Below are 115,343 nucleotides of genomic sequence, written 5' to 3' on the forward strand. Positions count from 1 at the left end.
GGATTAAATCATCGCCAAGCATTTCCGACGCTACGACACGCATCAAATTCAAAGCCAGATACAGGAATCGACAAACGGTAACTTAACGGCATTGAGGTCGAGCCAGGCCGCGACGACTTGTGGCGTCCGGCGTACCGGCTTAGCGTGATCGTGCGTGCCGGTTGAGCAAGAGCCGATGTTTCCGTTGGCAGACCTCACGAAATGCATGGTGCCGCATGGAAGACATGAACATTCCGGGCCTCGCGCCCGGGACGCCGATACGGGCCGCGTGCTCGCACGGGGATCCCGCGGTCATCGCACTGACCGGTGAACTTGATTCGTGCACCGCGGTCGTGGTGGAGAGAGCGGTCCTGGCGATGCTCCTCCGGCATCGAAAGCCACGGGTGATCGTGGTGGATCTCGCCGGGGTGATCTTCCTCAGCGTGGCCGGAATCCGGGCACTGCACGCCGCCGTCGATCAAGCCGTCACCGAGCATGTCACGCTCCGGATTGCCGTCGGTCCACACGCTCACGTACGCCGCGCGCTTACCCTGACGGGGATGGCGGCTGTTCTCGACGTCTATCCAGACAGAAACACCGCGCTCAGCGCGATGTGCCCGCGTGTCTTTCCGCCCTTCTCGAAGTCCCTGTGACCTCAAGACCGGCAGATCTCAATCGATGAGGCTACGGCGCAAGCCCTGAACCACCGCATGAGCGCGGTCGACGGCCGCCAACTTCCGGAACAACCGTTGAGCATGCGATTTGATCGTGTCCTCCGACAGGTCCAGGTCACCGCCGATTTCACCGTTCGTCTTCCCCCGGCTCATCCCCCGCAGGACCTCCAACTCGCGCTTGGACAGACCGGAGCTCGATTCCTCCCCGGCTCGCGGTCCGGGCACCAGCGGAGAACTCGATGAACCTCCCGGGACCGGACAACCCACCGAGCCGGGTTCACAGATCAAGAATCCCTGCGCTCCCATTTTGATCGCGCTCGCGCCGAGTTCCGCCGATTCCGGCGGTCCGAATACCACGACTTTCGCATCGGTTCGCGACGTCAGCAATGCCTTGATGGCTTCCAGGAGCAGGTCCGACTGAACGTGCGCGCTCAGAAAGACCATGTCCACCGGCAACGCTTGAAAATGGGCGATCAACTCCGCGCTGTTCTCCGCCGGGCCGACGTGCCGCACTCCCGGCGCACCGGCCAGCACACGGACCATGCGCTCCCGCGGCTCACGCCGACTTTCCAGAACCAGAACATTCACCGCCACGTCCTCCAATGGAGTCAAGAAACAGTCCACCGGCGTGCGGCACTTCGACGAGTTTCCGGCGTTGGATCACAGACTACACATTCGCCGTGCACAGGGAAGCTCAGAAAAGACGTTCGATCTTTGCTGCAAAGTTTTCTCTGCATCGTCGATGATTCGACTCTCGACGCATATTCGGGGCAGATGATCCTGACGGGTGAATAAACTATAGGTAGAAGCGTTGCCGAGGACCTCGTTCGGTTATTTTTTGCACTGGAGCCCCTCTCCGCCTCAACCACCCCACCGGCTCAGACCAAGACTCCTCGACGGAACCCGAAGGCGACGGCTTGGGCACGGTCACGTGCGCCCAGCTTCTTGAACATCCGCCGCGCGTGCGTCTTCACCGTGTCTTCGGCGAGGTGCAGTTCGCGGCCGATGGCGCCGTTGCTCTTTCCTTGACTCATCCCGGTCAGTACTTGAAGTTCACGGCTCGTCAGCTGGACACCGAGCGACGACGGCTGCCGCGGCACGGGTACGGAGATACCGCTGAGAGTGTCGGCCAGCGCGGAGACGACCTCCGGCCAGGAGGTGTCCCAGCGTACGTATCCCCGAGCGCCGCCGGTGATCGCGCGCGCTATCACAAGGGGATCGTTGGCGGCGCCGAAGACCAGGATGTTGGCGCCGCGGTACGCGTGGACGAGTCGTCGAATCGCCTCCACGCCGCTGGGGCTGAGTCGGTCCAGCCCGACGAGCACCAGGTCGGCCGGCCGGTGGGAATACCTGGCCAGAAGTTCCTCAGGCCCAGCTACACAGTCGATTTGCTCGATACCGGGAACCGTGGCCATGGCCTGACTGACCGCGTTCCGCACTCTGCCTCGGCTGTCACAGATCAAGATCGTCGTCACGGCGTCGTCCTCACTCATAGGCATCGACAGCCACCGGAAACACCGGAGGGCAGCCGACTATCGAAATCCCGAGCAGCGGCCAGGGGCCCGGGTACCGCGGTACCCGAGCCCCTGGTCCGCGCCAGACCTGCCGCTACTTACGGAGGATTTCCCCCACCGAGCTCGTCACCTGCCGCACCACGGCCAACCCGAGTACTCCGTTCTCCGCCAACGGAAGCGAGGAGATCGGGTTGTCGGCGCGCTCGGCATAGCCCCGCTTGGCGGGCACCTCCGGCATCGAGGCGGAGCCGGGAGCCTCGTATGTGGTCGCGACCTGCGGCGCGCTGGTGTGGAAAGCGGTCACCCGGGTGCCCGAGTCGGCGTCGAGCGGATCTGTGACGACGGTCGTGCTGACCGGAGTGGCCGGTACCGCGATTCCACCCTGGACGGGAAGTGCCGGCTTCGGCGCCGGAAGCGAAGCCTGTGCCTGCTCGACGCGCGAAAGGATCGGCAGTGTAGGCAGCTCAGCGACACCCAGCTCGGAACCCAGCGGCTTGTACAGATCCACTTCCTGCAGGTCACCGAGGACGTCACCGGCCTGCAACGGCGCGGCGTGCAGCAATCCCGTCGGCACGGGGTAGAGCGGACCGACCGGTGTCGTGGTGGGCGGCACCGCGGCCGGGGTGTCGGTCATCGCGGCGGTGACGGCCGGCTGCAGGGAGTCTTCGTCCGCCGTGTCCAGCTGCTGCAGCGGCTGCGCCTGCCGCATGGCCTCGGTCAGCCCGCTGATCGCGGGCTCGACGAACTGGTCCAGCGGGGACGAGGCGGGCAGATCGGGGTCGATGTTTTCGGCGGCCGAGGCGATACCCGTGCCCAGCATCAGCAGGCCACCGGTGGCCAGAGTGGTCTGCAGAATGTATTTGACCCAGTTTTGCATGACAAATCTCCTTCGCGGATAAATGGGAAACAATTTGTGACATGCCTTTGACAGATGTCGCAGGCGAATCGCCACACGGAAAGGGAATTACGAAACCAAACGCCGCGAGACAACGGCGGCTGGTGGCTGGAAAGGCGACCACGCCTCAAAAGAGGCGGGCGAAAGCCGGACGCGCAGGCGGTCGCGGCAGAGTCAGCCGGGCGTGACGCCCGGCCGGATCACCGTGGCCAGTGCGGCCTGGTGTCCGACGTCGCCGCAGTGCGGCGAAATCCGGTTGTTCCGGGAAGTACGGACGGGCACGACAGCGCCACCCCCGTGGTCACCACCGCACGTCGCGGCGACACTTGTCGACGTTCCGCACAGGGACAGCGGCGACCACGGAGGCACCGATTCTCCTGTAGCGCGAACGGATACGTGCGAGCGCGACGCTTCGGACGGATACTCACCACGAGCCTTGTGCCCGCACGGCGACGAAAGTGCGCGGGTACCGTCCGCCACATCCTGAGGCGCCAGGGCGGTGGAAGCGGTGGCCGGTTTCGATTCAGGCGCACCAGTGAGGGACGCCGTCATTCCGGCGAGGGTTCGATCGACGTCGGCGGGCTGCCGCGGAGCAGGAAGGTCGAGGGCTGTGACAGCGCGGCGCGTGACCGTGTTCGTCAGGGATTTCGCTGTTTTGTCAAGGTTTTCCACCGAAACGACCGCACGACCGAGGAGAGCGGCCACGCTCTCCGATTGCCGGGCCAGGGACGACACCGCAGACTCCCGCAAGGGCTGGATCGTCACCATGTCGGCAGGATCTCCCACCCGCACACGTGCCGCCGACAACGGAGGACCGACCTCGACGGCGGTCGCCGGAACGCCCCATTCGGGCTTCCCATCGACGACCGGGACGTCAGCCCTGGCGGTGCCATCGCCCGCGATCCATGCCACGACTGTGGCCACGAAAACACCGCCGACGAGAACGAGCGCACGAGCCAGAAGACGGCCGACGCGCATGGCGTCGATCATCCGGCTTCCCGCGTCCGTCATAGCGCCCAAATCCCTTTGCTCGGCAAATCCCCGCGTGGCCGACATAGCCGTGTCGATACCCGCGAGCGAATCATAATTATCTCCTGTGGTGGCCTTCCCGCACCCCTGGCGAAAAAGCCCGCCTCCGGCACCGCAAATACCCTTCCGCGATCGCCGATTCGAACCCCGACCTGCGGCAATTCAATGAGTATCGTCACGGCGACACGGTCAATACTCGTAACACTGCTCCACTCGAACCAGTGACCACACGGTGGGCAGAACTGTGCCCACACGTAACACGATCGAGCAATTTCGACCGTGATCGCGGACCAACCGGTGCTTATCGACGTCGAGCGGCTCCACGACGGCGACGTCCGCGCCGAGGTCAAGGCGACCGTTCCCGGTGGCGTTGGCCGCCTTCGCGGTCACCGCCCGCGTTCCGACGCCGGCGCGGCACGAGTGCGGGACGGCAGCAGGCCGCGGTCGGAGAAGACGTCGACGACCGGGCGGGTGCGGGCGAGGACGACGGGAAGGAACGCCGACGCGGCCATCACCGGCGAAGTCCGCGTGCATTGAGCTTTTTCGTCCTGGTGTTCAGAGGTGTGGTGTCGTGAGTGGGTTCGAAGGACACGACCTTGATCAAGGTCTCGAACGAACCACCTCGCGTCGGTGAAGGATCTGGGACGTAGTCACCCTCGCGCAGCTCAGTAGTGGGTAGGCGACACCGGTGTAGACCGCGAACCAAGGCTCATTGAGCTTTTTCGATCTTGGTTAGCGGTGCAGACAGTCGCAAGTGGTCGACTACCTGCGAGGTCAGGCTGGTCAGGCCACTCAGGACCCGTGACACACGCTCGAGCGTGGAGGATTCGGGACATTCAACGTCCCGAATCCTCCACGCTCGCCCAGAACACGCCGCCGGTCAGAGCCACCGCCCCACGTCACCGGGCCCGAAAGTTGGTCGTGAGGGGTAAGGCAGGTGGCGCGTTCGGGCGGGATCCAAGCACGCGAGTTAGCAGGAAGACGCCTTGTGGGCAGTAGCGATCGCGGGTCCGCGACGTGCGCAGGTCGGAGGCTGTGTTGATCTTGAGCCGCCAAGGGGGCTCGAACCCCTGACCTTCTGTTTACAAGTCGCCTCCGCCGCCATGTCGATGAGTGCCGCATAGTGCCGGATTCTGGCCATTCGTGCAGGTCAACGCGGGTCTTAGCGCAAACGGGGTGTCGCGGAGTGTCGGACCGTGTCCGGCTCTACTTCGGCACTGGAGCCCAACTGGAGACGGCGTGGCCCAAGAAATCGGAGGGACGAGGGCACGTCCCCCTGTGCCAGAGGGGGCGCACGGGACGGGTGTCGCAGGCGGGGCTCTAGTCCTTCCGGAAGGTCAGTTTGATCAGAGTGGCGCCGACTGTGCCGACGACGGCGATGTCAGCGGCGACGACCACCGTCCGGTCCGGGATGAGCACGGCGACCAGCCCGAACACGATGACCGCCACGACCGTCATCAGCACCAGCATGTTCCGGAACCTGGCTTTGTCGTCGGTATCGCCGGGGAACCGGCGCGGCGACTCAGTCCCGTCGTCGCTTCTGGACGGTGGCGCTGTGACGCTCTCAGTCCTGGAGGAGATGTTGACGTTGCTATGGACGTGAACATGGAGGTCGCCGGTCTTGCCGACCAAGTGGTGGAGTGCCTGTATCAGCCCGTTCATGTCGAGTTTGCCGGATTGGGTCCGAACGGGCAGTGGAAACATTGCCGTCGCTGTCGAACCCTGAACCGCGTTGCTGATCCTTGAGGAGAACAACGACTTGGTCCGCTATCAGCAAAAACTGACAGCGCTCCACAAGACCGCGCTGAGCGAAACGGACTCGATCGATCTGCTTAACGCCGCAAGTGACGAACTGCCCTGCCTCAGTATTCCAGCAGAGTCACGAACGGCTCGACGAGCGGGTGTGGGTCGCTGGGCAGCAATAGGGTCACCTGTTTGCGCGCCCTCGTCAACACGACGTACAGCAGCCTGCTCGCACTCTCGAACGGCTCGGACTCCTTCCCGTGGTAGTCGTCCGCGCGGAAGACGGTAACGACGGCATCGGACTCGCGCCCCTTCGTCTGATGGAGGTTCATTACCTGCAAGGCCGCCTGATCACCGGCTTCGACGTCGACAAAGGACTCCATCCTGGTTTTCGCGACTTGCGCGCCGACAGTGTCCAGAGCATGGTCGGACACGTTCAGCAACCGAGAGACTTCGGCCGCAGCGCGCTGCCACTGCCGAAGTCCTCGATTGAGTCCCAATGCTGGCCAGCCGCCTGCCGCGACGTGGGCGGCGTCGTCGAGGTCGACCGCCTCGGACAACGCCGCGCGGAGGTCGTCCAGCCGCGTGGCGAGAACACCCTCGGCCTGCCCGAGACCGATGGTGTACGCCAACGCAGGTGCTTTCGCGCTCCGAATAGTGGAGGTGTACAAGACCGCCATACGGACGAGTACCGCCTCCCAGGCGACCTTCCCGACAGCGAACTGAAGCATCGTCAAAAAGGTGCTCAGCGCCTCGCCGTAGCTCTCGGACAAGCCGACGGCGACATGGTCTACACCTCGCTCCGTGAGCGCGGCGGACATAGTGGCCGTTGGTTCGTTGCCGTGCAGGAAGATCCCGAAGCTTTGAGCTCCGTGCCTGCGGCTCTCATCCAACGCGGCGCACACATCGTCCACCGCAGGGTGATCATCGACCGCGGTTACGATACGAATTCTTCCCTTGGCCAATGCGTCGGCCAGAGATGGATGAGCGAAGTCCCGCCGCCGCACGGCTTCAGCGACGGTGGGCAACAGCTGAGTCGGATCGCGGTAGGAGCCGAGTGGCAAGTGGATCCGGTCGACGGCCGGTCGTGCGAGAGCAGCGGCAAGCCGTTCTGGGCCGACACCTTTTCGACCGGGGATTTTGTCATAGATCATTTGGTTGGGGTCACCGAGAAGGAGCAGCCTGTTCCCAGCCTCGGTAAGCCGTTCGAGCAACGACCATTGTTCACCGTCGGTATCTTGGAACTCGTCGCAGACGACGAGCGACCATCGCCTCTGGGTGAGCGGGCCGATCTGCGGAAGCCGGAGGACCTCAAGCGCGCCCGGAAGCAAGTCTTGGTAAGACAGGACATCAGGGTCGTCGTTGAACAATTTGTTCTCTGCCTCGCCGCGCAGCGCTGGACGCTCCCCGTGGCCGGCGTAGCGGCCGAAGTCGCACAACAGCTGCCAAGCCAACCCATGAAAGGTGAGGACGTCCACACGATCGGCTACATCGCGAAGAATTCCTTTGCTACGGCTGAGAATCTGCGTCACCGCCGTCCTGCTGAAAGTCAAGAACAGCACTCGGTCACGACCGGCCCCGACCGAAGCGGCCGCGTCTCGCCGGAGCAGATGCGCGCGAGCTGCCGCCGCGGCCGTGACCGTCTTGCCGGTACCTGCCCCACCGAGCACCAGCAGGGTCGGCGCTTCGCTCTCACAGACGTCGCGTTGCTTGCCGATCGGCTCGAACCGCTTCCTTCCGGTCATGGAGTCAGTGTCACCGGCCCCGCGACCGTTCCTCTCGCGAGTTCCACCGCGACATCCAAGAATCGCGCGGCGACCTTCGGCGCCTTGGCAGTTAGCAGATACACATACTGGGGGTGCAGGCCCGAGCTGTGCAACGCCTTCGCCACACGCTTCTCCAGATCCGCGTCGTCGAGCTCGTCCAAACCGGTCAAGCCAAGTCGCCACTCCTGGTCAAGGACGGTGAAGACCTCGATCAGCTCCCTGCGTGGGACGCCGTACACGAGAGCCCGTTCGATAGCGAAGCGTTCTGGTAGCCGAACGACATCGTCCGCGACCCGCACCGCCTCGGCGAACGAGGTGTCCGCGCCCTCACCGGGCTTGTCGAAGTCCAGGCCTGCGATCACCCGGAAACCGAGTTGGCGCGCCAGCCTGCAGATCTTGACGACCTCGGTGTGCCCCTCGCTTTCCACGAACCGCACCCCGTAGGCGGCCGGGACCACCGCTCCGGTGCGACGCTGACTGATGGCCGTCAAGGCAGCGACGTCATGCCGCCCCTCGAACACGACGACCGCGCGGCTGCTCATGGCGGGCAGAAGCTGAAGATGTAGTTGCCGCAGTACGTTGAGCTCGCGTTTGCCCGTCGGCGGGGTCAGCTGGTGTGCCGCGCGCTTGCCCGTCCGCAGGGAGAGCCTGACCGTCTCGTTGGGGCGAAACGCCCGTGCCGCGTCCGGCCGCCGTGTCGACATCCACATCTGATCGCACGAGTCGCGCAGCTCACGGGCGAGATGTTCGGCCGCACCCGCGTCAAGGTGATCCCCGAAGTCATCACACGCGACAACCGCGCCGCCACGGTCGGCGTTCAGGAGGGCCTCGGCCACTCCGAGTACAGCGGCTGTCGTGGATCCGTGTCGACGCAGAGGCAGCGGCTCCGGTGTTCCGAGTCGTAAGGCCGGCTGGAGCGCGCGGAGAAGCCCGGCCACCGTGCCACCTTCCGCACGAAAGCGAACGATGTCCGCGACTTCGGTCTCGGGGTCGATGTCCAGAGTTTCCCGGACCGGCCCGAAGACATCTTCCAGAACGCTGCTCACCACCTCGGTTGCGCTGAGGCCATCGGTCGCGGTGTCGACAGCGGCGGAAAGCGTCTGCAGAGCGGTCGCCAGGTCATCGCCACCCGAGTTCAACAGCTCGCGGAATGTGCTGCCGGAGCGCAGCGTCAGCGGCTGCCCCGGCGCGACGAAGACGAATGGCAGCATGACGCGGTCCGCGCGCCGGGCCCGGTCGTAGGTCTCCTCGTCGGGATCCGAGTTCTTCGGATAGTCCACCCAGTGCACGCCGGTCCCCTCATCGTGGTCCCAGCGCAATCGGTAGCAGAGCCGCAGCACGAGCTCGTGCCGGTCTTCGTCCAACTCCTCGGCCGTGGATGCCTCGACGAGCTCGTCGTCTTCGGCATCCCACAGTTCCAGTCGGCGGTAGAAGTGCTGTTCGAGCACCTCGCCGAGTTCGGCGAGCACGATCTCGATCTCGGAGGCGCCGATCCCCGTCTCGGGACCTGGGCCATGATCTCCCGACGACGGCATCGGGAGATGGACGTCGAACTCAGCAGGCGGAGTTCGAGTCGAGTCGGGATCCAGGACGCGGCGGAGTGCCTCGACGAGGTCGCTTCTGCCAGCCCTGGGTTCACCGACCAGCAGGACGTGTCGTCCTGGCCGCAAGTCCAGGTCCTGCCAGCCTCGGAACGACGAGATACGCAGCTGCCGAACGCGCATACCGCAGGGTAGTCGGCGTACTGACCAGCCAGGATAGGTCAGTACACGTTCGGGTGAATGGTGTGCCAAGCGGAGACGGCGACGCTCAGCGATAACCGGCGAAGACCGATGTCCTCGTGTTTCCAGTCGACGCCGCGGCCCGGTCACCCGGCCAAGTCGCCTCCGAGTTCATTCCCCCTCGATGGTCGGGACCGCGTTCGGGCCAGGGTGGGCGATGGTGGCGACAGTGGGGTTGTCGTAGTCGAAGTCGATCTCCGCGTAGCTGGCTCGGTAGCCCGACGGGAGTTCGTTGTCGGCGATGATGACTTGCAGACGCCCAGGCACGGTACCCGCGAGAGTCGTGAGCCTGCGATACATCGCGGGGCTGAGTTTGGTGTCTTCGTTCAAGGCGAGGCGAGGGCTGTCGACAAGCAGGAACATGGGGTAGTCGGCACCGGGGGTGCGCATGGCGACCGCGATGAGTGAGCACCAGTACGCGATCTGGGTGGCTGTTGTGAGGCCACCACCCAGTTGAGTGTCCTTCGAGAAGACGTCCCCGTTGATAACGGGCAGATACTTCGTGGGATGGATAGAGGCGGTGCTGACACCGGGGATGCCGATGGCTCTGACGGTGGCCGCGAACTCTTCGCTGAGTCCGTCGATAACCTCGGTGCGACGCACTTCGAGCGACTGTTGAGCGATGTCGATACGGCTTTGCAATCGTGCGCGCGCGCTGTCCAGGTTCTCGGCGTGGAGCGCCAAGTCGGAGACCGTGTCCCATTGCTGGAGGACCGCCTCCCAGCGGCTCTGGTCACTCCTGGCGGCGGCCGCGATCTGAGCAGCATCGCTGAAAGCCTGCAGTCGCGGGCTCACTCGCTGTGCGGTGCGCTGCTCGATCTGAGCATTCAGCACGGCGATCAAGCGATCCTTGTCGGCAGCGGTTTGCTCGACCAGGCTCTTCTGCTCGGCCAAGGCTTCGAGCTGCCCGGCCATCTCATCCAACTGCTCGTGGAGCTGGCGTGCCTCGTACGGCTCATCGCCATCCGCTGCTGTGAACCGCGTGACCGGATCAGGTTGGAGACAAACGCGGCACAGGTCGGCGGAGACGTCACGCTCTCGCAGCGACTGCATACAGCGCGGGCACACGCTGAACTCTATGTCGGCCAGCAACAGGTTGGCCTCGCGCATACGGTGTAACCGGTCGAGGTCCGATCGCACTCGCCGTCGTTCTGTCGCGTAGCGGTCTTGGCGACGGCTGATATCGGCGGCGGCCGCGGCGAGTTCCGCTGCACCGCGCTCGGTGTCGGTGAGGAGGTCCCGCAGGGCGCGTGTTTCACTGTCGGCCACCGGATCGAGTACATCCCGCAGCTGGGCGAGCCGCTGTTCCGCGTTCGCCTGCGCCGCCTGTGCGGCCTCGAGGGCTCTCTCGGCGTCCAAGCGCTGTTGGGTGCCGCTGTCGCGCAGGAAGTCCACCACGGTTCGGTGGCGTTCCTGTGCTTTCTGGATCTGTTCCTTGAGGCTGTTGACCTCGGCCTGCAGGTCGAGGATCTCGTCGTCGATGAGCCCGAAGAACAGCTCGAAAACCGTGCGTCGCTTGACCGTGCGGTAGTTCTCCTGGCTGTGGGCGATGTCGTGATTCATCTGCCGCTGGGAGATGTACAGGTAGGTGAGAAGGTCGCCGAAGGTGATCCGGCTGCCCTGCTTCATGCTGCGCTCGCTCGAAGCCCGCAGGTCGTCTCGGAACCCGAGCGCGCGCATGAGCAGCGAGTTCAGCGCGTGCTCGCCGTCGATATTCGTGCTGTGGTCGGGCAACCGCTCCTGAATGATCAGATCGGTGACTCTCACCGTGGCACGCTTGCGCCTGTCCAGGCTGCGGACGAGCCGTAGGCGCTCGTTGCCGATCCTCACGTCGAGCGTTACCGCCTCGATGGACTCGACGGCTACCGGCGCCAAAGTGCCGTTGAGCCCGAACCCGAACTTGACAAGCTCGAGCAAGGTGGTCTTCCCGACCCCTGTTGGCCCGGCGAGCACGGTCAAATCCGAAGGGAAGCGGTACTCGACTGGTCCCTCGGTGGTGTCGAGCCGAACCAGTTCGATCCGGAAGCGTGTCGTCACCGGATCTCCTGCCGGTGCGGGCGGTCCATCAAGTCAGCCAATCGCTCGTAGATCCGTACTTTCAATTCGTTGCCACTCATGCCGGCCGTGGCTTCCGCGATCGCCATGCTGCGTTCCGCGACATTCGACCATTGCTCGGTGCGCGCGAACTGATCGGCTGTCTTCTTACCCACTGGCGTGGGTGCCAGTGCGACACTTCCTTTTCGACCTGCGGTGTAACGCAGCAGGCCCCGCCCGACGAGAGCCCCGATGACGGCGTAGTAGCGGTCGTCCCAGGGGCCGTATTTGTACCGGATCATCGGTGCCTCGACCTCCGTCGGGAACGCGGTGCTGGTGGTGGAAAGATGCAGCCGGGCGTCGTCGGGTTCGAGTGAGTCCACGACCACCGGTCCCAAAGCCGGATAACGCAGAAGGAAGTCCAGTTTGGCGAGCTTGGTCAGCCCATCGAGCTTGCGGCTGACACGCGCGACCGCGGTGACAAGGAGCAGCACGCGCGCCTGGTGGTAAGCGAGGTCCTCGCGGGACAACGCCAGCTCCGACTTGTCCAAGCCGATCATGGCTGCGTCACCTCGCCGTTTCCGCCGAGCATGGCGGCCACGTCGAATCTCGGTCCGAACCAGATCTCGCATCGATTCGACAGGTCGCACAGGCCACCCAAGGCGATATCACTGTCGACACCGGGCGGAAGCTGGGCACTGTGTTGCAAGGCCAATGTCTCCCGTTCCAGCGCCCGCCAGAGCCGGGTGCCGGAGACCTCCAAATCGCCCATGGTGAGGTCGCCGACCCGGCGCAACACATTCTCCAACCGGCGACGCGCGACCCTGGCCTCCGGATCGCCGCTCTCAAGAGCCCTCCAGAACTCCTCGTAGTCCACACGCAAGGCGGTCGCCCGGCCTACCGCATTGGGGCTGCACCCTCCGGCGGTCATCTTGGCCTCCAGCCGAGACGCCACCGCGAGACGTGGTATCGGCCGGAAGGCCTCCGGCACCACCAGGGTGGCCTCGATCACCGCTTTGATGCCCTTGATCGTGACTAGACGGCGGGCGATGCGACGCTGAACATCCGGGTCAGAGCCTCCTGTTCGGTCGCGCTGCATGACCGTGGGAAGATCTCCTTTCTCGGTCTCACCGTGCGACTGCATTCGCGTGCGGAACACCGCGAGCACGGCCTCCCACACCGCACGTGCGTGCGCCGCATCGCGCCCCATGCGCTCCAAGACAGGCTTGGCGTACCTCGAAGGCGCCGCGTCGCGGACCACGTGGCGGTTGACGGCGTCGACCTGGATCGTCAGCGCGGACAAGAACTCCAGCACCTCGGCTTCCTGCTCAAGCACCGAGACACCGGCGAGGGAGTCCGTGCCGGCCCACCTCGCCTTGGTCCTCTTGTCATGGTTCGCGATTGCCTTACGCAGCTGATCGAGAGAGTCCTTCTCCTCGTCGACCACGACCGGCTCAGCGCCGACGGCTCGGAGCCCTTGGAGCCTCCTGCTCGCTGCTTGCAGCTGCCGAGCCGGCCCAGCGCCCACTCCACCGGTGGTCACCACCCGGCACAGCGGCTCGCGGCCGAGAGAGAACCACCGATTAAACAGGTGGGCGATGCCCGCCTTGTCGGCGAGACTGGCCACCGTCGTGTAAGCCCCCACCCCCGCGCTGCGGTGCTTGCCCGAGACCAACTCCATCGAGCCCCCGCTGAACAACACCCAGTCCTCATGCCATTCACACAAGATCGCGTCATCACAACCGGGTGACAGAACCCCATCGTCGTCCAGGGCGTCATGGAGCATGGACAGGCCATCCGCGGCAGCCATCGCTGCCTGCCATTCATAGTGGTCGTCGGTCTCCGCGCCCGCATCGTCCAGCTGCTCGACACTGGCTACGTGATCCAGGAGCTGCGGTTGCGAAGGAGTGCGTTCCTGAAGGTCGACAACTAGGTCTGGCAAACCCGTCTCAGTGAGATCCGATCCCTGCCGACCGGGGGGCTCAGGCACGCTGTCACCCGGCTGCACGGCGACACTCTATACGGCCGGGAGCGATCCCGGCGTCGATCGAACATCACGAAATCCATACCGATCGTCGGCGTGGTCCTCAGCACGACAGTAAAGACGGAGACGAAACGGAGCCCAATCGGAGGCGACCGTGTCCGCCAGCTCGGCACCACTCCGACCGCTAGGGGCGGGTGGCCCGCCCTTGCCCGAACGGTGAAGCTCGGCTCCGACCGCATGGCTCTCAGGCAGTGATAACGCGGCGATCGGCTCGCGAGTAATAGTCGAGTCATGGTGGAGAGCGACGGGGAACCCGATCACGGGCACGTGGCCCGGCGTCGGCGAGCCGGTCGACCAGGACGGTCACAAAGGCGGTGGTGATCCCAAGCCAGCGCGCGAGCTGGGTGAGCCCGACCGGTTTCCAGCACGCGCCGCGGCGCCGCTGAAGTCGTCGACAGCACCTTACCCAGCGATAGGCCGCACAGCGCCCGACCCGAGTCTCTCGATCCGAGCGCAGTCCCTCACATCGCTCCCAGCGTCGGCCGGACGAGCGCCATGAGCGCTGGTCGGGAGGTCCGAGGCCTGCTCGATGGCAGTCGGCCCCGCTTCGTCGAAGTCGAGGCGAGCATCGTCGCGACGAGCGTCGGATCCACTGGCATTGGTGCGTTCCTCGTGGTGGCTGCGGGAAAGTCCCCTCTGCCGCCGTATCAGCGAGTGCCGCATAGTGCCGGGTTCTGATCATCTGCCCAGGTCAACGCGGACCTCCTGCCCGCCGAGTGTTAGGTCGTGTCGGGCCGTGTCGGGCTCTACGTCGGCAACGGAGCCCAATCGGAGACGGCACTGGCTTGCCGGTCCGGGGGACGTCGTTACCTCTGCGCCCGTCCCGGTGCTGGGAAACGCTGCCGCTGCCGCGTGCAGGCCGGACGATCACCAGTCCATGTTCGTAGCCTGATCCAACCGGTAGCTCATGGCCTCCAGGTAGGAGTCGAAGACGTGCGCGTTCGCTGCGACTTCGGCACGGCTCTTGGCATCGAAGGCGTAGTCCATGCCGTGCTCTATCCACGTGATGGCGTTGCGGTAGGTGCCAGCGGCGATCCAGGAGTCGAAGTCGTCGAGGACCGCGCAGATCCCGTGGTAGTCCTCGACCATGGCGGGCACGAGGCCGAAGTGCGGGGTCTTGCTGATCTTGCTCAGCGTCGCAGGGATGACACCGATCCCTGGCAGGTGGAAGTGCACGGTCGCGCCGCGCTTGTCGAACCCACCGTGGCCGTAGGTGTTGCGGTAAGTCTCGGCGAGGTCCCGCAACGCCTCGTACTTCTTTTGAGCGACCAGGTCGGCGTTCATGTCGAAGAGGCGCTTGAACTTCTCGCTCCAGCTCAGGCCGATGAAGCCGGTGACGGTCTCTTTTTCGGGGTCGAAGCCGGCGAACGCCAGGCACCCGACGAGGGTGTGCTCAAGCAGGCTGAAGTACGCCATGATCATGGCGAACGTGTTCCACCAGCCCTCCGCGTCAGCATTAGCCTGGCGGCGCCAGGCCGCGAGAGCGTCGGCAATGATGTTGGGGGCGTCATCCGCGTCCGTCTGCATCTCCACACGCCCCTCGCCCCGGAAGGCAATCTCCGCGCCGTCGCGGAAGTAGCGGTAGGCCTCACGCAACCGGTGGTACTGGTTGCCAATCACGACGTCTCCCGCGCTGACCTGCTCCTTGCTGATCGGCTCCAACACCTCCTTCTCGACTACCTTCTGGCCCTTGATCGTGGCCTGCAGGATGCGCTGGAACAGTCTCTTCGCCTCCGCCTCCTCGGCGACGCTGTTGCGGTCGACGTAGACGCGGAGCCCGAACTTCTCCGACGCGATGGAGCAGGTCGTCCCCTCGACTTGGAAGACAAACTCCCAATCCAGCTTCTCCGAACGGCCCAGGCCGTGACACCCGAGGACGATGTAGATCAGCTTGGCCACAGGGCTCAAGGGCAAAGATTCGCGGCTAACGGAAAAGCGCCACGAGGGCGCAGCACTCGACCGGGCAAACCCAGGCGCGCTGGACTCGGCGGGACCGAACCCGCGCATTACGCGGTTCAGCCTCGCCCGCACCTCATCCAGCATCTTGCTGGCACCGTCACCTTCAGACATCAGCCGCTCCTTCGTACCGACTCTCTACTCGATCACTCCGGCAAGGCTCGGCGTTACCCGCATCACCCATCCAGTTGACGACGCGACGCTTCCGGCGGTCTCGGTTGTAGGCGCAGTGAGTAGCACAGACGGCATCGACATCTGTGCTTGGCGCAGCGCCAGTGTGTTCCATGGCCCCGCTTGATCATCGGGACTTGGTGGCCGGTCTTCTCGCACAGGTCGAGTGGAGGAGCCGGACGTTCTGCGTCGACGGCGGTCCCGGAGACGTACCCGGCCTCAGGTGGCGAGTAGACCGCCAGAGCGCCTCGCTAAATGCCACGACGAGTGGTGTTCCTGATTAACCACCCCATGAAAGGTTCAGCCCCCCGCCTGCATGCGAGGGGCTGAGAGTGTGAGACAGAAGGTCCATCCGCAAACAGAACCGCTGGTCACCGGCTGCATAGCGGGGCTATGCAGCCAGCGCGAAGCGTACGAGAGTCGTACGTCATGCGGTGGGACGCATCAGCACTTCGGCGTGTCTTCCGCCAAGTGTCGGCACTGTCAGGCAGCATCGTTGTTATCGGGCTGCATCCCGATAACCCAGTGTCCATCCGCAGACGAACTGGAGTGATCAATTTGGCGTGTTCTGGTGTGCTCGTGCGCCCGCGTGAGTGGCAAAGATCAGCGATCTTCGTTGTGATAGTACTGTTCGCAGCACTGTTGACGTGGCTTGGCGCGACAGCCGGAGGGATTGTTGCAATCATCGGCGCCGCAACGGCTTCGGCTGTTCGCATCGCGGCACCCGGCAGTCGCGTTTCTAGCCGTTTAAAGGAACGGATACCTGACAATCAGGCGGCCGCGAGCACGGGTCGCTAGAGCGTCTCCGTGGCTGCCACGGAATAGAGGCCGCCGTCGAGCGAGTGATCAGCGATCTTGATCAGTTTGTCCTCGCCGACGGTGGCCTCAGTGATGTCCTTGACCAGTCTGACACCTCGGCCTGCGCAGTTCACCTCGCACTCCTGCCGCACGCTGCGATAACCGCGTACGGATTGTCCGACGGCCTTATCCGCGCAAGGCGGCACGACAAGACCCGCTATCTCAGTATGCACGAACACTTCGGGCGCCCTGCTCGACCTCTCAAGGAAGGGCCTCACCGGCCTTTCGTGTGATCGGCAATCGGAACCCGGCGTGCGAAGATGTTGTGATCCTTTGCGTCGTCTCCTGATTAGAACGGCAGAATGTCGAAACGACAAGCGGACCACGGCCGGCATACGCGCGGACGATCGCTCCTCGGCCCGGAGGAAGCCTCCCTGTTGGGTAGCTGGATCGCCGCGGCGATGGACGGGTTCAGTGCGGTGAGTGTGCGGGCCGTGGTTCATGCCGCCTGTTCGTCACCGTCCGCGATACACCGGCTTCCGAGCCTGACGACCTTGTTGACCGGCGTCCGGTCGAACCCGCCGATCGGCGTGCGTACCGCGCAGGCTGCGGATCTGGCCAGCTGGCTCTTGGTGCCGACGGCGGTTCAGCCTGACTACCAACATGTCGAGGATTGGATCCCGTTCGACGCACGGAAACTGCTTCGCGTGGAGTGGTCGGGGCAGGTGTGGCCGATTCATCCGGGGTTGTTCGAACGGCCATGGGAAGTGTTCGCCCGTCTTCGCCGATTCGTGCCCGCCGCCGATCCCGTACTTCTGGACCTGCTCGGGTTCGGAATCGGCGACCTGGCAGAGCTGGCGCTACGGATCATGGGACTCGAGTGGACACTGCTGTCGCCCCACTGGTCACTGCCTCCGGTCTCCCATCCGACGGCGCCCGCCCAGATCACCGACGGCGAGGTCGCCGCCGCTGCCCGGCTTCACGAACTGTGGCGTGAGCCGACCGCCGCGATCCCGGAGATACTGCTGTCCTACCGCGACACCGTCCGCTCGGACGAACACACCGAGCGGCTTGCCCGCTGTTTGCGCTAGGCCGCCCCGGAACCGACAGGCACACCGCAGGACCGCAGCGCGAAAGAGCCGATTTGGCTCACCGCGCTCACGATGACGACCAAGGACGGCCGTGTGCCGCTTCCTGGTGGCTTGGTTCCGGGAGCGCTGGGGAATTTGGCCGGGCGGCTGGTTGCGATGGCCGCCCGGGAGGACCGGAAGCGGCCGCACCGAGTTACCTCCGACGACCCCCGAGGCGGTCTTAACGGCGCCGATAGGGTGCGTTTGGGGACGGAAATACTGGTCGTCCACACCTTGCGGGGGCTTCCGGCACATGCACTATGTGGTGTCGACGTACTCGGCGGTCGGTCCGGGCATCCGCTGATTCTCCTAGTATCCGGGGCTCGTCACCTGATCGTCATCGACATCGTGGCCACCCTCGACGAGTCCCGAGTCCGCGCGGATATCAGAGCCGCGAAACGTCGTGTGGCTGCAGTAAGGCCGGGAAGTCACGTGCGGCTGGCCCCGTACTTCCTGCCCGATCAGCCACCGGACCTCACACACGAGGAGCTGCCGTTCGACCACGAAGTCCTCCATAGCCGACCTGGCAAGATCGGCGCCGACGTGTCCATCACCCGGGTGGTCCTGGTGGGCGGTCTGTACAAATCACAAGGAGAGTTCCGTCCGGGCACGATCGTCCTGGGAATCGACGAATGGCGTGATTTCGTCAGCCAGGCTGAGAATACCGATCAGTTCTGGTCCTTCCTGGACGAGTTGTCCTCACTTCCCGGCATCGAGAGGCTGACCACCTGGGACGTCCGTGACGTCTGGGCCGCTTTCCGGGAGCACGGACTGCTACACCGTGCTGGTAACGGCAAAGTGCAGCTAGCGGTGATCCCCCGGGTTTCCCGCACGGAGTGGGAGCAAGCGGTCGAAGCGGACCGTTTCCTCGATCTCACATATCCTTTGGAGCTACCACCTCTCCGTGAGTGGCCTTCCTGGACGCTCCGCCCCGATCGGCAGGCGACCGCGGGGATGCTGAACCCCTACCAGTACCTGTCCTTCTCAGCCGACGGCGCGTACATCGTCGCGTTGCGCAACGCCCCACCCGGGCGGGACCGGCAGCTGGCGGTAGCCCTCGCCGACGCGCTCTACCTCGGCTTGGAGAAACTGCTCACGGATCCGGCCGGAACTGTCCGTCGGCGGCTTCTGCCGAACCGGCCCATCATGATCAGCCTGACGCCGACCACCGCACTCGATGACGATCAACCGATCAGATTCGCCGGCATCATCGCCGACCAGCCCCTCGTGGTCTACAACCTGGCGGCCATCACGAATACCGACGTAGCGGCCCTTTACCGGCACTGCGGTCAAGCGATCGCCGACGCCGGGGCCATTCTGGCCGCGCTGGGCGAGATGCCAGACCCGCCTGACGACGAGATCCTCGACATCGATCAGACGATCAGCGGCTCCGTCACCGCGGTGGAGACACGGGATTCCATCATCCAGCGATGGAACTCATACCCGAGCGACCTGCGGCTGGTCCACGAGCGCACGCCGTTCACCGACACTGGCGGAGCCGGAGTCGGACCGCTGACCGACGCTGGCCGAGCGAGGGCTTTCCGTGCGCTCGCCCAGGTACTCCACCGGCGCGGCGTGTGTACCGACGTGCTGACCGGCGATGCAGCGGTACGTCTGATCCGTGATGAACTGGTGCCCAGGCTGCTGAGCCTACTCGACCACGAGGTCGGCCGGCTCGACCTGGACCATGCCCTCCCCTCGGCGGCCGCGTTCGTGGAGCACACGTGGGTCGCGCATCGCCGGCGGGATTCCCGGCGAGCCATGATCGGGTCCGCCGACGACGGTGGAATTGTCGATTCAGCGTTGGAGGACACCGCAAGCTGGCGGGCCAGCAACCTGGTCGTCGAGCACATGATGACGAAATCGCCCAACGGCACCTCTCGGCTCGACGAGCGCGACTGGAGACGTCTGGTCGACATCGCCGCCCTCGCCCTCGAACTATCCGGACTGGCCGACGCGGAAGCAGTCGGCTTCCAGGACGCGAGCGCGCAGGTCCTCGCCGACGGCGTGGTCTCGGTATGGTCCGGCGAGCCTCGCGCGGACATGGCAGCCCTCCAGCGAGAACGACTGAGAGTCCACCTGGCCCAACAAGCCGACGTCCTCGCGTCCGAGCCCCTCCCGGATGAGGCGAGCACAAGCCATGCGGAGCAGCCGTTCACTCCGTTGCGGAGCCTACTGCACGCAACGCTTGAGAACAGCGGCAAAGAGGAAAACACCCGCCGCCACACCGAACTGATGCTCGACGTCGAGAACGCCATGCGAACCACTCTGGGTTTCGACTCCGACGCCCTCCTCGCGGTCTTGCAAACCACAGCCTCCTGGCCGGTGAACGGGGCTCCGATCATCGAGGTCTCGCTCACCGACCTCGCTCGCTCCGCAAGCGATTGGTCCGGCGTGACCATTACCGAGATCACTGCGGCGATTCGAGCTCTCACGCTCGATTCACAGCGATTGAAGACGTCCGGCCTGGACTTCTGGAACGTCGAACGACGACAAGACCGTCTCGCCACCCGGCCACTCATCGGCCTCTCAGCCGTCGGCCGCCCAGAGCGCCTTCTCCTGCTCCCACGCCAGGCAGCCGCCTCGCAACAGATCTTCGCGAACTACCGGATCGCAGCCCGCTTACCCTGGCCCCATCGATCACTACCACCCGAACTGAAGGCCAGCCTGACCGAGCTGGCCAGGTTCCGTCAACGGCAGTTCGAACACGAAGTCACCGAGGCCGCCCGACGCCAGGGTCTACGGCACCTCCGGCCAGGCCTGCTGAAGGCCAAGGCGGCGAAACACGGACTCGACATCCCCGGAGAGATCGACCTCCTCGCCGCCGACATTCGCACGAAACAACTCTGGGTCATCGAAGCAAAGAACACCCAAGCGCCCTTCTCCATCGACTACACCTTCTACGACCTCAGAGACTTCCACGGAGCCCGTGACAACACCCGGACCCACGCCAAACAACAAAAAACTCCGGAGAAGGCATATGTCGGGAAACTCCTCGCCAAAACGGCCGCGGTCCGCTCACAACTCGCGGCCGCGCTGAATGCGACTGGCGTCAACGACAGTCCGGAGGGCTGGACCGTCCTCGCCGTGGTGGTCACTCCCGACCCCAACGTCGCGGCATTCGTCGACGAACCCCGCGTCCCATTCGCCCGCGTCGCCGGGCTTGAACGCCTGCTCTCCGGCGAAACCCCGCCTATACCAGGCTTCATTCCCTCATGACATCGTCTTCTGGATACGACCGTTGCCTTCGGGGCTGGTCCGCAGCCCTGTCCGTTCCCTTGGCTTCGTAGCGTCGGTACCGGTCCCTCGCCGAGAGCGACTCAGTCCTTCGACATCTTGAAGGCGAGGCAATCACTGCACAGGAACAGGTCAGGGTCAAGCGTCGCGCGGCCGCAGCTGTTGCAGCTGCCCAAAGCCTCGGTGGTGGCGAAGCCGCACTGGAAACATACGGTCGTCGGCACGTCCGGTCTCGTCTTTGAGGTGACGTCGACGAGCGCCTCCTCACCACAGCTCGGTTCGGGGCAGCGGCTGATCGACCAGCCGCCTTTGCCCTGCGCGGCTTCGTAGCGAGACTCGTCGAGAATGTTCTCGACGTAGAGCGCGGCGACGTCCCAGCCGGGTTCCTTCCACCATGCTGTGCGACAGAACCGGCAGACGCTGTCGTCGCTACCGACCTCGAAAGTCCAGGTCAGCCGACCGCAAGTCGGGCAATTGATGATCATGCCAGTCCAGCTGTCCAGCTCGCCGGCTATAAGTTCCAGCCGGATCCGGGCGACCGCGCCGATCTCTCCCAGGGCGCGCACGATCATGTCCCGAGCTCGCATGAGTGGGGCTTCGTCCTCGTCTGGAGCGCCTGGCTCCAGGTGGTCGACTATGAACCTGGCCAGTGCTTCCATGGCCTTGGCTGCACGAGTGCTGACCACTTCTCGGTTGCTGGTTGAGCCGAAGTGCTGCAGCTTGTTTCGTTCCCTTGCCAGGTTGCTGAATGCTCTGCGTGCTCGGGGCAGGTCGATGTCCGCAACGTCCTTCAGGCGGTTCAAAGCCTCGGTGAGGGTGACACTCTTGAAGTCACCACTCCGCCACTTCCCCACGTCAGCCTTCTCCGGGTCTTCGAAGACGTACTGGATGCCTTCGCGTTGAAGCCGGACCTTCAGCAGGATCTCCGCTGCCGCCTGGAGGTGTAGCACCGCATACTTCAGCGCCCGAGGGTCGTCCGCGTCCAGCAGCTCTTGGATGGCACGGTCGAGGAAGTCGACGCCGTTGAGGATCGGATGAAACTCCAGTTCACCGGAAGGCTGCTCAGGGGCGGTCATGCTCACTTGTACATTATGCCGAAGGAGCGTGATGCAACGAGCTGGAGAACCTCCGTCGCGGGGTTCGTTACGCAAACAGACGTCAAGGCAGTGCACGCACTAGGTCCACGAATTGTTCGCAAGGCAATCGTCTCCGGCGCGTCTACGACCGCACTGCCGTCGCACCTCTGGGTGCGCTCGCTCCAGACCGTCGAGGTCCTGCCCCCGGCGATCCTGCCGGGCGGCGAGCACTGACTCCGATGGTCCCTCTCACGCCAGCTTCAAGTTCACATCAGCTCCGACACAGAGCTCGGGCACACTCGTCGCCCCTGGGAATGTCGGGGCCGCGTGGGAGACTAACGGCAGTGCATTCGAGGGTTTGAGAAAGGTGCTGCTCGCGTTGGTCGAACTACATCCCTCAACATACTTGCAGGCGGCGGCCTGGGTGCCCGATGATGACCCGGAACGTCCGTGGGAAGACGCCGCCGACCTTGCCGCGGACTGGATCCAGGGACGAAGCGAGGTCGAGAGGACAGCGCCGCTTCTGGTGACCAACACCTTCCAGAACGGTGTCGGCATCGGATGCCTGGGGGAGATTGCTCGCCGTGGCGGTCATGCCACGCCGCAGGGCAAGCAACGGTTCGGCCACAGTCCTGTGCTGGCTTACGTGCCGGATGCACGAACGTTGAAGTTCGCTCTCGATCTCGCCCGCGGCTACTCGCTCGCGGTCGTGGAGACGGTCACCTTCCCCCTGGCCGAGTGGGCCGCGGGTGCTGGGGCCATCAACCTGCTCGACGGGAGCACGAGCGCTGGCAGCCTTCGGTCCGATGTCAAAGCCGACCTCGACAGCGCGGTGTTCTTTGGGGGCAACAACGGCTGGTCTGGCCCGCACGAGAAGCGGCACGCCCGCACTCACCTCGGGCACCATGTCCAGTCCGGACTTCTCACACCCCAGCAAGCGGCGTCCTACGTCATGTCACGAGGCGTCTCCAACAGGGGAGCCGAGAGACTGCGACTGCTCCTTGAGAAGGAGGCGTAGCGGGCGTGCAGGACCTTTACGATCGCGCGTTTGCGAGACTTGACCGAGTGGCCGTCAAACGGCAGGAGTTCACCCAGTGCTGGGCGACGTACATCTCGGTGCATCCGTGGGACATTGATGTCCGGAACGTCGACTCCCGGACACTGGAGATCCTGGCAGTCATGCGCGAGCCAGCACCGGTCGAGCTGGCGCTGATCTTTTCCGAGTGGTTGGCAGCAGTGCGGGCGTCACTCGACAATGCCATCTATGCCCTTGCATCCGCGACGACCGGGCAGAATCCCCCTCCGCAGGCCGGGCGCATCCAATACCCGATCTGCTCGACTCCTGACGACTTCAAGGGCCAGGCAAAACGCCTCTCGATGCTACCGACGCACATCATTGAGGCACTTGAGAAGGCACAGCCCTACCAATCCCCTTGGGGCCCCAAGAGCAACCTGACCTGGTGGGTCAACGAGCTGGCCCGCAAGGACCGTCACCGAGCGCTTCACATCGGGCTCGGCCGCGTCGAGGAGCACCACATCCGAATTGCCGTACCGAACGGCGTAAACATTGAGTTTGATGAAACCGTAAAGCCGTACAGTCACATCGAACAAAGGCTGGTGCTCGCGCGTTTCACCGCCAGCCGACCGCTACGTCCAGGAGAGGTCACAGCGGACTTGACAGGCGTCTCCATCGCCCCGGAAGTCCAGGACTGGGCCGACTTCCACCTGAACGGCAACCGGCAGACACTCCATGACCGGATGACCTACACCGAAATCTTCACACGCAACCATCTGGAGAACATGGCACTGATGGGTGGCTGCACGCCACCAGGCGGGTTCAAGACATTCAACCCCGCTGAATCCAATAGCAAGGGGTAACCCGGATATTTCCGGGAGGCGCACGGAATCGGTTCTCGCTATATCCGAGCCCCGCCCAGTCCCATGAACCACCGGGTGTGAGAATGCTGCCACCTCATGTTGGATGGTACTCACCCCTGCCAGCCGCCGCGCGCGGAGCCTCTTCAGCTCAGACGCATGCTGGGCGCGTACGAATGAGCGCGCCCGTTCGATCCACGGCAATCTCAGCGAGAGACCACTCGTCGACCGTTATTCAGTCAACGCAAGTACTGATATCAACTTAATTGAGCGCTAGGCCTGCGGCTGTTCCAGCAGGCGAACGCGCAGGTCGCCTGGCCCGTCGCTGGCTTGCACCGCCACCGCATGCGGTAGTCGGCCCAGGAACTCTTTGAAACTCCTGCAGCCATAGTTACGTTCATCGAACGACGGATCGAGCTGCAGCATCTTGTGCTTGAGCCACGCCCCTGGTGCGTCTTCGCCGTCACGTTGGCCCAAAGCGTGCACCAGGAGCCGCTCACCGTCCTGGATATCGAAGCTCGCCTTCACCACAGGCTGCGCACTCGGCTCGACTGCGGCCACTAGCGTGCCCCAGTACTTGTACTCGGAACACACCGACACCAACCGCGGGCTGGCCGAGGCTTCGGTTCCGACCCCGACGACGTGCTTGCCGAACTCGCGCAGCCGCTGGACGAGCGGCGAGTAGTCCCCGTCGCCGGCGACCAGCAAGTAGGTCCCGATGTCCGGGTGAGTGATGAGTGTTTCCATGGCGTCGACTGCGAGGCGGATGTCTGCGGCGTTCTTCTGCTGGATACCGAAGCGGTGCAGCTGGATGAGGTCGACGCCGTTCATGGCCAAGTCATGCTGGTACTTGCCGAACTGCTGTTTCGCCCAGTCTGCGAAGGCTCGACGGATCGAAGCATTCCCGTAGTCACGGCACACCATCTCCAGCGCCGCGTAGGGAACTGGATTGGCCTGGTCGGGAAGGGTGTTGGCGGCCCCGATGGCCAGATTCTCGAAGTCGATGAACACCGCTACTTGCTCGGGTCCGCCGGGGCGTCCGTTCGTCGTCATCTGAATTCCTCCGCTCCCTCACAGTAAGGCTTGCACGTACCTCTCAGCTCTACAATCCGCTCGCCCCCTCCCCGCCCAAATCTCCCATGTCAGCGGACACGCGAAGAGGTCACGATGACCGTTGACAGTCGGCATAGAGCGAGAGCGCAAGGACCAAGCCAACGCGAACATGCGGGGCGCTGATTCGCTCACCAGCGTGGGGCCGTAGAGTACGGCGCTAGTACACAGACAGTCCGGAGGGGAGCCCGGGGTTGGGTCTGGAAGTCGCATTGGGATTTCTCGTGGCGTGGGCCGCGAGCAAGGGCCGACGGCTAGGTAGGCATCTTGACGGTGTCGCGGACGAAGTGACCGACACGGCGGGTGCCCGCGTCAGGGAACTGATCCTCCGCCGCCTGGGCGGGGATTCGGCAGTTCGGCAGCTCGTGTCGGAAGCCGAGCACGGCGAGGTCGGTGAGCGCACGCGGCGGCGTGCTGAACTGGCCCTTGAAGACGCCGTTGCCCGCGACACACTGTTCGCCGAGGAACTTCAAGCAGCGATAAGCGCAGTGAACCCTCAGGTCGGTTCAACTCACGGGCACAACTACACCGTGACGATCAACGGATCGGCCTATGCTTCGGGAGGGATCGCCTTCGGCGCGGTCGGCAGGGACGTCGTTATGCCGACGATGCCCGTCCCTGGCACGCCGGATCGGGATCAGAGCACTCCTCATCCGGCGCTCTAGCCGCTCACCTTGGTCAAGCAGGTGTTACACAGGGCGGTCTCGCGATCGGAGTCGCCGGCAACGTCGTCTTAGCGCAGCATCATCAGGCGATGTCGACCGTGGCCGTCACACCGGTCGATAGCGGCCGCAACAGGAGTTCACACCGTTTCGTCGGCAGAAAAGCGCAGGTCGCGAAGCTGGTGCGACATGTGACGGAATCCGACGGGAAGAGCCGGATCGCGTGTCAGGTGACCGGCATCGGGGGGACCGGGAAGAGTGCTCTGGTTCGCCATGTCGCCGAATGTGTTGTGCGGCAGGGGAACTTTTCCGGTGGCATTGTCATCGTCGACTTCCGAAGGTGCTTGGGGCCGGCCTCTCTGGAGCAAATCTCCGGCGCACTCGTCGCCGCACTCGGCGGGACGGAATCCACTATCGCGCCGACGGTCGCCTATCACAGGCTGTTGGCGGAGAAGGCGTCAGCGGGCGAGCCGATCCTCATCATCCTGGACGGGGTATCGGACGCGGACCAGATCCGTGGTCTGCTCCCGGAGCAGCAGCCTCATCGTGTTCTCGTCACAGCAAGAGAAACGCTTCCGCTGATGTCGGCACGGGAGCTCGATCTCACCGTGATGACCGTTCCGGACGCACTCGAGCTTCTCGCAGTGGTCTTCGGTGTGCTCCGCCCTCTCGATCGACGTCTTCGTGACGATCCATCGGCCGCACTAGACCTGATCCAGCTTTGCGATCGGCTGCCGTTGGCCCTTGAGATCGCTGCCGCGATCCTTGCCGCGGAGCCGGCGTTGACCGTCGCCGCCCTGGTCATCGAGCTGATCGACCCATCGGAGCGAGTCAGAAGCCTGCGGTATGGGTCGCAGGCGCTGGAAACCATCTTGTCCGCTTCTTGGCAGCGGCTCGGTACGCGCGATCCACAGGCCGCGGAGCTTCTTCCCCTGCTCACGCTTGCCCCCGGTCCGGACTTCAGCAACGCGATGGCAGCCGCGCTGGCAGGCGAACCGGAAACACGGATCAAGGCGCCACTCAGGGCTCTGCGCCAGGCCAAACTTCTCCACCTGACACCCAACGGCCGCTGGCGAATGGACCCCTTGGTCAAGGTATACGCCAGCCGCCTGTTCGACCGACTTGACCAAGACACTCATACTTTTATCGTCCGCGTCCTGAATTACTTCACGGAAACCGCAGAGATGGCTCTGAAGTGCTTGCGGAAATCAGCCGATTTCGCACCCAACGCCGTATTTGCGAATCACGGGGAGGCATTGAAATGGTTTAGCGATGAACGCTATGGAATCTTCGTCACCATCCAGGAGGCGGCGACACATCACGATCTGATGCGACGACTCGCAGAACATTTCTCGGCTTATCTCCAGCATACCGGCGAAGCGTCCACCCTGGTCAAGATTCGCGGAACCATGACAAGAAGTCTCCAAGCGACGGGTTGCACCCCCGTCGAACTAGGTACAGCCTTTGCCGAACTCAGCACCGCGCACGCCGCCAAGGGAAATCTTGATGCTGCGATGGAGAACGGTGAAATGGCCATGACCATACTTCGTCGCGCCGGCGACCCCGTCCAAGAAGCACTGGGATGGGGAAAATTCGGAGGGGTTCTCTGGCGTCGAGGGCGCCTCGAAGGAGCTCTCGACGCCTATCAGCGCGGCGTTCGCTTACTCCAAGACGTGGCGGACACGGGCAGGGAAGCGGCCGCTCTGAACCAGCTGGGTGATCTGCAGCGCGAGCTGTGGCGCCATGACCGCAGGTACCTGTTCCTCGCTGACGCATCCCATCGTCGGGCCGCGGAGCTCTACGGGAGCCGCGGCGACCACTGCGGCCGAGCAGTCTCACAATGCTACCTTGCCCAGACTCTGTTATCCGCAGACCGCCTTGACGAGGCCTTCCGGGAGTTTCGCCAGGCCGCCACGTTCCTCGACATGCGAGGATACGAAAAGGAATACGCGGAAGTGAATCGGCGTTTTGCGACAGACTTGGTCGTACACGGTCGATTCACCGAGGCCGTCGAGGGGTTTCACACCGCAGCCGAACTGTTCGGAAAAATGGGCGCGTTTCGATCAGAAGTGGATTCCCTCCATCGCGCTCACCATCTCGATTATCTCGCCAGCGACGAGAACCAGCCACAACTGGCTGTCGCCGCACAGCTGTTCCGCGCGATGCGGGACTACCCTCGGCTGGCCGAAGTTCTACAACGCCGAAGCGTCCAGCTGGCCAGAGTCGGGAAATTCAGCGAAGCGCGCAGTAGCGCAAAGGAGGCAATGGGCCTGTACAGAGGAATCGGCAATCAGAAGGGGGCCGATGCCGTCTCGCAACGACTTGACCGTTGGGGCCTGAACAGGCTGGACTCAACCGTAGGCGTTCAGCATCCGTGCACAGCGTCCACGACCAGTCGTCCACGCCAAGGCAGGCAAGGGCGTCACCACCTCACGCAGGACTAGATATCCAGTCAGCTGACCAATGGCGGAGTTCGGCAACAGCAACTAACCCGATCCCGCCTTCCGTCCTCACGACTCACCGCAGCCGAAATGGTGCAGTTTCAACGGAATCCATCGTCGTACACCAGGGTGACCACGGTTTCGTGGCCACCCATGGACGTCGTGTGTTACATGCGCCGCCTGCCAGACGACATAGCGGGACGAGACCGGTCAGAAGGGACCGCGCCGCATGCAGAGCGAACGGCACGTCCAGCTACGCTGGGAGCCCAGGACCGTCGTCATCGGCGAGCCGGCGGAGGCTGTGGTCTGTCCCGGAATCGCGGTCACCCGCCGCCAGAGTGGAGGCGTAGTTGACGAGCTCTGGCTCCCTGTCGGCGAAGCCGATCCCACCATCGCCGACGACGAGGCCCTGATCGCTGTACTGCGCGCCGCATGGCGCTGGAGCGCAGCATCCTCCTGAACGAGCGCTCGACACCGGCGCATTGGAAAGGCCAACGTGGACCCCGACAAGCTCGTCGACTGACACATAGTCGGCCGTCTGGCCAGCACCCGCTTGAGCAGCTTCGTTTGGTGTTCACGCCTTCGGGGCGTCCGTTGCGATGCTCGAGGGTGATCGCTGCTGTGACGGCGTCGATGTCCTGTTCGATGCCCCGGGTGAAGGAATGTTCGTGGGTAGATCCGCCTCGCGTGCGGCGGGGGGTCCATGCCGCTAACAGAGCCGGGTTCGTGCGGGCGCTGCTACTGGTCGGTCGAGCCAGGCTGGGACGGATGGTCGGCCCGGGACGGGTCCGCGGCCCAGGACGCGGGACTGCGCCACCGGGCCCGGGAGGAGATGTTGGCCGACACCTTGCGATGGGAACGCCAGCAGGGGCTGGACCGGGAAAGACACGCAGGCCTCAGCGCGCAGCGCGAACGCGAGCTGCTCGACGCCCTCGACTGACGGCCACTGAACCGGTCGAGATCGACGTGGGAACGATCCACTTGCCAGCCGGCCTGGTCGGTCGAGGTGGACTGGCACATCGCAGAGCTGGCTGCCCACCTGGCAGCCCAAGGAATCCGCGCCGAACTGGTCGCCCCTTTGTCTGCTGTCCAAAGCAGCCCACGTTAGTCCATCCTGCCGAGCCGTCGCCTGTTGCCCCATGCCGACAATTCGAACCTGTTGCGTCTTACGATCAGCCCGCAGCCTCGAGGTCACGTACGGAAAAGGACACAACCCGGGGCAGCACACTCCCGTTCATATAGGAGTGTGCGGCCTTCGGGGCGGGCCGTCATCGCTTCCGCCGCAACCGCGTTCGCGATGTCGGGTCGACAGGTACTTCTCAGCGACCGGAGTGGTCGATCACGTTCCCGTTCGAACAATTGTTGACGTGGTTGCCGACCCAATCCCCCAATACCGGCACGACCGCAACCTCTTGCAGGCATACGGCCGCCGCGGTGAAGTTCCAGTTGTTGGCGGCATTGACCCCGCCATCAAGGATGGTGCCAACGGCTTCGATCGGGCCCGCTACGGGACCGTCGGCCATCGCGGGTGCCGCAGCACACAAGGAGACACCGAGAGCAATGAACAGAGGCGTGACGAACTGGCGATCTTACGCATGGATTCCCTTCGAAACTGGCCGATCGTCCTCAAAATATCGGCGGAGCACGCATGAGATGAAGCGCCCTATGCCTTTACCCCTGATCGTGTATCGATGAACTGTCCTGCTGCGCCACGCGATCGTGTTCCGGCTGAAGCCTCGGTAATCTACCGGCCACTCTCCCCAACCCCTGCGCGCCGTCCGCCACGTTGCTGACTCGGCGGGGCGTCGTCGTCATCGACGCGCAGCCGGCAGGTACAACGCTCTCCGGATGGATTGACAGTCGGTCATGTACACCGGGGGATGCTGTCCGAGATGAAGCTGAAGACGTTGGCGGCAGTTCCCGGTGTCCTCAGACGGCGCGCTGCCGAAACGGCTGGGCTAGGGTGAACAGGTGACAGAAGCCGACAGCGCGTCGAACGCAGACGCCCCCAGTCACGACCCTCTGGTCGCGGCGGAATTCGTGGGCCTGCGCTCGGAGATTCTCAAGCTCATCGAGCTCCAATCACAGCTTGTTTCACTTGCAGTAGTGACCATGGGCGCGGTGCTCGGCGTGGCTGTCCAGACGCGAAGCTCCGGCTTGGCTTTCGTCTACCCGGTGCTGGCGCTCATCCTTGGCATCACTTGGCTCAATCACGCACATGCGATCAGCCGGTGCGCCCTGTATCTTTCACAGGAATTCGAACCACGTCACGGTAATGGGGCATTGGGTTGGGAAGGATTCGTCCGGAAGAATCCGCTCCGTTTCGGCATGCTCGGGTATTGGGGTGTCCGGTCCGTGTTCATGGGTAGCTCACTCGTGGCTTTGATCATCGGCTGGGCCCTTAGCCGAGGACACGCACTTCTGATCGTCGCTGGCGTGATCTCCTCCCTGATCAGCTTTGGCACTGTCGCGTTGTTCTTGGTGTGGCGCGAATCCTCCCCGCGGAAACTACTGGCCGAAGATCTTGCCAAGAAGGGGACCGCCTGCGAATGATCGGCTACTACGCACACCATCTCGGCGCTGGGCATGTCCAGCGGGCCGCCGCGATCGCCGCCGAGGCGAAGACCCCAGTCATCGGCTTTTCCAGCAAACCGGCGCCAGCCGGATGGACCGGCCGATGGATCCACCTTCCTGACGATGCGGACGGCGTCGACCCCGCAGCTTCCGATGTCACCGCGGGCGGGACGCTGCACTGGGTTCCTCGCGGCCACGTAGGCCTGCGGACCCGGATGGAACTTGTCGGCAAGGAACTCGCTAAAGGCGAGATCAGAGTGATGGTCGTCGATGTATCGGTCGAGGTGTCAATCTTCGCCCGCTTGTACGGGATTCCCGTGGTCGTCGTGGCTCAGCCTGGTGATCGCGACGACCGACCACATCGGCTTGCCTACGATCTCGCGGACCTCCTGTTGGCACCTTGGCCTGATCTCGCGGCTTCGACGTGGCCGCAAGGGTGGCTGGACAAGACTGTCCACTTGGGCGCCCTGTCACGATTCGATGGCCGGATCGCGTCTGCGCACGAACCCGGTCGGCGAGTCCTCGCCCTGTGGGGCTCAGGCGGCTTGGACATCAGCGCCGAGGACATCAGCGCCGCTGCGACGGCCACCGCCGACTGGCATTGGGACGTTCTCGGGCCGCCCGTCCTTGGTGCCGCAGATCGACCCAACTTGACTTGGAACGGCTGGGTGGACGACGTCTGGTCCAGGCTGAGCACCACAGACGTGGTCATCACCCACGCTGGCCAGAACGCGCTCGCCGAAGTAGCCGCCGCCAGGCGGCCTGCCGTGGTCGTCCCGCAAAATCGGCCGCACGACGAGCAACATGCCACCGCTGCGATGCTCCGACAGGCCGGCATCGCCACCATCACGACAAACTGGCCCGAGCCTGAACAATGGCCACGGCTGCTAGAAAAAGCGAGAACATTCGACGGCACCGAGTGGAGCAGGTGGTCGCCAGGTGACGGTGCTGCGCGCGCGGCGTCGGTACTCGACGACGTGGCGCGCGCGAATCGTTGACCGCTGAGAGACGCACGTCCGAAACCACTCAACCGTGCGAACGGTGAGACGTTGGTCGACGACCCCAACGTCGCGCTCTTCTCGCCGGGCAACGATTCCGCGTGTTCAATCCCGACGCGAGGTCAGCAATCTTACCGCCATCACCGCGATGTACCGCGACGCGTCGAACTATCCCGCACCGGTCCGCGACCAGCTCCGCGACGACATCAAGAACCATGTCCGTCACGTCATCAACGAAGCATGGCCGGAACAACTGCGCGGCGAGAACCCCATCGACGGACACGCACTGACCGACTCCATCCAGAACCGGCTCGCCGCATCGAGTCTGTGACCGAAGGCGACAAAATCCTCCATGCCGAGACCCTGCGCCAGCTCAACATATTCGTCGAGATACACCAGCAACGGCTGAACTCGGTCACTCCAGCCTGCCCGCTCCACTCTGGTGGGTGCGCCAGACGGGCTCCGGGGTGATGCGACTGACGGCGACGCGGCGGTCCGCGGCGGCCTTGACCGGGTCGTCGAATTGCGGGCAGAAGGGTATGGCCGCCTGTGCAGCGGTAGCGGATACCGTGAAGACGGCAGCGAGGGACAAGACGACGGCTGCGGCCCGGCTGCGCAGAAGGGTTCTCGTCATGACAAGGACGCTAGGGCGCCCGCGGCAGCAGCCCGAGAACCATCACCCGGACGAGGCCGGTACCCACACGTCAGGGGATGACGCGGTGTGCCGTCCGGCCCAGGTCGGTGTGCGTCAGGCGCGGTGTCATGCAGATCGGCGAGGATCCGGAAGCCGAAACTGAGGTAGCCAGGTGCGCGTTGGCCAGTGCCGGCGGACGCCCCGTCAACGGCTCATTCCTCCAGCGGACGACGTGCTCGCGGGATCGCCCTCGGGGCGTTGATTGATCCAGGACAGCCCGCCGAGATCGAGGCGGTACTGGGCGCGGGTGACCGCGACGTAGGCGAGGCGGGCTTCGCCGGGTTCGATCTTGCCGGGTACCGGGTCGCCGCCGAGGCTGGTGTCCTCGGGGTCGTCGGGTTCGGTGAAGTCGTCGGCGATGCGGACCGTCGGCCATTCGCGGCCTTTCGCGGCGTGAGCGGTGGACACAATGACCTCGGCCTGGGCTTCGGAACTGAGCCGGGAGAGAGTCTGCAGCACGACGTCGACACCGTGCTCGTCGATCACGTCGACGAACGGCAACAGGTCACGCCCGTCGCGGTCCCATTCGACGTACTCCTGCACCTCGCCCCAGGTGGAGAACAGCAGCAGCTCGCGGTGGGTCGTGCGACGGCCGGCCTGTAAGTCCCGTGCGGCCTCGGCCAGTTTCCGCAGCTCGGCGGCGCGACCGGCGAGCGCGACCCGGCGTCCGGCGGCCAGCAGGGTGAGGATCTCGGCGATCGCGCCACCGTTCGTGCGGCAGAGGATCGCCTTCGGGGTGTCGACCGGAGCGAGTTCGCTTCTGACCGTCGGGGAACCGGTCAGACGGATCGGGGCATGGGCGATCGTGAGCCACCGGTTGGCCTCGGCGGCGACGGCGGGACCGAACCGGAACGAGTGCGACAGCGCCAGCTGCCGGGCCCGGAACCCGGTCATCACATCCCGTGCGCCACGCCAACCGTAGATCGCCTGGGCCGAGTCGCCGACCATGACCAGCTGCGCGTGCGAACCCTGGGCGAGGAACACCTGTTCGACTACGGGGTTGGTGTCCTGCGCCTCGTCCAGCAGGAGGAACTCGCCGTAGATCCTTGGCCGCGTCAGCGCCCACATCTTCAAGTAGTGGTCGTGTTTGAACGGCACCTTGCCCCGGTCCGGGGTCTGCAGGTCGGCCCACATCCGCTCGGCCAACGGCAACACGATCTCCACGAGCTGGTCATGCTCGTGTTCGTTGCTGATGCCCTTGGGCCAGGGCACATGCAGGCGGCTGAGGACATCAGCGGCCGAGTAGCAGTACTGCATCACCGTGTCTCGGGCCAACGAGCACAGGGTCGAAGGCCGCAGTTGCCGGGCGCCAATCGTGACTTCCATCGTGATGCCCAGCAGGTGCGCCAGCTTCGCCGTGGCCATCCGGGGGCGTTCCATCCGCTCCTGAAAGCGGTGTCCGACGGCCTTGAACGCCAGCGCGTGCGTGGTCGAGCACCGTACATTGCCCCGAAATCTCCGCTGCGCCTCCCGCGCGATCGACTTGTTGAACGCCAGATACCGGCCCTGCCAGCGAGACGCGGCACCCAGCATCGTCAACGTCGTGGTCTTTCCCGTTCCCGCGCCCGCCTGCAACACCAGATCCTCGCCACGGCGAAACGCGACCACCGCGGCCTCCTGCTCCGCGGTCGGACGGCGTGACGACATCGAGTTCCCTCCCTGAGGCACGTGGGCGACTCCACGATCACATACCGGGACGGCGTTTCTCGACGGCCAAAGCGGTCTACTGGTCCGGGACAGTCCCAAGCTGAATTGGCGCCTGCCCGGACTACGAAGCCGGGCAGGCCCCCGAGGTCGACAAAGTCCTCGTTGGCTGAATATACCGACCGCCGTCTGAATTCTGCCGACCGACCGAATTGACTTGGCCAGCTGGTTCACGTGGCGTAGGTGCTGTGGGGGCGAAGCGGGCTTGGAAGAAGCTGAAGTGGGGTGGCTCGTGGGTGAAGGAACGCCGTGGGTCGCGGTGCTGGCGGACGCGGATGAGACCGTCGGCGACGTGGTCGATGCGGCTTCGGGGCGTCGACGCACCAGGGGAACGACGAGCCAGACGAACTCCAGCAGCGGTAGCTGTCGAAGCCAGTGGCCAGGTGGCGTCGGGCTGAGACGATTCCGCGCTCGACACCGCGGATCACGCCGTCGAGGTAGATGGCGGCAGCAAGGGTCTGGCTGGGCAATGCGGTGCGAGGCAGATGGGCGAGGACGGCGGTGCGTCGACACAGACGCAGTGCCCCTAGGGGGGCCACGTTCACGGCACCGATATGCCCTCCACCTGCCAGGAAGGCGTGCCGAGCGTTGTTGCGCGGCCCGGTGCGTACCGACCTGTCCGTGCGTTCGGTGCCGCGGAAACGATCGGTGCTGAACCGTCAACGAACCGAGGTGACGATCAGGTTCAGCGGCGGCCAGGCCGCGGGAGAACTTTCGCGAACGACCCACGTCGCCGGATCAGACCGTCGTAGGACTCGGCGGTCGCGCCGTCGAGGCTGATCGTCAGCCAGTATGGACGATGAGTCGCGAGCAGGTCGAGGATGGCGGGATTGGCCAGCCAGCCATGAACCATTGGAGGAGACCGACAGAACATGCCCAGCTCGAACGCACGGGTGCAGACATCCGGAAACAGATTGTCGATCAGGGGTTCGCCGCCCCTGAGCTGCAGCCACAGCACCCCGGCCTCAGCCATGATGTCCTGCAGCCTGGCCCGGTCCGGCCAGGCCAACCCCTCGAACTTCTTCAACCCCAGATAGCAATGCTCGCAGCCGAGATCAGCTCGTAGGACGCCCGCCCGTAACCAGAACGCGACCGGTAGCGGATCGGAATCGTCCCAGCCACAGAACGGCCGGAGATGTCGAGATCCGACCGGCGGCGGTGAACGACCTCCGCTCGCCCGCCACAACACCAGTCAGCGGCTTATCCAAGTCATCGATGAAGTCCCGCGCGAACTTCGCGGCGCGAGGGAGCAGTCCGGCCTGATGTGTGATCGGCGCCCGGACTCCGGCATGCGAAGATGAGGCGATTCCTGTGCTGTCTCCTGAATAGAACGGCAGAATGTCGAAACGACCTGCGGACCGAAGCCGGAATGCAGACGGACGATCAAACCTTGTCCCCTCAGAATCTGCCTTCCTGGCCAATTGGATCGGCGCGGCGATGGACGGGTTCAGCGCGGCAAGTGTGCGAGCGGTGATCCATGCCGCCTGTTCTTCGCCGTCCGCGGTACACCGGCTTCCCAGCCTGACGACCTTGCTCACCGGCGCTCGGTCGAACCCACCGATCGGCGTGCGCACCGCACGGGCCGTTGATCTGGCCAGCTGGTTAATGGTGCCGATGGCGGTTCACCCTGACTACCGGCACGTCGAGGACTGGGTCCCGTTCGACCCGCGGAAGCTGCTGCGCGTGGAATGGTCGGGGCAGGTATGGCCGGTGCACCCCGGGTTGTTCGAACGGCCGTGGGAGGTGTTCGCCCGGCTTCGCCGACTTGTGCCCGCTGTCGATCCCGTACTTCTGGACATGCTGGGGTTCGGGATCGGTGATCTGACCGAGCTGGCGCTACGGATCATCGGGCTCGAGCGGACACTGCTGTCACCCCATTGGTCCCTGGCGCCAGTTTCCCATCCAACGGCGCCCGCACGGATCACCGACGGCGAGGTCGACGCCGCGACCCGGCTTCATGGACTGTGGCGAGGTTCGGTTTCTCCGGTACAGGAGGTGCTGTTGCCCTATCGCGACACCACCCGCTCGGACGAGGGTGTCGAACAGCTCAGCCAATGCTTGCGCTGGGCCACCGCGGAACGAACCCGGTCGCCGCAGGACCGCACTGGGAAGGAACCTGTGTGGCTCACCGCGCTCGCGGTGAAGACCGAGGATGGATGCTTGCCGCTCCCTGGTGGTCTCGTGCTGGGTGCGCTCGGGAATCTGGCCGGGCGGCTGGTCGCGATGGCGGCCGGCGAGGACCGGAAGCGGTCACGACTGCGTACCCGGGATGACGCCCGCGTCGTCCCTTTCTGCACCGACAGGGTATGGACGGCGACCGAGCTTCTGGTCATCCACACGCTGCGTGGCCTCCCCGCACATGTGATCAGTGGAGTCGATGTGGTCGGAGGTCGATCCGGGCGTCCGTTGATACTGCTCGTGCCCGGGTCTCGCCACCTGATCGTCGTGGACATCGTCGCCACCCTTGACGAATCACGAATCCCGGCGGACATCAGAACGGCGAAACGCCACCTGGCTGGAGTTCAGCCAGGGAGCAGTATTCGGCTGGCCGCGGCTTTCCTGCCCGACGAGCCGCTAGATCTGTCTCACGAGGAACTGCCGTTCGAGCACGAGATCCTCCAAGGTCGGCCCGGCAGGATCGGCGCCGACGTCTCGATCACCCGGGTGGTCCTGGTCGGCGGCCTGTATCGATCCCAGAAGGAGTTCCGCCCAGGCACGATCGTCCTGGGAGTCGACGAATGGCGCGAATTCGCGGGCGAAGCGGAGAGCATCGATCAGTTCTGGTCCTTCCTGGACGAGCTGTCCACGCTTCCCGGGGTGAAGAGGCTGACCGCCTGGGAAGTCCGTGACCTCTGGGCCGTTTTCCGGGAACACGGACTACTGCATCGTGCCGGTAACGACAAGGCCCAGGTCGCCGTGCTCCCCCGGGTCTCCCGTGCGGAATGGGAGCAGGCGGTCGAGGCCGACCGTTTCCTCGATCTCACACATCCTTTGGAGCTGCCACCGCTACGCGAGTGGCCTTCCTGGGCGCTCCGCCCGGACGGAGGGGCGACCGCAGTGATGCTGCACCCGTACCAGTACCTGTCCTTCTCCGCCGGCGGCGCGTTCGTCGTCGCATTGCGCCACGCCGAACCCGGGCCGGACCGACAGCTGGCGATCGCCCTCGCAGACGCACTCTATATCGGCTTGGAGAAACTCCTCGTCGAGCCGGCAACGAAAGCTCCTCGGCGGCTGCTGCCGAACCAGCCGATCCTGATCGGACTGATGCCGACCACAACGCCCGATGACGAGCAGCCGATCAGATTCACCGGGATCATCGCCGGCCAGCCCTTCCTGGTCTACAGCCCAGAGTCCATCACGACGACCGGTGTATCGGCCCTTCACCGGCTGTGCGGGCAAGCGATCGCCGACGCCGCGGCCGTTCTGGTCGCCCTGGACGAGATGCCGGACCCGCCCGACGACGGGATACTCGACATCGATCAGACGATCAGCAGTTCAGCCACCGCACTGGAGTTACGAAAATCGGTCGTCCAGCGGTGGAACTCCACTCCGAGCAGCCTGCGGCTGGCTCACGAACGCACACCGTTCACCGACCTAGGCGGAGCCGGATTCGGGCTGTTGACCGATGGCGGCCGGGCGAGAGCCTTCCGCGCTCTGGCCCAGGTACTCCACCGACGTGGCGTGCAGACCGACATGACGACCGGTGACGATGCAGTGCGCCTGATCCGTCGTGAGCTGGTTCCCGCGCTGCTGAGCCTGCTCGATCACGAGGTCGACCAGCTCGACCTGGACCACGCCCTCCATGCGGCGGCAACCTTCGTGGAACACACCTGGGCCGCGCACCACCGCCGAGATTCCCGGCGTGCCTTGACCGGATCCGCCGACGATGATCACATCGTCGATTCAGCCCTGGAGGGCACCGCGGTCTGGCGGTCGGGCAACCTGCTCGTCGAGCACATGCTGACAAGAACGCCCCGCGGAACGACACGGCTCGATGAGCGCGACTGGAAACGGCTAATCGACCTCGCAGCCCTCGCCCTCGAACTGGCCGCGCTTGCCGACGCCGAAGCAGTCGGCTTCCAGGACGTGACTGCGCAGGTACTCGAATACGGGGTGGTCTCAGTGTGGTCCAGCGAGCCACGCGCGGACTTGCCAGCCCTGCAACGAGAACGGCTGAGAGTCCACCTCACCCAACGAGCCAACTCCTTCGAGTCCGAGCCCCCGCCGCCCGAAGCGAGCGCAGACCGCACCGAGCAGCCGTTCACTACGATGCGGGATCTGCTGTGCACGGCCCCCGAGAACGCCGGCAGCGCAGAGAACACTCGCGACCACACCGAACTGATGCTCGACGTCGAGAATGTCATGCGAACCACCCTGGGTTTCGACTTCGACGCTCTACTCGCCGTCTTACAGACCACCGCCTCCTGGCCTCTGGCCAAAGCGCCGATCGCCGAAGTCACACTCAACGATCTTGTGCGCTCGGCGAGCGACTGGTCCGGTGTGGCCGTCGCCGAGATCACAGCGGCTGCCCGGGCACTCACTCTTGATTCTCAGCGACTACTGACGTCCGGACTGGATTTCTGGAACATCGAACGACGGCACGAGCGCCTCGCCACCCGGCCACTCATCGGGCTCTCAGCCATCGGCCGACCTGATGGTCTTCTCCTGCTCCCACGCCAGGCAGCCGCCTCGCAACACATCTACGCGAACTACCGGATCGGAGCTCGCCTGCCATGGCCGCTTCGATCACTACCGCCGGAACTGAAGACCAGCCTGGCAGAGTTGGCCAAGTTCCGTCAGCGGCAGTTCGAGAAAGAAGTCACCGCAGCCGCCCGACGCCAGGGCTTACGACATCTGCGCCCAGGCCTACTGAAGAACAAGGCGGCGAAACACGGACTCGACATACCCGGAGAGATCGACCTCCTCGCCGCCGACCCCAGGACGAAACAACTCTGGGTGATCGAAGCAAAGAACACCCAACCACCGTTCTCCATCGACTACATCTTCTACGACCTCAGAGACTTCCACGGCACCCGTAACAACTCCCGATCCCACGCCAAACAACGAAAATCTCCGGAAAAAGCTTATGTCGGGAAGCTTCTCGCCAAAGCTGGCGCGGTCCGCGCACAACTCACCGCCGCACTGACCGCGACCGGCGTCGAGGCACGCCCGGAGAACTGGACCGTCGTCCCAGTGGTGGTCACTCCCGACCCCAACGTCGCTGCATTCGTCACCGAGCCCAGGGTTCCCTTCACCTGCGTTGCCGGGCTCGAACGCCTACTCTCCGGCGAAACCCCACCCGTTCCAGGATTCATCCCATCGTGACATCGCTCCGCAACACACCAAGTGTGCACGCGGAAGGCCGACCAGGACGGCCGCCGGCGTTGCCGCGACACGCATGTTCAACTCGAATGTAAGAGCTCAAGCGGGTCGACGTCTTACCGATGCTCGCCCCGCCGATGCTGTGCCCTACCACCTGCCACTGCTCCCGGTCGAGTCCAACAGCCCACCGCGCAAGCCCTTCCCTCGGCGCACCACTCAGGCAGCAATTTGCGCCGGAGTAGGCGTGGAACCTTTACCGCTGCAAACTCTTGCGCACCCACCAGTGCAACGCACCGTCGATGAGATCGGCGACGTACTCGGGTCCGCTGAAGGGGTCCTTCTCCCAGTGAGACGCTCCATCGCCGTCCTGGATACGCACGCCCATATCGTAGGAGCCGGACAGAAAGACTCCGGCTGCGCCGTGTGGACGCTCGTGAACCCAGCCCGGCAGCGATGCCGCTGGAAGTGTCCGCTCGACCCAACGGCGCGCCTCATCCTCTGTGGCTCCGTCATATTCGGCGACGCAATCGACAATGTCGTCGCCGATGCCCACCATGATCGCCGCGCCGAATAAGTGCTGCCCCTCGAACGTCATCGTGCTGCTCATCGTGCCCCTCCCGGCATGAACATCGATCATGCACCCGATCCGCGAATACCGCCAGTCATCCACACCGGGAATGCGCTATGCTGCACACAGAGGGCTTTGTCGAATCCTCTGGCCGACCCAGGTGCATACCTGGGTCGGCCTATTACTTTCCACTCGAAACAAAGTGAGCTTTCCAGGAAAGGCTGCGGCGAATTACATATCCGTCACGCGGCGGGCAGGGCCTTCCGGTTGCTCCGGCGGGGGATGATCGAGGCGGCCGCTTCGGCGCTCTTACGGGCAAGCTCGGGAAGGACGTGGGTGTAGGTGTCCGCGGTGATGGCGATGCTGGAGTGGCCGAGGAGTTCCTGGACCTCCTTGAGGTCGGCTCCGGCGGCGATCATCAGGGTGGCGGCGCCGTGACGGAGGTCGTGCAGGCGCACGGGCGGTAGCCCGGCCTCGTCGGCGATCGCGTGGAAGGCGTCGCTGAGGTGGGACGGTTGCAGGGGCCTGCCGTCGGGTTCAGTGCAGACCAGCCCGTTCTCGATCCAGGAAGCACCTGCGGCGGCCCGTAGGGCGTCCTGACTCCGCTTCTGGGCGGCGACGACCTCGGTAGTGGCATTGTCGAGGGCGATGACACGGCCGCTGGCTTCGCTTTTGGGTTCGCCCATCTCGGCCTGCCAGCCGATCTGGACCAGGGCGGCGGTGATCGTGATGCTCTGGCGGGCCAGGTCGACGTCCCACCAGGACAGTCCGCAGGCTTCGCCGCGCCGTAGCCCCCGGTAGGCGATGAGGTGCAGCAGTACGTAGTAGGGGTGCTCGACGGCCTGGTCGAGGAACCGACCGGTCTGGTCCGGTGTCCACACCATGACCCGGGAGGGTTTCTGCCCGGTTCGTCGCCACCGTTCGACGCGTTCGGGTGTCCACAGCAACGCTTTCGGCCGCCGCCCGGACGGCAATTCGACGTAGGAGGCCGGGTTGAACGTGATCGAGAGACGCGGGTCGCGGATGGCGGCGTTGAGCGCGGTGCGCAGGGTGGCGCGGTAACGCTGCATGGTGGCCTCGCTCAACGTCCGCATGCCGTGCACGCTCTTGCGGATGTCGGGATCGTCGCTGGCTTTCGCGACGAGGATGGCGTCGTTGCGTTCGGCCATCGCGTCGAACATGCGCGAGATGTGCACGACGGTGAGTTCGTCGAGCCGGTAGTGACCCAGGTGCGGGATGAGCCAGAGCCGGATGTGACTGCTGTAAGAGAGCTGGGTGGTTCCACGGAGTTTCTTCTTCCGCCCGGCGAACCACGTGGTCAGCCACTCACCGACGGTGGGGACCTGGCTGGCATCGACGACCCCGGCGTCAAGCTGCGCACCAATGGTTCCCGATGACGGGAGTGGCTCCCCGGTTTTGAGGTGCTTGTCGATGACGTCGCCGATCGCGACGATGGCGGCGGCACCATAGGGTTCAGCGACATCAACCAAGGCCGCCATCTTGTCCAGTTCAGCCTGGGCGCCAGTCTGTGACTCGTGCCCGCCACGCCTGCGGGTACGGCGGGTTCCGTCGGCACGGGCCGGAAGTTCGGCTTGGTAGTACCAAGTGCCGTGCTCAGAACTCCAGGCACCGTTGCGGCGTTTAAGTTTGGGGCATGCGGCACCCAGCTGCTTTCCGGTCTTCGGGTGTTTGCAGGTGCAGCGTTTGTAGGTGCCGCCGGAGAAGTTCTGCGCCATCGGATTCGTTCCTGCCACTATCAGGTGGGATGTGTTCCGGACAGCGCCCATCGACGCTCCATTCGGGACAGAGAGGAAGCGTCAGCCACGAGGCTCTTCGCCCAGCCCGAGGAATTCCGCCAGCCGGGCGACCACGACCCGGTAGTTGCGGCCGACCCGTTTGACCGGCACCGGGAATGTGCCCTCGCGGGCGAGCCGGTAGGCCGTGGTGCGGCCGACACCGAGCACGCGGGCAGCCGTCATCAGATCGGTCGTGACACCAAGACTCCATAACTGCTGGTGCAGTGCCAGTATCGGCCGCGCCGGCGCGGCGTTGATCGTCGGCGGGTGCGATGTCGTCATGGCGTACTCCCATCATCGTGTGATGTGGTGCGGGTGATCGTCGGCAATGGACGCTGCGGGAAGCCGGAACGCAGAACGCCGTTCTCGTCACGAAAGCGGCGGGAAAGGGGAACAGCCGTCGACGTTGGCGCGGGGCCGTAGCGGAGCATCTTGTCGGGCGGGCCAGGTCGGCTGGTGGTCATGGTGAGTGCTCCCGACTGGGTTAGACGGAGAGGTCGTGTGGCTGGGCGAGCAGGCGGTGCCGTAGCGCGCGCCGGGTGTCGGTGGTGGGGTTTTGCGCTGCCCAGAAGAGGGCGGTGGTGATCAGGGCGCGGTGGGCCGGCTGGTCGGAGAGCACCCACTGCTCGGCGGGACGGAGACGGTTGTTGTCGTCGCGGGTGCGCAGTGCCTGGTAGCCGGTGTATTTGAGGTTGGTCAGGATTCTGATGACGGCCTTGACCTGCCAGGTACCGCTGGCTCCCGGTGGCGGGTAGCGGTCGGGATTGTTGTTCAGCCGCTGGGTGATCTGGTCGACGTCGAGTCCGGTGACCGCGCGCCAGTAGAAGATGTGCTGCACGACCGGGGCGCGCAGCGGGTCGGGGGTGAGCCGGCTGCGAAGCCTGCCGCTGCCGGAACGGGTTCCTGCGACGTCCATGGCGCGGTAGCCATACGGTGGGCGGTGCACGTTCCAGCCTTGGCGGACCAGCACGACGACGGTTGCCTCGCTCGCCCGGCGAAGCACGGGATGCTCGGCAGCAACAACGTCTACTTCGGACTGGGTTTCCGTCATTGGTTGCTCGTGCGGCGCGGGTAGGGTGTGCGGGCCGTTCTGGCCGTGCCGGGTGCGCAGCCAGCGTCGAAGGTGATGGAGAAACCTGCTGGGGCGACTGATGGGCATAGCGGACCTGCTTTCGGTACGGATGTGGTGTTGGAAGGGAGCGAGCCCCCCCCCCCCCCGCCTCGAGAGAGCTGGAAGCCCGAGGTACCTCGCGGGACCCGATCAGCGGGTCGTAGTGCGTGCCGGCACCGAACGGGCCAGACGCCGGGGCCGCTTCGTACTCGTGCCCTGTTCGTTGGTGGTGCGGCTCTCACGCGAGTGGTTCGGCGGCGCGGCCCGATGGCACCCGGCCGTGGTGTGCGCAAGTGAGGCGAGCTCGTCGAGCAGAAGGCGTAGCGCGTGCGCGGCTTGCTGGGGCATGACGCCGTTACCGAGCGCGCGCAGTTGCGCGGTGCGGGGCAGGTCGAGGTATTCGGTGGTGACCCAGCCCGGGGGCAGGCCCATGAGCCACTCGACAAATCGCGGCGCAAGCACGGGTCGGCCGTGCCGTCCGGGCTGTGTCGGGTAGGGCGCGGGGCGGCCGGTGATGAGTTCCCATCGGTGCACGGCGGCGGCGTACTCGCCCCAGTCCACCGGCCTGGGTTCACCGCGTGCGGCGCGGCGGGCGTTGATGGTCGTCATTGTCGTTCACCTCCTTGCGAGCGCAGGGTTTCGACGTGGGGGTGGTGACGGCGATGACGACCGAGGGCAGCATCAGATCGCCCTTCGATCCGCGCTGCCGGGGGCAGCCTTTGGTGCCGTCAGTCGCCCGCGGGGTCGGCAGAAGTCGTGGAGTGTCCATGAGGGACAGGCCTCCTTGTCATAACGCGGTGGAGAGTTCGGTCGCAAACCCGTCGCGCGCGGTTGGGGGTCAGCGGCAGAAACCCCACGCACCGGCGGAAAGGCAGCTATGGATCCCTCCGCTTTGGGCTGCCGCGCACGACGTTCCGTCCGTCGGCGGCGCCGGTGTGCCCAGCACCCGCGCGCGGCCGGGAAACGACGGTCCGCCGTCGTGGGTGCGGTTCTTCGCGTCCGAGTCCGTCAGCGTCACGCAGCCGGGCGGGATCGCACGCCCCTGCCTCTGCACGCTCTGGACCGCCCCCGTGGGTGTCGGCAGTAGGCGCGCCGACCGGACGACCGAGTCGACCGCGTCGTTGAGATTGACCTGATGCCCGCCCGCGCGCCGCCGTGCCGGATCGACCGGACCGCGGGGTTCGCCGTCGCGGGCCTGCGGGGTCGGCATCATCCGCATCCCGTCCCGGGGTGGGGACGGCACACAGGAACACGCGTTCGCGGCGGTGGGCGGCTCCGATGTCGGCGGCTCGTACGCAACGCCAGACCGCGTCATACCCCGCTTCGGCCAGCCCCGCGAGTACACGGTCGAGGCCGCCGTTCTTCCAGCGGAGGGCGGCGACGTTCTCCACGACGACGAGGCGGGGTCGTAGTAGGCGAATGGCGTCCAGGATGTTGCTCCACAGTCCACTGCGAGCGCCTTTCTCGATGCCCGCGCGCCGACCGGCGGCGGAAATGTCCTGACAGGGGAAGCCCGCCGTGAGCACCTCGACCGGTGCGACGGAGGTGAAGTCGACAGCGCGCAGATCGCCCAGGTTCGGCACGCCGGGCAGGCGCGCGGCGAGGATCGCGGCCGCGTGCGGGTCGACCTCCGAGTACCAGGCAATGCGGCCGCCGAGCACGGCCGCGACGCCGAGGTCGAGACCGGCCACGCCGGTGCACAGCGACCCGATCACCGGGCCGTCGGTCGCGACGAACCGCAGCGGATCCACAGCTTGGGCAGGGCGTTCAGCCATGGTGTGCCTCCCCCGCCACGGGTCGCCGATCCGAGTCGTCGCTCGGCGGTGGGCAGCGGTGTCGGTTGGCGGCGCGCCGGGCTGTGGCGGGATGCCGGAACTGCGCGTCCCAGCCGCAGTCCCGGCAGTGCACCCGCGTGCTCACGACGCCCACCGCCCACGACTCGCGTCCCCGCTGCTCGCAGCGGCGTGACCGTCGCCCGACGAGGCCGCGGCCGACGCGCCGCTGGGCACGAGGGGCTTGGCCAAGACGATGACGTCCTCGTGCGCGATCAGATGCAGCGGCAAGCCTTGCTCGCGCTGTTTGCGGATGAAGTCGCGCTGGAAGAAGCTCCCGCGGGCGACCAGCTCGCGGTCGGCGACGCGGGCCAGCAGTGCGACGCAGCGTTCGACCGGCACCAGCCCGGCGGCGTGGCCGCAGGCGATGATCTGCGAGGGCAGGTCGATCAGTTCCGAGTGCTCGCGCCAGGGCCGGACGGTGATCGCGATGTGCCCGCCGGGGCGCAGCACGGCGGCGCAGCCGGTGAGGACGCGGGTGAAACCGGCCAGCAGCCGGTGATGGCCGACGTTGGCGAGGTTCCCGCGATCCAATGTGGAGCCGTAGAGGTGGTGGTACTTGTGCACCTTCCCGTCCTGCGAACCCGTGCCGCTGGTGACGACCTGCCCGTGCGTGGACGGCCCATAGGGCGGGGAGGTGACGATCAGCGCGACCTGTCCCCGGTATTTCTCGGGCAGCAGGAACGGCAGTTGCCGCGCGTCGCCGTGCACGATCTCGGCGTCGTGGTCGTGACCGCGTTCCCGGGCGAGCTCGAGGTTCGCCCGCGCCACGGTGACCCAGTGCGGTTCGTACTCGACGCCGACCGCTCGGCGCCCGGCGTCGATCGCCTCCACGAGCGTGGTGCCGGATCCGGCCATCGGGTCGAAGATGAGGTCCCCGGGGCGGGTGTAGGCGCGGATGGCATGAGCCGCGACGGCCGGGAGCATCTTCGCCGGGTGCGCGGTCGACTCGGGCACGTAACGGCCTTTGCGCTGGGAGGCAGGGGAGGTCTGCGCGGTCGCCCACACCGACAACGGCAACTCGCCGACGTCAGTCACGCCGGTCGCGATGGTCGGCCCGGCTGGGTCGTGTCCGGTCGTGGTGCCGGTATGTGCAGGGCTGGTGTCGAGGGCGTCGATGAGCGTGCGGGAGATCGGCACGGTCGGGTCGTCGCCGCCGTGGGTGGTCGATGTCGCGGGGTGCTGGTGAGACATGAGGACGCTGCCTTTCGCAGGTGCAGGGGTGGCCGGGGAAGGCCCGGTCGGGCGCGGCGGGGGCGGGGTCACTGGCCACCTCCGGCGCCGGGCGCGGCGGTCGCCGGACCGGTCCCGGAGGGCGGTGCGCCGGGGTCGGCTGGTTGCGCGAACGCGAGGACATCGCCGTGAGCGCGAAGGTGCGGCGCGGGCAGTCCGCGCACCGTCGCGCGGAGCCGGGCGGCCACCGCCGCGCTCGGCGCGGCCCGCAGGCGTCCCTTCTCCACGGGAGCGTGCAGCGTGACGATGTGCTGCAGGTAGAGCAGATCGGCGTGCTGGGCCGCGGCCACGATCACGCCGGTCGGATCGACCAGCCGACCCCGCGTCCAGTCACTGTGTGTGTACACCGCGAAGATGCCGCCCTGGCGCAGACGGTTCGACGCCAGTAGCGCGAGCCGGTCCAGCGACAGCGACTCGGCGGCGTGGGCGGGCAGGGACACGATCACGAGATCCGCCCGCGCGCCGCGCTCGGGCACCGGTCCTTCCGCGCTGCCGGAGGCACCGGTGCGCGCCGGGGCCGACGGTGTTCCGGCCAGCGCCGCGGACGGGTCGTTCGCGTCGGTGACGAGGTCTGCCCAGAACGGTCGCGACGACGCGACGGAGCCACCGTCGCCGCTGTGGAAGGTGACGGCGTCGGCGGTGCGGTCGAGCGCGCGCACCGCTTCTCGCGCGGCCGCCACCAAGGTCTCGCCGGTCGTCGCCGAACCGTCCACACCGGAGCGCGGGACTGCGGTCGGTGCGGGGCCGAGGTCGACCAGGACGACGTGCGCACCGGGGTCGGTGAACGCCGCCGTGATGGACTCCACGATCGGTACCGGCCACGCCGCGTGGGCGTCGACCGGGTCCGGCCCGCACGTCCACACCGTCGCCGGAGTCGGTGCCGCCGACGAGGACGCCGGACGCCGGCGCGACGGGGCCGACGTGCCCTCGGGACGCGAGGTGCTGCCGGTCCCGCCCGCGCCTGCCGTGGTGCTGTGAACGCGGGCGCCGGGGTAGGGAGCGCGGTCGCCTCCGCGCCCGGTGCGCGGCGGGCGGTCCGAGTGTGTCCGGCGACCGGCGCTGTTGTCCGGCGACTGTGCGCGCTGGGTCATGAGAAGCCTCCTGAAGCGAGTGCCGCCGGTCCGAGGCCGGCGACGGGATTCCGTCACCGGCTAACTCCGGAAAAAAGGCCGTTTGGAGACACCCGATCCCGAAAAACTCAGAAAGATTTCCGACCCCAGAACGACCAACGCATCCACGCCCGGCCAGAGCAACAAAGAGCGCCGCGCTGCGGCCTCAATGCCCGGTTCCCGTTGTCACCCGGGCATCCGATTCGACAGTGGAATATTTCTCGCAGCTTCTTTTCGCGCACGCCGCAGGGCCTGGGCTCTCACGAGCAGCTCTTGAGGCGCCACGCTCGCTTACCGACAGCTTCGAGGCGTGTCACCGCAGCTCAAGGCAACAATATGGGGCGCCTCAAGCATTGCGCTCATGCCTCGCGCGCATGCTCGCCAGACCGCGCGCAATGTGCCCGTCGCTACCCTTGAGGCGCCCTTTGAGGCGCTTTTGAAGCGGTTGCGAGGCGCTTTTTAGGCGCTTTTGAGGCGCTGCTCCTGGCTTTCTGGTGGCCGCACTGATCCAGTCTTTATCAGGAGCTGCCGCCATGGATTTTCCGCTCTCGAAAACCGGCCCCGAGCCAGACTTTTTCGCTCTTCGCCGAAACGATGAATACGCCCACGACGGCGGGGTGTTCGACGCCGCCATCGCGACCTTCGGCTGGCTGGTGACCGGCCCGCATCCCGTGTGCGTGGACGGTGCGGCGATCCACGGGCTGCCGCCGCGCCCGGTACCGCTGGACGAGCTCGGCACGCTGCTGCTGCGCCAGGACTGCGCCCAGGCGACCCGGGACGCGGCGTGGGCCCATCTGGTCGCCCGGGCGCGCGCGGAGGGCGGCACCTGGACGATGGCGTGCGTCGGGCTGGCGATGCCGGTACTGCTGCCGGTCGCCGCACAGCTGACCAACCGGTTCCGCGGAGACAAGCACGACATCCATTCCGCCGTCCTGACCGGATTCCTCGCCGGGCTCGGCGAGGTCGCACTGGACCGGCCGGCGATCCTCGTGCGGCTGCGGTGGGCGGCCTACCGCGCCGGTTACGCCGCGCTGCGCGAGGCGCTCGACGCTCCGCCCCCAGTGGACGAGGAAGAAGGCGACGCGCCCCCCACAGTCGAGGACGTCGGCTTCCGTTCCGCACCGCCGCCCAGCGCGAGCGGACACCAGGACCTCGTGCTCGTGGCCGCTGTCCGAGCGGGCGTGATCACCACCGACGAGGCCGCGCTGATCTCGGCCACCCACTTCGGAGAACTGGCACTGGCGGAGGCGGCACAGGCGCGCGGGGAGCTGTACAAGACGACCCAGAAAGCCCGTCATCGCGCCGAGCAGCGCCTGGCCCGCTTCCTCACCGAACCGGCCGACGGCACCTCCGGCGCCGCACCGGCCCCCGGCCGTCGCGACCGTCCCAGCACGCCCCGCCACCCTGCCCTGCGCCTATCCCGAACCCACCGTCTGCGGCTACGCAGCGTGACACGTCTGAGTCCGGAACTGGCGAGGAAATTCATGCACCCGGCGCCCTCACCCGACCCGGAATCCGGAGTCACCGCACGCGAGACCCGAACGACGGCGCACGCGCGTCACCACCAGTCGCCCGGCTCCGGCCGCCGCTCGGCGCTCACGCAGGAGGCCCCCTCATGCGACTGACACCATCGCACCGCCACCGTCCGCACCCGACTCCCGCGCGCCGGGGACACCATCGCCGTGTCGTGCTGATCGGGTGCCTGGTCGCCGCCGTGATGCTGCTGACGTCCTCGGCCGCGCGGGCGGACACGATCCACTACGTCGCGCTCGCGGCGACCGTCGATCAGGTCCTCAACAACATCCGCAACTGGATCATGGGGATCCTGGCCGGGGTCGCGGTCGTGTTCATCACCATCGGCGGCCTGCGCTACCTGATGGCCTCGGGTGACCCCGGCGAAATCGAGAAAGCCAAGGGCGCGTTCAAAGCCGCCGGCATCGGCTTCGGGCTCGCCGCGCTCGCCCCGCTCGTGGTCGAGATCCTCAAGGGCATCGTGGGCGGGGTGTGAGCGATGACCACCCCACGCCACACCCCTTCCTTCCGTCCACGCGACCCTGCCCGGCGCCGCCCGACGAGGCCGACGGTGCGCGCCGCCCGAACGTCCGAGTCCGCTCCTCTCCATCACCGCACGGACGCCGAGCCAGGACGCGGCGACAGGCTCATGGTCAGACCGCCGACAGGCCCGGCTCCGCGCCGTCGCCGACGCGACCGCTGGCTGCCCCAGCGGCGGTGGGCTCGCCTCCTCGCGGTGCTGGGGCCGCTGCTGGTGACTGTCACCGGAATCGCGCTGAACGCATCGGCAGCACCCGTCGCTACGCCCGTACCCGTGGCTGCGGCAGCGCCTACGGCGCCCGCGCAACCACCGGCACTACCACTACCTCCCAACCCCAGCTGCACACCGGGTTCGGCCGAACCCGCCTGCCTGCTACCGACACCCTCGTCCCCGCGACCCGCGCCTCCGACAGGCCCGCCGAGCACACCGCTGGTGCCCGGCCCGTCAGCGCCGCCGGTGTCGTGTTTCCCCGGGTCGGTGCTGCCCGAGTGCAGATCGGCTGGAAGCCGCTCGGCGAGAGCATCCTGCTTCCCTCTTTGGACAACGTGAGCGAAGGCGTCCGGTGGCTTGAACGGCCGCAACCGCACATGACCCTTCCGCCGTGGACCACGGTAGCCGACGCTGCCCGCTCGACATCCCTTCCGCGCGGGGCGTGGTGATCATGCCGATCGGCTCCTCCACACACCGGCACCCGCGGCACGCCATCGTGATCGCCTCCGGCGGACTGGACTCCACCGTGCTGGCGTACTGGCTGGCCGCGCGAGGTGCGAAGCTGACGCTGTTGTCCTTCGACTACGGTCAGCGGCACCGGGTCGAACTGGAGTACGCGGCTCAGATCGCGCGGTTGCTCGACTGTCCACATGAGGTCGTCGACCTGGCGATGCTTGGCCGGCTGCTGGCCGGTTCTGCCCTGACCGACGCCGACGTACCGGTGCCAGACGGGCACTACACCGACGAGTCGATGCGGGCGACGATCGTCCCGAACCGCAACGCGATCATGCTCGACATCGCGGTCTCGCTAGCCCTTGTTCGCAAGGCCGACGCGGTGGCGTTCGGCGCTCACGCGGGTGACCACGCCGTCTACCCGGACTGCCGACCGGAGTTCGTCGAGCGCTTCACACGGTCGACTCGCGTCGCCAACGAAGGACTTCTGGACGACGATTTCGAGATCCTTGCCCCGTTTATCGCCCAACGCAAGGCCGACATCGTCCGTATCGGCACGGCGTTCAGCGTGCCGTTCGAGAAAACGTGGTCGTGTTACCGGGGCAGGACGACGCACTGCGGAACGTGTGGGACCTGCACCGAACGCAAGGAAGCGTTCCAGCAGAACGACCTCCCTGACCCCACTAGGTACGGCAGCGTGTGAGGAGGTGACAGCGATGGCGGACACGGAGTTCGGATCACCGGCAGGGCCTGGGCGGGGCCGTCGTTCCCAGCGCCACAGCTCGCGAGTGTCGGGTAGCGAGCTAGTTCAGCGTGGCGAGGGGATCGTTCCTGCCGCCCAAGCACCCAAGACGGTAGCGCACCGGAAGGCACCCGCACCAGCGTCCTCGGCCGCCGGTCCGCAGTCGCACTCACTGATGCCGCTGCTGTCCGAGCCGCGTCTACGCCGCGCGTTGCGTCAGTGCGGTCGGCGAGCCTCCGCCCCTGGTACCGATGGCATGACCTGGGGGCGGCTTCGCAGCGAGGCCCACGTGATGCTGCCGCAATTGGCCCTCGATCTCGCCGAGGGCAGGTGGCGGCCCAGACCGGTCCGGGAGGTGCAGCTGCCCACCTATACCGGCAAACAGATGCGCACTTTCATCCCCACCGTGCGGGATCGCCTGGTGCACCGCGCGCTGCGTAACGCGCTTGAGCCGGTGCTGGAAGCGACGGCTTTCCGCGACTGGGTCTCGGGATTCCGCCCGCGCCGAAATCGCATCACCTCGTTGCGGCAGGCCGCCGTCCATCATCAGGCTGGCTTCCGGTGGATCGCCGATCTCGACGTCGCGTCGGTGTCCGAGGGCGCGACGATCGACGAGGTCATCGACTGGCATGCCGAGCACATTCACGACGGCACTTTCCTGAGTCTTCTGCGTACGGCACTCGCCGCGATGCCGAGTCCGCTCGCGGCGGGCTCAGGTCTGGCGCCCCTGCTGATCAACCTTCGATTGTCTCAAGTGGACAACCACCTCACACAGCTTCGAGTCGTCCGTTTCGCCGACAACTATGCCGCCTTCTCCCCCAGCCGTGAGGAAGCACACGCGGCCTTCTACACCGTCAGCGACGCGCTCTTGAGCTTTCGACTCCGCCCCAACGAGCGCAAGAGCCGCATACGGAACGACGCCAACGTCGAAGACCTGTTCCTGATCGGCGGTTGAGGCATGCACCTGGAATGGATCAAGATCGACGGCGGAACCTGCGCGTACGGGGACACCGGGCGTCCGGTCAGAATCCCGACCTTGTTGTGGACGCGCACCCCGCTCACCCACGGACACCTATCGAGCGAACAGCCCGGTATCGGGTGGCGGTACCCCGTCACCGAGATCAGTCACGCCGAGGCGACCCAGATCGCCGGTCGTTTCGGCGGCCGGTTGCCGCGCTCAGCGGAATGGGAATGGATGGCCGCCGGACCCGGACGACGCCGCTGGCCATGGGGCACCACGCCCTGGCAGCCGGCGTTCGCGAACCTGCGTGACTCCCTGCACGACACGGTCACCCCGGTCGACACGCATCCCGCCGGAGCCACCCCGGAAGGCATGCTCGATGTCGCGGGCAATGTGTGGGAGTGGACCGCCAGCACCACGATGAACGACGGATTCCTCATCCGCGGTGGTTCCTACGCCTCGCCATCGTTGTACGCGCAATGCACGTTTCTCAACGCCGCCCCCGCTGAATTGCGCTCGCGTGGCGTCGGCATGCGGGTGGTGCGCGAGCTATGACTCTCCAGCCACCCACTCGCGTCCTCGCACCCAGCCAAGGGCTGATCATCCTCAACTGTTCACAGAGGAAGCTCGTCACCGCCGCGCCGGTCGAGGCTCTCGACCTCTACCAGGGCGGATGCGTCCCGAGCGCGCAAGAACATTTCGCCGCCGATCCCGCGCGCCGAGCTCGGATCCGGATCCTGTCCGGCGCCTACGGCTTGCTGCGCCCTGAGACGCCGATCAGCACCTACGACCACCGGCTTAAGACGCGGGCAGAGGCCGCGCGCCTGCACGAGCGGACGGTCGCCGCGCAACTTGACGCCGAACTCGCCGATACACCGTCGCTGCGGCACGTGCTGATCCTGGTCGAGCCCCTGTACCTGCACGCTCTCCAACGCGTGTTCGACCATCCCGCCCGATTCGGGCAGATCACGATCATCCCGGATCCGAGGGCATGGCACGACGCACTGCCCCACCTCCGAGACTGGGGGTGGGCGTGACCACGCTGCACGAGGAATTACTGCACCGCAACAACTTGCACACCAGCAGTACCCGAAGCTGGGAAGCGGTATCAGGAGTCGGCTGGCACGCGCCTACGCCCTCATGTCTTCCACTAGCCGCCGTGCGCACCCTCTCGGTCGTCATCCCGGCCCACAATGTCGGCTACTGCCTTTCGGCCGTGCTCGACGCTTTGGAAGGCCAGCACCACCGGTACAAGTTCGAGGTCATCGTCGTCGACGACGCCAGCACCGACGTCACCGCCGCCGTCGCCGTCCAGCACCCGATCGTCACCACCGTCCTGCGGATCCCTGAACGTGCGGGCGCGGCCACCGCGCGCAACCTTGGTACCGCGCTCGCCCGCGGGCAAACCGTCCTCTATCTCGACGGTGACATGGTTCTGCCCCCGCACGTGATCACCGACATCGCCGCCCGCGCGACCGAGACCACGGTGCTCGTCGGGTTCCGCCACAACCTTCCCTACGACCTGCACCAGGGCGGGCGCGGAGTGCTGGCCGGCCACCCGGACCTCGCGGCCGACCACCGAGTCGTCTGGCGGCCACCGGTCGGCCAACCGCTGCTCTACACCGGCATCACCCTGGACAAGCGCCTCGACGGCCGTCCGCTGGACCACACTCGAGACTTCCTTGACCTCGGCTACGGCCGGCGTTATGTCGACTGGGACCTACCCCGCATGGTCGTCACCGCCCTGGTCGCCGTTCCTCGCAGCGCCGTCCTCGACGTCGGGGGATTCGATCCCGAGTTCGGACGAATCGGCTGGGGCATGGAAGACACCTATCTCGGCGCGTGCCTGATCGCGGCCGGACTGCTGGTCATCCCGCTCCGGCAGGCCGTCGGGTTCCACCTCGATCCCCCGGACGCCGAGCAGCAATGGCGACACAAACTCGCCAGCTGGCCCGACACCCTCGCCCGCTACTGGGACCTCATGCGGCGTCCCGCTCCCGCCGGCCGATCCCAAGGATTCCTGGCCGAAATGACCGAGTTGCTGCACTCCTGCGAGGTACTGCGATGACACCGTCAACCCCAACGATGACAACCACGATGCGTACCTTCGCGGCGCGAAAACACGGCGATGAGAGCGTGATCCATGATCCGCTCACCGGGCTGACCCACCGCGCCGGAATCGCGCTCGGCTCCGGGCGCGTCCAGTTGTCCAGCGCGGACGTCGCATCCTGGCCTGAAATCCACCCGGCGGCCGTGCAAACGAACGTGCCGATCAGCGTGTGCTGGTCACCCCTTGTGCGCTGCAACCTCGCCTGTCCGTACTGCCTGGACGACAAGGCCGTCCTCGAACTGGGCCGGGCCGAGCGCTACCGCATCGCGAACCTGCTCGCCGAGTCCCAGGTCCTGGGCGTGGACATCTCCGGCGGCGAACCACTGCTGCTGCGCGACTTACCCGAATTGAGCGACGTGCTCGTCGCGGGCGGCTGCGCGGTCAGCGTGACGACCAACGGAACGCACCTGGCCCGCCGCGCCGAAGCCCTCGCCACCCGTGTGGACGCCGTACGGATAAGCCTGGACGGCCCGGACGCCGAACGTCACGACCGGTGGCGCGGCGCAGGCAGTTTCGACGCCGCCATCGCTGGAATCCGCGCGGCGATCGCCCAGGGCATCCCCACACAGATTCAGGCCGTGCTTCTACGCTCCACAGACCAAGCCAGCATCCGAGCGATGGTCGACTTGGCCGCCACCCTGGGAGTGAGCGGGGTGACCTTCCTGCAGATGCTTCCCATCGGGGAAGGCGCCGCCCTGGCCGATGCCGAGCAGCTGTCCGATAACGAGGCCCTCGCTCTGCTCGCCGAGCTGAGCACCACCGCAGCCGTACCCGTACGTCTGCGTACTCGCGACGCAGCCGGAGGCTTCACAGTGATCCGCGCTGACGGCCAACTCTGGCGTAACCAGCCCGGCGCCCACGCCATCAGCTCGCTCCACCCCCTGCGCACGGCCAGCGATCTCGCGCTGACCGCACGCGACGGCTCAGCGTGATCGCTCCGCGGAGGACATCGAAATCGCCCAAGGTCACAGGCACGCGCCGCATTTCGGAGGACAGGCCATGAACACACCGACGAGCGAGCAGCTCGACCAGTTCGCGCGCGCCCTGGGCGAGACCCTGCGGTCCGCGCGGAGAGAACGTGGCTGGACCCGCAAGCAGATGCGCGCCGCGATGTGCACCAGCGACGATGACCTTTCCTTGCAAACGCTCGCCAGCTATGAACTCGGCACGCGCCGGATATCCGTCGAGCGGTTGATCGAAGTGTGCGCCGTGTTGAAAAGACAACCAGACGAACTACTTCGCCGCGCGACCACACTCGCGTTCAGCGGCCACTACGGCACTCACATCACGGTCGATCTCCTCGGCCTCGCGCAGACCACCGATCCCAGGCTGCGGCCTCTCCGACGCTGGGCGCAGGTCCGTGCCCAGCAGTCCTCTGCAGAACGCGTCCTGGTCGAAGAGCTCGACGTTACCGCGTTGTCCGCGATGGCCGACATCGCCGGAACCACCGTGTATGACCTCGTGCAAGCCCTGCGTGAACTCCGTATCCCCCACAACCCAAGCACCCAACTCGCTGACGCGATATCCCCTGCTCTGTAAGGAATAGACCCGCAAATGGCCACAGCACAGCGCGACTTCGACCACCACCGGATCTGGCGCGTGACACCGGAGGCTCTCCATGACGCCGCCACGCTCCTCGCGGACGCGATCCTGCGTGATCACTCGTCGATCGAGCGGGTCATCGGCATCGCCAACGGCGGTATCGCGCCCGCCCACCTCATCGCCTCCACACTTCGGCTGAACGCCCGCATCGTCCACGCCCGCCACAACACCAGCGACGACGCGTACCAGCAAGCCACCGGTGAGGTGACCCTCGATCTCACGCCGCTGACTCGCACTCTCAACGGGCAACAGCTCCAGGGCCGCGTGCTGATAGTGGACGACATCTGTGGCAGCGGTGCGACCCTCCGCCGCGTCCACGCCGACCTCGCCCCCTTACTCGGTTCGGATGCCCAGATCCTGACCGCGGTCTTGTGCCTCAACACCGGCGCGTCCACTCGGCCGAACTACTCGATCTGGACCGTCTCCGACTGGGTCGTCTTCCCCTGGGAAAAACCACCCGCCAACCACGACACCACACCGCTCCCGCCGCCGAGGAAGGTCTCCCGCCATGCCTAGCGCGCCACCGTTGACCGTCGCGTTTGTCCTGGCCTCCTACACCGCGAACGCGCCGGCCGGAATCGAACGCGCCACCGCCGCCCTCGCACACGGCCTGCGCCAGCTCGGCCACCGCAGCCTCATCCTGACCGCCGCCCCGATCGACACCCGGGACGACACCGTGATGCGAGTGGGCTCAGTGGGCGTCACCTTCCCCTGCGACGACGACGAATTGCGCAACGCGATCAGCACCCACGGGCAGGACGCACTGCTCGCCGCCGAACTGTGCGAGGTGTACCGCGAGCACCGGGTCGACGTCGCCGTCTACACCGACGGCTTATGGGGTCTCGGCAGAGTCGCACCGATCAGCCGGGCCCGCACGGTCCTGGCCATGCACGTCGTCGGGCATGACCAGGACCTCGAGCCCGCCCTGGCCCGTGCAGACCTGGTCATCGCACCGTCTCAAACGGTGCTAGACCAGGCACACGGTCGCGGCTACGACACCGGCGGTTGGCAAGTCGTACCCAATGCCCTGCTGCATGCCCCGGCACCACCACCCGACTCGCGACGCGAGGCTCTGCGACGGCATGGCCCGATCCGGATCCTGGCCCGGCTCGGGCCGGAGAAGAACGTCCGGGCCTTGCTGGACGCCGGACGGCTGGTCGGCCGCACGGTCGAGGTGATCGTCGGCGAGGCCGGGTTCGAGGCCACCGTCGGCGGCCAGGCTGCCGAACTGGACCAGTGCCGCTACTCGGCGGCCCACCTCACGCTCGGTACCGTCCACGGCGGTGGTCTCGACTGGGACCGGGTGCCGCCCTGGCTCGCGCAAGCCGCAGTGGTGATCGTCCCCTCGCTACGGGAGACCTTCGGGCTGGTAGCGCTGGAGGCCATGGGTGTCGGGACCCCGGTCGTCGCCTTCGACGTGGGTAACCTGCCCGCCCTGGTCGGCACCGGAAACGACGCGGGCGGAGTGATCGTCCCTCGTTCGTGGGGCGAGCACGGCCTCTGGCGCGCCGCCGAACAGCTACTCGCAGATCCAGTACGCTACGCGAACCTATCCAGGGCTGCGTACTACCGCTCGCGGGACTATCTGCCCACCACAGTCGCCGAGACATTCGTAAAGGCGGTGCGGTGATGCCTGCTGGCGTCCCTTTGCTCCTAGTAGACGGTCACAACTTGCTCTGGCGCGCGGCGTTCGGATTCCCCGCCGCGATCCTCTCCCGCGACAAAACCCGCGATCTCACGGCCGAATTCGGGTTCTTCGCCCTGCTCCGCGTCGCGATCCGGGAGGAGATGCCGGAACCACCGGAGGTCCTCGTCGTGTTCGACGGCGAGCACGGCGCCGCCGACCGCAAGGACAGCGACTCCGACTACAAGGCCAACCGCGTCATCGACGAGGCCGCCCTCAAACCCCTGCGCGCGATCCCGCACGTCCAGCAAGCCCTGACCGGCTACGGCATCCACTGGATCGAGATCGACACCGCCGAAGCCGACGACGTCATCGCCACCCTCGTCGCCACCACCCGCGAACGCGAACCCCGCCGCCGGGTCTGGATCATGTCCGGCGACCGCGACTTCTACCAACTCGTCGACGAGCACGTCCGCACCCTCAACACCGTGATGAAACGCGGCCGACGGCACATCGGCCCCGCCGAGGTCACCGAACGCTACAACGTCACCCCCGCACAGTGGCCCGACTTCTGCGCCCTCAAAGGCGACCCTGCCGACAACATCCCTGGAGTGAAAGGGATCGGACAAGGCACAGCGGCCACGCTCCTGGCAGACGGACTCCACCTCGACCAACTCCCAGACTCCGGACGACTGACCGGCGCGAGGAACACCAAGGTCGCCGAAACCTGGGAACAAGTACTCGCCTGGCGCGAGCTCATCCGAATGCGCACCGACCTCACACTCCCACTCCACCCGACCGGCGTTCCCGCGCGAGAATTGCCCAGGCCCGCCGACGTCATCGAGAAACTCGGACTCTGGTGAGTGGCGTGCCGTTCACCGCTCCAGCGTCCGTGCTGACCGTGATGGCCCACCCCGACGACGCTGAACTCTGGGCCGGCGGAACCCTCGCACGCTGCTCCGCCTCCGGGGCCGCCGTCACCATCGCCGTCCCGCGCCACGCCGAACCAGGACGGGACACCGAAGCCGCGGCAGGCGCGGCGATCTTGGGGGCCACGCTGTACCAATACGACCAGCCCACCGTGGTGTCGCTTCGCGAACTACTGCTCGCCGTCGGGCCGGAGGTCGTCATTACCCATCCGCTGCACGATGTCCACCCCGACCACCGCGCAGTCGCCGAAACCCTCGTCGCGGCCCTGCCAGATGTCGTCATCTCCACAGGGCATCCACACCGGGTCTACATGGCTGACTCCTACAACAGCCTCACGCTCGATGGGCCCACTCCTGCGCACACCATCATCGACATCACCGATACCTACGGACAAAAACAACGCGCCCTCGCGGCGCACGCCTCCCAGCCAATCGGCGACCACTTCGGACCGATGGCCGAGGCACTCGCACGCCTCTGGGGAAGCCGGATCGGTGTGCGCCATGCGGAGAATTTCATGCCGCTGCCCGTACTCGGACATCTCCCAGCCGCGCTCACCCTATGATCAGAGCGCACCTCATCGTGACACACGCGCAGTTGCCCTACTGACAATCGACGCTCGCGCTGGCCCGATCAGGTCTTCCTGACGTCCCGAACTCCCAGCTACGGCAAAGTTCCAGCGCGATGGAGCGCCATTGCGCCCGTAGTTGTGGAAGTCCTGGCTTGCGGAGGCCGCACCACTGCTGTGGACGACGAGGTCCGCCGCCCGCGAAGCATGGGCCTGGACAGCGCCGCATAGTGGCGCAAGGTCGCTTCAGGAACTTGCGCGGTCGTACCACCACCGGATGCCTTAATCGCGGTCGCGACATCCGTCTTCTCGACCTGTCGGCATTCGGCGTACCTCCAGGTCGCCATCACCGTGATCACGTAGCGCGCAAGCTCCTTAGCGTAGCAGTCTCAACCGCCACCTCCGAAGTCCTCGAGCGACTGTCCGATTCAGAGACCCGTGTATTCCCGCAAGGGCCCGCATCGTGTCCGCCGCCGCATGAAAGACTATGAAATATCCGTTGATCAGCGGGGCGCACCCTGCGGAATCCATCAACATCTCGACTACAGCTACCCGCCCCCCTTCATTTCCTTGACAACGACTTCCGCACCTCGGTAGACAGGCATTGTTAGTCCTGAACCAAGGGGAAGCTGGGGCAAGACCTACATACACTAGCGATACTTTGCCGCACCGGGAAATCTGGGGCTGCGGACGCTTGTTCCGGACAATACCAGTCACAGCACGTCACATTGTTCACGCGCCGACGAGTCGTCGATCCGGCATTCGACACTGCCAGCGTGCGACTCCTTGCTATCGGCCAGTGTTCAAACTTGCTCCCAGTAAGTCTTTGTCTTTATTTCGGTCAGCTTGTGAAACAGAGGGGTTTGTTTTGCCTAGACTTATTCGACATGTCGCCTTACTAAGCGCTAGTGTCGTGGCGTCTCTTAGCTTCACGGTGGCGCTAAGCACGTCAGCTTCCGCCGACACACTGCCTGTCGAGGCGAATCGGTCCACAATGCCGGTGCAGCAACAGGAACAGCTGTGCGCGCAGCGCGCGGCCAAACTCGGGACACGCGACAATTACGAGTGCACCGTCGTGACGAGCAGCGGCGAGCTACCGACAAGCGCCGTCCCCGTGGGCGAGGATCCAGCGTCCGCACCACTGACCGCGCGTCGTTCCGGCGGCGATGCGTCACCGCAAGCGATCTCCCCTGCGTGCTTGCTCGGTGTCTCGAACCCGACACGGGCGATCTCCTGCTCCGACCGGAACTGGACCGTGACCCACTACCGAGAAGTCAACGGCGTGAAGACTCCCATCGGAACCGTGGACCTGAACATCAAGTCGTCGGCCGACTTCGAGGAAGGGCAGGGTTCCACACCAGCGTGGGACCTGGACGTCGAAGTAACGGTCACCAAGACATGGGGGACTCTCCAAGGAGGGACTGCCGGGAACTCGTGGACCGGGTGCTTCGGCCATCAGGACAAGTGCACGACATCGCGCCTGTCGGGCTCCAATGACGAGAACGAGCCGGTGGCGTTGCCTCCGAAGGCGAAGGTGACCAAGTGGTACACCCAGTATTCAGCGTCCATGACCAATAACCAGGTGCTTCCCATAACCGGAAACCTCGGCTCAGCTCTCGAATTGACCACGCCGGCGAACCCGGTGACGATCGCCGACCACTACGGCAACACTCTCTGGGGCCGGTGTGACAACGCCGAAACGAACCGCTATGGCGCCGGCTGCGTCGATGACAAAGGCCTCGCGTTCGTCATGTACAGCGCCACCGACAACGAAAAGGTCGGACCTGTCGCCGACCACGTCTACGACGCGATCCGCACCCTCCCCAGCCACTGGGGACGCCCTTATGCAGGAAAGCCCCTGACCAGGCTGACCGACTTGACCAAGATCGAAGCCAACCGTCGCGTCGCCTGCGGGGGCAGCCCAGCCCCATCCTGCGACGAGTACCCTCTGGCCTCGTCCTACCAAGGCGGCAACGGCGCCGCTCCCGGCGATCGTTCCACTCGCACTGTTCCCGCCGAGGCGAACAGCTCACAGGGGGGTCTGACCGCCGCCTACTTCGACTACTATCGCGTTCTTGACACAGATGAGTTCTACGTCCAGGCTATCAAGAAAGACGGATCACGAGCCTGGTAGGAACTTGAGGAGCTAGCCAGAAATGGCTGACGCGAACGAGAGTGTGGTACTGGAATTCCCCGTCCAGGACGGCCAGTACCACATTCGCGCTTCCCCCGGAATCGACAACGACTGGCCTGACTCCCAATTCGGATTATTCGTCGGCGAAGATAACTGGATCGCCGTTCTCTGCGGCACCCAGTACGGCAAGGTCCGACTGACCATCCAAGCTCTCGAGCAACCGCCCGCAGAAATCGACCAGAGCTGGGATATGGCAGCAGAAAAGACGCTTGACTGCCCCGCCGGCCACCTCACCGTGCAAGACCTCTACAGCAGCAGCGGACCGCAGCACTTCGAGGTTGCCCCCGGCTGGATCAGACTACGCATCTCGGCCCGGAATAGGGCTGCTGCCTTAGCGCGCCCAGAATTCGACCCGTCCCCTGTCGAGCATCATCTCATCCAAGTATGGCCTACTGCGTCCCAGCTGGAACCTATGCTCGTCTACGGCCCGGATGAGTTCGCGCGACACTACGAATAAATGCCACCAACCAGCCAAAAGCTGGCACCGCACGTGCACAGTGGGGCAGCTTTCACCGCTGGCTACGACAAAGGCACGCGGTGACACGAGCAGCGGTGCGGTGGGCGAGGTGACCGCCCTGCTGAGCCACGACGACATGGCGATTCGATGGGCACTCGCCGAACGGCCGGATCTGCCTTTAGATGCCCAGCAGCGGCTGGCGGCCGATCACATCCTCGGTGTCCGTGCGGGCCTGGCCGTCAACCCCGTGGTGGCGGAGCCGATCCTGCGCAACCTGGCGAACGACGAGTCCGCGGACGTACGGCGAGACCGTGGCGTACAACCCGTCGGTCCCGCTGGACGTGCTCACGCACCTAGTCGAGTCGACCAGGATCGGATCGGTCCGGTTGCCCCGCGTCATGGCGGCGACCGATGAGGAGCTACGCAACCTCACCGTGCACCCTGACCCGCGGTCGTGGGATCTAACGAAGGTGGACGCACGGGCATTCGCCAGGGCCGCGCTCGACCTCGTTGACCACATTCGGTGTGCGTCATGTGGGTGGCTACCGAAAAAGACACCTGTAAATGCGGCGCGGTTCAGCTGGGAATGCGAAATGAGTTTGAGTCAGGCGCCAGCTAGATACCGTGAACTGACAACCATCACCAGAATTGGCAGCGCCCTGACACAACGCTCGTCCGCCGATGTCATCGGGTGCGATCCGGCCTCGACCTGCATAGGTCACTATGGCTGATGCGGAGACTCATCGAGAATGGCCTCATCAGAGCCGGCGAGCTCGGCGAAGTGCCCGGTCACCGACAGGGACTCCGGCATCAGCTAAAAGGCTGCCACCCTGGAAGGACGCTTCAACTCAACGGCCTTCTTTCTGGTCCAGGTGCACCCACGTCCTCCTACTCCGCGGCATTCGAACGTCACCCGAACTGTGACGCTGAGATCAGGATCAGGCACAGCTATCGGGATAGTCAACGTAGCGTCACGGACCATCAAATTCGGTCCCGAAGTGCCCACCTGGACGCCGCCAACGACAACGGCCGCAGCATCGTCCAGGTCGTCGTCAGCGCCTGAGATGCCCATCCAATGCACGTCGACTTGCCCCCTCCTCAGGGCCTGCAGTTCGACTAATGTGCAACTGTTGCCGGGCATCTCGACAGTGATCACCATCGGCGAGGCGCCAGGCGCGATACAGTCCAGTCACTTCCTCACTACGCCTCGGAATTCGTGCCAGCGCCCAGGGCTGGGTGGAGCAGGGTCACCAGTTGTCTTTGAGGATTGTGCCCGCCGTGGTGCGGGCCGCACGCAGCCGAAGCCTTAGCCCGCGGCGCTGGCCGATCTTCTTGATCAGCTTCGTGTAGACCCTCTCCACCTGCCAAGTCAGGTCGCCAGAGAAACCGTTGCGGACCCTCAGATAGCCGAGGAGGTCTGCGGCAAGTCGGGCCGCCTGCTCCAGGTCGCCACCGCGGCGTTCCCACTCGATCCGTGCCAAGCGAAGTTCAACGATCGGCTCGAGGTCGTAGTCGTTGACGAGGCCATCCGTCTCGGCTATGACCAGGTCGACGTACTCGTTCGCCTTGGTGATATCTCCGGACTCGCCGAGGACGTGGGCGTAGTCGATGACCACGGCCCGGGTCCACCGGTTGTCGAGATCCAGCTCGTCATATCCGGACAGGACGTTTTCACACACCTCAAGGCAGTCGTCTATCGCGCCGGCTCGCCTCAGCCACCCGGCTTGCTTAATCTTCAGCAGGACGACTTGGTGGTCGCTCTCGCCCACGAGCAGAGAAGCGTCGGCGATCAGCTCTTCGAGGAGCGCCGACGCCCGTTCCGGGCGGCCGGCACCACCCATCCCGTCCGCCGCATGTGCCTGTTCCACGATCGAGTCCAGCCGCCGGACCACATCTCCCGCAGGATCAAGAACCCACGACAGCCTCTCTGTCCGGGCCAGCGGGACGGGAGTGCCGTGCTCTACGTGGTCTTCGACGCTGGGCGCTCGTTCTTCCGGCCCGCAGGTGCCAGTGGCGGAGTTCCGCCCAATCAGGACCGGCCGGATGCCGCCGGTCGCCTTGCGGCAGGGCGCTGGCAGTCCGCGACGGGTGAGTCGGGTCTGCAGCTGCTTGCAGACGTACTCCGCGTCGAGGAGGTCGGGGCCGCCGGGTGCGCCGTGCCGTAACAGCTCGATCAGCTCGCCGGTGAAGGCGGTGTACCGGGCACCGACGGGTGCGTCAGCGCGAGTGTGGGCTGGTGTCGCGGCGAGCACAAAGGTCCGTTCCGGCTCGGGCAGCTGCTGAATGAGACCTTCCTGAGGCTCCCCTCCGAGCGCCGCGCGGCCCGCGTAGCAGCAGTCCAGAATCAGGATCCGCTGCCGCGCGGGCGAAGCGTCAATCTCCGCGAGCAACGCCGCACATGGAATGGCCGTCCAGGCCAGGAGATCCGGTGACGTCCCAGGCAGACTCAAGTACAGCTCGCCAGCGTGATCGAGGTGGCCGTGGCCCGCGTAGTACACGACGAGGAGATCGGTCGCGGTGGCACAGGCCTGCCGCACCGCGTCGCCGACCTCGGGCATCTCCTTGTCGATCACCGACGTGATCCTGCTCGAGGCAAGGAAACCGTGCCCTTCGAGCGAGAGCTCGAAGGCGAGGTCATGGATGTTCGTACGGATCGAGGGCACGTTGAGCAGCTCGTGATCGGCGAAGCGGCTGCTCCCGACCAGCACCGCCGAGGAGGAGGCGGAATGTGGGACGTTCATGCCTTGTCTTCGGGGTACACGACCGTCGACACCACGTCGGCGAGCTGGTCTCCGGTCAGGTTTTCTGTTTCGACCTCGACCGTCCGGCCGTCGGGACCGGTGACCTTGATGCGCACCTTGGGGCGACGGGCGACGAGCCAGTCCGCCATCAGCTTGACGAACAACGTAGCGGTTCCACCGGCCCCGAAAACCACGACCAGCACGTCAGAGACACCACCGAGCTTTCCCGACTCCCGGGGCGGCGCCGGTGTGCGTACCGAGCCGCGGAAGCCGGGAGCAGTCCGAAACCAGTCGTGGAGGAACCGCCGTTCGGCATCGAACTGAACGCCGTCGAGAATCGTGATCTCCGCTGCTTGCCCCATCGTCGAACTCCCACCGCAGTGCGTCTTCAGTCAACTCCGGAGGGTAGCGCGTCCCGGCTTAATTGGGCTCTGCTTAGGGCAGTGAAACGGCTCGCCGGCACGGCTTTGTACAGCGCCGAACTTCGATGGGAGTAAGCATCTTCGGCGTCGAGGATCAGCCCCATCGACACCCGTCGCCGGGACTCGCCCTGGCTTGAACCGGTGTCTCCTCGGGCTTCGTCCCTCATCTTGTGTGATGACCTTCACGGCTCTTCATCGGGCAGTCGGGCCGACCCCGGACCGCTGAGCGACGATCTCCTCACCGAGCCGTGGCCTCGGGTGTCACCGAGTCGAGTGACCTCGACTGGAAGTCCGAACTGCCGCCCGCGAAGGGACTGGCGCAGACCGACGTCCCCAAAGACGTTGCGGCGATGGTCAACAGCGGTGGCGGTGTGATCGTGTTCGGCGTGCGCGAGTCGCAGAAGGCCGCGGTCAGCCGGGTTGACGTAGGTGTGTTTGACGAAACCTACGAGCGTTCGCTGCGTAGCGTGGCGATCACCGCGATCTCTACGCCGGTCTTCGGTCTGAACGTGCACAGTCTCGGCTCTGAGGGCGAACGGGCTGTGATCGCCCGGGTCTGCGCCGATGGGTCGCAGTGAACATGTCGATGGAAGGTCGTTCTACCTGGAAGGAGTCGTGGATCAGCATCCACCACGACGGCTCGATTACTCTCGCGGCCGCCGCCGGCGGGCACCCGTCACGTGGCGGCGAATCACTCGAAGGCCGGCAGATCAGATCGGCCGCTCTCGAGGGCGCGATCGCAGACCTGATGGCTCATACGCACGACCGCGGAAGCGACAAGTACAACGAGTATGACATTCGGGTCGGGATCGAATGGGGAGGCGACACGCCACTCACGATCCTGACCACGGACAACATGGGCTTTGACTACGACGGTGTGTCGATTCCTCTTCACCGGTACACGCCCGTCGAGACGACTGTGAACGCGCCGGCGTCCTCGGTGGATTTCTACTGGCACGTGCACGAGCTCGCCGAGGACTGTCTGAATCGGGGTGGCATCTCGAACGTAAAGATGGTTCACCCGCCTGCGCGCGACGACCAGACATCCAGCCAGACGTAGCTCCAGCGGTCCGACAACGCGTCGCCACGACCGGAACTATCCACAGGCAGTCGACATCAAGCGCGGACAGCTTTCTCGGCCGATTCGCCCTGTCGGGTCTGTCCCCACGAACGCACGCTAGGCGGCATGAGAGTGCGTCGACTCGACCGATGTTGAGCCCAATTCCTCAGGGGAGGATGTGGGTGTCACAAAGGCAGCTTCGATGACAGCGAGCGGGAAGACGAACTATCTGCCGCCGACAGCGAGATCGCGCACTGTGCGACCAGTTCGCCGGCACCACAGAACCCTGAGCCACGCCTGCGCCGTCGGTTCAAATGCGGTGCACGCCAATGTCAGGAAGACTTCCCCAATAGACGCGCCGGATCGCACGCACATGTGGCCGGTCCCACGCTTCGAGGCGCTGGAGTCGAGCCCGGTCAACCCCTGTCTCAGGAACACGGCGGACTGTACGGCAGCTCAGCCGACACGAACTTGTCCCACATCTCGCGAGTGAGTGTGCTCCCCGTGATGGCGCAGATGCTGTGCACGGCTTGGGGCACGGTCATGTCCCACAGCCGCACGGTGTGGTCATGGCTGCCAGTGGCGAGAGTGGCGCCATCGGGGCTGAACTCCACCGCGTTGACGTCGGCCTGGTGACCGGTGAGCGGCTGACCCGACTGCGTCCGGTCGGCTGTCCGCCAGAGCCGCACGGTGTTGTCGCTGCTGCCACTGGCCACCGTGTGACCATCCGGGCTGAACGCAACCCCCAAGACGGGGTTGGTATGGCCGACAAGGGGTTCGCCGAGCGGTGTGGCGTGAGCAGGATCGCTGACGTCCCACAGCCGCACCTGCTCGTCGTCGCTGCCGCTGGCCAATGTCCGCCCATCCGGACTGAACGCAACCCGGCGTATGTCGTCCCGGTGCCCTTTGAGGGGTCCGGACAGCAACGTGGGCTTAGCCGGATCGGAAATGTTCCACAACCACACCGAGACGTCGCTGTATTCGGTGCCCGTCGCCAGAGTTCTTCCGTTCGGGCTGAACGCCACCGCCAAGGCGTTGGCGTCCGGTCCGATCACGATCCGGGACAGCAGCACGGGTTTGGCCGGGTCGGCGACGTCCCACAACCGCACGGAGTTCTCGTCCTTCACATCGCCACCGGTGACCAGGATGCGGCCGTCCGGGCTGAACGCCATCGACCGGACGCCGTCGGCATGCCCGGTGATCGGCGCGCCGATGGGCGCCGGGCGGGCCGGATCGGTGACGTCCCACAGCCGCACGGTCCGGTCGCCACCGCCGGTGGCCAGCACGCGGCCATCCGGACGGAACGCCAAGGCGTTGATGTCGTCCTGGTGGCCGGTGAGCGGCCGGCCCAGCTGCTGCCGATCGGCCAGCGTCCACAACCGGACGGTCCGGTCGCCGCCGCCGGTGGCCAGGATGCGCCCGTCAGGGCTGAACGCCAACGCCTTGACTTCCCCCGTATGTCCAGTTAGGACAGTGTCGGGTATGTTCCACAGCCTTACCGCCCGGTCGCCACTGGCAGTGGCCAGGATGCGGCCGTCCGGGCTGAACGCCATCGACCGGACGCCGTCGGCATGCCCGGTGATCGGCGCGCCGATGGGCGCGGGGCGGGCGGGGTCGGTGACGCCCCACAGCCGCACGGTGTAGTCATCGCCGCCGGTGGCCAGCGTCCGCCCGTCGGGCCCGAACGCCAACGACCGGATTGCGCTGGCATGCCCTGTGATCGGCCGGCCCAGCGCCACCGGGCGAGCCGGGTCGGCAACGTTCCACAGCCGAACTGTCCGGTCGTTGCTCGCGCTGGCCAGCGTCCGTCCGTCGGGACTGAACGCCACCGAATGGACAGCCCCGGTGTGTTCGGTCAACGGTGGCCCGAAGGGTTTGGCTCGGTCCGGCGCGGCGACGTCCCACAGTCGCATTGTCCGGTCATCGCCGCCGGTAACCAGAGTCCGGCCATCAGGACTGAACGCCACGGAGTGGGTGTCGGTGTTGTCGGCCACCGGTGGGCCGAGGGCCGTGGGCCGGGCGAGGTCGGTGACGTTCCACAGCCGTACGGTCCGATCGTCGCCCGCGCTGGCCAGCGTCCGCCCGTCAGGACTGAACGCCAACGACCGGATCGTCCTGGTGTGCCCCGTGATCGGCGGGCCGAGCGCCTCAGGGCGGGCTGGGTTGGTGACGTTCCACAGCCGCACCGTGTTGTCGGCGCCGCCAGTGGCCAGAGTGCGGCCGTCCGGGCTGAACGCCAGCGCACGGGTTGCTTCGCCGTGACTGATGGTTTCGTTCAGTAGCACCGGGCGGGCCAGATCGGCGACGTTCCATAACCGCACGAGTCTGTCACCGCTGCCGCTGCCGGTGGCCAGCGTTCGCCCATCGGGACTGAACGCCACCACGCTGACGTCCTTGGCGCCCGAGGGCAACGTGGCGGACAGCGGCGCGTTCGCGTCGACGATCAAGTGGGTGCCCGTGTCCGGATCCGCCGGACGCATGCGGTGGGCGACGAGATCGAGCTGGGCCGCCAGCGACACGTCGATGGTCCGTATCCGGTTCGCCTCGGCGGTGACCTTGTTGAAGATCGCGGCGTCGCGTTGTTCCTGGGCGATGTCGCGTTGCTGGAAGGCGTAGACGGCGGCACTGGACGCGACAAGGCCGAGAACGGCCAGCATGGTGACCGCGGTTCGACGGACTCTGGCCCGCCGGCTTTCGTGCCGGATCGACGCGCTGAGGAAGGCCGCTCCGAGCGGTGTGAGGGCGGCGCGGTGCTCACTCCTGGACTGCCACCCCCTCGCGATGGCCAGCCGATCGCCGCGATACAGCGATCCGACCGGTTTCCCTTCTCTCTCCCACTGTTCGGCGGCCTCGATCAACTGCTGCCGGATGACCTGATCGTTGCGGCCCGTCTCGATCCAGGCGCCGAGCCGCGGCCACGCCCGCAGCAACACTTCGTGGGAAAGCTCGACGGCGTTGCCGTCCAGCGTGACCAGACGTTTCTCGATCAGCCAGCCGAGAACTGTCTCAGCGGTCCGCGGTGCTTCGAAACCTTTGACAAGGTCTGCCGGATCCGCGCGCCGCCTGGCAGGCGGCGCGTCGTGCCTGACCACGACCAGGTGCATGAGGATGTGCTGGAAGATCATGCGCTGCTCGGCCGTGGAACAACGCGCGTAGGCCTCGTCCGCGGTCGCCACGATCGCGCCTTGGATCCGCCCGGTCCGGTCGTAATCCGCCAAGGTCAGCTTGTCGTCCGTGCGCCGCTGCCAGGTGACGGCCAACGCGTGGGCCAGCAGTGGGAGCCCGCCCGCATCCGGCCCGATCTCATGCAGGAGGACCTCGACCAGACTCGGCTCGACGTCGACGCCGATCTGCTGAGCCGGCCGCTCGATGGCCGCTCGCAGCCCGGCCGGAGTCATCGCCTGGAGGTTGAACTGGCTTGCCGGCAGGAAAGCTGCGAGCTGATCGTCAGCGAGGCAGCGGTCGTAGAAGTCGCCCCGCAACCCGAGAACCGCACGCATCGCGATCAGTGCGGCGATGAAACGCCGCCGCTCGGCCTCGTCGGCGCACAGGGTGAACACCTCTTCGAACTGATCCACCACGATGACAGTCCCGTCAGGCAGCTTGCTTGCCAGCAGGGCAGGATCAGATCCGACCGCTGAGAGCACGCCGTCCACGCTGTCGTCGATGAGCTGTGCGACCTGCTGTGCCAGTGTCTCGCAGAGCTCCTTCGCCGGGGTGAGCAACAGCCATGGGCGTCCACTGTCGGCTACCGCGGTTATCACGCCTGCTCGAAGCAGCGACGACTTGCCGGAACCGGACGGTGCGACGACGAAGACCGGCCCGCTGCGGTGATCGATCTTGTCCATCAACACCGACAGGGTTGCCTCGCGGCCGAAGAACCACCGCGCTTGGTCGGGTTGGAACGCACGCAGACCCGGATAGGGGCAGACGTCCTCCGGCCACTCCGCCTGGCTGACGTCGGGCGGGTACGGGTCGTCCGGCAGGCAGATCCACCCCACCGTCTCCGTTTCCTTGACCCGGATGCGTTTGGGCCGATAGCGGGTCTCATCGGCAGCGCTGTGCCAGACCACTTCACGGAACAACCAATCGGAGGTGATCATCGCGAGCACGCCGGCCGACCCGGCGAGGGCGTCCTTCAACGGCGACGCGTCGAGCAACCGGAACGTGTGGTTGATCGCGACGCCGGTCGCGCCGTGCGCGTCGAGCAGAACTTCCCCAGCGTGCACCGCCATCCTCAGCCGGATCTGCTCGCCGGTCCCGTGCGCCCGGTTGTGCCTGCTCAACGCTTTCACCAGGCGACCGGGCACCTGCTCGACGAACAGCTGCTTCGGAACATCCGCCGGTGCCAGAAGAAGCACGCCGTCACCCCGGTCTTCGCGATGGCAGGCGCTCCAGTGCGAGCCGAGCGCATGAGCCAAGGCCGCATAGAGGGCGTTGCGTACATTCCTCTGTTCCGGGTTCTTCCGGCCGCTGAATTGCTCCACGTCCACAACCAGAACAGTGCGATGCAGCGCATCAGACGACACGAAACCTCCGCAGATCACGTCACTCGGCCAAAGATGCCGCCATAGTCCCCGCAGCCGCACAGAGCCTGATGAGCTTTCACTCGTTCGCGTGAACCGATTGACGTTCAGTGGGGCGGAAAGAGACGGGCTATCTCCTGGATCGTGTCGGTCATGTGGGGCGATGTCAGCCATCCGGGTCGGTGGCCGTGCGGGTGGACTTTGCCGGGCAGGAGCCGCAGGTCGGCGATGGCGGAGACGCGGTAGGTGCGTGGCCAACCTGGCCTTGCCACAGTGCCTCCGCGGTGGAGAGCAGGTGCGGCACCGCGTAGCCGAGCACCTCGAATCCGACCGACAACGCCTCAGCGCGAACCCCGCCCCGGCAGGGGTGCACTCATCGGCATGAGCGGACGTCGGCGAGTCAACGCGAGCGGTGCTTATGGTGGGAACGATCGATCCAATGCGCGATGTCCGCGCAGGGGTCGGCATCGAGGCGCGTCGACGACGGATCCGACAGTGATGGTCACTTATTGATCGATCTTCTCGGCCGATACCGGGTACCGGCTGCCGCGACACCGATTGCGACTGGCCAGTTGTCACGGAGAAACGCGGTCACACCGGACGAACAAACACAATCACACACCACTTCGTTGGCACACGTGCCGTTGCCACTCGTAGTCGCGAATGGTTCACGGCAATGACTACCCATCGGTACACGATGAGCAGCGAGCAACGTTGTGCACTACGTAAAGGGCGTCCTATCTCTCTACGAGATACTCGGCCATGTATCCACATCGGACTTTACCGCGCAACGAAGGGCGGAGACGAGGTACGGCCAGTCGAAGGTGGCCAGACCGTCCTCGGCGCGGGTGGTGATCGTGTCCGGGTCGAGCAGCGTCACACCGGCCTTCGTAAGTCGGGCGACGCTGTCCGCGTACGCGGGATGGCGACGGAGGACGGGTTTGACACACGGAGCGGCGACGATGGGGACTTCAGCGCCGAGCATCTCGTTGAGCACACCCAACGCGAACGTATCGCTGATACCCGCTGCCCACTTGTTCGTCGAGTTGAAGGTCAATGGCGCGACCAGAAGGGCCTCGGCTCGCGGTAGTGACTTTTCCCGCTGGTGGGGTGGCCGCGGTTGTACCCGCGTGACGCATCCCGTGGCTGCTGCCAGATCGTCGAGGTCGATCCACGAGGCTGCTGTCGGTGTCGCGATCACACACACAGCCCAGCCGTCGGCGGACAGCTGGGGAATGAGTTCCTCGAGCCGCAGCACCGGCGGTGCGGCCGAGGTCACCAAGTAGAGACACCGGCGAGCGGGGGTCATACCGCGGCCCCTGCTCGCAATGCGAGACCACGGAGAGCTGGCAACTGTTGGCGGCGCTCACGGGCCAGCAAATCCGCGATCAGCGATCGTGCGTTTGGGTTGGTACGGACCAGTTCGGGAGCTACACGCTCGGTCTCTAGCAGGTGGATCACTGCCTGTGGGTCCTCTGCGAGCTGCGTGTGCGCCCACGCGCTGTCCAGGTGGAACTGAGCCTGGCGGCCGTTCAAACCGGCCGGTAGTGCGGTGATGTCCAGTTGCTCTGCTGTCGCGAGTGCGCGACGGGGGTCGTGCAGAGTGACCGCCACTGACGTGCGGTGGATCAGCACGTTCGACGGACCGAACGCGGTCCACCCGATGTTGCCGTCAACGCCGAGCCGCTGCGCGAGTTCATCAGCGTGGTCGAGTCGTTCGCTCGCTTCGGCGTCGTCGGCGCGGCGCGCGGCGATGACTGAGCTAATGAGGGTCAACGCGCCCCGCCAGGTCACACTCTGCGGGTCCTGACCTCGCAGGGCGGTGGCGGCGGAGACCGCTGTCTCTTCAGCGTCCTTGATCTGCTCGGAATCGTTCGTTCTGCTCGTGCGCAAGAGAGCGCAAGCTCGTTGATACGCCGCCGCGGCGAGGCCGAAGGTGTCCTCAGCCTTCTCTGCCGCTACGCGCGCCAGCTCAGCTGCGGCTAGACCCGTCTCACCGTCGCCCCTTTTCGTAGCCAGCTTGGCGGTCAGGATCGCCACGCTGCACTGGAGGCCGAGTGCTTCCCGCCGTCTCCGCGCCGGCCCGTTGGCTACTAGAGCGTCGGCAGCCTCACTGACCGACGGCAATCGCTGGGCGACATCGGCATAACGAGCGGCCTGATATTTCCGACGGAGATCGGCAACTTGTGCCGACACCCTCGTGTGGTCCATCCGATGACGCAGCGGCTCCTCGGTGCCGGCGCCTGGCACTTGGTCGACGGGAATCCCGCCGGTGATCAAGGCCGCGTCCGCTATGACCTCGCGCCGTGTCGCCGAGGGTCGCCTGGTGACAAGCTCTGCCTCTGCCGGGTTGAGGAGGATATCCAGTTCGTTGAGAGATACCTGAAGCAGCTTCGCTATGCGCGGACGCCTCCAGGGCTGCGGCGTCAGCGTTCCGCGCTCCCAGCGCCCGACCGTCGAGAGCTCCACCTTGAGCTGCCGGGCGAAGCTTTCCTGGGTGAAGCCAAGGGCCTCGCGCCGAGCCGCAAAGGCCGTTCGCTGGATACCCATGATCGTCACCTTGCCTCGTCGGTCGCCTGTAACGATAACCGGCTGCGGGTCAAGGCCGGTCACCTGCTCGACAAGCTACATCCATTCGGACCACCACCTTCGAGCAGCATCTGCGCAGGTCAGGGAGGCGGCACCGCATCGCCGCCGCGTATCTGCACCAGTTCCACCGCTCTGGATGTCGTTAGTGGGAGCGCAGCGGCCGACTGTTCCCTCTGCTACAGCTGACCGATTTCACTCACTGGGCCACTTTCACACCCGACCCGGTGAACGCCGTGCTATCGACTGGCCCAATGGCGTCCTGCCCATTCCCTGGTCGGGGCGGGCGACGCCTCATGCACGCCTCATGAACGACTTACTCACGCTCTGGATCACGCTGATCACGCCGCGTTGACTAAGTCGTGGTGTGCGGCGGAAGGCACCTCCCGCCCCTCGACCTTCCGCCGCAGACCACACCCACTTCTCGTCTGACGAGACGCGCGGCCCGCGTTCACGGTGAAAGGATCTTGGCACTCGCGATGTACGACACGGAGATAGCCGGACAGACCACCGCCCACCCGGCGAACCCCGCAATGGCCGATTCCGCGCCGGCAAGTCACCAGGTCTGCATCGAGCACACCTTCGAAACCGCGCACCGGCTACCGCATTTGCAAGGTAAGTGCACCAGCCTGCATGGGCATTCCTGGCGGGTCGCGGTGTCCGTGTTCGCTCCCGCCTTGAGTGCCGACGGCACCGTCGTGGAGTTCGGTGTCCTCAAAACCGGAGTCCGGCAGTGGATCGACACCCATCTTGATCACGGAACCATGCTCGGCGTCCGGGACCCGCTCGCCGTGCACCTTTACACCGCGGGGTCCAAAGTTTTCCGCTTCGGCGCAAATAGCTGTGAGACGGTCGACGACGCGGAACTGCTGGCTACCGACCTGCCCTGGCCGACCGTTGAAGCGGTCGCGGTGTTGCTGCGCCGAGTGAGCCAGTCCGTGCTCCTCGCGTTGCCGTGCGCTCCCGAAGCCCGGGTCGGCCGGGTGTTCGTTCGTGAAACGCACCTCAACACCGCGATCTACGGCCCGGTGGACGCGCCGTGAAACTTCCCGCTGTGTCCGATGTAGACGGCGATCTCGTGGTCAACGAAACATTCGGCCCGACCTTTCAAGGGGAGGGGCCAAGCACGGGTCGTTACGCGCGCTTCATCCGTCTGTTCGGCTGTCACCTGTCATGTGCCTGGTGCGATACCCCGCAAACCCATGACGCCACCCGCTACGACCTCGCTGCCGAGCAACGGACTCTCCCGATCGAGGACATCTTAGCCTGGCTTGCCGCCGATCCGGCCGATCTGCTGGTGATCACGGGTGGCGAACCGCTGCTGCAGTCGCGCGCCGTGGAACGGCTGCTGTGCGCGGTCCGGGAGCACGCGCTCGCCACCGATATCGAGGTCGAGACCTCGGGCACTATCGCGCCTACGGGCGTGCTCACCTCGGCGGTGACACGGTTCAACGTCTCGCCGAAGCTCGCCCATTCCGGGCTGCGTCGCCGTCAACGCATCCGTGCCGCGGTGCTGCGCGACCTCGCCGGCACCGGGAAGGCTGTGTGGAAGTTCGTCGTCCAGCAGGTCGACGACTTGGACGAGGTCCAGGAGCTGGTCGACACCTACGGCCTTCATCCGGTCTGGATCATGCCGGAGGGCACGGACAGTTCCACTGTCCTGGCGCGGATGCGGGTGCTGGCCGATCCGGTGCTGGCGCGCCGGTGGCACCTATCGGCCCGGCTTCACACTCTGTTGTGGGAGAACAGTCGTGGCCGCTGACATCACCACGTCCGGGCTCAGTGATCCGGACTTCGCGTACGACACCGCGCGTCACCCCCTGCCTTCACCCAAAATGAGGGGGCTCCGGTGAGCCAACCCAGCAGCCTGCCTGTCAGCCCACAGCGACCTGACCGTACTTCCACACTCGCCGCGGCCCACGCCGCGATGAATCTCGCGGTGGAGCATGTCCTTCGCCATCCTCCACGCCAGATCCGCTACAAGGGCGACCGTGACCCTGTGTCCGAGGTCGATGACACCGTCGAACAGCTGGTACGTCAGCACTTGACCAGCGGGGACGTTACCGAGGTCGGGTTTCTCGGCGAGGAGACCGGCGCGATCGGAAACCGTGACACCTACTGGGTCCTCGATCCCATCGACGGCACGATCAACCACCAGCACGGCAACCCGCTCTGCGCGATCGCCCTCGGCCTCGTCCACCACGAGCAACCCGTGCTCGGGGTCACCGCTCTGCCGTTCCTCGGACACCGATACTCGGCGACCGAAGGCCATGGAGCGTTCCGTGGCGACGAACCGATCACGGCCTCGAGCACCGACCGGCTCGACAAGGCCCTGATCGGGTTCAGTGACTATGGCAGCGGCAATGACACGGGCTTGCGTGACGTCCTGTGCGCTTCCCTGGACCACGCCATTACCGCACGCGCGCAGGGACTTCGCCGGTTTGGTTCCTCCGCGCTCGACTTGGTGTGGGTGGCCGACGGAACCCTCGACGCCTGTGTCCTGCTCGGCAACCGCACCTGGGACACCGCAGTCGGAGCCGTGATCGCCCGTGAGGCCGGAGCCCTCGTTCTCGACTCCGACACCAGCCCACATTCCGTGCGTTCCCGTTGCGCCATCGCCACCAGCCCAGGACTACGCGATGACCTCATGCCCCTACTGCAACTTCTATGGGGAACCCGGTTCTGGCCCAGCCGCGACCAGACCAGCCGCAGCAACGTCGCCGACGCGTCGGCGGACGGCAGCGGCCCCACCTCCAGGGGCGACACACCAACTTCCAGCCCTGCCATCACGTAGAGACGCCCACCGCGGAACACAACACAAGGCGGTGGTCCTCCCGGCCCATTGTCGAGAACGCCGAGGTAATCCTTTGTTACAAGCCACGTCACTACCCTCCGCGCTACTCGCAGAGTTGCGCATCTTCCGGCGGCACAGTCCGAGCATGCTGGACGACGACCTGCCAGGCCTCCGGCTTCGCCGATTGGCCGGAGGTCGCAAGAATCGGACCTTCGCCTGGGACGGCCCTGCCGGTGAGATCTGCCTCAAGCTGTACTCCGCCGGGAACCGTGATCGCGCCATCCGTGAGTATCGGGCTCTTCTCCATCTCGCTGACTCAGGGATCACGGCGGCACCGCAGCCGCTGTGGCATGACCCCAACCCGGAACTCCCGGCGGTCGCCACGACCATGCTGCCCGGTCAGGCGGTTCCCGAACTCGACGAATCGGTCAGCGCACTGCGCGCAGTGGTCGGTGTTCTCGCCGAACTGCGCAGAGTCCCGGTTGGGCCGTTCGCAGACACCCCACGAGTCGGTGCGGCGAAGGACATCGTGCATCGGCTCATGGGCACGTGGTCCGGCCAACTCGACGATCATGCCGACGATCCGCACACCTACGACATGCGCCTGCTCCTGGACGCGTGGAGTGAGTGCGGTGCCGCCGCGACACTCCTCGACCCGGCACCAAGGATCTTCTCCCGAGGCGACTCCAACTTGTCGAATTGGCTCTGGGACGGAACCAGAGCCCGAGTAGTCGGCTGGGAGTTCGCTGGCTACAGCGAAGCCGCCTACGACGCCGCGGACATCATCGAGCATCCCAGCGCCCGTGCCATCGACGACGCCCGGTGGATCTCCGTGCTGCCTCACCTCCGCGTCCATGACGAGGACAGCCGCCGGCGGTTTCTCGCCGCCCAGCGCACCGTCGCACTCCACTGGCTCAGCGTGCTGTGGCACCGCCGCGTCGCCCGACCCGACGAGTTCGAAGCCCAACGCACACGGGTGCGGGACCTTCTGCACCACGACTTCCTGTGAGGAAGAACGTTGCCTCAAGACCCTCGTCTCGTACTGGAAGCCCACGTGGGCAGCGCCGCGAATGCCGGGTGGATCGCCGAGCACTTTGGCCCTAGCACCTCGCAGACCGCCTCGGGAAGGGGCCTCGAACACCACGTACCCGACAACCGGACGAGCTGATGATCCATAGCAGCCGGACTAGCGATGAATCCGATTCTGCCCGTCGGCCTCGGGGCTGTCCTGCTGCTGGCCGGCGCGGTGCTCGCCGTGCGAGCCCGCGCTCACCGGCGACGTCGGCGTTGGCGAGCCCGCCCGGACTCGGTTGCGAGTATCACCGCCCGCGTGACGACCGAGCGCCAGCAACCCGGCCCGGCCTGGCCCGCGCACGACCGCGACGGCCAACCCGCTACAGCGGATCGCGACCAGCCGACGCTGCAGCTGCCCCGCGTTCTTGCACCGCATGCGCGACAGAGGCCAAGCCCTCGGTCTCGACCGGACCGGCGCCGAGCTGCCGCTCCTGGTACGTCGGACGACGCGGATACCGCCACTTCGGATTCAGGCCCGCACGCACTGAGGTAGGCGACCAAGCCCAGCACCTCTCGCGGCGTGGGGTCTCCGGGCGTGGCAAGGCGGCCGCTAGGTGAGCCTTCCGCCAGCACTCGTCGCTCACCCCGGACGCGGGCCGCCCGCGCTCCGTAGTTGACGGCTCCTTTGTAGACAGTTCAGCCCACTCTTCTCAGACGGGAAAGACCGCTTCGTGAACAGAAAGACCCTGTCGTTCGCAGCAGCCGTGACGGCGAGCATCGCCGCCGCGCTGACCGCCCCCGCGACGCCGGCCGTCGCCGACACGCCACCGCCGCAGGCCGAACCGATGCTCATCGGTGGTCACCCGGCCGCGACCGCGCCGCCGGGGATCGCCTCGCTGCAGTACGACGCACCCAAACACGGTGAGAAGTACATCGACTACCACACCTGCGGCGGCGCGCTGGTGTTCCGTGGCTGGGTGGTCACCGCCGGGCACTGCGTTACCGATCCGTCCGCGGGTCCGGGGGCCAGGTCGTCGCTGATCGGGCGGTTCAACGCTGACCCCGCGCCGATCCCGACCGCGGACAAGCAGTTCCACATCCGAACCGGCAGCCTCGACCGGCTCTCCGGTGGCGAGACCGCGACCGTGACCAAGGTCGTGGTTCACCCCGGCTGGAAATGGGGAGACGGCGCGCCGAAGAGCAAGGTGTACGACGTCGCCATGCTCAAGCTGGACCACTTGGTTCAGGAGCCGACCGTGCAACTCGCCCGCGTCGATGCCCGGCGCGGTGCCGATGCCACGGTCTACGGCTGGGGTGTGACCGAGCCCGACAGCGCCAGGGACGGCCTGCCCAGGCGCCTGCAGCAACTCGAGACCCGGGTTATCTCACCGTCGCGCTGCGCCGAGGCGTTCATCGCCGGCGGCGAAGTCTGCACCAACAATCCCAGCGGAACCGACGGCAGCTGTTACGGAGATTCCGGCACGCCCGCCATGGCCACCATCGACGGCGTTCCTCAGCTCGTCGGGATCGCCAGCCGATCCGCCGACCCCAAGTTCTGCGGCGTCGAGCCCGACGTCTTAACCAGCGCTCCGGAGCTGCGGGACTGGATCTACCACGTCGCTCGCACCGGCAACGCCACCTAGCCCTAAGCCTGAGGGTGCCGCGCCCTTCCACCCGTGGGCGCGGTACCCCCAAGGGCCCGGCACGACATTCACCTTCCGAGACATCAAAACACATGAACGACGCCACCAGAACACCACCGGCCACCGGCCACCGGTGGCCGACACCGGACTTCCCTCACATCGAGGTACCCAGCTCGGCTCAGAGGCTCGTCCGGCGCAGCTGGGCAACGGGCTCCGACGCTGTCCCGGGCCGCCCGCACGATCCCTTCGTTCGTGTCGCCGCCGCGCGCGATACTTCAGGCCACGCTGGACGACCTGGCCGAGGTCGGCTACACCGGCCTGACGATCGACCGGGTCGCCGCCCGCGCCGGCACCAACAAGACGGCGATCTATCGCCGCTGGCCCAGCCGTGCCGCCCTGGCAGTGGCCGCGAACCACCATGTCGCGATGGCCGACGAACTGCCGGACACCGGAGACCTGCGCGCGGACGTCCTCGCGCTGTTGCGCGGAGCGGCCCGGCGGATCGGTTCCCCGCACGGGGAACTCCTGCACATCCTCGCCGCCGAGATGGGCAACGAACCCGAGCTCATCCGGGAGGCCCGCGAACAAATGCTCGACGCCGGCCTAGCCCGGTGGCTGACCGTCCTCGGCCGGGCGATTGCTCGCGGCCAAGCCCGCCCGGAAGCACTCTCGCCCCGCATCGCCACCGTCGCTCTCGACCTGCTTCGTCACGAATACCTCGTCCGCGGCCACGCCACCATCGCCGACAGCACCCTCGTCGAGATCGCCGACACGATCTATCTCCCTCTCGTACAGACCCCAACCCCCATGGGGCAAACCAGAAACGCGCCCATAGCCACGAGCGTCCAGACAGTCCTACCCGGACAGTCCCTCTCGTCTACGGCGCATGGCACGAGATCGGGATCCACGGCCTCCCAGCAGGGAGGGGCCTTGCCTGAGTGCGCCAGGGGGTCGCGTGCAGCTGGCACGAGTACAGGAGTGCAAAGCATCGCAGCTCCAGATAAAGCGCAGCGACGTTGAGCTATCAGCGCCCCGAGGTCCTCGGTGATTCGTCGTCGAAGTACTCGGCTTCGTGCTGGCGGTGATGACGTCGGCGTGGTGCTCGATCGTGGTGAGCAGTTGCCGGGCGATCGCCTCGTTGGGCCATGCCTCGATCGGGGATCGAGGCATGGCCCGCTGCAGCAACTGCTGGGGGCGCTCGGCCTGCCAGGCCGAGCAGGTGAAATTCCACCATCCATAGCTCGACGTATACAGCCGGGAGCGCTACGGCGAGAGCGGCTGGCACTCGCCCTCAACGGGCCTGATCCCCGCCAGCTACGGCCACTGGTTACGCGACCACGGCGTGCACGCGCCCGATGGCCGCGAACTGCCCGAATGGAGCCCTGACCTGGCGCTAGGTGGTCTCCCAATGGCGTGGAAGCTCTATCTCGGATCCAAAGGAATAGTGGCATCCAGGCCGAGCGTGGAGAGTTTCCGGCGTACGGCGGTGGATGCCAGCACCCGAAGCGGGCGGTTCTCGTCCGCGCAACGGCCGACCACGGCTACGAGCGGGACCACCGCTTCCAAGCTGAGGTAAGTCACCGCCGTCAGGTCCAACACGACCGAGCCCATCGCGTGCAGGGCGGGCGCGAACAGATCGCGCACATGACGGGCGTCGAAGAGCTCACCGGCGGCGGCGACGGTCAGCGGTGCCGGTGTGACGGGAGGTTCGTCCTGCAGGTTCGCGGTCATCCGTATCTGCCTGTCCTAGCTCTACAGCGGCAATCGCTGTTACTTCACCAAGTCCCTCGATGATTGCAACGACTCTCACGAGCTGCGTGGCTTAAGTCCCCTCTCAAGCGGAGCCTGACCACTATGGCCGTGCTCGGCGCGCGGTCGCCCTCACCACGCAGGGCCACCGGCTCGATCGCCGCATTCGAGGGGCAGCCGCGTCGACGTGCAAACCGGGCCACAAACCATCTACGACATTCTCCCACTCGTGGCCCACGGCGGCCAAGTAACAAAGATCCGGTGGCCGCCGACTTCGGACGCACACCTTGACCGGCGGCCCAGCAGTACGCCCCCCGCCTGCCGGGTCACCGGCCGTGCACGAGGTGCCGGATGGAAACATCACATCGTCCGGCACCTCGCCGGGCGGGTGGGTACGCCTGGTGCCAGTCCGAACGCTCGGGCTGCCACCAGTACTCCTCTACTCCGACAGAAGACTACTTGCGTACAGGCACACCGTCGACGAGCACTGACCGCCGTTCTAGAACGATGAGCCACCCACGTGATCACTGGAACGACGGGCGTCCAAAGGGCCCGATCGCCGGCCGAACGAGATCGAGTCAGAATATGAGCGATTGCGAACATCCCAGCTAGATCGACTGACGTCGACCCAAACGGCTCGAACCTTGATCGTTCCTGGACGACCGCGCCACGACATCGACTCTTTGGAGTCGAACACGCCTCACAGGTCATCTGCTCAGGCTGCTCTGTGACCCCAGGACCACGCCGAGCGCAGTGCAGTGATTAGGGCTTCATCGTCGGCGATGGTGGGCTCCTCGTTCCCCACGGGCAGCCAGACCTCGCCGAGGACGCGGTCACCGTCGTAGCGGATCAGGGCGATGCCGGGGTAGGTGAGCGTCTCCGGCCGGTCCTCGATGTCGTAGACGGCCACTGTCCTGCTAACCCAGCCCACCCGGACAACTCGATCAGGCATCGGCCACTTCTCCCTGGATCGTTGTCCCAGTTATGTCGCATGACAGGTCCCGTACGTAACAGGTAGGCGCCGTGTGTGGTGACGAAAGCCGCTCTTCGGCCGGCTGGCGATACGAAACCGGGCACGGTTAGGCCTTCAGGGCCGCTGTGGCAGGCAAGCCGGCCTAGGAGGGTTCGCGACCGTCGGCCGCGCATCGTCGGTCATGACCGTCATCGCCGCGGAAACCACTGAAGACGTCGCGGAATCGACAGGGGATGTTGCAGAGCCCGGCCGTGCCGAACCGCTCAGACCGCGGGAGAGCAGCAGTGTGCCGTGTGCCCAGCAACAGCTAGCTGGGCACGAACTTCGGCACAGCAGGACGAACGGAGACGAAACGGATCCCAATCGCGGTCTACGCCGAGTAGAGGCGGAGAGCTTCGCATTTCCCCGTCGTCAGCGCAGGGCGAGCAGTGTCGTGTCCTTCTCCGCATTGCGGCGGATCAACGACAACCGAGTCGGCTTGATCCTTTTGACCGTCTCGACCAGGCGTGCGGTGTCGACGCGCTCGCGGTGGACTCGCGCCAGCAGGACGGGTCGGTTCGGAGTGGTCTGGTCGAGGTGTTCTCTTGGTACGCCGGCCGGTATGGCCTGACGGGAACGCGTCTGGACGCCGAGAACCATGGTGTCCTGCGCCGAGCCGTCCGGGGCGTCATAGAGCACGATCTTCTCGACGTCGTCCCAGCGCAGTTTCCACGGGCCGATGTGAAGATCCTTACGACGGAGCGCCAAGATGTTGTTGGCTCGGGAATAGCGATTGACCACGAAGGCGGGGCCGCCGACGAGCAGCGCTGTGCCGAGCGAGGTGAGCCACGCCTGGTCGAGGAGAACCCCGATCCCGCCGAGCGCGAACACCGCGACGAAAATGAGTGCGATCGCGAGCCACAATGCGCCGAAGCGCCGTATCGAGAATGGTTTGGCCAGCCGGAATTGCGCCATCACGAGGTCACCTCGGGAATCTGTGCCGATATTGTCTCCGGGTTGGACCGGCCGCGCCGCCGGAAAGTTGGGGCGCCGGTCAGGAATGCCGGTAGGCCCATGCTTGGACATCCGGGAACCCAGGGTGAGCCTGGTCGAGGGTGACCGGCACGCTTCCTCCGCACCCTCTACTGGCGAAGACGAACTGCGTCTGGACATTGTTGTTGTAGACCGAGCGCGCCAGGAACGGCAGATCTGTGCACCGCATGGCACGTTCGATGTCGTAGTGCTGCATGTTGCCCTGGTAGTTCGGTTTCGGGTAAAAGCAGATCCGGGCCGCCGGGCAGTCCGCGGGTTTGGGCACTTCGACGGGTGTGGGCGCCGAAGTCGGTGCGGGTGCGACGGGCGCCGAAGTGGTGGGCGGCGGCGGTCCGGCGCTACTCGACGGGGGTGACGGGGTAGTCGTGGTCGAAGTCGTCGCGGGCGCGGACGATGACGTGGGCGTGAACTGTGGCGGGGACACGGGTGAGCTTGCCGACTGGGTGGCGGCACCGGCGTGTTGGTCGACGCCGGTGCGGGTGACGGCCATGGTCGTGGCCACCGCGATCGCCGCGGCGACAGCGGCGACCGTGGCGGCGCCGCTCATCCTGCGCCAAATCCGGTGCTTGACGCTCGCGCCAAGGTAGCGCTGGTGTCCCGGCAGGAGTTCGGAGTCACGGCTCGTACGCCAGCGCACCGCTGCGCTGAGCGGTTTCCCGCGCAGCAGGAGGTGTCGTGAGCACTTCGACTCCTGCCACCGGCCGGCTTGCTGGTCGAGGTGGTCGCGCCACCGGAGGAAGTCCCGGTCCTGTTCCAGCCAGTGGCGCAGCCGCGGCCAGTTATCGATCAGTGCCTGGTGCGCCAACTCGACGGTGACGGCTCCGTCGGCGCCAGGGCCGATGGCGACCAGGCGATGCTGCGCGAGCCGCTGGGCGAGCCGGTCCAGTCCGGGGGAAAGCTGCGTGATCGGGACGGGTTTCCGGGCGAAGCCGTCACCCGAGGGCCGGGCCATCAGCGCGAACAGGTGGCGCAGCAGATCGGGCTCGCCGGGGCCCGCGAATTCGGCGAGCGCGCGTTCGGCGGTCATCGTGATGGCGCCGCTGACCCCGCCGATCCAGTCGTAGGCCGCGTTGGTCAGATATCCCCCGTCGCGTTGCTCCCACAACTGCGCCAGCAAGGACTCAACCAGTGGCAACTGCCCCGGTTCCGATCCTGCGTCGTCGAGGATTCGCTCGGTCAGCCCGTCCTCCAGGTACAGGCCCGGCGCGTGTTCGGCCGGTCCGGTGATGACCGCTCGCAGCTGTTTGCGGCCCATCGGCGCCAAAGAGACGATGGCGGCGTCGAGCGCGCTCGCGGTGTCTTCGGTCATGAGCGCGCTGACCGCTTCCCATCGCAGCGTCAACACGAGCCGCAACGGCGGGGAGTCACCCGTCCGGATCAGTGCGATGAGCCGGTGCAGCAACTCCTTCGCCGCGGGCAGGTTCTCCGCGGTCAGCTCTTCGAATTGGTCCAGGAACAGCACGGGCAGGGCGGTACCGGGTGCGACCGCGAGTGCACCGGCCAGCCAGCGGGTCGTACCGGGGTCATTGGACAACCGGTTCGCCAGGTCTGCGACGAGCCGCTGCTGGTCGTGTGGTCCCGCGTCGGGACGCAGCAGCCTCGCCATCGCGACGGCGAGGGAGAACCGCGCGGGGACGGTCGGCGGTGGTCGCAGCTCGACGATGGGCGCGCCCGCTCGCCGCAGCCTCGGCAGCAGACCCGCGCGGACCAGCGACGACTTCCCTGTGCCCGACTGCCCCATCACCGCCAGGATTGGGTGACGTCGGAAAGAGTCTTCCAGGCGGGCGATGTCTTCGTCACGGCCGTAGAAGAGGGCGGCGTGCTGCTCGCCGAACGGTTCGAGCCCTCGGTACGGGTTGGGCACGCGGTCTGGGTCGATCCCGAGGACTTGCTCGACCGGGATCAGGTACGCGGTCGTGGTCCCGCGGTGCGCGTCCGCCGCGACCGTCATCCCGATGACGGCCCGCGCCTGCACGTCCCATACCGGCGTGCCACTAAAGCCCTCGACGACGGGTTGACTGCTCGGCGCACCGTGAAGCTGGATCCAGTGGGCACCTTGCTGCCCAAGCAGCGTCCCGGAGGCCCAGACGCCGTCGCTCATCCCCTCGGGGAAGCCGAGAACGTGGAAATCGTGGCCCCACACTTGCGTCATTCGCCGCATCGGGGGTACGCGAACTGGGTGTGCGGCGGGCTCGGCGAGGGTGAGGAGTGCGAGGTCACCAGTGTGATCGGCGTGCACCGGCGACCAGGCCGAGACCCGCGCGAAGACTCGCGTGGGTCGACTGCCGTGCTCGGCCGCGAGCGGAAAGTCCAGCTCGACCGTGCCCTCGGGCGGTCGCTCGTCGCCGGGGTCCCCGCCGAGAGCGGCGGTGACCACGTGCGCACAGGTCGCCACCACATCCGGCGCGACCAGGAAACCGCCGCCGATCACCTGCCCTGCCTCGTCGCGGATGCGTGCGATCGAGCGGCCGAGCGGATGGTGGTCAGATGCGGACCGTTCCGGCATACCCCTCGAATCCCCCTCATCGTCTCAGGACACCACTACCGGTCGCGCTCGTGTCCTCACAGTCGGTGCCTGGTGGTTCGGCGTCAAAGTCTGCCACGACTCGTTGGACCGAAGGCGACCGCGCTGCCCACTACACCGGATCAGGGGCCGCGGAACGAGCCGACGGAACCCGGACGAAACTGCCTTCCCTCCGGCCCAACCTTTTCGGGTAATGCCGGGTCTTCGCCGATATGCACACTACGATGGCTGTCCTGCCGACGCCGCCGAGCCGGGAAGGAACCGCCCGCGTGATCGCCGTTGACGCCGGATCCGAAGACACGCTGGCTGAGCTGCTCGGGGCCGTGCTGCAGGAGATCGCGAGGCGCCCGGACTTCTTGACCGGGTTCTCCCCCGGCGCCGATCGCCCCGGGATCGGCAGGGTGGCCAAGGGCGGGCAGGCGGCGGCGATGCCCTTCGAATCGCTGCTGGTCGACGTATTCGGCGAGCTGCAAGATGCGATGCTCGGCTACACGGCGAAACGGCTCGGCGGCCGTCACAACGCTGAGGACATCGTGCAAGCCGCGTTCATGCGCGTATACGCGCGGAAGCCGGACATCAGTGACCGGGAGAAAGTTCGCGCATACCTGTGGCGCGTGGTCAAGAACCTGATCAACGACGAGTTGCGCCGCATGGTCACTGACCGGAAGCACCTCGAAAACGACGCTTCGCACCAACTCGGGCACCTCTGTGAACAGGCCGGTCTTCGCGTCGACGACCTCGTCTCCCTGCGCGATCTCCTCCTCGGCGCATTGGAAAGCCTCTCGCCGAGAGAGCGCGAAGCCGTCGTGCTACGCGGTTATGGCGACCGCACACTGGCCGAGGTCGCGCATCTGATGGGTGTCGCACTCGGTACCGCGAAAAGCTATGTGCACCACGGGTTCGCTCATATCCGCCAGTACCTGGACGACGCCGGCGTGTAGTACCACCCGAAACCAGCTCGGAACCCCCATACAAGACAAGGAACCTTCATGTCCTTTTTGGTGGGCCCAAGACGGCGCGTCCTCGCAGCGGTGTGCCTGTCAACGGGTCTGGCGCTCACTGCCTGCGCGAGCCCAGAGACTTCGGCGCCATCGGACAGGACCGGACTGCCCGCGGCGGCACCCAATTCGGTACGCGAACTGCCGATTCCCTTCGGCCATCAGTACTACGCCCCACACGATCTGTCCCGTGTGGAGTTTCCGGCCGGTCACGCGGTGCTGGCCGGTCCGCATTTCTCGCTCCGGCTTCGCTGGCTGGCCACCGGCGCGGCCATCACCGAATCCGGCGCCACCGGATCCGCTCCGGGGCTCGAGCCCCAGCGGGCAGCGGACGGTCAGGAACTGCTGCTGTTCGACGTGGACAGTTCTGTGCGTGGCGGTCAGTTCGTCGAAGGCGACACCGCGAAACCGGCCGCGGAACTGGTCATCGGCGAGACCGTGGTGAAACTCGGCAAGCTGCCACTGGCTTCGTCGAGCAAAATCACCCGCAAGCTGGACGGCGTCACCGTGCTCGCCGCCGCGCCGATCGGCGCGCCCGTGTCGATCCGGGTCACCGACGCGGGACGAACCCAGACCATGGATGTGCGAACCGGCGCGCGGGGTGCCGACGCGATTCCCGGGTTCTACCGCCCGGTCACCCGGAAACTGGACTGGTCCAAGACCGTTCCGATTGGTGTCGCGGTGCCAGGCCGCGCGGCTCCGTACCGCGCGAACCTCAGCCTCGGCTTCACCACCCTGACCGGCGTCACGAACCTCACAAACCCGGTCGCGCTGCTGGCCCCCTACCTCAAGAGCCGGGGCTGGGCCCCGCCCGGCCGCGCCTGGCTGCTGTTGCCCGGCCCGGTGGCCACGGCGGAGATCGTAAAAGGCAATCCCACCTTCGTTCTCGCTGTCCGTGACACGGCAGCGTTCCGCCTGCGCTTTCCCGACGGCGCCGAGATCAAACCCGCCGAGGGCACTAGGACGATCAAGACCTTTCTCGGCACGCTCGGCGGACCTCCTTCCGACCTGGTGTTCGACGTCCCGGCCGACTTCCGCGCGGGCACGTACGTCCTGGATCTCGCGACGGCGAGCACCATCGCCGAGTTCTCCAACGGCAAGCTGCCCGGAAGGTGGTCACCGGCACCCGAACGGGCCGAAATCCCGATCACCCTCGACCACCCCTAACGCCGCGCCACTACAGCGCGCGGGGGAAACGCCAGTCCAGGTGGGCGGCGCACTCGCCCCGCGTGTGGCGGACATCGACGACCAGAACCGTCGTACCCGGCGGCGGACGCCGCGGCACCTCGGTCTCGGGGCGCGCCGGGCTGAGCGCTCCGCTCGTCACCACTCCCCTGGCGGTGAACATCCAGTCCACTTGGACATCGATGCACCCTGAGGAAGCGAGAGTGACGGTCCCGAGGCTTCCGCCATTGTCAAACCCGGTGAAATCATCCGGCCGCAGAAATGAGAACCACGTGTGGGTACCGGCACGGGGCTTCACGGTCCAGCGGTGGCCCGGGCCGTCCGGCCAGGCGGACTGACGGCCCCGGCCCGGGGCACCTCGTTCGGGTGTGTCACCACTGAGATAGGCCACTCGCGGTGTCACCGAGCGCTGGTGCTCCTCGCCCTCGATCGCGATCAGCACAGTCGCCGCGAGCAACACCGTGGCCCGATCGCCGTGCCGATCCCGAGCACGATGTTCCAGCGCCACTCTCGCTCCCATGACCCCAGATCACCCATAGTGCACCGTTGTCCCTCATCCGCACTGCACGGGTTCACCCGTTGGCTTGTTCGACCGTGTGACGGACGACTTGGTTGCGGTTGCGGGGCTGACCCGATCGAGTGATGCGCCCCGACAGCCTCAACTTTTTCAAACGGGCCAGGGTTGTTCCCGCCGAGACAGCTCTCCCAGCGGTAAAGGACACGGTATGCGATTCGACAAACGCTATCCACTACGTTTTTCCATGGCGGTGCTGGCAAGCCTTGCCTTGTGTTCCTGTTTCGCGCAATCGGCGGAACAGGCGCAGACATGCGGAGAACTGGACACCGTAATCCGGACAAGCATGGATGAACTGGCCGGAGCCCAGGCACAGCCGGGCGACCTTCCCCAACTGACCGCACAACTGCGCGGAATCGGGAGGAAACTCCGGGAGAGCGCGACCGCGGTCGCCGACCAGGAGTTGCGGACCGCGGCGATATCGGTCGCGGGTGACCTCGAAGGAATGGGCTCCGGGACGCCGACACCGAATAACGTCAGCGGACTCGCGAGCCTGTTCGAGGCGGTGCAGCGAAAATGTCCAGTGTGAACGCCGTGAAGCACGTTGAGGGCGGCCTCCTTCGTTCGGGCCCGGCGCGGGGGATCATCGCGCTGTGGTTCCTGATCCTCGCGGTGGCCGTCTGCGCGACGCTGCCCTTCCCCGCATGGGAACGGCAGATCCTGATGGCCTTTCCCGGGAATCGGTTCCCGACAGCCGCAGCTATGGCGAGGACGTACCTGCTGGGGCTGGCCATCAGCGTCCCGTGTGGCGCACTGCTCATCCTGGGCGGCCCCTCGGTGATCGAACGCATCGTCCGCGACCCCGGACGCGCGCGAAGCTCGCGGCGGTGGACAGATTGGTCGGGGCTGATGATCGCCGGCGGAATGCCGGTGCTCCCGCTGATCAAGTTGATACTGCCGAATCCGGCTGGGATGCTCATGGCCATCCCGGGTGCGCTGTTCGCGATCTGGACCGTGCACCGCTTCCAGCGGCATCGTCGGCTTCCGCTGCGATACACCCTCACCGCATTCGCCTGGGGCGCCACGGCGGCCATGACTATCGGGCTCCTGTGTCAACTTACGCACATGGCGCTGGCGCAAGAATTCCTGTCCTCCGTTCCACCTCCGGTCGGACGCCCTATTTCGGAGGTACTCGCCGCGCCGCTGTGGGAGGAATTCGGAAAAGGAGCCGGTGTCCTGCTGACATTTCACCTCCTGCGGCGCCGGTTCGACGGTGTGGTGAGCGGGATCGCGCTCGGTGCCATGACGGGAGCCGGGTTCAACTTCACCGAAACGATCCGCTTCGCCTTCCCCAGTTTCGACAGCGCCGCCTACCAGGTGTGGCTCCGCCAATGGGCGTCCGGCGTGCTGTTCGGACACGTGCTGTTCACTGCGCTGACCGGAGCCGCGATCGGACTGGCGAGCCGATGCCGGCGGTGGAGCACCAAGGTCCTCTATATCACTGCCGGGTTCGCCACCGCGGTACTCGGTCACTTCATCTGGAACTACCTCACGTTCCGCGACGGCCTCCCATGGCACGGCGCCAGCAAGGCTTCCGAGGTTCTGCTTGCCATGCCCTTGAACTACCTCACCGTCAGCGGCCCCTTCTTGCTCGTCGTCGGCACCGCGCTCTGGCTCGGGACCCGGCAAGAGGGACGCGCACTGTGGGCTGTCCTGCCCGTCGAAGCCGCAACCGGACTCGGCGCCGTCACCCCTGCCGAGATCGCGATTCTCGCGAACCCGGCCTACCGGCTCGCGGTGCGCCTTCGTGTGGCACTGGCGAACGGTCCCGCCAACTACGTCCACATCGGACGATTGCAGGCACGGCAACTCGACCTGGCGATGACGAGGTGGCGGGCGACTCACGACCCGGATCCTCTTCTGCACCAAGACATACAAGTGCTCCGCGAACGCATTCACCTGCTACGCCGCAGCGTCCGCTCCCCGCGCTGAAGGGACAGTCATGACCTTACGAATACTGATGCTCATCACGCTGGCGGCCGGTTTCTCACTACTGTGGCCGGAACATGCTTTCGCAGGCCAATGCGGGTCCGTCAGCTACGGCATCGCCCATGGCACTGAATCAGGTTGCGGCGACATCGGGTTCACGGCCATGCGATGCGTCGCCGCCGCCACCGCGATCGGCGCGGCGGCACGCATGGCCGTGATCGCGTCCGGGGTTCGACTCCCGCCGTCCGCCGGCCAGGGCTCGTCAACGCAGAACGGCGACCGGCCGAAGGTCTGCCTCAGACATGTCGAACTGGACGGCGAACGGCATCCGGAATCCGCCCAGCACGTCATCGACAACCTGAAACCCAACAGAAAGGGCAAATACCGATACGAAGGAACACTGGATCGCCCGGGCGCAGAGACACGACGCAACGACTCACTACGCGGCCACCCCACGGTGCCGGGCAAGGATCGAGACGAGTTCCGGCAGGCGATCTTCAAGGAAGGCGGCAAAGGCGCCAGCATCCGGCATATCAGTCCTTCGGACAACAGGGGTTCAGGCTCCTCGCTCGGCAGCCAGGTCAACGGCAAGAAGAAGGGCTACACCTATATCGAGGACGGCACCAAGATCCGGGTCTTCGTCAAGCCGCCCAAACCACCACGGTAAGTTACGCGACAACGACAGCGTCATCACTTGCCCTGGAGTTGGCCCTCGTGAAGACCTGCCGCCTCGCGCCGATGCGACCCTGGGACGCGTTCCTGACCACGGCACGTGTACCGGACACGATCACGAACGGCGCCGGTCGAAGCCCGCGCGGCGAGTGGGCAAGCGCGGCCTAGGCCGAGGCGATCCAACTCGCCGTCGACGGCTGGACCTACGCGCTGCCGGACGTGGACGTCACCGTCGCGACACCGCACAGTCGGGTCAGCGACGACCTCCCGGCGACGACGTTGACTCCGGTTTGGGACGTCACGGGGAGCGAGGTCGACATCGGGGCGTTCCTGGCAGGCGTGCCGGAATGCATGGTCGACGCGATGCCGCAGCGGATCTCGGCCAAGGGGGCGGGTCGTCACCTTCCTGATCCCGGTGGTCTACGCCAGCATCGTCCCGCATGATCGGATCCGGCACCGCGGTGCGGGGTTGGCTGCCCTGTGCTCGGCGATCATCAGGGCGGTCCACGCTGTGGAGATCTGGTTCGGGTACGCGGTCTGCCTGCACGGAGTGCGCTACACCGCGGTCGCACAGGCGATCTCCGCGGGCGAACCACTCGACCTGGGGCGGCTCCTCTTCGCTGTGGCGCACCCCGCCATGCTTCGTCGCCTGTGGTTCAGCGTCTGGGACAGCGCCGACCGTCAGGTGGCACTGTCGCTGCGAGCCAATGCCTACGGCCAACCACCGTTCACTTGTCACGCGGACGACCTGCCCGACGACGTCACCGACCCGTACGTATTCCCCCACCTGGACAAGGACGACCGGCAATGGGGGTCAAGGGATTCGGCAGTGTCCTGGTGCACACGAACTTTCGCGGAACTCGAACTGATCGCCCGAGCCGACCACACCACGATAAGTGACACCGAAAGCGTCGCACCGCGGCTACTGATGCTCGGCCGTGGAAGCCATGTGGGGACGGCCCGACCGGCCCTCATCCGCGACCTTCGCCACCGACGGCGGCCGAGACCGGATCTGATCGGAAGCGAGAGCAGGTGGTGTTATGACGCGCCTCCTGTCTCGATTCCGATCAAATCTGGTCCTCGGTCTCGGCAACCGGGAGGACCCCGGTGCGCGCGATTTGGCTGGGCGCTCAACAGATTGAGTGGCCTGCGCCACGCGCATTCCAACTTATTCGGACCGGCTGGTGTCACCACGCTGGACGAGCTCTTGAATGCGAGGAAGCGATTTGACAAACGGCGCTCGATACATCTTTCCGTGGCAGCGATGACGATTGTCTCGCTGTGCTCCTGCTTTGCGCAGTCAGCCGAGCAGGCGCGCGAATGCGGCGAGCTGAACGCCGTCCTTCAGGCGAGCATGGACGACCTCGCCGAAGCGCAGATGAGGCCGGGGATCTTGCCAGCCTGAGCGCGCAGCTGCGCGACATCGGAACAAGATCCGGGAGGGCTCGAGGGGTCACCGACCAGGAACTGAGGGAACGCAGCGGTATCAGTCGCCGGCGACCTCGAACGAATGGGTTCCGGATCGATGTCTCCCGCCGCACTCACCGGGTTGACGAATCTGTCCGGGCTCCTGACGGTCGCGGTGGTCGTCCTTGCGGTACTTCCGTTTCGTGGTGGGGCAGACAGCTACTGATGTCGTTTCCGGGCGATCGGTTCCCGATCGCGGCGGCGATGGCGACGACCTATCTGCGCGGGCTGACGGTCAGCGTTCCTTGCGGAGTGCTCGTCCTGGCGGCCGGTCCGGTGGTGGTCCGCCGATTCGCCGGTGCGTGGAACCGGTTGCCATGGATCCAGTGGGCCGGCTTGCCGGTCGCGATCTGGTCCCGTGAGTCGTTTCCAACGGCACCGGCGGATGCCGCTGCGGTACCGGCTGGCCGCCTTCGCCTGGGGCGCCACTGCCGCCATGACGATCGAACTCCTTTACCAGCTCACGCACATGGCGCCGGCCGAGGAACTCTTCTCCACGACTTCACCCTCACTCCTTGTATCCGTCGTTAAGAGATCCGTAATGGTTGCCAGGCCCCAACCTTCAGCATCCATCGCCGGTCCTCCCTTTCGACCGTCATCACCGACGCAGGAGGGATCACATGAGGGCGAGCAGAACGAAGGCCGGCCGCGCGCTGGGGGTGCTACTGGCCGGGTTGTCGCTGGCGAGCACGGTGGTCGTGCTGGCACAGACCCCCGCCGTCGCCGCCGGGCGGCCGGACTTCCGGGCACCGTGGCCGTGCAATCAGGCCAGGGTGTACCGGCATCACTCCCAGGAGATCAGCAACGCGCTCGACTTCGAGAAGGCGGGAGGGAACAACGACGAGGGCCTCCCGGTGAACGCCTCGGCCGCCGGGACCGTCACCGACGTCAGCAAGCAGTCCGGCTACGGCAACACCGTCGAGATCGACCACGGCGGCGGCTGGAGTACCCGGTACGCACATATGCGGGACGGCAGCATCACCGTCCGGAAGGGCGCGGCGATCGCCCGCGGGGTTCAGCTGGGCCGGGTCGGTCACACCGGCAACGCACGGGGCGCGCACCTGCACTTCGAAGAACAACTGAACAACGTCCGTCAGCAGATCGTTCTCGACGGCGTCGCGCTGAAGTACAGCACCTCGGACAACGTCCACGTAGGACACAACTGCGGCAGCGATTCGCCATGGGCCGCTTGGGAAAGCCTCGGCGGGACGCTCACCCATGGCCCCGGCGTGGTGAACCGGGCCGGTAAGACTCTCGACGTCTACGTGCCCGGCGCGGGCGAGCAGGTCTACACCGTGGCGTTCGACGGAACTCGCTGGCTGCCATGGCGCGGGGTCGGGGGCACGGTCTCCTCGGACGTCGCGGCCGCGAGCTGGGGCGATTCCCGGGTCGATCTGTTCGGCCGCGCGGCCGACGGCACTCTCGTGCACAGCACTTCCGCCGACGGCGGAGCGAAATTCGGCGCCTGGGAGTCGATGGGACTGTCCACTCCGGACACACCGGCCGCGGTCTCCTGGGGCCAGGACCGGATCGACCTGTTCGCCCGCAGCCACACCGACACCCTGATGCACCGCTGGTGGAACGGCACCACGTGGTCGGCTTGGGAAGACCTCGGCGGTGTCCTGACCTCCGGCCCCGCGGCGGCTTCGTGGGCGCCGGGACGGCTCGACGTGTTCGTCCGCGGCACCGGGAACCAGGTCTTCCACAAGTGGTTCACCGGCGGGGTGTGGTCCGGTTTCGAAGGTCTCGGCGGGACTGCGCGTTCCACCCCGGCAGCGGTGTCCCGCACGCCCGGCACGGTCGACGTCGCGGTGGTCGGCACTGACAACTCCGTCTGGCACCGCGGCTACACCGCCAAGGGATGGACCGGCTGGGCGGACCTCGGCGGCACCGCCACCTCGACCCCGGCACTCGCCTCGTGGAGCGGAACCCGCCTCGACGTGTTCACCAGGGGCACCGACAACGCGCTGTGGCACACCTGGCGCAGCTGAAGACCCTTACCGGAAAGGAAAGAAAGATCATGACCAGAACAGTGTTCCGCGCGGCGGCGACCGCGCTCTGCGGGGCGGTGGTGACCGCCGGGCTCGCGCTCACCGGCCAGCCGGCGAGCGCCGCGGCCCGGCCCGACTTCCAAGCGCCGTTCCCGTGCAACCAGCAGATCCGGATGGAATCCTTCGGACACGCCCCGGCACTGGACATCTTCCGGGTGCCCACCAGCGCCACCGAGGGCAACCCGCTCATCGCACCGGCGGCCGGCACGGTCAACCAGTCCTACAGCGACCCGTCCGGTGCGGGCAACATCATCCAGATCAACCACGGCGGCGGCTGGTTCACCACCTACATTCACCTGCAGTCCCGCGCCGTCGCCGTCGGCCAGAAGGTCGCGAAAGGACAGTCGATCGGCAAGGTCGGGCACACCGGGCAGACCTCCAACGGTGTGCCGCACCTGCACTTCGAGATGGCCATCGACCGCAACGGCGACGGTAAAGCGGAATGGGGCCACCCGAACAACGAGCGGGTCGCGCCGGTGTTCAACGGAATCACCTACGGGCAGCACAACAGCGGAACCTGGCGGATCACCAGCCGCAACTGTGGTTCCTCGTCACCGTGGGCATCATGGGAAAGCCTGGGCGGTGGCCTCGACCACGGGCCCGGCGTCGTCGATCGAGGCGGCAAGACCCTCGACGTCTACGCGGTCGGCGCGGGCAACGAAGTGTTCACGAAACGCTTCGACGGCGCCAAATGGCTGGAATGGCGCCGGATCGGCGGTGCGATCGACTCCGACGTCGCGGCCAGCGCTTCGGGCAAGCGGGTCGACCTGTTCGGCCGCGCCAAGGACGGCACCCTGATGCACACGCACTCCACCGACGACGGGCAGACCTTCGGCGCCTGGGAGTCGATGGGAATGTCCACTCCGGACACACCGGCCGCGGTCTCATGGAGCCAGGACCGGATCGACCTGTTCGCCCGCAGCCACACCAACACCCTCGTGCACCGCTGGTGGAACGGCACCACGTGGTCGGCTTGGGAAGATCTCGGTGGTGTCCTGACCTCCGGCCCGGCTGTGGCCTCGGGGGGAGCCGGGCGGCTGGACGTGTTCGTCCGCGGAGCGGAAAACAAGGTCTTCCACAAGTGGTTCACCGGCGGGGCGTGGTCCGGCTGGGAAGGCCTCGGCGGCACGGCCCGCTCCACACCAGCGGCGGTATCGCGTGGCGCGGGCACGGTGGACGTCGCAGTGGTCGGCACTGACAACTCCGTATGGCACCAGGGATACACCGCCAAGGGCTGGTCCGGGTGGGAGGATCTCGGCGGCACCGCCACCTCGACCCCGGCACTCGCCTCATGGGGCGGAACCAGGCTCGACGTGTTCACCAAGGGCACCGACAACGCCCTCTGGCACACCTGGCGCCCCTAGGGCGATGGCCGTGCAGGTTCACAACGCCGGAACCTGCACGGCCATTAGTCGGCGCAGGCCCCAAAGGACAGCGATGAGGCTGGACGCGCCCGACTGCCAAGGATCTGTCCATCGCGTTGCCTCCTGCTCAGGAGTCGGATTCGCCCATCACGAGACCGAGCGCTCGAAATCCTCGCCCCCTTGTCCCACCCCGACACCGTCGAGATCGAATCCAAGCTCCTCGAAACCAGCGCGCGCCGATAGCAGACAAACGACAGGACGCACGAGTCCGAGCGCCCTCAAGGCTCAGCAGCTCGTCTCGTGAACGGCCCCGTGGACGTTGCCTCGTCATCCGTGACCAGCGCAATCTGACGGCGCCCGTCACGGGCCCGCCCTGGACAGCAGCGTGGGGTCTGCGTCCCCACCGGACTCTCGGCCCGGCTGGACAGATGCGCTCTTACGGGATCGTCCTCGACCGCTCAACCGCACGCCCACCGCCACCAGCCCGAAACGCCGGCCTCCGGATCGCGATCACGAGTGGACCGCATGGCTCCCGGGCTCAGCGTCGTACGGGTTGTTCATCGCCTGGCTTGCGAAGTAACCGCGCCTTCCAGCCAGGTCGCTTCGACCTGGGTTCTGGCGACCTCTCGCATCAGGTCGAGTTCCCTGGCGCGAACGTCGGAGCCGACGTCACCGGCCCGGATGGAACGGCGGAGGACCGCCAGCTCGGTCACCGCCTCCTGGTACTGCGCTACCGCGCGCGCCGTTCGTATCCCGGAGCGTTTGCGCACCGCGGCGCGCCAGTGTCGCCGGGCCCGCAGGCTGGTGAGCAGGACGAGCTCGGCCGGGGCGACGACCCGGTCCGCGACCAGATCCGGTAGTTCGGCAGCGAGGGCGCGCAGGTCGCGCGCACGCTGGCGGTACACGACCAGCGCGGTGAGTACGAAGACCGGCACCATGACCAGGAAATACACGTTGACGAAAGCGGCGGGGGGCAGTGTCTCCGTGCGAATCCACACGCTGTGCAGCCCGACCGCCCCAAGAGTCCCCAGAAGCGGGGCGCCAAGCTGAACCAGCGAGCGACGCGTCCGGATCGCCAGAGCCACGCCGACAACGAGCAGGCACGTGCACAGGAGATTCACGAAAGGGGCCAGGACACCGCGCAGCGTGAACGCGGCGACCTCGCCGGGAGTGGCGGTCAGCACGCCGGCATAGAAGGCGCCGAAAGAAAAGACGTTTTCGATGAACGCGAAGCCTGCGGCCACGAAACCGCCGTACACGATCCAGTCGAGCATCCGGTCCAGGTCACCGTTCATCCGGACCACGATGAGGATGACGAAGATCCCCTTGATCGACTCCGCCAGCATCGGTTCACCCAGCAGAGGTTCAAGCGTTCCCTCGGTGCCTTGCCGCGCGCGCATGGCTTCCATCACCAGCAAGACGATGAAGCCCGCCCACGCTCCCCGCCCGAAGGAACGCCAGAACTGCCCTTCGGTCTTGGGACGCCAGCGGTCGATCCAGAGCAGGACGCCCACCAGAAAACTCACGGACGACACGGCCACCAACGCCGCGACGGGATTCACCTTCAGCGCGACAAGCAGCAAAGTCGACAGAACGGTCAACACGATCGGCGGGCGCAGTATCCCGACCCATATGCTGGGCATGGGATCACGATTCAACCGCCGGCTGATCTTCCGGTGCAGCTGGGCGGCCGCGGCCCGAAGATCCGGTGAAACAGGTCTGTCCGATGTCGGCACGGCGGTTGCGGAGGTCTCGTGGCTTCGTGGCGGGGTGGGGTCTTTACCCAGTTTGGTGTCGATCGACGCCTGAAGACAGGCAGCGGCGCTGACCTCGGCCTGGGAGAAACGTCGCGTCATCAGTCCGCGTCACCCGCCTTCAGATCTTCGGGCGGAGGAGGTTGCCGGAGGATCGGCTTGAGGAACACTTCGATCATCCTCAGTTCATCCGGTCCGGCGAGATCGGACTCCGCCAGGACATCGAGGATCCCTATCCCGGCCAAGCGCTTCTCCACATCACTCGACCAGTACAGCTCTTGGGCCATCTGGAAGCGAGCCCGCCATTCGCTGCGGCCCTCCGACTGCTCCTTTTGCCGAACGGTCACCCTTACCCCGAGGAAAGCCGCGCCAGCAGTCAGTAACCCGGCCACCAGGGCCAGTACCGGCGTCAGCCACGTCATCCAGGCCACCTCGTCTTACACACGGCGAGCACCACCGTTGGGAACGCTACCGTGACCACCTCCAGGTCGCGCGTTCTGATTCAAGGCTCGGCAACTCTCCGCCATCGGGCACGCCAGGCCCTTCAGGAGCCGTTCCCGGCTCCATGATTTTCCCAGGAAATCGTGCTACGAGAAGCCGAGGGCACACTCGCGGGCCAGGAGGGCATACCTAGTCCGTCGCGTCCGTGTCATCCGTTCCGGCGAGCTCCAGAAGGTCTTCCAACGAGACGAAGCCATCCGAAGCGAACGAACAAGTTAACAACTCTACGAACTGCGCCGCGCACTGAAAGCCCCGGGAATTGCGTCACTCTGGTGGGCTGCAATGACCGAATCCAGCGGATCGCTACCCCACGGCCGTTCATCATCGGTCACCATTCGATCATTGCAGACCTGAGCAGAGAAGCTTTATATGAATCCGAGGCCGTACGCGGCCGTCGACGCGCTGGCCGACGGGATCGGCGCCGACGCCCTGCGCAGCCGGAAAGCCGCCACCAGCCGGGAGCTCGCCGAAACCCCGACGCCTGGTATCTGCGTCACCTCGAACCCGGCGGCGACGCCGATGACACCGACCAGTCCGTCAGCGGCTACCTGGACGCTCGCCCCGGCCGGCGCCGCGCGGCGAGTCCCAGCGGAGATCGTCCGGTCAGCGAACCTGCTCGAAGCCCCACAGGCGCTGGACGAACGGGAAGGGGTGAACTGCGCGCCCACCGAGCCTGGCTTGTGATCGCCTGCGCTCATCCGCGTTCAGCGGCGGCGGGTTTTGGTGAGGGACAAGGCGCTGTCTCCGCCTCCGCCGCAGCGGTAGCAGGCGAAGATCTCCGTTCCGGGTGCCGGGCTCACGGTGAAGGCTGCGAATCGCAGAACGGGAACAGCCCGCGCGGCCATCCGTCGCCGGCAGGGTGCAGCGTAGTGTGTTCGTTGACCAGCGCGACGATGTCGTGCGGGCGGGGCGGCTCGGACATCGCGGCGGCGGTAAAGAACATGCTCGGAGCGCTACACCGTTGGGACGGGACGATCGTCCCACGCGAAGGCGCCTCTTCCTTTGGCCCAGCTCAGGCCGTGAATGCCTGCCCGTTTCAGAATCGCTTGCGCGCCGGCGTCTTCCTGGCGGGGCAGGTGGAACCGGGTGACCTTCCAGACTCCCCCGGTCTTGTTGCGGCAGTACTGGGCAGCCGGGACTCCGCACTTCGAGCAAGCCACCCCCGCGCACGCGTTCCATGCCCGGCGCAGCGCGGCATCCACACCGGCCGGGTCGGTGACCTTTCCCTGCTTCGCGTCGAGCTCGAAGTACTCCATCACCTCCCGATGATGCACGCGACCCACATTCCGGCTGCGGACCGCGACGTTCCTCAGCAGATTAGATGAGTCCGACGTCATGGAACCGGATCGCGATCGCGGCGAGGCCTCCGGCTCCGGCCGCGGTACCCCAGGTCAGCTTCACCACGCGGAAAGAGTCCGCGCGGTGTTGCTTATCGGACCGGGAAAGCGCGACATAGGTCGCATAGCCGATCAGCCCGGCGACGAACACGGCGTAACCGCCGAAGAACCAGACCCACATGGCGACTGAATCCCTTCAACCCGAGGAACAGTTTGAAAGGAAAGGTCACGGGATGGCGCACAACCACCTCGAAAACCCCGTCCAGCACCGGAACCAGTGATCCGGCCGGGAAGTCCGGTCACAACTGACAAAACCGCAGGCTTAGCGGATTTTGCTTGCGGCGGCGTCCTGGGGCGTCGCGCCGCTAACTAGCCTGCGAGACCCTGACGCTGGGCGTTGGCATGCTGTCCGACTGTGACCAGCGACGTCAGTCAGCAATGCCTTGCAGGACAGCCGTTCACAGTTACCGATCTGCACCAGTTCGTAGACCAGGCGAACAGGGAAGGGCTGACGGGCAAGACCTGGGTGACGTACACGACGCGGCCTGATGGCTCCGTGTTCAGCCTGAGCACCGTCGCCGATCGCAGGGACGATCGCGATCACTCCCACGTCACGCCAGATCCCGGCGAGAAGATCGACCCGAACAGCCGGACTGCCATCACACAGGCCGCCACCGGCCCTATCATCAGCCGACGTCGCTGGCTCCGAGTCCACCGCACGCACATGCTCCTTCTCGGTGATGTGCGCGCGCTGCTGGCCAGGGTCTACGAATCTGGAGTCCCTGCGTTCCTGGTGTGCCTGAGTGGTGGCGGCGACGTCTTGCTGGTGGGCGAGGGTGCGTTCGCGGTTGTCGAGGTCGGCTTCGGTGGAGTGCTGGCGGCGCCAGGCGAGGTAGAGCGCGACCACGCCGCCGCTGCCGACGCCGATGCTCAGCCCGATCTTTAGCGCGTCCAGCCGCGCCTTCACACCAGGTCCGCTCCGACGAGTCCGGCGGTGGCCGGCCACCACAGCAGGGTCACCGCGCCTGCGGTCAGGAACGCGATCACGATCGCGGTCCACCACATCGCGGCCCGGGTCAGCTCAGGCAGCCGCTTCAACGAGGCCGACCCTGATCTCGGTGCTGAGGAGGCGCTCGCGGCCCCCGGCCGCGCATGGTCGGTCATGACCATCAACGTCGCAAAAATCGGCAAGGATGTTGCAGAGCCAGGCGCGCCGCGGCGCCCACCCGGCGGCAAGAGCATCAGGGCGCCGTGGACCCGCTGCAACTAGCTTGGGCACGCACTTCGGCACACCAGAGCAAACGGAGACGAAACGGAGCCCAATCGTGGTCGACACCGAGGCAAACACGAGCCACAACATCAACATCCCCGCAGGTCAGCGGGGATGTTGATGTTGTGGGCCGCCTGGGGCTCGAACCCAGAACCTACGGATTAAAAGTCGCCTCCCCCGCCATGTCAGCCAGTACCAGCAAATGCCGAATTTCGACCAACCGCGCAGGTCAGCACAGGCCTTGCCAGACGGCCAGGTGTCACTACGTGTCGTGGCGTGCCCGGCTCTGCTTCGGCACCGGCGCCCAATCGGAGACGACGTAGCCGCAGGGGCCTGCCGACGACGACCGACGTGAGCGTGGTGCTCCTCTGACGCGCGATCGAGGAGCGCCACGCCCCTCTCCTCAGTTGCCGGTGCCGGTGAAGGGCAGCTGCCCGATCGCGTCCCCCACGTCCGCCCAGTCGAACAACCTCCCGGAGCCGGTGAACTCGATACCGGCACTGCCACCTCCGCCCACACCCGGACCGAAAGCCACCCCGCCGGTGAGGTGCTTGAAGTCCCGGGTGAGCGACACCGCCCCACCTCCATGCGGCCCCAAACCGGCCCCACCGGAGACGTAGTAGGACTCGCCCGCCAGTTCGTCGATGTTCGCCGTGGACAGTTTGCCCCCGACACCGGCATGAGCGCCCACCCCGGGACCGATCCCGACGCTGCCGTTGGCACTCCAGCCGACTCCCCGCGAATCGAACGACAGACACCCGTCACCCGCGGCCGCCTCGAATGCTTGCACGCCGCCACCGAGACACAACGAGAGCGACCCGTGCGGCTTCTCCGGCGCGGGCGGGGGCTGGTAACTCCGGGACTGGGTGCTGCGGGGCCGGGTGACGATCGTGCCCCGCTGACTACGCGCGTAATCGGAAATCCCCGACGCGTGCCGCTGCCATTCCTTCAGGCTCTCGTCACCCTGCAACTTCCTTGCCTTCTTGACGTCGTCCACGCTCGGACCTTGAACCGGCGCGGGCTTCCGTCCACGAAGCACATCGTCCACCGCATTCCGCACCGGATCGACCGGCAGGAAATCACGCGGCACCCGGCCACTCTGCTTCTGCGACGCTTTAGCCCGCAACTTCGCGTTGCGCTCGGTCAACCGACCGACCTCAGCCTCAGCCCACCCACCCCGACCCTGCTTCTTCGCACGATCCACCGCGTCTTCCAGCTGACGATCCAACCCACTCCCCGGCGAACCACCCCGCTGACTACGCGCGTAATCGGAAATCCCCGACGCGTACCGCTGCCATTCCTTCAAACTGTCGTCCTTCTGCCGCTGGTCGGATTGTCCCTTGCGCGGAGCCTCACCCTGGAAGGTGCGCAGCGCCTGTCCGGGCTGCCGGCTCGGCTTACGGATTTCGGACCGCGTCGTCTTTTCACCACCGGAAAGCCTTGACTTCTTCTCCGAGGTTCGTCCGGTCACTTCTTTCGTGGAACGGGTCACGGCGGACTTCCCCATGCTGTTCGCAGGGGGCTTTTGAGCGCCGGGCTGTACCTTGCGCGCGACCTGGTGCGCCTTCTCCACGGTGCTGTGCTTCGACGACGGCTGCACCGGGGCCGCTCCAGCCGTGTTCTCCGGCGCCGCCTCCGCGCTCTGGGCGCCGAGCAAACCGAACGTCACCGCCAGCACCCCGCCGGAAGCGGAGTACAGGATGGCGCGCCGCATGGCGGACGAATCGTTCGTCATGGTCGATCCTCCTCACACTTGTCAAGGTCCGCGCGGTCCTCGTGATACAGGCGCGCGTGACCTCCCTCGTGCGGTGACGATGCCCGGAGCCGGTTCAGCGGAGGTTCATCGCGGACGCGACGGCGACTGTCATCGGATCCTCATAGCGTCCGCGGGATGCTCGCTCGGCACGTCATGAAATGAAGTCATAGGGGGCGACCTGATGTTGTTCCAGATCCTCGGGCCACTCGTGGCCACGTCGGGAGGCACAGCGCTCGCGATCAAGTCGGGCAAGCCGACCACCGTGTTGACCGCGCTCCTGCTCGACCGCGGGAAGTGGGTCGGCGTGGACAGGTTGATGGACCTGACCTGGGAAGGCAGGCCGCCGACATCGGCTCGGGGCAACCTGAAGTCCTACATCTGCGGGTTGCGTGCCGCCCTGTCACCTGTCGCGGACCACGCGACCATCGAAAGCAAGTCAGGTGCCTACCGGATCGTCGTCGACGACGGTTGCGTAGACGTCGACATCGTCGAACGCGCTGCCACTCAGGCCCGGGTGGCCCTGCGTTCCGGCGCGCCGGAACGATCGGCCGGCCTGCTGACGAGCGCGCTCGGCCGGTGGCGCGGTACGCCCTACGAGGGGTTGCGCCACCCCGCTGTGCTCACCGAAGTCACCCGGCTGGAGCGTCTGCATACGCGGCTGAGGGAAGATCTGGCCGAGACCTGGTGTGTGCTCGGCGGACACCTCGACGCGTTGGCCCTCCTTCAGGAACTACTCGACGAAGACCCTCTGCGTGAACAGGTCTGGGCCCGGCTTGTCCTGGTGCTGAACGAAACCGGTCAGCGCGGTGAAGCGCTCGCGGCCTATCGCAGGGCGCGCGCGATCATCGTCCGCGAACTGGGTGTCGAACCGGGCGCGGTACTCGCCGGAGCCCATCGGGCCGTCCTGTCGGGTGAGTCGGCGCTCGGCAGTGTTTTGCAGGTCGGCTGACGTCCGTCCGTCGATTCTGACCTGAATCGCCCGAGTTGATGGCCGCCCGGCGTTTCCGCCGGACGGCCATCGTGTCATTTGACCGTGACAGAGGCGCTCGACCAGGACGAGTTGTCCGGGCTCGAGGTTGTGACGGTGCGAGTCTGACCGGGCTTCATGCCCTTGCTGTCCACCGAGACGTGTCCGGCACGAGACCGCTGCTCCTCGGCCTTGCCTTTGCCGTCGCCCTTCTTGTCGGCCTTCCCCGGATGGTGTTTGTGCTTGCCGGGCTTGAGCTTCTTCAGCTCGTCCTTGGCCTTGTCGACCTCGCCCTTGGCCTTGTTCACCTCGTCCTTCGCCTGTTCGACCAGTTTCCTGGCCTTCTCGAGAGAGCCGGAGGCTTTGTCGACGGACTCGGTGACCTTCTTGAGGCTCTCCGGTACCGCCACGGCCGGCTGTCCGACGACGGTGACGCGCGGCGGAAACTGGAAGAGCTGCGGTTCGCGACCGTCCTTGACGACGGTCGGCTTGGCAACCGCGGCCTTGACCACGGGTGTCCGCATCGCCGGGCGAGACACCGACTTCCTCGACTTCGCGGCGGGCACGACCTTCGCCACTTTCCTGACCGATGCCGCTTGCGCAGCCGGGGCGGCGGAGACCACGGCGGGTGGCGCGATCTCCTGTACCGGCGAAACGAGGGGTGTCACTGCCGTTTTCGGGGCGGCGTCGGGCTCTTGCGCCGCCGTCGCGACCTGCCCGGCTGGTGCCGCGGCGGCGGACGGTTCATCGGCGCCTTCGAAGGCGCCGAAAGTCCACGCGCCGAGGGCCGCGGTCGTCAGGCCCGCGACGCCGATCACACCCGCACGCTTGATATTCATGGAACTACCTCGATTTCGGTGTTGTCGCCGTGACCATCACGGCTGGGTCTCGTCTTCGTGGCGACGTTCATAGACTTCTTCGGCGATCTCACGGCCCATCAGTCCGCCGAAGATCCCGGCGGCCACGCCGACCGCGATCCCGACGGGAGTCGCGATCACCAGTCCGGTGGTCACCCCGAAAAGGAGTGACGCGGTCCCGCCACCGAGACCGGTGAAGACGCTCCTGGTGAGCGGTTTGGCCTCATGCCGCAGGTAGTAGTCGTACTCGACCCGCTCAGTCGGCTCTTCGTAAGCAAGGGACGACGTTTGACCGAGCCATACCTCTTCCGGGATCACCAGGTACCGATGCTGCGGGATGACCGGCCGGCGCGGCACGGCGAACTTCCGGAAGGCGGTGCGCATCGACAGTTTCGGCCGTTCGGCGAGGGTAATGGTCATGGCCTTCAGTCCCGGTCGCCGCTCATGATCTTGACCGGCTTTTCGTGATCCTTACGCCTCTCGTCGTCTTGGCGCTTGTCGGCACTCTTCCGGAGCTTCTCCAGCTCTCCCTTGGCTTTCTTGAGGTCGAGCCTTGCCTTCTCCAGAGCCCTCTCGGCGTGTTTCACCGCTTCCTCACCGGTGTCGACCGCCTTGGCCGAGTGCCGCACCTGCTGGAGGATCGTCTCCTGTGGCGGTGCCGGCAGCGAAGCGAGCAAGGCCCCGCCGAGGAACCGCTTCTGCGACAAGGCTTTCGAGGTGACGGTCTTCACCGCGCGCGGGTCTGTCGTGGCCGCCTTCTTCACCACCGGCACCGAAGTGGACAGCTTCTTGACCGTCCGCGCCGGTTTCGCGTCCCGCTCCACCGGCGCCGTCCGCTTGACGGCGGGCACAACGGGCGCCCGGCCCGGCAGCACCGGTCGCACGACCGGCTGCGGGGTAAGGTGTTTCGGCACGACCGGCTCGGCGGGCGCGGTCCAGGGCTTGGCCTGCCTGGTCTGCGGCGCGGGAGTTCCCGACTTCTGCTGCGGTGGCGGTACTTCTGCGTGCTGCGGCTTCGCGGCTTGTGCCGAATCCTGTGCCGGTTTGTCCTCGGACCGGTCGTCCACCAGCGCGTTCGCGGTGGAAGCGCCAATAGCCGCCGTGGCGAGGCCGGCGACGCCGTAGATGGCGGCCCGGCGGAGATTGTTCTTCTGCTTCATCCGTCCCACCTCTTTGATCCGGTGCGCTGCTGGCGATCAGCTTGGAGTGCGCCGGTTCAGTGGCGGTACATCGGCGGTACATCGGCGGTACATCGCGGCAGGAAGCTGTCACCATCGCCATTCCGCCGTCGTGGTGCCTATTCTGAGCCGATGCGACCGGAAGACGGGGAAGCGCTCGGCGGAGGGTCGGCCGGCGACGTGTACGCGTACGGCGATGTCGCACTCAAAGTGTTCCCCGGCAGGCTGGACGAGCGCTCCCGGCTACTCCTGAAACAGGAATTCGAGCAGCTTTCGGCTCTGGGCGGGCAAGTTCTCGTACCGGACATCATCGAGGACCTGCCCGACGGCCGATGCTCGACGCGAAGCGAACTCTGCACAGGATCGCTGCCGCAACTCGTCGGTTCGGCGGGCAGGCTGTCGGTCTCGGATACGCTGGTGCTCGGTTCGGCCCTCGCCTCGACACTGGCGACGGCACACGAGGCCGGAATCGTCCACGGCAGGCTGACCCCGGACAATGTGCTCTTCCGCGCGTCGGGTGAGCCGGTGGTCAACGACTTCGAACACACCCTGCGCTCGGTGTTCGTGCGCGACCCGGACCACGGCGGTCACCTGCTTGCCCCGGAAGAGCTGGAGGGCGAGGCCGCGGACCTGTATGGGCTCGGTGTCGTGTTGTACTTGGCGTTGACCGGTGTGCTGCCGCATCCTGGCCGTCCGCCGTTGCACCGGGAGGACGCGCCGATCGACCTCCTCGCCCTCATCGAGAACCTCCTCGCCGAGGCCCCGGAGTCGCGTCCGGCCGACGCGGCGCTGGTAGCGGACCTCCTCGCCGGACTGCTGACCGGGTACAGCACGCGGGAGCAGTCCACTGTGGACGACATTCCGCCGGTGACCGTGACGCACGGGTTTCCGCTCCCGTCGACCGGCAAGGCCGAAACCAGCGTGTCACCGCGTAAGTCCGTCTGGCCGGTGCTCACCGTCGGCGCGGCCGCCGTGCTCACAGCCGCCGCGTGGATTTTGCTTCCGGGTTCGGCAGACCACGCTCCTCAGGCGCTTGCCCAGCCGGCCACCATCCCCGCCTCGGTGAAGCCGATCAGTAAGCCTGGGACGGGGGTCGAGCTGGCTCCGCCAAGCGACAGCGGCTCCACGGTCACGCTCTCCTGGCGAGCACCGGAGGGAATGGATTCGGCCATCGTGGTCACGGACGAGACGGGCCGATCGCGGACGACGATCGTGCGGCGGCAGCGGTCGGCGACCATTCCCGTCGAACCGGGGCGAAAGTACTGCTTTCTGATCCAGGTGACCGACGGCGGCGGGATCGACGAGAGCCCCGCGTATCCCATCCGGGGCGCCGACTGCCGGAACTGACCACCGGCTTGTTGTAGCGTTGACACCGTCTCCCGGCCGCACGGTGAAGAGGGGATCCGGCCGACGCATGAGCACTGCCTCCACTCACGGCCCCGCCGCCACCATCGTGGCCGGCCCCGGCGACACGGTCCTCAAGGTGTATCCGGGCTCGCTGGATCGCCGGACCAGGGCGGCACTGGACCGGGAACAAGCAGCGCTGTCGGCCGCCGCGCATGTCCCGGGCATCCTGCGGGTGGACGAGATCACCGCGCTTCCCGACGGCCGGACGATCTTGCGGATGCCACGCTGTGACCGCTCCCTCGCCACGCTGGCCGAGCCTCTGCCCGTCGCCGACGCACTCCTCATCGGCGAGACCGTCGCGCGCGCCCTCGCCGCCGCGCACGCGGCGGGGGTCGTGCACGGCTCGGTCACTCCCGGGAACGTGCTGCTACGGCCGTCGGGTGAGCCCGTCGTGGCCGACTTCGGCGTGACGCTCAGGCGGAGATTTCCCCGTGACCCGTTGTACGACTTGGAGTTCACCGCCCCGGAGACCGTGCGCGACCAGACGATGGACGAGCGCACCGATCGGTACGGCCTCGGTGCCGTCCTGCACCTGGTGCTGACCGGCGAGCCTCCCCACCGCGTGGTCGTCGGCGAACAGCCGGCTGTACGGATCCACCGGGTCCTCACCGAGCCGGTCGCGCCGATCACCCGGCCTGGCGTCCCGGACGAACTCGCCGCGCTCGTCGGCGACCTGCTCTCCAAAGACCCGGAACGACGCCCGCACGACGCCGAGATCCGGCTGGGCCGTCTGCTCGACGCGGTACCGCCTGCCATCCCGCTCGATCTGCCCGATGAGCCGATCCTCGTGCTGGAGCCGTCCCGGCCGGAGCAGCCGCCACGGGCGACCGCGACACGGAAACGGAAGTACGGTACGGCCACCGGTATTCTCGCCGGGATCTGCGCCGCGGTGGCCGTGCCGTGGTTCCTCTCCACGACGAGCGACGACACCAAGCCCCCCGGTCCCGCGATACCCCGGGCGAACCCCGTCGAAATCACGCTGTCCCCGCCCGTCGACCGCGGAACCTTCGTCGAGCTGTCGTGGACGTCGAACGCCGTACTGGACTACGCGGTCGTGCTCGCCGGGGAAGACCGCCGAGAACCGCAGGTGATCATGGTGCAACGGGACAACCACCGGCGGATCGAGGTGCGACCAGGACTGCGGTACTGCTTCCTGATCCAGGGCATGAACCCCCAAGGCACCTACGAAAGCCGCCCCCAGCCGATCCGCGGCGCCGTCTGCACGCCGTGACTCAGGCACCACGCGGCGGGAACAGGACCCTGGCGTTGACCGCGGCACGCAGCCGCGCACGCAACGGTCGTCGCCTGAGTCCTTTTCGCACAGCCCGGACCGAGGCCCACGCCTCGTCCGACACATCCGGCGCGGTCCCCGACCACAGCGCGGCGTCCACCGAACGCGCCAAGGCACTCAGGCCGTCCACTGTGGATTCCTGACCGAAGACGCCGACGGACGAGACCAGATCCCGCACCGTCATCCCCGCCGTCACCGGAACCCCATGCGCCCGCACCCGGTCCCTCGCTTCCGCCCAGGCGGCGATCACCCCGGCCCGTCCTTGCCTGCGTCGTCTTCGCCAAGCCCGTAACCCGGTCACGGCGGGAACCCCGGCGGCCCAGAGCGTTACGAGACCGCCGAGACCGATCCCGGTCACGAGGGCGATCGCCACCCAATCGGCCCCATCCGACGATTCGTCCTCCACGGACTCACCCGGGGGGAGTCGTGGATTCTCCAGTTTCCGTTCCGGCGGCAACTGGGTCCGCACCTCCGCCACGGCGGCGGCGATCCCGCTCGCGGAGCCCGATCCACTCTGCTTCGCCGTGCCCGACGGATCCAGCGGTACCCAGCCGACCTTGTCGACCGCGACCTCCGGCCAGGCGACGATGTCGGCATTGCGGACCACATGCGACCCGTCGGCCTCAGCCCGTTCCGGCGCTCGGTACCCGACGACGAGCCGGGCCGGGATCCCTTTGAGTCGCGCGAGAACCACGTACGCGGCGGCGAATTGCTCGCTCGTCCCTCGTTTGTCGTCGAGCAGGAACCGGCGCAGTTGCGGCCAGCCGTGCCCGGTCGGCAAGTCGTCCCCGATGGCCAGGCGGTAGTTGTCGGCGAGGAAGCGTTCGAGCGCGACGGCGGTCTGGAACGACGGCCGCAGCTCGGGCAGGACACGGTCGGCGAGTTCGTCGATGGCCGCGGGGACGGTCGCGAGACCGCCCAGCCCACCCGGGAGCCGGGGATCCATCCCTGCCCCCATCAAGTCGTCCGCGCCGACTACTGGTTCCCACCAGCTGAGGGTGTACCGGGCAGCCGTGGACGGTCGGCCGGCGATCAGGGTCCCGCGTGCCTCGTCCACCAGCGCGTCGATTCCCGTGACCGAAACTGGTGATGCCTGGCCGGGGAGCCATGGCCCGAGCGAACCGGTCACCTCGATGGCCGCATGGCGCCGGGTGACCGGTACCTCCACGTCCGGCGCGATCTCCGCTCCCATGCGCCGGAAACCCTCGCCGGGGAACCAGTTCGAACCGTCGAAGCCGTCCAGCACGACCAGCGGCCAGCGCCGCGTCGCCGGGCTGTCCCCGGTATAACGGAAGACGTGCGGTGACGGGTTTTTGCTTCGGTACGCGACCTCCGCCAGCGGATTCATGACCGGATCCTGCGTCAGCGGTACGGATTCGTCGTCTTTGAGCGAATACGCCGGCCTGGCCAGCGGATCGGCGGCGGTGAACGCGAGCGCACCCACGACGCCGAGCGCGACGGCGGGCGCGATCACCTTGAGCAGTCGAGACGACTCCACCAGCGACAGGCCGGCGATCGCCGCGTAGCCGATGCCGGCGGCCACCGCGGTGAAACCGGTCACCGCGACGTAAGCCTGACTCAGCACCAGTACGAGCAGTCCGGGGACCAACGCGAGCAACGGCCGCCGGAGCCGGTGCAGCAACTCGATCCCGAACACGGCGGCGACCAGGACGGCCAGCGGCACGAAGACGAGCAGCCGCGGGTCCGGCCGGGCGGGCCAGGTCGACTGCAGGGCCAGCTGCCAGCCGTGGACCGCCCCTTCGGTGAGCACCGCCATCGACTCGCCTGTCGGGATCCCGGCGACCGTCGTCCCGGGCAGCGCAGTCTCGATCACCGCCAGCAGTCCCGCCACCACGGCGATCACCGGACGCCACGGGACCAGGCCAGGGGCCCGTCTACCGAGTTCGGCGGCTCCGTAGGTCACCAGGACCACGGCCCCGATGGGCGCCAGCAGCGAGGAAAGACCGAAGACCGGCGCGAACAACAGCCCGCCGAGCGCCGCCGCGGCGAGCACCGCGACATCACGGCTCCGCGCGGTCACGACACCACCTCGTTCCACCGGCTCACCGCCTCGGCCGCGTCCGCCGCGCTGATCCGGCGCGCACGCGGCACTCCTTCGACGCCGTGCACGCCGAGGCCGTCCATGCCCAAGCCATGGGTACCCACCCCGAGTACGAACATCGACGAGAAATGCGGCCGGACGACAGCCAGTCCGCGTAGCTCGGGACCGGCCCTGCCGGTCACGACCACGAGACCTCCACCGCGGACCCCCTTGCGGGACAGCGCCTCGGGGATCAGCGGCCGGTCACGGGCCGGGTCCTGTCCCACCTCGGACAGTACGTCCAGCAGCCTCCGCGCGGCCCGTATCCCGCCGAAGGTGGTCAGGTCCTCGCCCGTCGAAGTGATCAGACGGCACCGGTGGCCGGCTGTCGCCGCGGCGTTCACCAGTGAGGCCGCCAGCTCGGCGGCTTCTTCGAAGTCGTTCTCCGACAACACCTTCGAGCGGGTGTCCAGCAACAGCGTGAACCGCGGATGATCGGGGTCGACGTAGTCCCGCACCATCAGCTGCCCGGTCCTGGCGGTGGCTTTCCAGTGCAGGTGACGGACCTCGTCACCGACGACGTATTCGCGCACGTCACGCAGGTCCGCGGAACCGTGCAGTGAATCGTCGGTGGTCGGCCCTTCGTGATGGTGCCGCGGATGCCCGGTCGCCGGCGCGCGCACGCGATGCAGTTTCGGATAGACCCACAGTGTCGCGGTGCCGCCGGCAGGCAGCGGCCGTCGCACCAGGCCGAGTGGATCCGCCCGTTCGAGAATCAGCGGCCCCACGGTGAACCGGCCTCGTTTCCGCGTCGGCAGTTCGTAGTGGTAGATCGCCTCGCCACCCGCTGCCAGAGGGCGCACCGAGACGGCCAGCTCCGCCCCGTGCTGCCCGTGTTCCCGCGCGGTGAAACCGGGTTGCCGACGCGTTCCGGGATTGCCGACCAGCAACCGGGCCAGCGCCGGTCGTCCGCGCTCGACCCGGTCCGGGAACACCTCGCGTCGCACAGTGACCCGAGGGCGCCGGACGACCATCGCCATCCCGGCGAGCAACGCGCCCACCGCGGCCCCGGCGACGGCGCGCAGCAGCGGCTGCCCGGCCAGCTCGCCCGCGCCGTACAGCAGTACGGCGGCGACCAGCACTCCGATGCCACGTCCAGTGAGTCGCATCGGCTACTTCCAGACCAGCTTCTTCGATTGGACACTCTCGGCGGTCACCCAGACAGTGCGCCCGACCGTGCCCTGGGGGAATCCGTCGAAGGCGAGTTTGCCGTCCGGTCCCACCTGCCTCGTCACGCTGTCGTGGACGCCGTCGTCGGTATGACAGCTGATGGTCAGTGTTTTGCCGGGCGTGAAGCCGGACATCACGATGTGCACGAAGGCGCAGGCGGGTGGAGAACAGCCAGTGGCCGTGGTGGCCGCACCCCGCGAAATGGTGATGCTCCGGTCCGAGGGTTCATCCCCCCTCTGCTTCGTGACCGCCGCCGCCTTGCCCCTGCCCGCGGAATTCTCGGCGATCACGGTGACGGTGAAGGACTGCGTGATGCCGATGTCCTCGATGAGATACGCCCGGGCCGAGCCCGCCACCCGCACGGAGCCGGCACCCGAGCCGTCGGCACGCCGCCACGACACGTGATAGGCGGTGACCGGCGAGCCGTTCTCCGCCGCCGGCCGCCAGGTCACGTCCGCGTCGGTGTCACCGGTCTTGATCCGGACGTTGAGGCCCACCGGCGCACCGGGGACCTTGATGCTCGCCTGCGGCGTCACCGGGCCCGACGAGGCACCGGGGCCGGTGCCCGCCCGGTTGATCGCGGACACCGTGAACGTATAGGCGGTCCCGTTGGCCAGGCCAGTGATCGACGTGGCCGACACTCCCCCGCCGACCGCCTTCTCCCCACCTTGCCAGCTGATCCGGTACCCCGTGAGAGCCGCACCGTTGGCCGCGGCCGCGCCCCACTTCACCGACACCGAGGCGTCGCCGGGGGTCGCCGTGACCGACCGCGGGGCGCCCGGCGGACTTGCCGGGACGGGCGCCTGTGGCTTCGGCTGAGGTTTCGGCTGCGGCTGTGGGACCGGCCTGCCGGTGGAGTCACCTCTCGGCGACGCCGGCGGTGGCGTACCGGTTTCCTGCGTGTCTCCGGGCTTGACCGATGGCGGGTTCACCGGTGTCGGGTTCTCGGCCGGTTCCCGGCCACCGGCCACCGCGACGTCGTTCACCGCGCCGCCGGGATCGACGACGAGGACATGGGCGCCGTCGGCTCCGTCCACATAGACCCGGGAGTCCTGGCCCCGGACCGGGGGATGCTCGGCCCCGCCGGGAACCGGCCTGCTGTCCCGCTTGCGGCCGGACCCGTCGTAGGTGGTCAACGTGCGGTTTCCCTTGTCCACCAAAGCGACCACGGAACCGGAAGAAGCCAATCCCACGTAATCGCCCGGTGGGAGAGGGACACTCACCGGCGGCGCCGCGGGACCGACGAGGTGGAGCTTCGCACCGGACCGGTCCAGGATGGCCAACTTGCCTTCGACGTCGTTGGCGGCCACGACCGCGGTTTCCGGCAAATCCACGCCGAGCCGCACCGGATCACCGAGCCCGGCGGGCGAAATCCGCCGTACCGTGTCGTCCTCGCTGTCCACGAAGACCGGCCCGTCCGGGGTGAGCGCCAGTGAACCCTTGTGCCTGCCCGGAATCGCGATCGGGCACAAAACGCGGGTGGCGTCGGGGGGCAGTTCGCACAACAGCCCGTTGTCGATCTGGTGCAGCCACAACCGCCCGTCAGCCGTCGCGACCGGGTCACCCAGCCTGCCCCCGACCTCGATCCTCGCCGAAGCGTTCCCGAGCCGGATCACGACACCCGCCTGGCGGTACACGCCATACGGCCCGCCCTGGGTCTCCACCGCCACCGGCCATTCGTTCGCGGGGGACGGCGTGGTCTTCTCCACCGATAGCGTCGACTTCCCGAACTCGACGACGCTCGACGGCGGGAGCACGTATCCGTGGGTGGGGCCTTGGGCGACCCGGCTGCCCGGTTCGACGCCCGGCACAGGTACCTGCGCGTCGGGTCGTTCACCTGAACCGTCGATGTGGAACGCCGACCCCAGCGCGGAGTTGTAGATCCAATGTCCCGTCTGGACCAGATCCAGGCCGGGCAGCGGCTTCGCCGCCCCGGTGACCGCGATCCCGACCACCGCGACGGAGCAGGCGACGATCGCGGCGATCGGCCCTTTCGCCCGCAGGCTCCCGAACTTCCGTTCCATCGCCACGGATCACACCGGGTTCATCGCGGGCGCGGGCGTCGCCGCCAGCGCTTCGGCGACGATCTCGGCGGCGGAGCGCTGGTTGAGTTCCGCGTCGGCGGTGAGCACCAGGCGATGGGCGAGCACCGGTTCGGCGATGCTCTTGAGGTCGTCCGGTGTCACGTAGTTCCGGCCGTCGGTCGCCGCGATGCCCTGCGCCGCGCGGACCAGGGCGACACTCCCGCGCGGGCTCGCGCCGTAGCGGACCGAAGCGTGCTCCCGTGTCGCCGCCGCCAGCCGGACCGCGTAGGAGCAGATCGCCGGGTCGAGATACGTGTCCCGTACCTGGTCGATGGCGCGACGCAAGGTTTCCAGGTCCACCACCGGGGAAAGCTCGTCCGGGCTGACCCGCGCGCAGTCGCTCATGATCACCCGCATTTCCGAGTCGTGGTCGGGATAGCCGACGGAGATCCGCATCATGAAACGGTCGAGCTGGGCTTCGGGCAATCGGTAGGTGCCCTCCATCTCGATCGGGTTCTGGGTGGCGATCACCAGGAACGGATGCGGGACGTCATGGGGCACGGAATCGACCGTCGCCCGCCGCTCGGACATCACCTCGAGCAGTGCCGACTGGGTTTTCGGGGTACCTCGGTTGATCTCGTCGGCGAGCACGATGTTGGCGAAGATGCCACCAGGATGGAATTCGAACTTCTCGTTGTTCTGGTGGTAGACCATGACGCCGGTGACGTCGCCGGGCAACAGGTCGGGCGTGAACTGGATACGGTTCCAGCTCCCACCGATACTGCGCGCGAGGCATCGGGCCAGCGTCGTCTTCCCCAGCCCCGGGACGTCCTCGATCAGCAGGTGTCCCTCGGACAGCAGCGCGGCGATCGAGAGCCGGACGACCTCCGGTTTCCCGCGCAGTACGCGCTGCACGTTCTCGGCGACCGCCCGATAAACCCCGGTCGCTACCGGCTGGTTCATTTGTGTCCCCCTCAGAACGGTCTTACGGTCAGAATGGTCCCGCGTGGCACCCTGGACCAGTCCGGAATCGGAAATCTGTCCCGGAATCGTGCTGTCCGGCGCGACGATCGACGCCGTCACCGCTACGGATCACGTCCAGCAGGGTAGCGCGTCCACGTCACACGTCCGGCCTGATCCACTGCTCCGTAAGGGGGATTGTGCTCATCCACCGCCGTTCACCCCGCTCCGGAAGGCAGCGCGAACTCGAAGATCGCCCCGCCCTCGTCACGGTTGTAGACACGCAGCGTTCCGCCATGGATATCCGCCACCCATTTGACGACGGCCAAGCCGATACCGGTCGATCCGCCACCGCTGACGAATCGTTCGAACAGGGCCGCGGCCTCGGCTGGATCGATCCCCGGCCCGCGGTCGGCGATGATCACCCTGCCGTCGAGCACGGTGATCTGGATATCGGCCTCCTCGTCCGGTGCACGGCCGTGGCCCAGGGCGTTGCCGATCAAGTTCGCGATCGCACGCCGCAGCAGCGTCGCGTCCCCATCGACTCGAGTCGGCACCGAAGTGACCGAAATCCGCGCGCCACCGGCCGGCATGTCCTCGACCACCATTTCGACCAGCTGATCGAGCATCAGCGGTCCGATCGACAACTCGTCGACACCCGCGACGACCCGCGCCCGTTTCGGCCACAAGTCGATGATGTCGCCCATCATCGACGCCAGACGGATCGTCCTCGGCAGCATCTCGGCCTGTTCGGCGGGATTCCGCATCGCCGTTTCAGCCAGCGCGCGCAACCCCGCGACCGGTGTCTTGAGATCGTGCACGACCCCGTCCAGAAGCTGGGAAACCCCGTCCAGCAAAGACTTCTGCTGTTCCAGCGCATCGGCGGCCGGGCGTATGGCCCTGCCCGCGATGACGTAACCGGCGGCGCCGAGCACGAGCACGAGGAGCGCGCACCCGCCGATCACCAGCAACATCCACTGCTCATGCTGTCGCTGGATTCCTTCGGCGTCGGCGACGACCACGAACGCGCCCACCATCTGTCTGTCCGAGTCCTTGAGCGGATCGGCCGAGACGTACACCGTCCGTCCCCCGGCCGTTGTCTCGTAGCCGGTTTTCGACGTGTCCGTATCGGTCGCCTCGCTCGCCAGCCGGTTCAGCAAGGTGTCGTCGACGGCGACACACTCGCGTTTGCTTCGATGCTGTTCGAATTTCGGCGCGCTGCCCAGCATGACGGCGAACTGGGGGCACTGCTCGTTGATCGTGTCGGTGCCGAGGTAGGCGGTGACGATGGTGCCGCCGTCGGCGGCGACGAGCCGGGCGAGCGTCGCGGCGACCTGACGTACATCGCTGTCGAGCCGCTGCCTGCCGTGGTCGACGTCCGCCTCGATCAACAGCCACGCCAGCATCACCAGCCCCACCGCGTTCATCGCGGTGAACAGCAGCGTCAACAACCGGCGGAGCCGGCGCAACCGGCCGGTCGAGGAGTCGGTCACGAGAGTCGGTATCCGACGCCGCGTACCGTCTCCACCGGGTCCGGTTCCCCCAGCTTCCGGCGCAACCGCTTGACCACGGCGTCGACGACGTTCGCCATCGGCTCGCTTTCCAGGTCCCAGCAATGCTCGATGAGGTCCGCGCGAGAGACCGCCATGCCCGGCCGGGTCGCGAGATACTCGAGGATCGCGAACTCCCGGTTGCTCAGGGAAAGGAGGACGCCGCCCCGGCGCACTTCGCAGCGGGCGAAATCGACCTCGAGGTCGGCGTGCCGGAGCACCGGCGGCCTGCCGTCACCGCGGCGGCACAGGTTCATCACTCGCGCGAGCAGTTCCGCCATCACGAACGGCTTGACCAGGTAGTCGTCCCCGCCGTGTTCGAAACCTTCGACCCGAGCGCTCCCCGAATCCAGCGCGGTCAGGAACAGAACGGGCACGGTCCAACCCGATCGCCTGCGCTCGTCGACGAACCGGATGGCGTCGCCGTCGGGCAACATACGGTCGAAGACCGCGCAGGCGTGTGGAACCGTCACCGAAGCGAGCACTTCGGCCGCCGCGGCCATCGATCCCACGGCGTCCACGGTGAACGACGCGGTCCGCAATTCCGCGGACACGGCCAGCCGGATATCCGCGTCGTCCTCGACGAGCAGCACCCTCGCGTTCATTTCATGGAGGTTAGCGTCCGGACTTGTGGCGAGGGAGCGCGGACAGGACCACCAGCCATTTGGAATGGGCGCCCTTGACTGGCTACCGTTACGGAAGTGCGGATCTTGGTCATCGAAGACGACGAAGCCTTGCGGATGTCGGTGCACTCGTCTCTGCGTACCGCCGGGTTCGCCGTTGATTCCGTGGGCGACCTCGGCCCGGCCGACGAGGCGCTGTTCGTCAACAGCTACGACTGCGTGGTCTTCGACCGGCTGCTGCCCGGCGGCGACGCACTGGACTACGTCGAACGGAAACGCGCCGCCGGCTGGGCAGTCCCCGTCCTGTTCCTCACCGCGCTCGGTGATCCCGACCAGCGGGTCGCCGGTCTGCGCCGCGGCGGCGACGATTACCTCGAAAAACCCTTCGTCGTCGCCGAAATGGTGGCGCGCGTGCGCAGCCTTTGCCGACGCGGCCGGGTGACGGTGCCACCGGTGCTCCGAGCGGGTGACCTCGAACTGGACACCGGCCGTCACGAGGTCCGGCGCGGCGGCGTGCTCCTGAGCTTGAGCCGCAC

The 115,343-nt window shown here is 66.4% G+C and carries 108 protein-coding genes (1 of these 108 running past the window's edge); 53 read left to right on the forward strand and 55 right to left on the reverse strand.

Annotation, left to right across the window (positions count from 1 at the left end):
• Positions 1–215: 215 nt before the first annotated feature.
• Positions 216–632 carry an STAS domain-containing protein gene (locus tag ACZ7KI_RS29800; RefSeq protein WP_470276373.1) on the forward strand — a complete coding sequence of 139 codons (417 nt, stop codon included), beginning with the start codon at positions 216–218 and terminating at the stop codon, positions 630–632.
• Positions 633–650: 18 nt separating this feature from the next.
• Here ACZ7KI_RS29800 and ACZ7KI_RS29805 read toward each other — a convergent pair whose 3' ends face one another.
• The 4 genes from ACZ7KI_RS29805 to ACZ7KI_RS29820 form a co-directional block, all read right to left on the reverse strand.
• A complete protein-coding gene (locus tag ACZ7KI_RS29805) occupies positions 651–1,247 on the reverse strand; it encodes a response regulator transcription factor (RefSeq protein WP_470276483.1) in 597 nt (198 codons plus the stop codon).
• 284 nt (positions 1,248–1,531) lie between these two features.
• Positions 1,532–2,128 carry a response regulator transcription factor gene (locus tag ACZ7KI_RS29810; RefSeq protein ID WP_470276374.1) on the reverse strand — a complete coding sequence of 199 codons (597 nt, stop codon included), beginning with the start codon at positions 2,126–2,128 and terminating at the stop codon, positions 1,532–1,534.
• 133 nt (positions 2,129–2,261) lie between these two features.
• Positions 2,262–3,044, reverse strand: a complete 783-nt coding sequence (locus ACZ7KI_RS29815; RefSeq protein ID WP_470276375.1) for a hypothetical protein — start codon at positions 3,042–3,044, stop codon at positions 2,262–2,264.
• Positions 3,045–3,236: 192 nt separating this feature from the next.
• Positions 3,237–4,118, reverse strand: a complete 882-nt coding sequence (locus ACZ7KI_RS29820) for a hypothetical protein (RefSeq protein WP_470276376.1) — start codon at positions 4,116–4,118, stop codon at positions 3,237–3,239.
• A 270-nt stretch (positions 4,119–4,388) separates the two neighbouring features.
• On the opposite strand from ACZ7KI_RS29820, the gene ACZ7KI_RS29825 reads away from it, so the two are divergent.
• The gene (locus ACZ7KI_RS29825) at positions 4,389–4,628 is read left to right on the forward strand and encodes a hypothetical protein (protein WP_470276377.1); all 240 of its coding nucleotides are present in this window, start codon (positions 4,389–4,391) and stop codon (positions 4,626–4,628) included.
• A gap of 783 nt (positions 4,629–5,411) precedes the next feature.
• On the opposite strand, the gene ACZ7KI_RS29830 is transcribed toward ACZ7KI_RS29825, so the two are convergent.
• The 8 genes from ACZ7KI_RS29830 to ACZ7KI_RS29865 form a co-directional block, all read right to left on the reverse strand.
• Positions 5,412–5,723 (reverse strand): hypothetical protein, encoded by a 312-nt coding sequence (locus ACZ7KI_RS29830; RefSeq protein WP_470276378.1) that lies wholly within the window; start codon positions 5,721–5,723, stop codon positions 5,412–5,414.
• 230 nt (positions 5,724–5,953) lie between these two features.
• Entirely contained in the window at positions 5,954–7,579 is a 1,626-nt protein-coding gene (locus ACZ7KI_RS29835; protein WP_470276379.1) for a UvrD-helicase domain-containing protein, read from the reverse strand.
• Complete coding sequence (locus tag ACZ7KI_RS29840; protein WP_470276380.1) at positions 7,576–9,324, reverse strand: TOPRIM nucleotidyl transferase/hydrolase domain-containing protein; 1,749 nt, start codon at positions 9,322–9,324, stop codon at positions 7,576–7,578. Before ACZ7KI_RS29840 ends, ACZ7KI_RS29835 begins: the two co-directional genes overlap by 4 nt.
• Positions 9,325–9,492: 168 nt before the next feature.
• Entirely contained in the window at positions 9,493–11,418 is a 1,926-nt protein-coding gene (locus ACZ7KI_RS29845) for an ATP-binding protein (RefSeq protein WP_470276381.1), read from the reverse strand.
• A complete protein-coding gene (locus ACZ7KI_RS29850; RefSeq protein WP_470276382.1) occupies positions 11,415–11,975 on the reverse strand; it encodes a hypothetical protein in 561 nt (186 codons plus the stop codon). Before ACZ7KI_RS29850 ends, ACZ7KI_RS29845 begins: the two co-directional genes overlap by 4 nt.
• On the reverse strand, positions 11,972–13,423 hold the full coding sequence (locus ACZ7KI_RS29855) for a hypothetical protein (RefSeq protein ID WP_470276383.1): 1,452 nt from the start codon (positions 13,421–13,423) through the stop codon (positions 11,972–11,974). The genes ACZ7KI_RS29850 and ACZ7KI_RS29855 overlap by 4 nt, the downstream gene beginning before the upstream one ends.
• Positions 13,424–14,326: 903 nt before the next feature.
• Complete coding sequence (locus tag ACZ7KI_RS29860) at positions 14,327–15,529, reverse strand: hypothetical protein (protein ID WP_470276384.1); 1,203 nt, start codon at positions 15,527–15,529, stop codon at positions 14,327–14,329.
• An 851-nt stretch (positions 15,530–16,380) separates the two neighbouring features.
• Positions 16,381–16,518 carry a hypothetical protein gene (locus tag ACZ7KI_RS29865; protein ID WP_470276385.1) on the reverse strand — a complete coding sequence of 46 codons (138 nt, stop codon included), beginning with the start codon at positions 16,516–16,518 and terminating at the stop codon, positions 16,381–16,383.
• A 303-nt stretch (positions 16,519–16,821) separates the two neighbouring features.
• Between ACZ7KI_RS29865 and ACZ7KI_RS29870 the strand changes: the two genes are divergently transcribed.
• Together ACZ7KI_RS29870 and ACZ7KI_RS29875 are read left to right on the forward strand one after the other, a co-directional pair.
• The gene (locus tag ACZ7KI_RS29870; protein WP_470276386.1) at positions 16,822–17,475 is read left to right on the forward strand and encodes a hypothetical protein; all 654 of its coding nucleotides are present in this window, start codon (positions 16,822–16,824) and stop codon (positions 17,473–17,475) included.
• Between the two features lie 72 nt (positions 17,476–17,547).
• Positions 17,548–20,733, forward strand: a complete 3,186-nt coding sequence (locus ACZ7KI_RS29875; protein WP_470276387.1) for a hypothetical protein — start codon at positions 17,548–17,550, stop codon at positions 20,731–20,733.
• A gap of 101 nt (positions 20,734–20,834) precedes the next feature.
• On the opposite strand, the gene ACZ7KI_RS29880 is transcribed toward ACZ7KI_RS29875, so the two are convergent.
• On the reverse strand, positions 20,835–21,833 hold the full coding sequence (locus ACZ7KI_RS29880; RefSeq protein ID WP_470276388.1) for a hypothetical protein: 999 nt from the start codon (positions 21,831–21,833) through the stop codon (positions 20,835–20,837).
• 361 nt (positions 21,834–22,194) lie between these two features.
• On the opposite strand from ACZ7KI_RS29880, the gene ACZ7KI_RS29885 reads away from it, so the two are divergent.
• Together ACZ7KI_RS29885 and ACZ7KI_RS29890 are read left to right on the forward strand one after the other, a co-directional pair.
• On the forward strand, positions 22,195–22,845 hold the full coding sequence (locus ACZ7KI_RS29885; protein ID WP_470276389.1) for a hypothetical protein: 651 nt from the start codon (positions 22,195–22,197) through the stop codon (positions 22,843–22,845).
• A 47-nt stretch (positions 22,846–22,892) separates the two neighbouring features.
• Positions 22,893–23,705, forward strand: coding sequence for a hypothetical protein (locus ACZ7KI_RS29890; protein WP_470276390.1), 813 nt, complete (start codon positions 22,893–22,895; stop codon positions 23,703–23,705).
• 270 nt (positions 23,706–23,975) lie between these two features.
• Here the strand turns inward: ACZ7KI_RS29890 and ACZ7KI_RS29895 are convergent, their stop codons facing one another.
• On the reverse strand, positions 23,976–24,755 hold the full coding sequence (locus ACZ7KI_RS29895) for an NYN domain-containing protein (RefSeq protein ID WP_470276391.1): 780 nt from the start codon (positions 24,753–24,755) through the stop codon (positions 23,976–23,978).
• A gap of 344 nt (positions 24,756–25,099) precedes the next feature.
• Here ACZ7KI_RS29895 and ACZ7KI_RS29900 point away from each other — a divergent pair, with 344 nt between their 5' ends.
• The 4 genes from ACZ7KI_RS29900 to ACZ7KI_RS29915 all read left to right on the forward strand — a co-directional run bounded on the left by ACZ7KI_RS29900 (position 25,100) and on the right by ACZ7KI_RS29915 (position 28,855).
• Entirely contained in the window at positions 25,100–25,477 is a 378-nt protein-coding gene (locus ACZ7KI_RS29900; protein WP_470276392.1) for a hypothetical protein, read from the forward strand.
• A gap of 89 nt (positions 25,478–25,566) precedes the next feature.
• Entirely contained in the window at positions 25,567–27,918 is a 2,352-nt protein-coding gene (locus ACZ7KI_RS29905) for an AAA family ATPase (RefSeq protein WP_470276393.1), read from the forward strand.
• 226 nt (positions 27,919–28,144) lie between these two features.
• Complete coding sequence (locus ACZ7KI_RS29910) at positions 28,145–28,375, forward strand: hypothetical protein (RefSeq protein WP_470276394.1); 231 nt, start codon at positions 28,145–28,147, stop codon at positions 28,373–28,375.
• A gap of 243 nt (positions 28,376–28,618) precedes the next feature.
• The gene (locus ACZ7KI_RS29915; protein WP_470276395.1) at positions 28,619–28,855 is read left to right on the forward strand and encodes a hypothetical protein; all 237 of its coding nucleotides are present in this window, start codon (positions 28,619–28,621) and stop codon (positions 28,853–28,855) included.
• 379 nt (positions 28,856–29,234) lie between these two features.
• On the opposite strand, the gene ACZ7KI_RS29920 is transcribed toward ACZ7KI_RS29915, so the two are convergent.
• Positions 29,235–29,438: a hypothetical protein gene (locus ACZ7KI_RS29920; protein ID WP_470276396.1), complete on the reverse strand. Its 204-nt coding sequence runs from the start codon at positions 29,436–29,438 to the stop codon at positions 29,235–29,237.
• A 448-nt stretch (positions 29,439–29,886) separates the two neighbouring features.
• Here ACZ7KI_RS29920 and ACZ7KI_RS29925 point away from each other — a divergent pair, with 448 nt between their 5' ends.
• The 3 genes from ACZ7KI_RS29925 to ACZ7KI_RS29935 are packed head-to-tail and all read left to right on the forward strand — an operon-like array spanning position 29,887 to position 31,818.
• The gene (locus tag ACZ7KI_RS29925) at positions 29,887–30,468 is read left to right on the forward strand and encodes a hypothetical protein (protein ID WP_470276397.1); all 582 of its coding nucleotides are present in this window, start codon (positions 29,887–29,889) and stop codon (positions 30,466–30,468) included.
• Positions 30,465–31,487 (forward strand): glycosyltransferase, encoded by a 1,023-nt coding sequence (locus ACZ7KI_RS29930; RefSeq protein WP_470276398.1) that lies wholly within the window; start codon positions 30,465–30,467, stop codon positions 31,485–31,487. The genes ACZ7KI_RS29925 and ACZ7KI_RS29930 overlap by 4 nt, the downstream gene beginning before the upstream one ends.
• Before the next feature lie 43 nt (positions 31,488–31,530).
• Positions 31,531–31,818, forward strand: a complete 288-nt coding sequence (locus tag ACZ7KI_RS29935) for a bestrophin-like domain (RefSeq protein WP_470276399.1) — start codon at positions 31,531–31,533, stop codon at positions 31,816–31,818.
• Between the two features lie 84 nt (positions 31,819–31,902).
• On the opposite strand, the gene ACZ7KI_RS29940 is transcribed toward ACZ7KI_RS29935, so the two are convergent.
• The 3 genes from ACZ7KI_RS29940 to ACZ7KI_RS29950 all read right to left on the reverse strand — a co-directional run bounded on the left by ACZ7KI_RS29940 (position 31,903) and on the right by ACZ7KI_RS29950 (position 34,912).
• Complete coding sequence (locus ACZ7KI_RS29940) at positions 31,903–32,121, reverse strand: hypothetical protein (protein ID WP_470276400.1); 219 nt, start codon at positions 32,119–32,121, stop codon at positions 31,903–31,905.
• A gap of 204 nt (positions 32,122–32,325) precedes the next feature.
• Entirely contained in the window at positions 32,326–33,828 is a 1,503-nt protein-coding gene (locus ACZ7KI_RS29945) for a UvrD-helicase domain-containing protein (protein WP_470276401.1), read from the reverse strand.
• 742 nt (positions 33,829–34,570) lie between these two features.
• The gene (locus tag ACZ7KI_RS29950) at positions 34,571–34,912 is read right to left on the reverse strand and encodes a radical SAM protein (protein ID WP_470276402.1); all 342 of its coding nucleotides are present in this window, start codon (positions 34,910–34,912) and stop codon (positions 34,571–34,573) included.
• Positions 34,913–35,322: 410 nt separating this feature from the next.
• On the opposite strand from ACZ7KI_RS29950, the gene ACZ7KI_RS29955 reads away from it, so the two are divergent.
• Positions 35,323–39,210 carry a hypothetical protein gene (locus ACZ7KI_RS29955; RefSeq protein ID WP_470276403.1) on the forward strand — a complete coding sequence of 1,296 codons (3,888 nt, stop codon included), beginning with the start codon at positions 35,323–35,325 and terminating at the stop codon, positions 39,208–39,210.
• A 250-nt stretch (positions 39,211–39,460) separates the two neighbouring features.
• Here ACZ7KI_RS29955 and ACZ7KI_RS29960 read toward each other — a convergent pair whose 3' ends face one another.
• From ACZ7KI_RS29960 to ACZ7KI_RS30000, 9 genes are all read right to left on the reverse strand, one after another.
• The gene (locus ACZ7KI_RS29960) at positions 39,461–39,814 is read right to left on the reverse strand and encodes a hypothetical protein (protein WP_470276404.1); all 354 of its coding nucleotides are present in this window, start codon (positions 39,812–39,814) and stop codon (positions 39,461–39,463) included.
• Positions 39,815–40,017: 203 nt separating this feature from the next.
• Positions 40,018–41,511 (reverse strand): tyrosine-type recombinase/integrase, encoded by a 1,494-nt coding sequence (locus ACZ7KI_RS29965; RefSeq protein ID WP_470276405.1) that lies wholly within the window; start codon positions 41,509–41,511, stop codon positions 40,018–40,020.
• Positions 41,512–41,592: 81 nt separating this feature from the next.
• Positions 41,593–41,853 (reverse strand): helix-turn-helix transcriptional regulator, encoded by a 261-nt coding sequence (locus tag ACZ7KI_RS29970; protein ID WP_470276406.1) that lies wholly within the window; start codon positions 41,851–41,853, stop codon positions 41,593–41,595.
• A 202-nt stretch (positions 41,854–42,055) separates the two neighbouring features.
• Positions 42,056–42,622, reverse strand: coding sequence for a recombinase family protein (locus tag ACZ7KI_RS29975; protein WP_470276407.1), 567 nt, complete (start codon positions 42,620–42,622; stop codon positions 42,056–42,058).
• Positions 42,623–42,832: 210 nt separating this feature from the next.
• Complete coding sequence (locus tag ACZ7KI_RS29980) at positions 42,833–43,291, reverse strand: hypothetical protein (protein ID WP_470276408.1); 459 nt, start codon at positions 43,289–43,291, stop codon at positions 42,833–42,835.
• On the reverse strand, positions 43,254–43,451 hold the full coding sequence (locus ACZ7KI_RS29985) for a hypothetical protein (RefSeq protein WP_470276409.1): 198 nt from the start codon (positions 43,449–43,451) through the stop codon (positions 43,254–43,256). The genes ACZ7KI_RS29980 and ACZ7KI_RS29985 overlap by 38 nt, the downstream gene beginning before the upstream one ends.
• A gap of 106 nt (positions 43,452–43,557) precedes the next feature.
• On the reverse strand, positions 43,558–44,457 hold the full coding sequence (locus ACZ7KI_RS29990; protein WP_470276410.1) for a DNA cytosine methyltransferase: 900 nt from the start codon (positions 44,455–44,457) through the stop codon (positions 43,558–43,560).
• Positions 44,458–44,598: 141 nt separating this feature from the next.
• A complete protein-coding gene (locus tag ACZ7KI_RS29995; protein ID WP_470276411.1) occupies positions 44,599–45,708 on the reverse strand; it encodes a TRM11 family SAM-dependent methyltransferase in 1,110 nt (369 codons plus the stop codon).
• A 68-nt stretch (positions 45,709–45,776) separates the two neighbouring features.
• Positions 45,777–46,553 carry a hypothetical protein gene (locus tag ACZ7KI_RS30000; protein ID WP_470276412.1) on the reverse strand — a complete coding sequence of 259 codons (777 nt, stop codon included), beginning with the start codon at positions 46,551–46,553 and terminating at the stop codon, positions 45,777–45,779.
• On the opposite strand from ACZ7KI_RS30000, the gene ACZ7KI_RS30005 reads away from it, so the two are divergent.
• From ACZ7KI_RS30005 to ACZ7KI_RS30080, 16 genes are all read left to right on the forward strand, one after another.
• The gene (locus ACZ7KI_RS30005) at positions 46,543–46,725 is read left to right on the forward strand and encodes a hypothetical protein (protein ID WP_410658329.1); all 183 of its coding nucleotides are present in this window, start codon (positions 46,543–46,545) and stop codon (positions 46,723–46,725) included. The two genes, ACZ7KI_RS30000 and ACZ7KI_RS30005, sit on opposite strands and share 11 nt — an antisense overlap.
• 664 nt (positions 46,726–47,389) lie before the next feature.
• A complete protein-coding gene (locus ACZ7KI_RS30010) occupies positions 47,390–48,481 on the forward strand; it encodes a sigma-70 family RNA polymerase sigma factor (protein WP_470276413.1) in 1,092 nt (363 codons plus the stop codon).
• Positions 48,482–48,573: 92 nt separating this feature from the next.
• The gene (locus ACZ7KI_RS30015; protein ID WP_470276484.1) at positions 48,574–48,864 is read left to right on the forward strand and encodes an Mbov_0395 family pilin-like conjugal transfer protein; all 291 of its coding nucleotides are present in this window, start codon (positions 48,574–48,576) and stop codon (positions 48,862–48,864) included.
• A 706-nt stretch (positions 48,865–49,570) separates the two neighbouring features.
• A complete protein-coding gene (gene queC, locus ACZ7KI_RS30020; RefSeq protein WP_470276485.1) occupies positions 49,571–50,275 on the forward strand; it encodes a 7-cyano-7-deazaguanine synthase QueC in 705 nt (234 codons plus the stop codon).
• A gap of 295 nt (positions 50,276–50,570) precedes the next feature.
• Positions 50,571–51,269: a reverse transcriptase domain-containing protein gene (locus ACZ7KI_RS30025; RefSeq protein WP_470276414.1), complete on the forward strand. Its 699-nt coding sequence runs from the start codon at positions 50,571–50,573 to the stop codon at positions 51,267–51,269.
• 3 nt (positions 51,270–51,272) lie between these two features.
• Entirely contained in the window at positions 51,273–51,830 is a 558-nt protein-coding gene (locus ACZ7KI_RS30030; protein ID WP_470276415.1) for a formylglycine-generating enzyme family protein, read from the forward strand.
• Positions 51,827–52,312: a DUF6884 domain-containing protein gene (locus tag ACZ7KI_RS30035; RefSeq protein WP_470276416.1), complete on the forward strand. Its 486-nt coding sequence runs from the start codon at positions 51,827–51,829 to the stop codon at positions 52,310–52,312. Before ACZ7KI_RS30030 ends, ACZ7KI_RS30035 begins: the two co-directional genes overlap by 4 nt.
• Before the next feature lie 122 nt (positions 52,313–52,434).
• Positions 52,435–53,343: a glycosyltransferase family 2 protein gene (locus ACZ7KI_RS30040; protein ID WP_470276417.1), complete on the forward strand. Its 909-nt coding sequence runs from the start codon at positions 52,435–52,437 to the stop codon at positions 53,341–53,343.
• 29 nt (positions 53,344–53,372) lie between these two features.
• The gene (locus ACZ7KI_RS30045; RefSeq protein WP_470276418.1) at positions 53,373–54,317 is read left to right on the forward strand and encodes a radical SAM protein; all 945 of its coding nucleotides are present in this window, start codon (positions 53,373–53,375) and stop codon (positions 54,315–54,317) included.
• Positions 54,318–54,384: 67 nt separating this feature from the next.
• Positions 54,385–54,924 (forward strand): helix-turn-helix domain-containing protein, encoded by a 540-nt coding sequence (locus tag ACZ7KI_RS30050; RefSeq protein ID WP_470276419.1) that lies wholly within the window; start codon positions 54,385–54,387, stop codon positions 54,922–54,924.
• 15 nt (positions 54,925–54,939) lie between these two features.
• Positions 54,940–55,503, forward strand: coding sequence for a phosphoribosyltransferase (locus ACZ7KI_RS30055; protein ID WP_470276420.1), 564 nt, complete (start codon positions 54,940–54,942; stop codon positions 55,501–55,503).
• The gene (locus ACZ7KI_RS30060; protein WP_470276421.1) at positions 55,496–56,617 is read left to right on the forward strand and encodes a glycosyltransferase family 4 protein; all 1,122 of its coding nucleotides are present in this window, start codon (positions 55,496–55,498) and stop codon (positions 56,615–56,617) included. Before ACZ7KI_RS30055 ends, ACZ7KI_RS30060 begins: the two co-directional genes overlap by 8 nt.
• Positions 56,617–57,474 (forward strand): 5'-3' exonuclease, encoded by an 858-nt coding sequence (locus ACZ7KI_RS30065; protein WP_470276422.1) that lies wholly within the window; start codon positions 56,617–56,619, stop codon positions 57,472–57,474. Before ACZ7KI_RS30060 ends, ACZ7KI_RS30065 begins: the two co-directional genes overlap by 1 nt.
• Positions 57,475–57,479: 5 nt before the next feature.
• Positions 57,480–58,103 carry a PIG-L deacetylase family protein gene (locus ACZ7KI_RS30070; protein WP_470276423.1) on the forward strand — a complete coding sequence of 208 codons (624 nt, stop codon included), beginning with the start codon at positions 57,480–57,482 and terminating at the stop codon, positions 58,101–58,103.
• Positions 58,104–59,106: 1,003 nt separating this feature from the next.
• The gene (locus ACZ7KI_RS30075) at positions 59,107–60,240 is read left to right on the forward strand and encodes a NucA/NucB deoxyribonuclease domain-containing protein (protein WP_470276424.1); all 1,134 of its coding nucleotides are present in this window, start codon (positions 59,107–59,109) and stop codon (positions 60,238–60,240) included.
• 22 nt (positions 60,241–60,262) lie between these two features.
• Entirely contained in the window at positions 60,263–60,757 is a 495-nt protein-coding gene (locus tag ACZ7KI_RS30080) for a hypothetical protein (RefSeq protein ID WP_470276425.1), read from the forward strand.
• Positions 60,758–60,935: 178 nt separating this feature from the next.
• Here ACZ7KI_RS30080 and ACZ7KI_RS30085 read toward each other — a convergent pair whose 3' ends face one another.
• From ACZ7KI_RS30085 to ACZ7KI_RS30095, 3 genes are all read right to left on the reverse strand, one after another.
• Positions 60,936–61,106 carry a hypothetical protein gene (locus ACZ7KI_RS30085; RefSeq protein WP_470276426.1) on the reverse strand — a complete coding sequence of 57 codons (171 nt, stop codon included), beginning with the start codon at positions 61,104–61,106 and terminating at the stop codon, positions 60,936–60,938.
• An 898-nt stretch (positions 61,107–62,004) separates the two neighbouring features.
• Positions 62,005–63,465, reverse strand: a complete 1,461-nt coding sequence (locus tag ACZ7KI_RS30090) for a caspase family protein (RefSeq protein WP_470276427.1) — start codon at positions 63,463–63,465, stop codon at positions 62,005–62,007.
• Positions 63,466–63,494: 29 nt separating this feature from the next.
• On the reverse strand, positions 63,495–63,860 hold the full coding sequence (locus tag ACZ7KI_RS30095) for an effector-associated constant component EACC1 (protein ID WP_470276428.1): 366 nt from the start codon (positions 63,858–63,860) through the stop codon (positions 63,495–63,497).
• 308 nt (positions 63,861–64,168) lie between these two features.
• Between ACZ7KI_RS30095 and ACZ7KI_RS30100 the strand changes: the two genes are divergently transcribed.
• Both ACZ7KI_RS30100 and ACZ7KI_RS30105 read left to right on the forward strand, forming a co-directional pair.
• On the forward strand, positions 64,169–64,498 hold the full coding sequence (locus ACZ7KI_RS30100; RefSeq protein WP_470276429.1) for an AlbA family DNA-binding domain-containing protein: 330 nt from the start codon (positions 64,169–64,171) through the stop codon (positions 64,496–64,498).
• Entirely contained in the window at positions 64,495–64,980 is a 486-nt protein-coding gene (locus ACZ7KI_RS30105; protein WP_470276430.1) for a hypothetical protein, read from the forward strand. Before ACZ7KI_RS30100 ends, ACZ7KI_RS30105 begins: the two co-directional genes overlap by 4 nt.
• A gap of 428 nt (positions 64,981–65,408) precedes the next feature.
• Here the strand turns inward: ACZ7KI_RS30105 and ACZ7KI_RS30110 are convergent, their stop codons facing one another.
• The 3 genes from ACZ7KI_RS30110 to ACZ7KI_RS30120 form a co-directional block, all read right to left on the reverse strand.
• Entirely contained in the window at positions 65,409–69,473 is a 4,065-nt protein-coding gene (locus ACZ7KI_RS30110) for an nSTAND1 domain-containing NTPase (RefSeq protein WP_470276431.1), read from the reverse strand.
• A gap of 778 nt (positions 69,474–70,251) precedes the next feature.
• Positions 70,252–70,815, reverse strand: a complete 564-nt coding sequence (locus ACZ7KI_RS30115) for a flavoprotein (RefSeq protein WP_470276432.1) — start codon at positions 70,813–70,815, stop codon at positions 70,252–70,254.
• Positions 70,812–72,056 (reverse strand): helix-turn-helix domain-containing protein, encoded by a 1,245-nt coding sequence (locus ACZ7KI_RS30120; protein WP_470276433.1) that lies wholly within the window; start codon positions 72,054–72,056, stop codon positions 70,812–70,814. Before ACZ7KI_RS30120 ends, ACZ7KI_RS30115 begins: the two co-directional genes overlap by 4 nt.
• A gap of 503 nt (positions 72,057–72,559) precedes the next feature.
• Between ACZ7KI_RS30120 and ACZ7KI_RS30125 the strand changes: the two genes are divergently transcribed.
• The 4 genes from ACZ7KI_RS30125 to ACZ7KI_RS30140 all read left to right on the forward strand — a co-directional run bounded on the left by ACZ7KI_RS30125 (position 72,560) and on the right by ACZ7KI_RS30140 (position 75,895).
• Positions 72,560–73,135 (forward strand): 6-pyruvoyl trahydropterin synthase family protein, encoded by a 576-nt coding sequence (locus ACZ7KI_RS30125; protein WP_470276434.1) that lies wholly within the window; start codon positions 72,560–72,562, stop codon positions 73,133–73,135.
• Between the two features lie 11 nt (positions 73,136–73,146).
• Positions 73,147–73,854, forward strand: a complete 708-nt coding sequence (locus tag ACZ7KI_RS30130; protein WP_470276435.1) for a 7-carboxy-7-deazaguanine synthase QueE — start codon at positions 73,147–73,149, stop codon at positions 73,852–73,854.
• A 165-nt stretch (positions 73,855–74,019) separates the two neighbouring features.
• Positions 74,020–74,886: an inositol monophosphatase family protein gene (locus ACZ7KI_RS30135; RefSeq protein WP_470276486.1), complete on the forward strand. Its 867-nt coding sequence runs from the start codon at positions 74,020–74,022 to the stop codon at positions 74,884–74,886.
• A gap of 145 nt (positions 74,887–75,031) precedes the next feature.
• The gene (locus ACZ7KI_RS30140; protein WP_470276436.1) at positions 75,032–75,895 is read left to right on the forward strand and encodes an aminoglycoside phosphotransferase family protein; all 864 of its coding nucleotides are present in this window, start codon (positions 75,032–75,034) and stop codon (positions 75,893–75,895) included.
• Between the two features lie 177 nt (positions 75,896–76,072).
• On the opposite strand, the gene ACZ7KI_RS30145 is transcribed toward ACZ7KI_RS30140, so the two are convergent.
• Positions 76,073–76,336 carry a hypothetical protein gene (locus tag ACZ7KI_RS30145; RefSeq protein ID WP_470276437.1) on the reverse strand — a complete coding sequence of 88 codons (264 nt, stop codon included), beginning with the start codon at positions 76,334–76,336 and terminating at the stop codon, positions 76,073–76,075.
• Between the two features lie 295 nt (positions 76,337–76,631).
• On the opposite strand from ACZ7KI_RS30145, the gene ACZ7KI_RS30150 reads away from it, so the two are divergent.
• On the forward strand, positions 76,632–77,543 hold the full coding sequence (locus tag ACZ7KI_RS30150) for a S1 family peptidase (protein ID WP_470276438.1): 912 nt from the start codon (positions 76,632–76,634) through the stop codon (positions 77,541–77,543).
• Positions 77,544–77,795: 252 nt separating this feature from the next.
• Positions 77,796–78,563 carry a TetR/AcrR family transcriptional regulator gene (locus ACZ7KI_RS30155; protein ID WP_470276439.1) on the forward strand — a complete coding sequence of 256 codons (768 nt, stop codon included), beginning with the start codon at positions 77,796–77,798 and terminating at the stop codon, positions 78,561–78,563.
• 402 nt (positions 78,564–78,965) lie between these two features.
• Here the strand turns inward: ACZ7KI_RS30155 and ACZ7KI_RS30160 are convergent, their stop codons facing one another.
• The 4 genes from ACZ7KI_RS30160 to ACZ7KI_RS30175 all read right to left on the reverse strand — a co-directional run bounded on the left by ACZ7KI_RS30160 (position 78,966) and on the right by ACZ7KI_RS30175 (position 83,803).
• On the reverse strand, positions 78,966–79,274 hold the full coding sequence (locus ACZ7KI_RS30160) for an STAS domain-containing protein (protein WP_470276440.1): 309 nt from the start codon (positions 79,272–79,274) through the stop codon (positions 78,966–78,968).
• A gap of 733 nt (positions 79,275–80,007) precedes the next feature.
• Positions 80,008–80,244: a hypothetical protein gene (locus ACZ7KI_RS30165; protein WP_470276441.1), complete on the reverse strand. Its 237-nt coding sequence runs from the start codon at positions 80,242–80,244 to the stop codon at positions 80,008–80,010.
• A gap of 432 nt (positions 80,245–80,676) precedes the next feature.
• Positions 80,677–81,330 carry a hypothetical protein gene (locus ACZ7KI_RS30170; RefSeq protein WP_470276442.1) on the reverse strand — a complete coding sequence of 218 codons (654 nt, stop codon included), beginning with the start codon at positions 81,328–81,330 and terminating at the stop codon, positions 80,677–80,679.
• On the reverse strand, positions 81,299–83,803 hold the full coding sequence (locus ACZ7KI_RS30175; RefSeq protein WP_470276443.1) for an nSTAND1 domain-containing NTPase: 2,505 nt from the start codon (positions 83,801–83,803) through the stop codon (positions 81,299–81,301). The genes ACZ7KI_RS30170 and ACZ7KI_RS30175 overlap by 32 nt, the downstream gene beginning before the upstream one ends.
• Before the next feature lie 242 nt (positions 83,804–84,045).
• Between ACZ7KI_RS30175 and ACZ7KI_RS30180 the strand changes: the two genes are divergently transcribed.
• Both ACZ7KI_RS30180 and ACZ7KI_RS30185 read left to right on the forward strand, forming a co-directional pair.
• Entirely contained in the window at positions 84,046–84,762 is a 717-nt protein-coding gene (locus tag ACZ7KI_RS30180; protein ID WP_470276444.1) for an RNA polymerase sigma factor, read from the forward strand.
• Between the two features lie 48 nt (positions 84,763–84,810).
• A complete protein-coding gene (locus ACZ7KI_RS30185) occupies positions 84,811–85,986 on the forward strand; it encodes a hypothetical protein (protein WP_470276445.1) in 1,176 nt (391 codons plus the stop codon).
• Positions 85,987–85,996: 10 nt separating this feature from the next.
• Here ACZ7KI_RS30185 and ACZ7KI_RS30190 read toward each other — a convergent pair whose 3' ends face one another.
• On the reverse strand, positions 85,997–86,524 hold the full coding sequence (locus tag ACZ7KI_RS30190; RefSeq protein ID WP_470276446.1) for a hypothetical protein: 528 nt from the start codon (positions 86,522–86,524) through the stop codon (positions 85,997–85,999).
• Between the two features lie 205 nt (positions 86,525–86,729).
• Between ACZ7KI_RS30190 and ACZ7KI_RS30195 the strand changes: the two genes are divergently transcribed.
• The 7 genes from ACZ7KI_RS30195 to ACZ7KI_RS30225 all read left to right on the forward strand — a co-directional run bounded on the left by ACZ7KI_RS30195 (position 86,730) and on the right by ACZ7KI_RS30225 (position 94,061).
• A complete protein-coding gene (locus ACZ7KI_RS30195) occupies positions 86,730–87,107 on the forward strand; it encodes a hypothetical protein (protein WP_470276447.1) in 378 nt (125 codons plus the stop codon).
• A gap of 5 nt (positions 87,108–87,112) precedes the next feature.
• A complete protein-coding gene (locus tag ACZ7KI_RS30200) occupies positions 87,113–88,510 on the forward strand; it encodes a PrsW family intramembrane metalloprotease (RefSeq protein ID WP_470276448.1) in 1,398 nt (465 codons plus the stop codon).
• Between the two features lie 28 nt (positions 88,511–88,538).
• On the forward strand, positions 88,539–89,174 hold the full coding sequence (locus ACZ7KI_RS30205) for a hypothetical protein (RefSeq protein ID WP_470276449.1): 636 nt from the start codon (positions 88,539–88,541) through the stop codon (positions 89,172–89,174).
• 182 nt (positions 89,175–89,356) lie between these two features.
• A complete protein-coding gene (locus tag ACZ7KI_RS30210; RefSeq protein WP_470276487.1) occupies positions 89,357–89,623 on the forward strand; it encodes a DUF7192 family protein in 267 nt (88 codons plus the stop codon).
• Complete coding sequence (locus ACZ7KI_RS30215; RefSeq protein WP_470276450.1) at positions 89,595–90,584, forward strand: DUF7192 family protein; 990 nt, start codon at positions 89,595–89,597, stop codon at positions 90,582–90,584. The genes ACZ7KI_RS30210 and ACZ7KI_RS30215 overlap by 29 nt, the downstream gene beginning before the upstream one ends.
• Before the next feature lie 682 nt (positions 90,585–91,266).
• Positions 91,267–92,637, forward strand: coding sequence for a DUF8189 domain-containing protein (locus tag ACZ7KI_RS30220; RefSeq protein ID WP_470276451.1), 1,371 nt, complete (start codon positions 91,267–91,269; stop codon positions 92,635–92,637).
• A gap of 29 nt (positions 92,638–92,666) precedes the next feature.
• Positions 92,667–94,061 carry a DUF8189 domain-containing protein gene (locus tag ACZ7KI_RS30225; protein WP_470276452.1) on the forward strand — a complete coding sequence of 465 codons (1,395 nt, stop codon included), beginning with the start codon at positions 92,667–92,669 and terminating at the stop codon, positions 94,059–94,061.
• A 557-nt stretch (positions 94,062–94,618) separates the two neighbouring features.
• Here the strand turns inward: ACZ7KI_RS30225 and ACZ7KI_RS30230 are convergent.
• Together ACZ7KI_RS30230 and ACZ7KI_RS30235 are read right to left on the reverse strand one after the other, a co-directional pair.
• Complete coding sequence (locus ACZ7KI_RS30230) at positions 94,619–95,917, reverse strand: PrsW family intramembrane metalloprotease (RefSeq protein ID WP_470276453.1); 1,299 nt, start codon at positions 95,915–95,917, stop codon at positions 94,619–94,621.
• Entirely contained in the window at positions 95,917–96,237 is a 321-nt protein-coding gene (locus ACZ7KI_RS30235; protein ID WP_470276454.1) for a hypothetical protein, read from the reverse strand. The genes ACZ7KI_RS30230 and ACZ7KI_RS30235 overlap by 1 nt, the downstream gene beginning before the upstream one ends.
• Positions 96,238–96,685: 448 nt before the next feature.
• On the opposite strand from ACZ7KI_RS30235, the gene ACZ7KI_RS30240 reads away from it, so the two are divergent.
• Positions 96,686–97,000 carry a hypothetical protein gene (locus ACZ7KI_RS30240; RefSeq protein WP_470276455.1) on the forward strand — a complete coding sequence of 105 codons (315 nt, stop codon included), beginning with the start codon at positions 96,686–96,688 and terminating at the stop codon, positions 96,998–97,000.
• 112 nt (positions 97,001–97,112) lie between these two features.
• Here the strand turns inward: ACZ7KI_RS30240 and ACZ7KI_RS30245 are convergent, their stop codons facing one another.
• From ACZ7KI_RS30245 to ACZ7KI_RS30255, 3 genes are read right to left on the reverse strand one after another with little or no spacing between them, the layout of a single operon-like run.
• Positions 97,113–97,259, reverse strand: a complete 147-nt coding sequence (locus tag ACZ7KI_RS30245) for a hypothetical protein (RefSeq protein ID WP_470276456.1) — start codon at positions 97,257–97,259, stop codon at positions 97,113–97,115.
• A gap of 10 nt (positions 97,260–97,269) precedes the next feature.
• The gene (locus tag ACZ7KI_RS30250; RefSeq protein WP_470276457.1) at positions 97,270–97,575 is read right to left on the reverse strand and encodes a hypothetical protein; all 306 of its coding nucleotides are present in this window, start codon (positions 97,573–97,575) and stop codon (positions 97,270–97,272) included.
• Between the two features lie 58 nt (positions 97,576–97,633).
• Entirely contained in the window at positions 97,634–97,834 is a 201-nt protein-coding gene (locus ACZ7KI_RS30255) for a hypothetical protein (RefSeq protein WP_470276458.1), read from the reverse strand.
• Positions 97,835–98,068: 234 nt separating this feature from the next.
• Here ACZ7KI_RS30255 and ACZ7KI_RS30260 point away from each other — a divergent pair, with 234 nt between their 5' ends.
• Positions 98,069–98,599, forward strand: a complete 531-nt coding sequence (locus ACZ7KI_RS30260; protein WP_470276459.1) for a hypothetical protein — start codon at positions 98,069–98,071, stop codon at positions 98,597–98,599.
• Between the two features lie 17 nt (positions 98,600–98,616).
• Here ACZ7KI_RS30260 and ACZ7KI_RS30265 read toward each other — a convergent pair whose 3' ends face one another.
• Entirely contained in the window at positions 98,617–98,751 is a 135-nt protein-coding gene (locus tag ACZ7KI_RS30265) for a hypothetical protein (RefSeq protein WP_470276460.1), read from the reverse strand.
• 575 nt (positions 98,752–99,326) lie between these two features.
• On the reverse strand, positions 99,327–100,658 hold the full coding sequence (locus ACZ7KI_RS30270) for a hypothetical protein (RefSeq protein WP_470276461.1): 1,332 nt from the start codon (positions 100,656–100,658) through the stop codon (positions 99,327–99,329).
• Between the two features lie 202 nt (positions 100,659–100,860).
• Between ACZ7KI_RS30270 and ACZ7KI_RS30275 the strand changes: the two genes are divergently transcribed.
• Entirely contained in the window at positions 100,861–101,628 is a 768-nt protein-coding gene (locus tag ACZ7KI_RS30275; RefSeq protein WP_470276462.1) for an AfsR/SARP family transcriptional regulator, read from the forward strand.
• Between the two features lie 74 nt (positions 101,629–101,702).
• Here ACZ7KI_RS30275 and ACZ7KI_RS30280 read toward each other — a convergent pair whose 3' ends face one another.
• The 3 genes from ACZ7KI_RS30280 to ACZ7KI_RS30290 are packed head-to-tail and all read right to left on the reverse strand — an operon-like array spanning position 101,703 to position 103,663.
• Entirely contained in the window at positions 101,703–102,485 is a 783-nt protein-coding gene (locus tag ACZ7KI_RS30280) for a hypothetical protein (protein WP_470276463.1), read from the reverse strand.
• A gap of 36 nt (positions 102,486–102,521) precedes the next feature.
• Positions 102,522–102,923 (reverse strand): hypothetical protein, encoded by a 402-nt coding sequence (locus tag ACZ7KI_RS30285; RefSeq protein ID WP_470276464.1) that lies wholly within the window; start codon positions 102,921–102,923, stop codon positions 102,522–102,524.
• A 5-nt stretch (positions 102,924–102,928) separates the two neighbouring features.
• Positions 102,929–103,663, reverse strand: coding sequence for an ATP synthase subunit B family protein (locus ACZ7KI_RS30290; protein WP_470276465.1), 735 nt, complete (start codon positions 103,661–103,663; stop codon positions 102,929–102,931).
• A gap of 150 nt (positions 103,664–103,813) precedes the next feature.
• Here ACZ7KI_RS30290 and ACZ7KI_RS30295 point away from each other — a divergent pair, with 150 nt between their 5' ends.
• Both ACZ7KI_RS30295 and ACZ7KI_RS30300 read left to right on the forward strand, forming a co-directional pair.
• Positions 103,814–105,028, forward strand: a complete 1,215-nt coding sequence (locus ACZ7KI_RS30295; protein ID WP_470276466.1) for a protein kinase family protein — start codon at positions 103,814–103,816, stop codon at positions 105,026–105,028.
• Positions 105,029–105,095: 67 nt separating this feature from the next.
• On the forward strand, positions 105,096–106,319 hold the full coding sequence (locus tag ACZ7KI_RS30300) for a serine/threonine protein kinase (RefSeq protein ID WP_470276467.1): 1,224 nt from the start codon (positions 105,096–105,098) through the stop codon (positions 106,317–106,319).
• 1 nt (position 106,320) lies between these two features.
• Here ACZ7KI_RS30300 and ACZ7KI_RS30305 read toward each other — a convergent pair whose 3' ends face one another.
• The 6 genes from ACZ7KI_RS30305 to ACZ7KI_RS30330 all read right to left on the reverse strand — a co-directional run bounded on the left by ACZ7KI_RS30305 (position 106,321) and on the right by ACZ7KI_RS30330 (position 114,789).
• Positions 106,321–108,420 carry a transglutaminase TgpA family protein gene (locus ACZ7KI_RS30305; protein ID WP_470276468.1) on the reverse strand — a complete coding sequence of 700 codons (2,100 nt, stop codon included), beginning with the start codon at positions 108,418–108,420 and terminating at the stop codon, positions 106,321–106,323.
• Positions 108,417–109,589: a DUF58 domain-containing protein gene (locus ACZ7KI_RS30310; protein WP_470276469.1), complete on the reverse strand. Its 1,173-nt coding sequence runs from the start codon at positions 109,587–109,589 to the stop codon at positions 108,417–108,419. Before ACZ7KI_RS30310 ends, ACZ7KI_RS30305 begins: the two co-directional genes overlap by 4 nt.
• Before the next feature lie 3 nt (positions 109,590–109,592).
• The gene (locus ACZ7KI_RS30315; RefSeq protein WP_470276488.1) at positions 109,593–111,674 is read right to left on the reverse strand and encodes a fibronectin type III domain-containing protein; all 2,082 of its coding nucleotides are present in this window, start codon (positions 111,672–111,674) and stop codon (positions 109,593–109,595) included.
• Between the two features lie 9 nt (positions 111,675–111,683).
• Positions 111,684–112,637, reverse strand: a complete 954-nt coding sequence (locus ACZ7KI_RS30320) for an AAA family ATPase (RefSeq protein WP_470276470.1) — start codon at positions 112,635–112,637, stop codon at positions 111,684–111,686.
• A 215-nt stretch (positions 112,638–112,852) separates the two neighbouring features.
• Complete coding sequence (locus ACZ7KI_RS30325) at positions 112,853–114,127, reverse strand: sensor histidine kinase (protein WP_470276471.1); 1,275 nt, start codon at positions 114,125–114,127, stop codon at positions 112,853–112,855.
• Positions 114,124–114,789: a response regulator transcription factor gene (locus tag ACZ7KI_RS30330; protein WP_470276472.1), complete on the reverse strand. Its 666-nt coding sequence runs from the start codon at positions 114,787–114,789 to the stop codon at positions 114,124–114,126. Before ACZ7KI_RS30330 ends, ACZ7KI_RS30325 begins: the two co-directional genes overlap by 4 nt.
• 96 nt (positions 114,790–114,885) lie before the next feature.
• Here ACZ7KI_RS30330 and ACZ7KI_RS30335 point away from each other — a divergent pair, with 96 nt between their 5' ends.
• Positions 114,886–115,343, forward strand: partial view of a response regulator transcription factor gene (locus tag ACZ7KI_RS30335; protein WP_470276473.1) — the 5' portion only. Its footprint extends 199 nt past the window's final position; only the first 458 of its 657 coding nucleotides appear in the window; the start codon lies at positions 114,886–114,888; its stop codon lies off the right edge, out of view.

It is taken from the genome of Amycolatopsis sp. NPDC039088 (assembly GCF_055598845.1).

Coding starts and splice junctions, on each gene's coding strand:
- queC (WP_470276485.1), top strand. CDS start 49,571: ATGCCGATCGGCTCCTCCACACACCGGCACCCGCGGCACGCCATCGTG.
- ACZ7KI_RS29990 (WP_470276410.1), bottom strand. CDS start 44,457: ATGGCTGAACGCCCTGCCCAAGCTGTGGATCCGCTGCGGTTCGTCGCG.
- ACZ7KI_RS29835 (WP_470276379.1), bottom strand. CDS start 7,579: ATGACCGGAAGGAAGCGGTTCGAGCCGATCGGCAAGCAACGCGACGTC.
- ACZ7KI_RS30195 (WP_470276447.1), top strand. CDS start 86,730: ATGCGATTCGACAAACGCTATCCACTACGTTTTTCCATGGCGGTGCTG.
- ACZ7KI_RS30330 (WP_470276472.1), bottom strand. CDS start 114,789: ATGAACGCGAGGGTGCTGCTCGTCGAGGACGACGCGGATATCCGGCTG.
- ACZ7KI_RS30065 (WP_470276422.1), top strand. CDS start 56,617: ATGCCTGCTGGCGTCCCTTTGCTCCTAGTAGACGGTCACAACTTGCTC.
- ACZ7KI_RS30030 (WP_470276415.1), top strand. CDS start 51,273: ATGCACCTGGAATGGATCAAGATCGACGGCGGAACCTGCGCGTACGGG.
- ACZ7KI_RS30225 (WP_470276452.1), top strand. CDS start 92,667: ATGACCAGAACAGTGTTCCGCGCGGCGGCGACCGCGCTCTGCGGGGCG.
- ACZ7KI_RS29970 (WP_470276406.1), bottom strand. CDS start 41,853: ATGACGACATCGCACCCGCCGACGATCAACGCCGCGCCGGCGCGGCCG.
- ACZ7KI_RS30230 (WP_470276453.1), bottom strand. CDS start 95,917: ATGACGCGACGTTTCTCCCAGGCCGAGGTCAGCGCCGCTGCCTGTCTT.
- ACZ7KI_RS30095 (WP_470276428.1), bottom strand. CDS start 63,860: ATGGGGCAAGCAGCGGAGATCACGATTCTCGACGGCGTTCAGTTCGAT.
- ACZ7KI_RS30285 (WP_470276464.1), bottom strand. CDS start 102,923: ATGACCATTACCCTCGCCGAACGGCCGAAACTGTCGATGCGCACCGCC.
- ACZ7KI_RS30295 (WP_470276466.1), top strand. CDS start 103,814: ATGCGACCGGAAGACGGGGAAGCGCTCGGCGGAGGGTCGGCCGGCGAC.
- ACZ7KI_RS29860 (WP_470276384.1), bottom strand. CDS start 15,529: ATGTCTGAAGGTGACGGTGCCAGCAAGATGCTGGATGAGGTGCGGGCG.
- ACZ7KI_RS29960 (WP_470276404.1), bottom strand. CDS start 39,814: ATGAGCAGCACGATGACGTTCGAGGGGCAGCACTTATTCGGCGCGGCG.
- ACZ7KI_RS30270 (WP_470276461.1), bottom strand. CDS start 100,658: ATGACGAACGATTCGTCCGCCATGCGGCGCGCCATCCTGTACTCCGCT.
- ACZ7KI_RS29820 (WP_470276376.1), bottom strand. CDS start 4,118: ATGTCGGCCACGCGGGGATTTGCCGAGCAAAGGGATTTGGGCGCTATG.
- ACZ7KI_RS30275 (WP_470276462.1), top strand. CDS start 100,861: ATGTTGTTCCAGATCCTCGGGCCACTCGTGGCCACGTCGGGAGGCACA.
- ACZ7KI_RS30145 (WP_470276437.1), bottom strand. CDS start 76,336: ATGCGGTGCAAGAACGCGGGGCAGCTGCAGCGTCGGCTGGTCGCGATC.
- ACZ7KI_RS30140 (WP_470276436.1), top strand. CDS start 75,032: ATGCTGGACGACGACCTGCCAGGCCTCCGGCTTCGCCGATTGGCCGGA.
- ACZ7KI_RS30120 (WP_470276433.1), bottom strand. CDS start 72,056: ATGGGTATCCAGCGAACGGCCTTTGCGGCTCGGCGCGAGGCCCTTGGC.
- ACZ7KI_RS29815 (WP_470276375.1), bottom strand. CDS start 3,044: ATGCAAAACTGGGTCAAATACATTCTGCAGACCACTCTGGCCACCGGT.
- ACZ7KI_RS30015 (WP_470276484.1), top strand. CDS start 48,574: ATGCTGCTGACGTCCTCGGCCGCGCGGGCGGACACGATCCACTACGTC.
- ACZ7KI_RS30135 (WP_470276486.1), top strand. CDS start 74,020: ATGAATCTCGCGGTGGAGCATGTCCTTCGCCATCCTCCACGCCAGATC.
- ACZ7KI_RS30235 (WP_470276454.1), bottom strand. CDS start 96,237: ATGACGTGGCTGACGCCGGTACTGGCCCTGGTGGCCGGGTTACTGACT.
- ACZ7KI_RS29895 (WP_470276391.1), bottom strand. CDS start 24,755: ATGACGACGAACGGACGCCCCGGCGGACCCGAGCAAGTAGCGGTGTTC.
- ACZ7KI_RS30320 (WP_470276470.1), bottom strand. CDS start 112,637: ATGAACCAGCCGGTAGCGACCGGGGTTTATCGGGCGGTCGCCGAGAAC.
- ACZ7KI_RS30290 (WP_470276465.1), bottom strand. CDS start 103,663: ATGAAGCAGAAGAACAATCTCCGCCGGGCCGCCATCTACGGCGTCGCC.
- ACZ7KI_RS30060 (WP_470276421.1), top strand. CDS start 55,496: ATGCCTAGCGCGCCACCGTTGACCGTCGCGTTTGTCCTGGCCTCCTAC.
- ACZ7KI_RS30115 (WP_470276432.1), bottom strand. CDS start 70,815: ATGACCCCCGCTCGCCGGTGTCTCTACTTGGTGACCTCGGCCGCACCG.
- ACZ7KI_RS30080 (WP_470276425.1), top strand. CDS start 60,263: ATGGCTGACGCGAACGAGAGTGTGGTACTGGAATTCCCCGTCCAGGAC.
- ACZ7KI_RS30175 (WP_470276443.1), bottom strand. CDS start 83,803: ATGCCGGAACGGTCCGCATCTGACCACCATCCGCTCGGCCGCTCGATC.
- ACZ7KI_RS29940 (WP_470276400.1), bottom strand. CDS start 32,121: ATGACGAGAACCCTTCTGCGCAGCCGGGCCGCAGCCGTCGTCTTGTCC.
- ACZ7KI_RS29985 (WP_470276409.1), bottom strand. CDS start 43,451: ATGGACACTCCACGACTTCTGCCGACCCCGCGGGCGACTGACGGCACC.
- ACZ7KI_RS30245 (WP_470276456.1), bottom strand. CDS start 97,259: ATGTTCTTTACCGCCGCCGCGATGTCCGAGCCGCCCCGCCCGCACGAC.
- ACZ7KI_RS30315 (WP_470276488.1), bottom strand. CDS start 111,674: ATGGAACGGAAGTTCGGGAGCCTGCGGGCGAAAGGGCCGATCGCCGCG.
- ACZ7KI_RS30310 (WP_470276469.1), bottom strand. CDS start 109,589: ATGCGACTCACTGGACGTGGCATCGGAGTGCTGGTCGCCGCCGTACTG.
- ACZ7KI_RS29965 (WP_470276405.1), bottom strand. CDS start 41,511: ATGGCGCAGAACTTCTCCGGCGGCACCTACAAACGCTGCACCTGCAAA.
- ACZ7KI_RS29875 (WP_470276387.1), top strand. CDS start 17,548: ATGACGACCAAGGACGGCCGTGTGCCGCTTCCTGGTGGCTTGGTTCCG.
- ACZ7KI_RS30180 (WP_470276444.1), top strand. CDS start 84,046: ATGGCTGTCCTGCCGACGCCGCCGAGCCGGGAAGGAACCGCCCGCGTG.
- ACZ7KI_RS30035 (WP_470276416.1), top strand. CDS start 51,827: ATGACTCTCCAGCCACCCACTCGCGTCCTCGCACCCAGCCAAGGGCTG.
- ACZ7KI_RS30205 (WP_470276449.1), top strand. CDS start 88,539: ATGCTCATCACGCTGGCGGCCGGTTTCTCACTACTGTGGCCGGAACAT.
- ACZ7KI_RS30190 (WP_470276446.1), bottom strand. CDS start 86,524: ATGGGAGCGAGAGTGGCGCTGGAACATCGTGCTCGGGATCGGCACGGC.
- ACZ7KI_RS30240 (WP_470276455.1), top strand. CDS start 96,686: ATGAATCCGAGGCCGTACGCGGCCGTCGACGCGCTGGCCGACGGGATC.
- ACZ7KI_RS30025 (WP_470276414.1), top strand. CDS start 50,571: ATGACCTGGGGGCGGCTTCGCAGCGAGGCCCACGTGATGCTGCCGCAA.
- ACZ7KI_RS30185 (WP_470276445.1), top strand. CDS start 84,811: ATGTCCTTTTTGGTGGGCCCAAGACGGCGCGTCCTCGCAGCGGTGTGC.
- ACZ7KI_RS29840 (WP_470276380.1), bottom strand. CDS start 9,324: ATGCGCGTTCGGCAGCTGCGTATCTCGTCGTTCCGAGGCTGGCAGGAC.
- ACZ7KI_RS30045 (WP_470276418.1), top strand. CDS start 53,373: ATGCGTACCTTCGCGGCGCGAAAACACGGCGATGAGAGCGTGATCCAT.
- ACZ7KI_RS29995 (WP_470276411.1), bottom strand. CDS start 45,708: ATGTCTCACCAGCACCCCGCGACATCGACCACCCACGGCGGCGACGAC.
- ACZ7KI_RS29975 (WP_470276407.1), bottom strand. CDS start 42,622: ATGACGGAAACCCAGTCCGAAGTAGACGTTGTTGCTGCCGAGCATCCC.
- ACZ7KI_RS29910 (WP_470276394.1), top strand. CDS start 28,145: ATGCAGAGCGAACGGCACGTCCAGCTACGCTGGGAGCCCAGGACCGTC.
- ACZ7KI_RS30165 (WP_470276441.1), bottom strand. CDS start 80,244: ATGCCTGATCGAGTTGTCCGGGTGGGCTGGGTTAGCAGGACAGTGGCC.
- ACZ7KI_RS30160 (WP_470276440.1), bottom strand. CDS start 79,274: ATGACCGCGAACCTGCAGGACGAACCTCCCGTCACACCGGCACCGCTG.
- ACZ7KI_RS29915 (WP_470276395.1), top strand. CDS start 28,619: ATGCCGCTAACAGAGCCGGGTTCGTGCGGGCGCTGCTACTGGTCGGTC.
- ACZ7KI_RS30055 (WP_470276420.1), top strand. CDS start 54,940: ATGGCCACAGCACAGCGCGACTTCGACCACCACCGGATCTGGCGCGTG.
- ACZ7KI_RS30170 (WP_470276442.1), bottom strand. CDS start 81,330: ATGTCCAAGCATGGGCCTACCGGCATTCCTGACCGGCGCCCCAACTTT.
- ACZ7KI_RS29920 (WP_470276396.1), bottom strand. CDS start 29,438: ATGGCCGACGGTCCCGTAGCGGGCCCGATCGAAGCCGTTGGCACCATC.
- ACZ7KI_RS30005 (WP_410658329.1), top strand. CDS start 46,543: ATGGACTCCACGATCGGTACCGGCCACGCCGCGTGGGCGTCGACCGGG.
- ACZ7KI_RS30255 (WP_470276458.1), bottom strand. CDS start 97,834: ATGTGGGTCTGGTTCTTCGGCGGTTACGCCGTGTTCGTCGCCGGGCTG.
- ACZ7KI_RS29905 (WP_470276393.1), top strand. CDS start 25,567: ATGTCGACCGTGGCCGTCACACCGGTCGATAGCGGCCGCAACAGGAGT.
- ACZ7KI_RS29850 (WP_470276382.1), bottom strand. CDS start 11,975: ATGATCGGCTTGGACAAGTCGGAGCTGGCGTTGTCCCGCGAGGACCTC.
- ACZ7KI_RS30010 (WP_470276413.1), top strand. CDS start 47,390: ATGGATTTTCCGCTCTCGAAAACCGGCCCCGAGCCAGACTTTTTCGCT.
- ACZ7KI_RS29800 (WP_470276373.1), top strand. CDS start 216: ATGGAAGACATGAACATTCCGGGCCTCGCGCCCGGGACGCCGATACGG.
- ACZ7KI_RS29980 (WP_470276408.1), bottom strand. CDS start 43,291: ATGACGACCATCAACGCCCGCCGCGCCGCACGCGGTGAACCCAGGCCG.
- ACZ7KI_RS29955 (WP_470276403.1), top strand. CDS start 35,323: ATGGACGGGTTCAGCGCGGCAAGTGTGCGAGCGGTGATCCATGCCGCC.
- ACZ7KI_RS30300 (WP_470276467.1), top strand. CDS start 105,096: ATGAGCACTGCCTCCACTCACGGCCCCGCCGCCACCATCGTGGCCGGC.
- ACZ7KI_RS30050 (WP_470276419.1), top strand. CDS start 54,385: ATGAACACACCGACGAGCGAGCAGCTCGACCAGTTCGCGCGCGCCCTG.
- ACZ7KI_RS29930 (WP_470276398.1), top strand. CDS start 30,465: ATGATCGGCTACTACGCACACCATCTCGGCGCTGGGCATGTCCAGCGG.
- ACZ7KI_RS29945 (WP_470276401.1), bottom strand. CDS start 33,828: ATGTCGTCACGCCGTCCGACCGCGGAGCAGGAGGCCGCGGTGGTCGCG.
- ACZ7KI_RS30220 (WP_470276451.1), top strand. CDS start 91,267: ATGAGGGCGAGCAGAACGAAGGCCGGCCGCGCGCTGGGGGTGCTACTG.
- ACZ7KI_RS30280 (WP_470276463.1), bottom strand. CDS start 102,485: ATGAATATCAAGCGTGCGGGTGTGATCGGCGTCGCGGGCCTGACGACC.